The 115,343-nt window shown below is 43.7% G+C and carries 85 protein-coding genes and 1 pseudogene (2 of these 86 running past the window's edge); 46 read left to right on the top strand and 40 right to left on the bottom strand.

The features are described from left to right. Together CLV51_RS11950 and CLV51_RS11955 are read right to left on the bottom strand one after the other, a co-directional pair. A protein-coding gene (locus CLV51_RS11950) for a 2-hydroxyacid dehydrogenase (protein WP_106528258.1) crosses the window boundary here: on the bottom strand, window positions 1-384 show its 5' portion. The gene continues 591 nt to the left of window position 1, outside the view; 384 of the gene's 975 nt are visible here — the first part of the coding sequence; it begins with the start codon at window positions 382-384; its stop codon lies off the left edge, out of view. Continuing rightward, entirely contained in the window at window positions 381-2,885 is a 2,505-nt protein-coding gene (locus tag CLV51_RS11955) for a cation-translocating P-type ATPase (RefSeq protein WP_106528259.1), read from the bottom strand. The genes CLV51_RS11950 and CLV51_RS11955 overlap by 4 nt, the downstream gene beginning before the upstream one ends. Window positions 2,886-2,986: 101 nt before the next feature. On the opposite strand from CLV51_RS11955, the gene CLV51_RS11960 reads away from it, so the two are divergent. From CLV51_RS11960 to CLV51_RS11980, 5 genes are all read left to right on the top strand, one after another. Next, window positions 2,987-5,065, top strand: coding sequence for an alpha-N-acetylglucosaminidase (locus CLV51_RS11960; protein ID WP_106528260.1), 2,079 nt, complete (start codon window positions 2,987-2,989; stop codon window positions 5,063-5,065). Between the two features lie 222 nt (window positions 5,066-5,287). Further along, window positions 5,288-7,681 carry an ABC transporter permease gene (locus tag CLV51_RS11965; RefSeq protein ID WP_106528261.1) on the top strand — a complete coding sequence of 798 codons (2,394 nt, stop codon included), beginning with the start codon at window positions 5,288-5,290 and terminating at the stop codon, window positions 7,679-7,681. 193 nt (window positions 7,682-7,874) lie between these two features. Then, on the top strand, window positions 7,875-9,383 hold the full coding sequence (locus CLV51_RS11970; RefSeq protein WP_106528262.1) for an ArnT family glycosyltransferase: 1,509 nt from the start codon (window positions 7,875-7,877) through the stop codon (window positions 9,381-9,383). Window positions 9,384-9,607: 224 nt separating this feature from the next. After that, the gene (locus tag CLV51_RS11975; protein ID WP_106528263.1) at window positions 9,608-10,297 is read left to right on the top strand and encodes a hypothetical protein; all 690 of its coding nucleotides are present in this window, start codon (window positions 9,608-9,610) and stop codon (window positions 10,295-10,297) included. 23 nt (window positions 10,298-10,320) lie between these two features. Then, window positions 10,321-10,701 carry a hypothetical protein gene (locus CLV51_RS11980; protein ID WP_106528264.1) on the top strand — a complete coding sequence of 127 codons (381 nt, stop codon included), beginning with the start codon at window positions 10,321-10,323 and terminating at the stop codon, window positions 10,699-10,701. Window position 10,702: 1 nt separating this feature from the next. Here the strand turns inward: CLV51_RS11980 and CLV51_RS11985 are convergent, their stop codons facing one another. Both CLV51_RS11985 and CLV51_RS11990 read right to left on the bottom strand, forming a co-directional pair. After that, complete coding sequence (locus CLV51_RS11985) at window positions 10,703-11,761, bottom strand: response regulator (protein WP_106528265.1); 1,059 nt, start codon at window positions 11,759-11,761, stop codon at window positions 10,703-10,705. Window positions 11,762-11,766: 5 nt separating this feature from the next. After that, entirely contained in the window at window positions 11,767-13,275 is a 1,509-nt protein-coding gene (locus tag CLV51_RS11990) for a sensor histidine kinase (protein ID WP_106528266.1), read from the bottom strand. Window positions 13,276-13,512: 237 nt separating this feature from the next. Here CLV51_RS11990 and CLV51_RS11995 point away from each other — a divergent pair, with 237 nt between their 5' ends. Genes CLV51_RS11995 through CLV51_RS12005 form a run of 3 tightly spaced genes read left to right on the top strand, consistent with a single transcriptional unit; the run spans window position 13,513 to window position 17,171 of the window. Beyond that, window positions 13,513-15,585: a TonB-dependent receptor plug domain-containing protein gene (locus tag CLV51_RS11995; protein WP_106528267.1), complete on the top strand. Its 2,073-nt coding sequence runs from the start codon at window positions 13,513-13,515 to the stop codon at window positions 15,583-15,585. 23 nt (window positions 15,586-15,608) lie between these two features. Beyond that, the gene (locus CLV51_RS12000; RefSeq protein WP_106528268.1) at window positions 15,609-16,199 is read left to right on the top strand and encodes an HmuY family protein; all 591 of its coding nucleotides are present in this window, start codon (window positions 15,609-15,611) and stop codon (window positions 16,197-16,199) included. A gap of 21 nt (window positions 16,200-16,220) precedes the next feature. Then, window positions 16,221-17,171 carry a DUF6607 family protein gene (locus CLV51_RS12005; RefSeq protein ID WP_106528269.1) on the top strand — a complete coding sequence of 317 codons (951 nt, stop codon included), beginning with the start codon at window positions 16,221-16,223 and terminating at the stop codon, window positions 17,169-17,171. A gap of 51 nt (window positions 17,172-17,222) precedes the next feature. Here the strand turns inward: CLV51_RS12005 and CLV51_RS12010 are convergent, their stop codons facing one another. After that, window positions 17,223-18,170, bottom strand: a complete 948-nt coding sequence (locus CLV51_RS12010) for a YiiG family protein (RefSeq protein WP_106528270.1) — start codon at window positions 18,168-18,170, stop codon at window positions 17,223-17,225. 183 nt (window positions 18,171-18,353) lie between these two features. Between CLV51_RS12010 and CLV51_RS12015 the strand changes: the two genes are divergently transcribed. The 5 genes from CLV51_RS12015 to CLV51_RS12035 all read left to right on the top strand — a co-directional run bounded on the left by CLV51_RS12015 (window position 18,354) and on the right by CLV51_RS12035 (window position 22,823). Continuing rightward, on the top strand, window positions 18,354-19,025 hold the full coding sequence (locus CLV51_RS12015; protein WP_106528271.1) for a Rossmann-fold NAD(P)-binding domain-containing protein: 672 nt from the start codon (window positions 18,354-18,356) through the stop codon (window positions 19,023-19,025). Between the two features lie 5 nt (window positions 19,026-19,030). Beyond that, window positions 19,031-20,581, top strand: a complete 1,551-nt coding sequence (locus tag CLV51_RS12020) for a sulfatase (protein ID WP_106528272.1) — start codon at window positions 19,031-19,033, stop codon at window positions 20,579-20,581. Between the two features lie 261 nt (window positions 20,582-20,842). Beyond that, window positions 20,843-21,529, top strand: a complete 687-nt coding sequence (locus tag CLV51_RS12025; RefSeq protein WP_106528273.1) for an NUDIX hydrolase — start codon at window positions 20,843-20,845, stop codon at window positions 21,527-21,529. 8 nt (window positions 21,530-21,537) lie between these two features. Next, window positions 21,538-22,113: a 2OG-Fe(II) oxygenase gene (locus CLV51_RS12030; RefSeq protein ID WP_106528274.1), complete on the top strand. Its 576-nt coding sequence runs from the start codon at window positions 21,538-21,540 to the stop codon at window positions 22,111-22,113. Further along, complete coding sequence (locus tag CLV51_RS12035) at window positions 22,092-22,823, top strand: metallophosphoesterase (RefSeq protein WP_106528275.1); 732 nt, start codon at window positions 22,092-22,094, stop codon at window positions 22,821-22,823. Before CLV51_RS12030 ends, CLV51_RS12035 begins: the two co-directional genes overlap by 22 nt. A gap of 45 nt (window positions 22,824-22,868) precedes the next feature. On the opposite strand, the gene CLV51_RS12040 is transcribed toward CLV51_RS12035, so the two are convergent. The 6 genes from CLV51_RS12040 to CLV51_RS29105 form a co-directional block, all read right to left on the bottom strand. After that, window positions 22,869-25,421, bottom strand: a complete 2,553-nt coding sequence (locus CLV51_RS12040) for an outer membrane beta-barrel protein (protein WP_106528276.1) — start codon at window positions 25,419-25,421, stop codon at window positions 22,869-22,871. Between the two features lie 310 nt (window positions 25,422-25,731). Beyond that, window positions 25,732-26,439 (bottom strand): LytR/AlgR family response regulator transcription factor, encoded by a 708-nt coding sequence (locus CLV51_RS12045; protein ID WP_245898687.1) that lies wholly within the window; start codon window positions 26,437-26,439, stop codon window positions 25,732-25,734. Continuing rightward, window positions 26,439-27,479: a sensor histidine kinase gene (locus CLV51_RS12050; RefSeq protein WP_106528277.1), complete on the bottom strand. Its 1,041-nt coding sequence runs from the start codon at window positions 27,477-27,479 to the stop codon at window positions 26,439-26,441. Before CLV51_RS12050 ends, CLV51_RS12045 begins: the two co-directional genes overlap by 1 nt. Window positions 27,480-27,595: 116 nt before the next feature. Further along, window positions 27,596-28,927, bottom strand: coding sequence for an ABC1 kinase family protein (locus tag CLV51_RS12055; RefSeq protein WP_106528278.1), 1,332 nt, complete (start codon window positions 28,925-28,927; stop codon window positions 27,596-27,598). Between the two features lie 5 nt (window positions 28,928-28,932). Continuing rightward, window positions 28,933-29,559, bottom strand: a complete 627-nt coding sequence (locus CLV51_RS12060) for a TetR/AcrR family transcriptional regulator (RefSeq protein ID WP_106528279.1) — start codon at window positions 29,557-29,559, stop codon at window positions 28,933-28,935. A gap of 336 nt (window positions 29,560-29,895) precedes the next feature. Next, window positions 29,896-30,045 (bottom strand): hypothetical protein, encoded by a 150-nt coding sequence (locus CLV51_RS29105; RefSeq protein ID WP_158266983.1) that lies wholly within the window; start codon window positions 30,043-30,045, stop codon window positions 29,896-29,898. Between the two features lie 117 nt (window positions 30,046-30,162). Here CLV51_RS29105 and CLV51_RS12065 point away from each other — a divergent pair, with 117 nt between their 5' ends. The 9 genes from CLV51_RS12065 to CLV51_RS12105 all read left to right on the top strand — a co-directional run bounded on the left by CLV51_RS12065 (window position 30,163) and on the right by CLV51_RS12105 (window position 44,053). Beyond that, the gene (locus tag CLV51_RS12065; RefSeq protein WP_106528280.1) at window positions 30,163-31,563 is read left to right on the top strand and encodes an RtcB family protein; all 1,401 of its coding nucleotides are present in this window, start codon (window positions 30,163-30,165) and stop codon (window positions 31,561-31,563) included. A gap of 6 nt (window positions 31,564-31,569) precedes the next feature. Continuing rightward, on the top strand, window positions 31,570-32,184 hold the full coding sequence (prfH, locus tag CLV51_RS12070) for a peptide chain release factor H (RefSeq protein ID WP_106528281.1): 615 nt from the start codon (window positions 31,570-31,572) through the stop codon (window positions 32,182-32,184). A gap of 132 nt (window positions 32,185-32,316) precedes the next feature. Next, a complete protein-coding gene (locus CLV51_RS12075) occupies window positions 32,317-33,405 on the top strand; it encodes a Fic family protein (RefSeq protein WP_106528282.1) in 1,089 nt (362 codons plus the stop codon). Between the two features lie 488 nt (window positions 33,406-33,893). Beyond that, window positions 33,894-34,436 (top strand): RNA polymerase sigma factor, encoded by a 543-nt coding sequence (locus tag CLV51_RS12080; protein WP_106528283.1) that lies wholly within the window; start codon window positions 33,894-33,896, stop codon window positions 34,434-34,436. Continuing rightward, window positions 34,411-35,604: a FecR family protein gene (locus CLV51_RS12085; RefSeq protein ID WP_106528284.1), complete on the top strand. Its 1,194-nt coding sequence runs from the start codon at window positions 34,411-34,413 to the stop codon at window positions 35,602-35,604. The genes CLV51_RS12080 and CLV51_RS12085 overlap by 26 nt, the downstream gene beginning before the upstream one ends. Window positions 35,605-35,812: 208 nt before the next feature. After that, a complete protein-coding gene (locus CLV51_RS12090) occupies window positions 35,813-39,253 on the top strand; it encodes a TonB-dependent receptor (protein WP_106528285.1) in 3,441 nt (1,146 codons plus the stop codon). Between the two features lie 22 nt (window positions 39,254-39,275). Then, entirely contained in the window at window positions 39,276-41,111 is a 1,836-nt protein-coding gene (locus CLV51_RS12095; RefSeq protein ID WP_106528286.1) for a RagB/SusD family nutrient uptake outer membrane protein, read from the top strand. Window positions 41,112-41,144: 33 nt separating this feature from the next. Beyond that, the gene (locus tag CLV51_RS12100; RefSeq protein WP_106528287.1) at window positions 41,145-42,455 is read left to right on the top strand and encodes an IPT/TIG domain-containing protein; all 1,311 of its coding nucleotides are present in this window, start codon (window positions 41,145-41,147) and stop codon (window positions 42,453-42,455) included. Between the two features lie 74 nt (window positions 42,456-42,529). After that, the gene (locus tag CLV51_RS12105) at window positions 42,530-44,053 is read left to right on the top strand and encodes a right-handed parallel beta-helix repeat-containing protein (RefSeq protein ID WP_245898688.1); all 1,524 of its coding nucleotides are present in this window, start codon (window positions 42,530-42,532) and stop codon (window positions 44,051-44,053) included. On the opposite strand, the gene CLV51_RS12110 is transcribed toward CLV51_RS12105, so the two are convergent. The 7 genes from CLV51_RS12110 to nirB all read right to left on the bottom strand — a co-directional run bounded on the left by CLV51_RS12110 (window position 44,054) and on the right by nirB (window position 56,022). Next, window positions 44,054-45,208 carry an MFS transporter gene (locus CLV51_RS12110; RefSeq protein ID WP_106528289.1) on the bottom strand — a complete coding sequence of 385 codons (1,155 nt, stop codon included), beginning with the start codon at window positions 45,206-45,208 and terminating at the stop codon, window positions 44,054-44,056. A 228-nt stretch (window positions 45,209-45,436) separates the two neighbouring features. Then, window positions 45,437-46,885 (bottom strand): rubredoxin, encoded by a 1,449-nt coding sequence (locus CLV51_RS12120; protein ID WP_106528290.1) that lies wholly within the window; start codon window positions 46,883-46,885, stop codon window positions 45,437-45,439. Between the two features lie 2 nt (window positions 46,886-46,887). Continuing rightward, window positions 46,888-50,385 carry a nitrate reductase gene (locus CLV51_RS12125; RefSeq protein WP_106528291.1) on the bottom strand — a complete coding sequence of 1,166 codons (3,498 nt, stop codon included), beginning with the start codon at window positions 50,383-50,385 and terminating at the stop codon, window positions 46,888-46,890. A gap of 21 nt (window positions 50,386-50,406) precedes the next feature. Continuing rightward, entirely contained in the window at window positions 50,407-51,699 is a 1,293-nt protein-coding gene (locus CLV51_RS12130) for a NarK family nitrate/nitrite MFS transporter (protein WP_106528292.1), read from the bottom strand. Between the two features lie 18 nt (window positions 51,700-51,717). Next, entirely contained in the window at window positions 51,718-53,040 is a 1,323-nt protein-coding gene (locus CLV51_RS12135) for an alginate export family protein (protein WP_106528811.1), read from the bottom strand. 86 nt (window positions 53,041-53,126) lie between these two features. After that, window positions 53,127-53,498 carry a nitrite reductase small subunit NirD gene (gene nirD / locus CLV51_RS12140; RefSeq protein ID WP_106528293.1) on the bottom strand — a complete coding sequence of 124 codons (372 nt, stop codon included), beginning with the start codon at window positions 53,496-53,498 and terminating at the stop codon, window positions 53,127-53,129. A 25-nt stretch (window positions 53,499-53,523) separates the two neighbouring features. Further along, window positions 53,524-56,022 (bottom strand): nitrite reductase large subunit NirB, encoded by a 2,499-nt coding sequence (nirB, locus tag CLV51_RS12145; protein ID WP_106528294.1) that lies wholly within the window; start codon window positions 56,020-56,022, stop codon window positions 53,524-53,526. A 192-nt stretch (window positions 56,023-56,214) separates the two neighbouring features. Here nirB and cobA point away from each other — a divergent pair, with 192 nt between their 5' ends. Together cobA and CLV51_RS12155 are read left to right on the top strand one after the other, a co-directional pair. Then, window positions 56,215-57,006 carry a uroporphyrinogen-III C-methyltransferase gene (cobA, locus tag CLV51_RS12150; RefSeq protein ID WP_245898689.1) on the top strand — a complete coding sequence of 264 codons (792 nt, stop codon included), beginning with the start codon at window positions 56,215-56,217 and terminating at the stop codon, window positions 57,004-57,006. After that, window positions 56,981-57,673, top strand: a complete 693-nt coding sequence (locus CLV51_RS12155) for a Crp/Fnr family transcriptional regulator (protein WP_106528296.1) — start codon at window positions 56,981-56,983, stop codon at window positions 57,671-57,673. The genes cobA and CLV51_RS12155 overlap by 26 nt, the downstream gene beginning before the upstream one ends. 75 nt (window positions 57,674-57,748) lie before the next feature. Here CLV51_RS12155 and CLV51_RS12160 read toward each other — a convergent pair whose 3' ends face one another. Further along, window positions 57,749-58,414, bottom strand: a complete 666-nt coding sequence (locus CLV51_RS12160) for a Crp/Fnr family transcriptional regulator (RefSeq protein ID WP_106528297.1) — start codon at window positions 58,412-58,414, stop codon at window positions 57,749-57,751. 110 nt (window positions 58,415-58,524) lie between these two features. Between CLV51_RS12160 and CLV51_RS12165 the strand changes: the two genes are divergently transcribed. Together CLV51_RS12165 and CLV51_RS12170 are read left to right on the top strand one after the other, a co-directional pair. Beyond that, window positions 58,525-60,333, top strand: coding sequence for a chloride channel protein (locus CLV51_RS12165; protein WP_245898690.1), 1,809 nt, complete (start codon window positions 58,525-58,527; stop codon window positions 60,331-60,333). A gap of 139 nt (window positions 60,334-60,472) precedes the next feature. Further along, the gene (locus tag CLV51_RS12170; protein ID WP_245898691.1) at window positions 60,473-61,483 is read left to right on the top strand and encodes an MBL fold metallo-hydrolase; all 1,011 of its coding nucleotides are present in this window, start codon (window positions 60,473-60,475) and stop codon (window positions 61,481-61,483) included. On the opposite strand, the gene CLV51_RS12175 is transcribed toward CLV51_RS12170, so the two are convergent. Next, on the bottom strand, window positions 61,480-62,316 hold the full coding sequence (locus CLV51_RS12175) for a class I SAM-dependent methyltransferase (RefSeq protein ID WP_106528298.1): 837 nt from the start codon (window positions 62,314-62,316) through the stop codon (window positions 61,480-61,482). The two genes, CLV51_RS12170 and CLV51_RS12175, sit on opposite strands and share 4 nt — an antisense overlap. 160 nt (window positions 62,317-62,476) lie before the next feature. Between CLV51_RS12175 and acnA the strand changes: the two genes are divergently transcribed. Beyond that, complete coding sequence (gene acnA, locus CLV51_RS12180; RefSeq protein WP_106528299.1) at window positions 62,477-65,203, top strand: aconitate hydratase AcnA; 2,727 nt, start codon at window positions 62,477-62,479, stop codon at window positions 65,201-65,203. 231 nt (window positions 65,204-65,434) lie between these two features. Here the strand turns inward: acnA and CLV51_RS12185 are convergent, their stop codons facing one another. The 5 genes from CLV51_RS12185 to CLV51_RS12205 all read right to left on the bottom strand — a co-directional run bounded on the left by CLV51_RS12185 (window position 65,435) and on the right by CLV51_RS12205 (window position 69,964). Continuing rightward, window positions 65,435-67,675: a cation:proton antiporter gene (locus CLV51_RS12185; protein WP_106528300.1), complete on the bottom strand. Its 2,241-nt coding sequence runs from the start codon at window positions 67,673-67,675 to the stop codon at window positions 65,435-65,437. A gap of 190 nt (window positions 67,676-67,865) precedes the next feature. After that, window positions 67,866-68,213 (bottom strand): helix-turn-helix domain-containing protein, encoded by a 348-nt coding sequence (locus CLV51_RS12190; RefSeq protein WP_106528301.1) that lies wholly within the window; start codon window positions 68,211-68,213, stop codon window positions 67,866-67,868. 1 nt (window position 68,214) lies between these two features. Then, window positions 68,215-68,760: a hypothetical protein gene (locus CLV51_RS12195; RefSeq protein ID WP_106528302.1), complete on the bottom strand. Its 546-nt coding sequence runs from the start codon at window positions 68,758-68,760 to the stop codon at window positions 68,215-68,217. A gap of 174 nt (window positions 68,761-68,934) precedes the next feature. After that, window positions 68,935-69,102, bottom strand: a complete 168-nt coding sequence (locus CLV51_RS29905; protein ID WP_106528303.1) for a helix-turn-helix domain-containing protein — start codon at window positions 69,100-69,102, stop codon at window positions 68,935-68,937. Beyond that, window positions 69,062-69,964 (bottom strand): LysR substrate-binding domain-containing protein, encoded by a 903-nt coding sequence (locus CLV51_RS12205; RefSeq protein ID WP_106528304.1) that lies wholly within the window; start codon window positions 69,962-69,964, stop codon window positions 69,062-69,064. Before CLV51_RS12205 ends, CLV51_RS29905 begins: the two co-directional genes overlap by 41 nt. Before the next feature lie 90 nt (window positions 69,965-70,054). On the opposite strand from CLV51_RS12205, the gene CLV51_RS12210 reads away from it, so the two are divergent. Beyond that, window positions 70,055-70,453, top strand: coding sequence for a cupin domain-containing protein (locus CLV51_RS12210; RefSeq protein ID WP_106528305.1), 399 nt, complete (start codon window positions 70,055-70,057; stop codon window positions 70,451-70,453). A gap of 2 nt (window positions 70,454-70,455) precedes the next feature. Further along, entirely contained in the window at window positions 70,456-70,836 is a 381-nt protein-coding gene (locus tag CLV51_RS12215) for a tautomerase family protein (protein WP_106528306.1), read from the top strand. A gap of 77 nt (window positions 70,837-70,913) precedes the next feature. On the opposite strand, the gene CLV51_RS12220 is transcribed toward CLV51_RS12215, so the two are convergent. Next, complete coding sequence (locus CLV51_RS12220; RefSeq protein WP_106528307.1) at window positions 70,914-71,441, bottom strand: dihydrofolate reductase family protein; 528 nt, start codon at window positions 71,439-71,441, stop codon at window positions 70,914-70,916. Between the two features lie 190 nt (window positions 71,442-71,631). Between CLV51_RS12220 and CLV51_RS12225 the strand changes: the two genes are divergently transcribed. The 3 genes from CLV51_RS12225 to CLV51_RS12235 all read left to right on the top strand — a co-directional run bounded on the left by CLV51_RS12225 (window position 71,632) and on the right by CLV51_RS12235 (window position 75,707). Then, window positions 71,632-71,952 carry a hypothetical protein gene (locus CLV51_RS12225; RefSeq protein ID WP_146151272.1) on the top strand — a complete coding sequence of 107 codons (321 nt, stop codon included), beginning with the start codon at window positions 71,632-71,634 and terminating at the stop codon, window positions 71,950-71,952. 224 nt (window positions 71,953-72,176) lie between these two features. Beyond that, a complete protein-coding gene (locus CLV51_RS12230) occupies window positions 72,177-73,106 on the top strand; it encodes a YihY/virulence factor BrkB family protein (RefSeq protein WP_106528309.1) in 930 nt (309 codons plus the stop codon). Between the two features lie 144 nt (window positions 73,107-73,250). After that, the gene (locus CLV51_RS12235; protein ID WP_106528310.1) at window positions 73,251-75,707 is read left to right on the top strand and encodes a glycoside hydrolase family 95 protein; all 2,457 of its coding nucleotides are present in this window, start codon (window positions 73,251-73,253) and stop codon (window positions 75,705-75,707) included. Between the two features lie 63 nt (window positions 75,708-75,770). Here CLV51_RS12235 and CLV51_RS12240 read toward each other — a convergent pair whose 3' ends face one another. From CLV51_RS12240 to CLV51_RS12250, 3 genes are all read right to left on the bottom strand, one after another. Then, on the bottom strand, window positions 75,771-77,180 hold the full coding sequence (locus tag CLV51_RS12240; RefSeq protein ID WP_158266984.1) for a RagB/SusD family nutrient uptake outer membrane protein: 1,410 nt from the start codon (window positions 77,178-77,180) through the stop codon (window positions 75,771-75,773). An 18-nt stretch (window positions 77,181-77,198) separates the two neighbouring features. Next, the gene (locus CLV51_RS12245) at window positions 77,199-80,258 is read right to left on the bottom strand and encodes a SusC/RagA family TonB-linked outer membrane protein (protein WP_106528312.1); all 3,060 of its coding nucleotides are present in this window, start codon (window positions 80,256-80,258) and stop codon (window positions 77,199-77,201) included. A gap of 457 nt (window positions 80,259-80,715) precedes the next feature. Further along, a complete protein-coding gene (locus CLV51_RS12250) occupies window positions 80,716-81,018 on the bottom strand; it encodes a choice-of-anchor Q domain-containing protein (RefSeq protein WP_106528313.1) in 303 nt (100 codons plus the stop codon). Window positions 81,019-81,290: 272 nt separating this feature from the next. On the opposite strand from CLV51_RS12250, the gene rpiA reads away from it, so the two are divergent. Then, on the top strand, window positions 81,291-81,992 hold the full coding sequence (gene rpiA / locus CLV51_RS12255) for a ribose-5-phosphate isomerase RpiA (protein WP_106528314.1): 702 nt from the start codon (window positions 81,291-81,293) through the stop codon (window positions 81,990-81,992). Here the strand turns inward: rpiA and CLV51_RS12260 are convergent. Further along, the gene (locus CLV51_RS12260; RefSeq protein ID WP_106528315.1) at window positions 81,980-84,667 is read right to left on the bottom strand and encodes an alpha-L-rhamnosidase; all 2,688 of its coding nucleotides are present in this window, start codon (window positions 84,665-84,667) and stop codon (window positions 81,980-81,982) included. The two genes, rpiA and CLV51_RS12260, sit on opposite strands and share 13 nt — an antisense overlap. A 136-nt stretch (window positions 84,668-84,803) precedes the next feature. Here CLV51_RS12260 and CLV51_RS12265 point away from each other — a divergent pair, with 136 nt between their 5' ends. The 7 genes from CLV51_RS12265 to CLV51_RS12295 all read left to right on the top strand — a co-directional run bounded on the left by CLV51_RS12265 (window position 84,804) and on the right by CLV51_RS12295 (window position 91,148). Continuing rightward, the gene (locus CLV51_RS12265) at window positions 84,804-85,346 is read left to right on the top strand and encodes a TetR/AcrR family transcriptional regulator (RefSeq protein ID WP_106528316.1); all 543 of its coding nucleotides are present in this window, start codon (window positions 84,804-84,806) and stop codon (window positions 85,344-85,346) included. Window positions 85,347-85,556: 210 nt separating this feature from the next. Continuing rightward, window positions 85,557-85,997, top strand: a complete 441-nt coding sequence (locus tag CLV51_RS12270; protein WP_106528317.1) for a nuclear transport factor 2 family protein — start codon at window positions 85,557-85,559, stop codon at window positions 85,995-85,997. A 94-nt stretch (window positions 85,998-86,091) separates the two neighbouring features. Further along, a complete protein-coding gene (locus tag CLV51_RS12275) occupies window positions 86,092-87,645 on the top strand; it encodes a sulfatase family protein (protein WP_106528814.1) in 1,554 nt (517 codons plus the stop codon). Window positions 87,646-87,959: 314 nt separating this feature from the next. Further along, on the top strand, window positions 87,960-88,862 hold the full coding sequence (locus tag CLV51_RS12280; protein WP_106528318.1) for a helix-turn-helix domain-containing protein: 903 nt from the start codon (window positions 87,960-87,962) through the stop codon (window positions 88,860-88,862). Between the two features lie 83 nt (window positions 88,863-88,945). Next, the gene (locus CLV51_RS12285) at window positions 88,946-89,785 is read left to right on the top strand and encodes an oxidoreductase (protein WP_106528319.1); all 840 of its coding nucleotides are present in this window, start codon (window positions 88,946-88,948) and stop codon (window positions 89,783-89,785) included. Between the two features lie 95 nt (window positions 89,786-89,880). Next, a complete protein-coding gene (locus CLV51_RS12290; protein WP_106528320.1) occupies window positions 89,881-90,675 on the top strand; it encodes a helix-turn-helix domain-containing protein in 795 nt (264 codons plus the stop codon). 98 nt (window positions 90,676-90,773) lie between these two features. Next, entirely contained in the window at window positions 90,774-91,148 is a 375-nt protein-coding gene (locus tag CLV51_RS12295) for a VOC family protein (RefSeq protein ID WP_106528321.1), read from the top strand. 53 nt (window positions 91,149-91,201) lie between these two features. Here CLV51_RS12295 and CLV51_RS12300 read toward each other — a convergent pair whose 3' ends face one another. The 4 genes from CLV51_RS12300 to mgtA (CLV51_RS12315) all read right to left on the bottom strand — a co-directional run bounded on the left by CLV51_RS12300 (window position 91,202) and on the right by mgtA (CLV51_RS12315) (window position 100,551). Then, window positions 91,202-93,328 carry a type IA DNA topoisomerase gene (locus CLV51_RS12300; protein ID WP_106528322.1) on the bottom strand — a complete coding sequence of 709 codons (2,127 nt, stop codon included), beginning with the start codon at window positions 93,326-93,328 and terminating at the stop codon, window positions 91,202-91,204. Between the two features lie 148 nt (window positions 93,329-93,476). Beyond that, complete coding sequence (locus CLV51_RS12305; protein ID WP_106528323.1) at window positions 93,477-93,992, bottom strand: DinB family protein; 516 nt, start codon at window positions 93,990-93,992, stop codon at window positions 93,477-93,479. Between the two features lie 201 nt (window positions 93,993-94,193). Beyond that, window positions 94,194-97,976, bottom strand: a complete 3,783-nt coding sequence (locus CLV51_RS12310) for a hypothetical protein (protein WP_106528324.1) — start codon at window positions 97,974-97,976, stop codon at window positions 94,194-94,196. A 37-nt stretch (window positions 97,977-98,013) separates the two neighbouring features. After that, entirely contained in the window at window positions 98,014-100,551 is a 2,538-nt protein-coding gene (mgtA, locus tag CLV51_RS12315) for a magnesium-translocating P-type ATPase (protein ID WP_245898697.1), read from the bottom strand. Between the two features lie 42 nt (window positions 100,552-100,593). On the opposite strand from mgtA (CLV51_RS12315), the gene CLV51_RS29110 reads away from it, so the two are divergent. Then, window positions 100,594-100,761 carry a hypothetical protein gene (locus tag CLV51_RS29110; protein WP_158266985.1) on the top strand — a complete coding sequence of 56 codons (168 nt, stop codon included), beginning with the start codon at window positions 100,594-100,596 and terminating at the stop codon, window positions 100,759-100,761. 4 nt (window positions 100,762-100,765) lie between these two features. Here the strand turns inward: CLV51_RS29110 and CLV51_RS12320 are convergent, their stop codons facing one another. The 5 genes from CLV51_RS12320 to CLV51_RS12340 form a co-directional block, all read right to left on the bottom strand. Then, window positions 100,766-103,819 carry an efflux RND transporter permease subunit gene (locus CLV51_RS12320; RefSeq protein WP_106528326.1) on the bottom strand — a complete coding sequence of 1,018 codons (3,054 nt, stop codon included), beginning with the start codon at window positions 103,817-103,819 and terminating at the stop codon, window positions 100,766-100,768. Window positions 103,820-103,824: 5 nt separating this feature from the next. Continuing rightward, a complete protein-coding gene (locus tag CLV51_RS12325; protein ID WP_106528327.1) occupies window positions 103,825-104,745 on the bottom strand; it encodes an efflux RND transporter periplasmic adaptor subunit in 921 nt (306 codons plus the stop codon). Between the two features lie 8 nt (window positions 104,746-104,753). Next, window positions 104,754-105,995, bottom strand: coding sequence for a TolC family protein (locus CLV51_RS12330; RefSeq protein ID WP_106528328.1), 1,242 nt, complete (start codon window positions 105,993-105,995; stop codon window positions 104,754-104,756). A gap of 62 nt (window positions 105,996-106,057) precedes the next feature. After that, window positions 106,058-106,483, bottom strand: coding sequence for a PepSY-like domain-containing protein (locus CLV51_RS12335; protein ID WP_106528329.1), 426 nt, complete (start codon window positions 106,481-106,483; stop codon window positions 106,058-106,060). A gap of 54 nt (window positions 106,484-106,537) precedes the next feature. Next, complete coding sequence (locus CLV51_RS12340) at window positions 106,538-107,224, bottom strand: VIT1/CCC1 transporter family protein (protein WP_106528330.1); 687 nt, start codon at window positions 107,222-107,224, stop codon at window positions 106,538-106,540. Window positions 107,225-107,424: 200 nt separating this feature from the next. On the opposite strand from CLV51_RS12340, the pseudogene CLV51_RS29910 reads away from it, so the two are divergent. From CLV51_RS29910 to CLV51_RS12355, 4 genes and pseudogenes are all read left to right on the top strand, one after another. Then, window positions 107,425-107,526: pseudogene (locus CLV51_RS29910) on the top strand (hypothetical protein); the annotation flags it as partial. Between the two features lie 42 nt (window positions 107,527-107,568). After that, window positions 107,569-108,459 carry a carbohydrate kinase family protein gene (locus CLV51_RS12345; RefSeq protein ID WP_245898699.1) on the top strand — a complete coding sequence of 297 codons (891 nt, stop codon included), beginning with the start codon at window positions 107,569-107,571 and terminating at the stop codon, window positions 108,457-108,459. A gap of 213 nt (window positions 108,460-108,672) precedes the next feature. Next, the gene (gene mgtA, locus CLV51_RS12350) at window positions 108,673-111,387 is read left to right on the top strand and encodes a magnesium-translocating P-type ATPase (RefSeq protein WP_106528332.1); all 2,715 of its coding nucleotides are present in this window, start codon (window positions 108,673-108,675) and stop codon (window positions 111,385-111,387) included. 306 nt (window positions 111,388-111,693) lie between these two features. Continuing rightward, complete coding sequence (locus CLV51_RS12355) at window positions 111,694-113,670, top strand: OmpA family protein (protein WP_106528333.1); 1,977 nt, start codon at window positions 111,694-111,696, stop codon at window positions 113,668-113,670. Window positions 113,671-113,775: 105 nt separating this feature from the next. On the opposite strand, the gene CLV51_RS12360 is transcribed toward CLV51_RS12355, so the two are convergent. Further along, window positions 113,776-114,348, bottom strand: coding sequence for a DUF1579 domain-containing protein (locus tag CLV51_RS12360; protein WP_106528334.1), 573 nt, complete (start codon window positions 114,346-114,348; stop codon window positions 113,776-113,778). Window positions 114,349-114,509: 161 nt separating this feature from the next. Between CLV51_RS12360 and CLV51_RS12365 the strand changes: the two genes are divergently transcribed. Continuing rightward, on the top strand, window positions 114,510-115,343 hold the 5' portion of the coding sequence (locus tag CLV51_RS12365; RefSeq protein WP_106528335.1) for a phytoene desaturase family protein. The gene runs 585 nt beyond the window's last position; 834 of the gene's 1,419 nt are visible here — the first part of the coding sequence; the start codon lies at window positions 114,510-114,512; the stop codon falls past the right edge of the window.

Here is a 115,343-nt window from a genome sequence, read left to right on the forward strand (position 1 = left end):
ATCGTTTATAATTCTTTTATGGTGATAAAAAGCTTTCCGGGAAACAGCCAGCATGAGTAAAAATGCAATGTCTGCGGTGGCGCTGCTTAATACACCCGGTGTGTTGGTAACCGGGAGCCCCAGTTCTGTAGCGGCTTTTACATCTACATTATCATATCCGACAGATAATAAACTGATCACTTTTAAATGACGGCAATGTTCCATAAAAGCACGGTCTATTTTTCTGCCACCGGCATATAATAATGCGTCATGATCTTTACAATGTGCAATCAGTTCTTCGGGGGTAAGATCACGGAGTTCTGTCCACTGGGTAACGATAACGCCTGCACGTTGCAGGAGTTTTAAACCTTCTTCCGGAATAACCCTTGTTGCAAATACCTTCATGGTGTAATTTTTTTAGATCTTTTAATCATCTTCCATATTTCAAACCACAAGACCGATACGGCACTGATGCCCGCACAAACCAGTAATTCCTGCAGATCTAATGGTGCTATGCTGAAGAAGCTTGCTATGGGCGATATATATAACATCGCTGCCAGCAGAAAAAGCGTGGTGCAGATAACACCTACCATTAATTTATTACGGTTGCGCATGCTATGGATGAAAGAATAATAGAATGAGCGGTTCACCAAGGTAAGAAAAATATTGGCGAGTACCAGCGTGGTAAACACCATGCTGCGGGTAGCTACCTCATTGTAGCCGTTGACTACGCTCCATTGGTAAGCGGTTAATACACCCGCTGTAATAACCAATCCCTGCAGGATGCTGATATTCATTTCACGAAAAGAGAGAAATGTTTGCGAGATAGGTCGTGGTGGTACCTGCATGGCATTACGCTCCATCGGTTCATTTTCATATACAATAGAACAGGTGGGGCCCATGATTATTTCCAGGAATATTACATGTACCGGTGTGAAAATATTCGGATAGATCCATCCCAGGAATAACGGCAGTGATACCGTAAGCATGATGGGGATATGAATGGAGATAATATACTGCACTGCTTTTTTGATGTTGGTATAGATACGTCTACCCATTGCTACGGCGTCTACCATGGCGGACAGGTCATCATTTACGAGAATAAGTGCCGCTGCCTGTTTGGCAATTTCTGTTCCCTTCCTTCCCATGGCAATGCCGATGTGTGCTGCTTTCAGCGCGGGACCATCATTAACGCCATCACCTGTCATGGCCACTACCTCGCTATCTGCTTTGAGTGCGTTAATGGCAGCCAGCTTGGCTTCGGGAAACATGCGTGTGAAAATATTAACCTTTTGCAATTGTTGCTGCATATCAGTTGTACTCATTTGCATCAGTGCTTCACCGTCGATGGCTGCATCTGCATGTGCTAATCCTGCCTCCGCGGCAATAGCTTTGGTGGTAACACTATTATCTCCTGTAATAATCTTTATAACAATACCTGCTTTATAAAATTGCCGGAAAACAGCTTTGATATGAGCTTTGGGAGGATCATAAAATGCAATGAGGCCTATAAATGCAAAAGGTAATTCCTGTTGTGTAGCAGGGAAATCGGTGCCTGTAAAGGAAGATGCAGCTACTCCCAATACACGGTAACCTTTTTCAGCCAGTGCATTTAATTGCTGCATGATCCTGGTTTTGTCTTCCTCTTTTAAGGCACAAACGGTTAAAATGGCTTCCGGCGTACCTTTGGCGGCAATCATACGATGCCCGGCATTATCTTCATAGATATGTGTCATCATAGGAGGCTTGCCGTCCAGTGGATACTCATGTATCATATTGTATTGCGTACGCTCATCTGTGGTGTTACTGTTTTCGTATAGCCGGTGCAGTGTTTTCTCCATCGGATCAAAGGGTACCGGTTCGCTGGCCCACATAGCCATGGCAATAATGTTGGCGGGCCAGTTGTCCGTTTCATACAGCGTATTATCTGCGGCATTATACACTGCTTGCAGGCTCATTTTGTTTTCAGTGATAGTGCCGGTTTTATCTGTGCATATGATAGTAGCGCTGCCCAGTGCTTCTACGGTGCGTATCTTTTTTACAATAATGCCCAGTTGCATCAGTCGCCTGGAACCCAGTGCCATAAAGGTGGTGAAGGCCACGGGTATTTCTTCCGGGAGGATAGACATGGCGAGTGTAAGTCCTTTCAGTAAACTATTCATAATGCTGCCGCTGCGGATGTAGTTAAATAACCATATGGCCAGAAAAACGATGATACCTGCTACTGCCATCCATTTCACAAATTGCTGAATTTGTAATTGCAACGGGGTAGCCTCTTCTTTTATATTTAAGATAGCCTCGCCGAGTTGCCCTAATTTGGTACCGGCACCTACATTTTTCACTTCAATAATAGCCAGCCCGGATACCACTAACGTGCCGCTATATACGTTGTTATCTTCGTTGTCTGCCTGCTTAAAAACCGTATAGGCTTCACCGGTAAGCGCAGATTCATTTACTGAAAAATCATTGCTATGTACAATTACACCGTCTGCATTAATGGTATTGCCTTCGGTTATCAGCAACATATCGCCGGTAACGATATCTATGGTAGGGATACTTTTTAATACACCATTGCGGATCACTTTGCTCAGGGGTTCATTCATTTTTTCCAGTGCCTCCAATGCTTTGCGGCTGCGGCTATCCTGGTAAACGGAGATGCCGGATACCAATGCAATCGCCGCCAGCATAAAATAAGCTTCTCCCCATTCTCCCATAATAAAATAAATAACGGTAACGGCTATCAGTAATATGAGCATAGGTTCCTGTAATAATTCCTTTAACACCTGCACTACGGGGTTTTCATCTGGTACCGGTGTCGTATTACTGCCGTACTGTTGCCTGGAAGCTGCTACCGCAATGTCATCCAGCCCTTTTATGTGTTCAGGGAGATTGATCTGATAGGCCATATCAACTTATTTTAGGGTGTAGTAATCCGTTTATTGAAATTACGAATTAGTAAAATTTTTCCCCATCTTTATCTCATCTTATTACAATAACAGTGAAACTAATGAACAGAAAAAGCTGGATAGCAGGGGTACTGCTGTTCTTTTCCACTTCCGTGTCTGCACAGGATTTTCCTGCGGTACAACAACTGGCGCAACGCCGGGTACCCTGGCTGGCGTCTTCGCTGGTATTGAAAGGTATACCTGCAGAAAACGGGAAAGATGTATTTGAAATCAGCACACCGGGTAAGCAGGTATACATCAGCGCATCCAGTAGCAGTGCGGCAGCTGCGGGGTTGAACTGGTACCTGAAATATTATTGTCATCGTAGTATGTCGCATATGGGCGATAACCTGGCGGCCGTATCTCTCTTGCCGCCGGTAAAAGAAAAGGTGCATATCAATACTACTTTTGACTACCGTTATGCGCTGAACTATTGTACGATCAGCTACACGATGAGCTTCTATAGCTGGAAGGACTGGGAACATGAACTGGACTGGATGGCGTTGAATGGCGTAAATGTGATGCTGGCTACAGTGGGTACGGAAGCGGTATGGCAACATACTTTACAGCGACTGGGCTACAGCAATGAAGCTGCGCGGCAGTTTGTGGCTGGTCCGGGTTTTACTGCCTGGTGGCTCATGGGCAATCTCGAAGGCTGGGGTGGGCCCGTTACCCAACAAATTATTGACGACCAGACCGCCCTGGAAAAGCAGATCCTGGCCCGCATGCATGATCTGGGCATCGCACCCGTGCTGCAAGGCTTTTACGGCATGATCCCCGTGAATGCGAAAGAAAAGATGCAGCTCAATGTAGTAGCACAGGGCAAGTGGGCCGGAGGCTTTCAGCGCCCGGACTTCCTGGTGCCTGGCGATAGCAACTTCACAAAAATTTCCGGTATCTATTACGAAGAGCTGAAAAAATTATATGGCAGCGATATCCGCTTTTTTGCCGGTGATCCCTTTCATGAAGGCGGCAATAGCAACGGCGTAGATGTAACCGCTGCTGCCCACAGCATTCAAAAGGAAATGCAACGCTACTTCCCTGGCAGCACCTGGATTTTACAGGGCTGGCAGGCCAATCCGTCTACAGCGTTGCTGGCAGGCCTGGATAAATCCAAAGTATTGGTGCAGGAACTGTTTGGTGAAAATACCGCCAACTGGGAACAACGCAAAGGATACGAAGGCACTCCCTTTATCTGGTGCAGCGTAACCAATTTTGGTGAGAAGCTGGGGCTGTATGGTAAGCTGCAACGTTTTGCAGATGAAACCTACCGCGCAGCGCAGGGTCCATACGGTAAACTGCTTAAAGGTATAGGTATCATGCCGGAAGGTATCCACAACAATCCCGTGATCTATGAACTTATGATGGAGCTGGCCTGGCATCCGCAACATGTGGAAGTGAAGGACTGGATAAAATCATACGTACGTTCCCGTTATGGTACCGACAATGCAGATATGCAGGCTGCCTGGCAGGGGCTCATTGCCACTGCTTACAGCAGCTTCCCGCAATTGCAGGAAGGACCTAATGAATCTGTGTTTTGCGCACGCCCTACAATGGAAGACCACCCCGTATCTACATGGGGTACACGTAAGCGGAACTATGATACCCAAAAATTTGCAGCAGCAGTAGCCTTGTTTATGAAGGCAGCTCCCAGGATGAAAGATAATACGACCTACGAAATTGACGCGATCGATTTTCAACGGCAGGTAATATCCAATAACGGCGAAGAAGTATATGGAGAGATGGTGAAAGCCTATCATAATAAGGACCTGGGTGCGTTCAAAAAAATATCTGCCAGTTTTCTCGCCATGATGCAACAACAGGATCTGCTGCTGAGCGGTAATTCGCACTTCCGGCTGGATACCTGGTTGAAAGCTGCACAGCACCTGGGCAAAACACCTGCGGAGAAAATATTGCTGGAGAAAAATGCACGTACACAAATTACTTACTGGGGCCCCGATAATCCGGATACAGACCTGCATGAATATGCCAATAAGGAATGGTCGGGTTTAATGCGCAACTATTATATTCCCAGGTGGAAAATGTTTATAGCAGCACTCACAGCTCAACTGGAAGGAAAGGAGTTTAAGCAACCGGATTTTTTTGCATGGGAAAAAAACTGGGCGCTCACAGGGAAATAATGATCCTTTATTATTCCCGGATGAAACTCTACAGTGAATGGATGAAAAACTTTGCCACGCCAGTATAGCAAAGAATGGGAATGAGCAACCGCGTTCAAAAACGAACAACAGCTATGCTGAAAGTGAACGTTCTGATTGTTTTTGTAAATTGTAAATTGCTGATAGTCAATCTGTATATAATCAGGCATTTTTTTTCGGAGCAGTAAACAAAATCCTCGTGCTATGTTTTGGAACTACTGTAAGATTGCGTTCAGAAATTTATGGAAGAATAAGTTTACTGCGGTTATCAATATAGGTGGATTAGCTATTAGCCTGGCCAGTTTTTTCATTATTTTGCTCTATCTGAATTATGAGCTCAGTTATGATCAGTGGGACCCTTCATTGAAAGCAGTATATCGTGTATCCCAGCAATCGGATAATGGTTTTGCCAACAATCAGGCACCTATACCGCTGGCATCACTGCTGCAACAGCATTTGCCGGAGATCATTGCTTATACACACATTCAGCCATCCGGAGAGCATGATATGCTGGTTAGCCAGGGAGATAAAAAAATTTATCAGAAAGATCTGGTGATGGCAGACAGCTCCTTTCTACAGGTATTCCCTTATCACCTGGTAGCAGGTAATGCGGCTACTGCATTACAGGAACCATCCTCTGCACTGATTTCAGCAACTGTTAGTCATAAACTGTTTGGTAACAGTGATCCGATAGGAAAGGTGATTATGCTGTTTAACCAAATCCCCTTTACCGTTACTGGTGTTATCCAGGCAGCTGAAACGCCATCACACCTGCATGCGGAGGTGGTATTGAGAGATCCTTTTTTGGCACGGAACAGTGGCTGGGGTAATCTGTCCTATGTTACGTATATCCGTTTACGTGATGCATTGCCTGTAGCGCAGTTAGAGGATAAAGTGAACCGTACTTACTATGAAGATCATGTGCGTAAAGGAAAAGAAACATACGCTTCTTTTTTACAGACAGGACATACACCTTCACTGATGATAGATGCTGTGAAAGATATTCATAACTTTCCCCGCTTTGGCAGCAGTCCTTTTCATACTACACTTATTCTCTTTTTACTGGCTGCTTTGCTGCTGCTGAGCGGTGCTTTGAATTCCAGTAATTTATCGCTCGTAAAAACATTGAAACGTTCACGCGAAGTGGGTGTACGAAAAGTACTGGGTTCCAGCCGTAAACAGATCCTGAGCCAGTTCCTGCTGGAAGTAACCCTGCAATGCAGTATCAGCCTTGTGCTGGCACTATTGCTTTGTGTGTTAGTGTTGCCATTGTTCAATAATACCTTTGGTTTATCCTTATCCTTTTTCCGGCAAATGCAATCATATGCTGTGCTGTGGCAGTCTGCCGGTGCATTGTTGCTGATCATATTAATTTCAGGTTTATATCCGGCGCTGATATTTTCCGGTCAGGGTGCGGCTAAAGTATTAAAGGGTCATCTGACGATGGGCATTACAGGCAGACGTTTCAGCCATTCGTTAATAGTAGTGCAGTTTGCCGTATCGGTATTTTTTATTATCAGCGTGTTGGTAATGGAGCAGCAGATGCAGTATATGCGGCATAAAGACATTGGTTTTAACGGGGCTCAGGTGGTACAGATAGAAGCCACGCAAAATACCCGTGAAGATAATTTTGAACAAACAAGAGCAAAGTTATTAAGGATTCCGGGAGTACAGTATGTGTCTAAATCCACTGCTATACCCGGTAGTAATGAAGTGGATACTGTTACCTATAATTTCCGTTATGCCGGTAATGATAAGCCTATGGTTTCTGTAAGGGTAAGTACCGATTATTTTGTTACGCTGGGAATAAAAGTATTGACAGGAAGATTATTTGCTACCAATCATCCGGAGGACTTTGATAATACGGCTATCATCAATGAAACAGCGGCTAAATCGTTAGGAGTACAGGACCCTGTTGGCTCACAGATCCGCTTTGCTGGCTGCGACAGCGTACCTTACCAGATTGTGGGGGTGGTAAAGGATTTCCAGGTACAGGGATTTGAAAGCAGGGTGCGTCCTACGCTTTACAGTACCTCCAATGGTCATTGCTCTTTCCAGTCCGGTGGCGCTTTGCTGGTAAAGGTCAACACGGCTGATCTGGATAAAACCATCGGCAGTATCAACCAGCTATGGGAAACAGTAGAGCCTGGGTTTCCACTGCGTTACTCTTTCCTGGATCAGAACTTTCAGCAGTTATTCAGCAGCTATACCCGTGTGCAATATATTATACGTGTATTTACAATTATCTCCATACTCATTTCTGTAATGGGATTATTGGCTTTGACCGTTTATATAACAGAGCAACGTACTAAAGAAATAGGTATCCGCAAAGTGCTGGGAGCGAGTGTTGGTGGGATAGTAGCACTGTTGTCAAAGGATTTCCTGAAACTGGTGATAATGGGGATTATAGTGGCATCGCCGGTTGCGTATTACCTGTTGCAGCAATGGTTGAAGGACTTTGCCTACCGGGTAAGTATCAGCTGGTACATGTTTGCCCTGGCGGCGGCAGGCGCCTTGCTGATAACCATTGTTACAGTAGGTTTTCAGGCAGTGAAGGCAGCTATTGCTGACCCGGTGAAGAGCCTGAAAGTAGATTAATTCATTTAAAAAGCGCAGGGGACCGGCCAATAGCCGGTCCCCTGCGCTTTTTATTTTACAGCTGAACAGATATTGTGCTGATGTAGTAACTTTCAGGGCCAAATATGCCGGTTCTGGCATCAGACGGCATGAGGATTGCGGAGATCTTTTTTAGCATTACTTCTTCAGTCATATTTAACTGTCAGCATTTCACATGGAAGCATCAGCCCGGAGCAATAGTTTTATTGCATATGTCACAGCAAATAAGTGGATGGTAGCCGTCATCTGTATGGTTAGTCTTTTAAGGCTTTCATTCATAGATATTATGGGGCCGATGCCGCAGGATGCCTATTATTATTTTTACGGGCAACATTTTGCCTTATCCTATTTTGATCATCCACCGGCTATTGCGTGGATACTGCGGGCTTTTACGGATTTGTTTGGTCCGCATGTATTTGTTATCAAGTTGGCAGATACCCTGATTACCATTTGCACCCTGTTAGTCTTTTATCAGCTCTCTAAATTATTCCTTTCGCGCCACCGGGCATGGAACGCGTGGCTGTTGTTGTATTCCACACTGATGGTAACGGTGCTGTCGCTGGTATCTACGCCGGATGTGCCGTTGATGCTGTTCTGGAGCCTGTCGCTGATTGCAATATATCGCGCGGTATTTGAAGGGCGCCGTTTGTATTGGATATGGGCAGGCATTGCCATGGGACTGGCATTTGACAGTAAATACACAGCTATATTTTTACCTGCCGGGGCGGTGTTGTATTTATTATTGTCAGATACACACCGCAAATATTTATGGTCGCCATGGCTGGTGTTGAGTGTACTCTTTTTCTGTATTACTATTTCACCGGTGGTGATCTGGAATGTGAGCAACCAGTTTGCGTCGTTCCGGTTTCAATCTTCAGGAAGGGTAAGTGGTGCAGAGCTGCATCCGTTGGATTTCTTTGGTGTAATAGGCCACCAGGCGGCTATCTTGCTGCCTGTATTGCTGTTTGCATTGTTTTATTATCTCTATAAAATAATTCGCAAATACAAATGGCAGATCACCCGGATACCCGCTGAACAGTTATTTCTCTTATGCTTTTTTGTACCCATTTTCGCAGGCTTTTTTATATTATCTCCTGTTTATTGGGTGAAGATCAACTGGTTGATGCCCGCTTATATTACCGGTATTATTTGGGTAAGTACCTGGTTAACTTCCAGGTATATCCGCTGGCAGTGGTTTTTTGCAGTGATAGTACATTTGGGGCTGGCAGTAGAAATTATTTTTTATCCCGTGCCTATCCACTCAGATGATACGATGATAGGCTGGGAGGGATTAGGCACCGGTGTTAAAGCAGTAGCAGCGCAGTATCCGGATGATTTTATTTTTTCTGCAGATGATTATAAGACAAGCGCCATGCTGAATCTTTATCTCGGCAAACTGGTATATTCGAAAAATATACTGGGTGAAAATGCACTGCAATTCGATTTTATAGGCACAGATATCCATTCCCTGAAAGGCAGGAATGCCATCTTCATCAATTCTTTAACAGATGTAAATGATGAGATCGATGAGCAGCAGGATGTGGAAACACTCCGGCCTTATTTTTCGGGCATCATCTCCCTGCCATCCATTGTGGTGAAGCTGCACGGCCGTGTGGTCAGGAAGTTTCTTGTATTCCGCTGCATGGACTACCAGCCACCGGCTAACGTGCCGGTTAAAGAATAGGTGACCACCGTCACCTAAAACATTGACGAAGATCAGCAGGAACCCAATCTATATCCTTGTTCAGCATTGGCAGGGGTGTTATTTTCATATCTGCAATTGAACATCCACCGGGAGTTCTCAAAGCATGTGAATCAAATCAACAAAAACTGACAATGTGCTGTTGTAAGAGTATCACTGTTGTCACAGGCAGTGATACTTTTGTGGCACCTCTAAAAAATCGAGATATGTTTACCGGAATTTTTTCTTCCTCGCTGCAGCGGAAATTTTGCGAAGGGTTTCTGTTTTTCCCTATCAAACGTTTGCGGCAGTATGGCCATTTTATTTTCAAGCAATATAAGCCCCGTTCCGGTGTAAAAGCAGTATTGGATCATCAAACGGGAAAGTTTGATTTTCATGCACGTTATGCATTTGAATTGAGCAGGTTAATAGCTGACAAAGCTATTCCGCAGGCATCGCTGGTGATAGGAAAAATGGAGGCCCTGTATGAAGTGATACGGGAAGGCACCCATAACAGCCCGGACATGTATCCGGATTTTAATGATGTGATCACCGGTTATTACCATGCAATCACAACGTACAATGGAGTGGTATTGGGAAATCTGCAGGAAGAAATGAAACCGGCATTGAAGAAAAAAGTGTCCGAGCGGATGTTCGAGGATATGGGTTATGATCATCATATTAAAGTACAGCGACTGATAAAGGAGTTTGTTGGGCAGAGTCAGGCTATTGTGGCTTTCCTGCAGAGCTGTGTGGATAAAGACTATGGTTTTCCGGCTAATTATAGCAGTCTTGAGCTGACTGACCTGATAACCGGCATCAAACAAGTGATTACTATACAACGCAATCTGATAGCCTCCTTGCAGGCATGGGGAAACGCGGATAAATTGCAGGGACGACAGGTATATTACAACTAGCATATCAATATTATACTATCACTATGTACCACCAAGCACATAATGGGCTAACAGATCTGGAATATAAACAACTGTGTAAATCCTGGAGTAAAATCCTGGAAACTTTGCGGGCAGATAATGCAGTGTTGATCAATCATTTGTCTGAAGTGCTGAAAGGAACCGCAAAAAGATCATTTATTGAAGAAGCAGAAGAGTTTCAGTTGAGCATGCTCGATAAAGAAGAAACATTAATCCTGTTGCGGCATGAGTTACGGGAGCAGCTGGACTGGCTGGAAAGTCAGCCTGCAGAGAAGGAAGCGCCGCATCAGTATGCTACGCTGAAAAGCGATATGGAACAGATGGTGCAGGAATATGAACGCATGAAAGCTGCTTTCCTGGCTTTTGTGGCAGCAGAAAGAGTATAGCTCAGTTGATCATAGCAGTGAGCTTTTTCCTGGAGAGCAGTGTGATCTGCCCTTCTTTTAACGCAATGAGTGCATCATCCCGGAAGTCGCCCAGGGTGCGGATCAGCGACTCTTTAGCTACTCCGGCTACGGCCGCCAGGTTTTCCCGGCTGATATCAATCGTAAAATCTTCCCTCCCCGCCGCATTGTATTTTTTATCCAGCATCATCAAGGCTTCCGCTACTTTTTTCCGCAACGAATTATACGCGAGCCCTATGAGTTGTTGTTCTTTTTCTGCCATATGGCTGGCGAGCAATTGTACAAACTTATGCAGCACTTCGGGGTAGCTGCCTAACAACGTTTCGAAATCTTTAGTTGGTATTACCGCCAGCAAGGTGTCTTCCATGGCCTCTGCATAGTCCTGGTAGGAGCTGCCCTCCAATAGGGCGTAATAACCAAGAAAATCGCCTTCATTGTATAAACCAACGATCAGCTCTTTACCGTCGTCGTTACGTTTATAAGTTTTTACTTTGCCCTTCAGCAGGTAGTATAAACAATCGGGGCGGTTGCCGGCCACATAAATATTTTGTTTCTTTTTGTAGTGATTTGTATTACGGCCTTCTTTCAGAGAAGATAGGAGGTCGCGCCCGGTGGTAGTGGATAGTAAGGCATCCAATCCATGTAGTCCGGAAGCTGTTTCCTGCTTTATTTCTGCGCATCTTTTCAAACGGCTTTCAATGGCGCTCAAAAGTTCTGTCCCTTCAAACGGTTTGGTGATATAATCATCTGCCCCCGATTCCATTCCTTTCCGGATATCTGTTTTTTCTGCTTTAGCAGTAAGGAAGATGAACGGTGTAGTCTGTAGTGTTTTATTTTTATGCAGCAAATGTAATACGCCATATCCATCAAGTACCGGCATCATGATATCGCATACAATCAGTGCCGGCAGGTGTTCCAGTGCCATAGACACACCTTCTTTACCGTCGGCGGCAGTGAGTACGTGGTAGTTGGCCAGTTGCAGAATTTCAGCGATGTTATCGCGGATATCCGGGTTGTCTTCAATCAGCAGTATTTTATTCACAGTTGTTAATTTTGAGGGAATGGAACGGAAACGAGAAATTCTGTGCCTTTGCCAGGTTCGCTATTACAAGCCACTGTGCCATTCATCAGTTCAGCATATTTGGCTACTATGTGCAATCCCAGGCCGGTGCCCTGAATGTTGGCAACGTTGTGGCCCCGGAAAAATCGCTCAAACAGATGTTGCCGGTCATCTTCCGAAATACCAATGCCTTTATCTTTTACAGATAATTCAAAAGTCTTTGGTCCGCATTGTGTACGGATAGAAATAACAGCTCCTTCCGGCGAAAATTTAATAGCGTTAGACACCAGGTTCATTACAATGTGTTTGAGTAACGTTGGGTCCAGATTAGCCTGTGCTGCGCCATGATGCTTATAATAAATATTTTGTAATGGTTTTTTCAGGCCTTCCATTTCACTGATAATAGTACCTACATGTTTGCCGGCATCAAAGCTGCTATGTCGTACCTGGATCTTTCCTTCTTCAATTTTTCCTACAGATAAAAAGTCGTTCAGAATATCTGTAAGCATATTTACAGAAGAGATGATGCGCTGAATATGTTTGTTCCGCCTGGACTGATCTTCTGCTGCTTCGTATTTTGAAATAAGGTAGGTAGATGATAAAATTGCACTCAGCGGTGTTCTGAATTCATGCGATGCCAGGGACACAAACCTGGATTTCAATTCATTCAGCTCTTTTTCTTTTTCCAGGGCATTCCGCAACTCCGTTTCCGCTTGTTTTCTTTTAGACATATCAATGGCAATGCCAATGTAACCAGTGATGGCGGCAGCATCGCGGACGGCAGTTACGGTGAGCGATACCGGTAAACGGCTGCCATCTTTCCGGATGTATTGCCATTCATATTCGTTGAGTAAATCCAGTTTAGCCTTGATCGTTAGTGTTTCTATGCCGGGCTCTACAGCCTGTTGTAACTGTTGCGAAAATTCTTCTGCCCGCTGGGCAACTTCTTCGGGATCGTGCAGCATCAGCGGAGTACATACATCAATCACTTCTATTGCCTTATAGCCAAGAATCCTTTCGGCAGCGGGGTTAAACCATTTGATATATCCTTCCGGGTTGATGACGATGATCATGGCACCGGCGTTGGTCCACAAACTATTGAGGAAACTGTTCATCCGCTGTAGTGTACCATCTTTAATAGCGGCCTCTTTGCGATGTATATCCAGCTCCTGCTGCGTTATCTCAGATATTTTACGGTCAGAGATGTCTATTACGTATACAATGGTGAATTGCCCTGCAGGTGTATGATGTGTACCCAAACTAACCTCTACCGGAAAAGCACTGCCATCTTTTCGCAGGCCGGATCGCTCTTCAGAATGGAGCGGTAGCAACAATTCCAGCTGGCAGCCGGTAATTTCTTCTTTCGTATAGCCAAACTGGTTAAGCAGGAATGGGTTTGCTTGTAGAATAATATAATTGCTGTCTGCTACCATAATACCGATGGTGGCATGGTTAAAAAGTACTTCAAAACCTATGTAATTGATGGAGTCATTCATACAAGCAGGTTGTCTTTTACAATGGTGCTATATAAATTTAATAATTCCCGGTGGAATAACGATGTGTTGTTCAAAATTGGAGCGTTTTGTTTGATATGAACAAAGTGTTTTTTTGTTTAATGTTTTGTTCGGGCTGCTAATTTCAATTTCCGGATTTCGCAAATAACTTTCCCGAACTCGTAAACATAAAAATTTTCCTGCCCTTACTTTTGCATTACAATCTCACACAACAATAAGATGTATAAATATTTATTCCTGCTTACCTGCATGATGCGGGTAGGGACTCTATTTGCCCAAACCGATACAACCCTTGACAGTAAAGTGTTACAGGAAGTAGTGGTAACGGCTACACGAAATGAACAATTGTTGAATAAAGTACCTATACCCGTTACCGTTATTAATAAACAACAGATACAATCTATGGGTGCAGTATTGTTACAACAGGTACTGGCAGAACAAACCGGCTTGTTCATCACTTCCAATCACGGTACCGGTGTACAGATGCAGGGACTGGAAGCGGAGTATACACTCATTCTGCTGGATGGAGAGCCGCTGATAGGCAGAACAGCCGGGACATTTGATCTGTCGAGGATGGTGGTAAGTAATATAGAAAGGATAGAGATTATTAAAGGGCCTGTTTCTTCTTTATATGGTAGCGATGCGCTGGCAGGCGTGATTAATATTATTACGAGTGCCGGAAAAAAAGAAGGCGTAACCAGCATTACCGGACGATATGGTTCCAACAGTACTTATAATATAGATGGAAGTACTAAGATTCCCTATACCAAAGGATTATTTTCTGTGAATGCTAACTATTATAACAGTAACGGCTACACGCTTGGAGGTAACACTACTTCGCCTACGGTATCTCCTTTTAAAGCCGTGACTGCTCAGTCGCGCTGGCAGCACAATTGGACAGACAAATGGCAAACAATACTATCCGGCAGATATTATGAGCAACGATACAACAGTTATTTCTCCGACAGTAAAGGAATGATAGATGATATCGGAAAAGAGAAGGACATGAACGCATCACTGAATATCAGCAATACACCAAACAAAAATTTTACACAGGTACTGCGGATGTATTATTCCCGCTATGCTACTGATGGAGAGATGCGTTATCAGCAGGATAAAAGTTCGTACGATGCTTCTTTTTTTACACAAAATTATTTAAAACCTGAATACCAGGCAGACTGGCGCATTCATCCCAAACATCAGCTCACAGCGGGTGTTGGGTATGTACACGAATCACTGGAAGCCACCCGTTACGATGACAAGATGGCTTTTAATACCGGGTATGTATTTTTACAGGAAAACTGGAAACCAACGGATGCCCTGAATATATTAGTGGGTGGACGTTTCGATACACATAATCAATATCCATCGCAGTTCAGCCCCAAACTATCTATATCCTATCAGATAAACCCTGCCTGGCGTATACTGGGTTCCGTAGGTCGGGGCTACCGTGCCCCCGACTTCCGGCAGTTGTACCTGCATTTCAATAATGCCGCTGTTGGATATACGGTGGTGGGTACAAAGCTGGCAGCAGATATTTTGCAGGAGATGCAACAACAGGGACAGATTAAAAAGGTGAACATCGATCCTGCACAGTTGAAAGACCTGAATGCCGAAAGCTCCTGGTCGTACAACCTGGGTGTACAGGGCAATCCGTTTGTTCATTCCACCGCTAAGGTGAATTTCTTCTACAACAAAGTGAATAACCTGATTGATACCCGCGCCATCGCAGTAAAAACAAACGACCTCGCAGTATATAGTTATGTGAATGTAAATCGTATTACTACCTGGGGCGCAGAAGTAGAGTTAGGACAAACCATTGGTAAGTACTGGCAGATCGCCGGCGGCTATCAGTATTTACGTACCCGTGATAATGACCTGTTTGAAAAAGTAAAGAGGGGAGAAGTATATACCAAAGATGCAACTACCAAAGAAACCCGCGCACTCACCCGCAGCGAGTATTTCGGATTGTTTAACCGCTCACACCATGCGGCTAATCTCAAAATTGCGTATATCCATTCCCGTTTGGGGATAGATGCCAACGCACGTGTATTATACCGCAGTAAATATGGATTTACTGATGAGAATGGCAATAATACACCCGACACCAAAAGCGAATTTGTACCCGGGTATGCCACCGTAAACCTGGCAGCTGCCAAATCCTTATTCCATCAGCAGCTGCGGCTACAGGCTACACTGGAAAACCTTTTTAATTACACTGATCCGCAACATATTCCAATAATGCCAGGGCGCATATATACAACGGGCTTCACCTGGACATTCCGTCATTAAACCACTAAATATTAATTACCTATATGAAAAAGCAACATTTTATTTTGGGCACCATAGCGCTGTCCCTCTCTGTACTGGCTTCCTGTAGCAAAAATGATAATGATAAAGCAGCACCAGTTAAGCCGGCTATCGTTTCTACTACTGTTGTAAACCTGGATGCAGATGCCGCCAACAAAGGCACATTCACCTTGTACAGCCTGGCAGATAACAAAATAATTCCTAACAGCGATTCCGCTACCACCAAATGGGATATAGGCTTTAAAGCTACCACACTGATCATTAACGGTGGCAGCAGTGGCCCGGGTAAAGCAACAGCACAGGTGGTAACCGGCATATACAATAACCTAACGCTGGCACCGGAAGATGGTTATGTGACAGATGCAACCGCAAAAAAAGCGATCACCGGCTGGTATTCCTATAACATGACTACGCATATCATTTCACCGGTTACCGGTGCTTTCATTGTATTGAAAACCGCTAACGGTAATTATGCAAAGCTGGAGATCAGCAGCTATTATAAAGATGCACCAGCCACACCTACGGAAACAGCTGTGAGTCGCCACTATAATTTCAGATATGTGTATCAGCCTGATGGTACCCGCAATTTTAAATAACCTACTCAATTATAAATTTTCATGAAAAATATTATCGCATTAACGATCGCAGGTGCCTGCATGGCGCTGGGTGCAACTGCCCAGAAAAAGACGAATGATAAACTATCGCAGGATAAGGCTGCCATCAAAGACATGTGTGGTTGCCACGAAGTAACCTTTGAATACACTGAAACTTTTCCGGGAGATACCACGTATAAACCTAAAGGGTATCATAAAATAACGGATGCTATAGAATACATCACAGTGGCGGATGAAAGCAGCAGCCGTATTGTATTGCAACATTTACTGGTAGCAGGCGGAGATGTGATCAAACATTGGACGGAAGACTGGCAATATGAAAACCAGGCATTACTCGCCTATGACCAGGACAATCAGTGGAAAAAGATACAGCTGCCTGCTGCGCAGGTAAAAGGGCAGTGGACACAAAAAGTATTTGGTGTGGATGATGAGCCCCGTTACGAAGGGACTGCTACCTGGGTACATGCCGATGGCCGTCATTATTGGGAAGCCAGCAGTGATGCACCTTTGCCCCGCCGGGAATATACCACCCGTAAGGATTATAACGTACTACACCGTACTAATCATCATGAAATTACCGCCAATGGTAGTATTCACGAACAGGATAACCAGAAAGTGGTAAGAGCAAACGGACAGGATAAAGTTATTGTTGGTGAAAAAGGCTTGAATACCTACGCCCGCGTAGACGAAACTAAATGCCGGCAGGCAAAGGAATGGTGGGAACAAAATAAAGCATTCTGGGCGCTGGTGCGTAAAGGATGGGATAAGGTATACGGTGCTAACAGCACTATCAACTTACAAAAGAAAGTTAATAACGAACCATTATATAAAGTGATGATGGTGCTGGAGAAAAAGGCACTGCAAAAGGAATTGAGTGGCGAAGCCCTGGAAAAAGAAATAGGGAGCACGTTGCAACAGTTCGCCACCGCTAAAGATGTGAGTTTAAAACGATAAACGAGTGGATAAGAAAGAACCGCAGCTATTCCTGGCTGCGGTTTCTTTTTATTATCTGTTAAAGGCGTTATAACGGCTGATCAGTGTATCGTAATTACCATTCAGTGATTCGATATTGCTATCTGTTAACGCACCTTTTTCTTTCGCATCGCGCATGATCTTTTTTGCATTGAGCAGGAAATCATGATAGCTGGTGTAAAAGGAGTCGAAGGAAGCATCGTTGTGTTCTTTAGCGGCGTTGGTTTTATCTATTTTTGCATGTTCAGCTTGTGCTTTTTCCATTGCATCGTAAGCTGCCTGCGCCTTGTCGCTGATCTTATTATAATCATTTCCGCCATCTTCCAGTATGTTGATGAATTCACATACTGATTTCATATCGGCTTTCATGGCCAGTATATAGTCTTTCAACGGGCTATCTTTCAATATCACGGCTTCGCTGGCATCTGCCACCTCATTTACTTTCTTTATCAGTACTGTTTTTTGTGCATATAGCGACTGTATATTGTTACGTACAGAATCTACCAGGGCATATCCTTTTGCACCTTTATCATCTTTGAAGTCCTGTGCTATCAGGTAGTCCTGCAACAGCTTGTACGATGCGCCTACATTCTTGTAGGTAGCTTGCCAGCCGGCTACTTTTTCTTTAAAGAATTGTTGGTCTGCTTTGCTTAAAGCATCTACCGGCTTGTCTACTGTTACCTTGGAAGGGTTAAAGGACGGTATGTCCATAGGCGGTATAACGCCGCTGAATGCAAATGCGTCGGTTGGGTTTTTTAGTCCTTTTTCAATAATATCCAGATTGCCTAATATACGGCTGGTGTAATTATTGCTTTTGTTTGACATATCTACGAGCAGGTTGGTGTATTCAATCACCTGACTGGCACTTGATGCAGATTTTTCTGCATAGGCGGCGGCTCCTTCTTTACTGCTGTTATTGCAGGATATGGATGTTGTTATCAGGGCTATGCTTACAGCAGCGCAGAAAATAGATTTTTTCATGTTTTTAAAGATATTTTATTCGGATTAAACAATTACACGTTTTAGCGTGTAGGGGTAATTTGTGGGGCAAAGATATTTTTTCAGATGGAAATAAAAAAAATGTATTCTGATATGTCTGTTTAGCAGACCTTTTTTATACCACAATATTACTTTACATTTCCGTATCAATTAAAATCTTGCCTTATGGAAATTAAAGCCATTATTACCGGCTGCACCGGTATGGTAGGTGAAGGTGTCCTGCATGAATGTTTACAACATCCGGATGTAAAGGAAATATTGGTAATTAACCGCAAACCGTGTGGCATAACGCATCCTAAGCTGAAAGAAATTATCCATAATAATTTTTACGACCTGTTGCCTGTTGCAACACAGCTGCATGGCTACAATGCAGGTTACTTTTGTTTGGGTGTATCATCAGTAGGTATGAAGGAAGATGCTTACGCACATGTAACATATGATCTCACCATGGAAGTGGCCAATACATTGGCAGCCTTGAATCCGGAGATGACTTTTTGTTATGTATCCGGTAGTGGTACAGATAGTACTGGGCGGGGCCGCAGCATGTGGGCAAGGGTAAAAGGTAAAACAGAAAATGGATTGCTGAAGTTGCCGTTCAGGGCGGTTTTTATGTTTCGTCCGGCATATATGCATCCTACCAAAGGCATGCAGCATACGCAAAAGTATTATAAGACATTGAGTTGGATGTATCCTTTTTTTCGTAAATTTTTTCCGCAGTATGTATCTACATTAGCAGAATTGGGACAAGCCATGATCAATGTTACCATATACGGATACCCTAAAAAAGTATTGGAAGTGAAGGATATAGTGGCCGCGGCAGCCATAACAGGAAAATAAGAACAATGAACATAAAAAGATTTTTAGTCCACGGTATTTGCTGCATCAGCATCAGCAGCTACGCGCAGTTTAAAGACCCGCGTCCGGTGAAACCGCTCCCCAACATTATTGTATTCCTGGTAGATGATATGGGTTGGGAAGATACTTCCGTACCCTTCTGGAACCAGCTAACGGTATTGAATAAACGTTATCGTACACCCAATATGGAACGCCTGGCCAGTGAGGGAATGAAGTTTACCAATGCATACGCTACACCTGTTTGTACGCCTTCACGGGTGAGTATGATCACCGGTATGAATGCGGCACATCATGGTGTCACCAACTGGACTTCCCCCCGTAAAGATATTCCTGCTGATGCGCCGGATGATGAGCTGGGAGCAGCTCCCTGGATGATTAATGGATTGAGCCCGGTGCAGGGAATAGCCAACACCGTGTATGCTACGCCGTTACCTTCCCTGTTAAAGGCGGCCGGTTATTATACCATTCATGCGGGTAAAGCACATTGGGGCGCTATGGGCACTCCGGGAGCAAATCCATATAATATGGGCTTCCTGGTAAATATTGCCGGTCATGCTGCCGGCCACCCGCAAAGCTATTTATCAGAAGAAAATTATGGTAATATGCCCGGAAAGGCCACGGCACAAGCGGTGCCGGACCTGGAAGAGTATTACGGCAGCGGTATTTTCCTCACGGAAGCACTTACACGCGAAGCCCTCAAAGCATTGGAAGAACCTATACGTCGTCATCAGCCATTTTATTTATACCTCGCGCATTATGCGGTGCATGCCCCCCTGCAGGCCGATAAAAACTACTATCAACGATACCTCGCTATGGGGCTGGATACAGCGGAGGCACAATATGCCAGCATGATTGAAGGCATGGATAAAAGTTTGGGTGAAGTGATGGATTATCTTCACACACAAAAGATTGACGGTAATACTATCATTATGTTCATGAGTGATAACGGCGGTTTAAGTCTGGCGCCTCCCCGTGGCGGCCGGCCACATACCCAGAACCTGCCGCTGCGTGCCGGCAAAGGCTCCGTATATGAAGGTGGTATCCGCGAGCCCATGCTGGTAAAATGGCCTGGCGTAACCCAGGCCGGTAGCGTAACAGACCAACCCATTATCATTGAAGATTATTTTCCTGCTATCCTGGAGATGGCCGGTATAAAACTATATGATGCTGTGCAAACCGTGGATGGTAAAAGTTTTGTGCCCCTGTTAAAACAACCGGCACGCGTAGATAGTACCCGTAGCTTTGTTTGGCACTATCCCAATAAATGGATACCTGATGATGGCCCGGGCATTAATTACAAAAGCGCTTTGCGGCAAGGCCGCTGGAAGGTGGTATATGATCAGCGATCCGGTGCTGCGGAGCTATATGATCTGCAAACAGATATTGGTGAACAAAAGGATCTGGCCAGGCGGGAGCCGCAAAAAGTGAAGGCACTGCTCGCCTTGCTTTCGCAACAACTACAGCAGTGGCATGCGCCTATGCCGGTGATAAAGGCAACAGGAAAGCCGTTGCCATGGCCTGGTGCAGGAGGACTATAAATTTACTGGTAACCTGGGGGATAGCACTATACTTTGAATACATTGCAACACTTATCTTTGTTACTCGTTACTTAACAGTGTAACAGTTGTAGGTTATCAGAAGACTGGAATAATCCTATCCCGGGTCCAAATAAAAAAATGCGGTGCTATTGGCGCCGCATTTTTTGTTTTTAGAACAGATTACACCTGCACACCTGCAGAAAAAAATTAGGTCATCCCCTGAAAAATTAGTTACTTCACGTTAAATTGACGCAATCAAATATGAAGCGCTTTCACGAATATAAAAATCCCTCTCTGGCAGTAGATCTGGTGGTATTTGGTTATCACAATAATACCTTGTCTGTGCTGCTGCTAAACAGGAAGGAAGCGCCTTTCAGGGATTGCTGGACACTGCCCGGAGGTTTCCTGCAAATGGAAGAAACCTTCCTGTATACCTGCTCCCGCATCCTGCAAACAAAGCTGGGCATGGATGGCGTTTTCCTGGAGCAATTATATTCTTTTGATGACCCGGACAGAGATCCCCGTGGCCGCGTAATTGCAGTAGGGTACTATGCGCTGATTAATCCCGCTAAATTTCAGGTGGTAGCCGGTAGCATGGCTAACGATGTGAAGTGGTTCAATGTAAGAAAACTGCCCGTGCTGGGCTTCGATCACAAACAAATCTTCCAACAGGCATTACAACGCCTGAAATCAAAAATACTGTACTATCCGGTAGGCTTCGAATTGCTGGACGACCTGTTTACTATCACAGAGCTGCATGAATTATATGAATGCATCCTGCATACCACCATCGACCGGAGAAATTTCAGGAGAAAAATACTCGATGCGGAATACGTAATTAATACCGGCATGAAGCGGGAAGGATTGAAGAACAGGCATCCGGAACTATACAAGTTTAACAAACAATTGAAGAAAAATAACTTTCAGATTAATATCTCCACTGAATAATATGTACTATGGAAAAATACCTGTATTCCCCCGGAATTTTTACCCTGAAAAATTTCCTCTCTCCGCAGGAATGTGTGGCGCTCATCGGAAAAAGTGAAGCCATGGGATATGAAGAAGCCACAGTAGACGTGGGTTCCGGCGTGCAACGTATGATCAAAGGTGTACGAAATAATGAAAGGGTATTGTATAAGGAGGAAGCATATGCTACCTTTATCTGGGATCGCCTGAAAAATTTTGCACCGGAAGGAGCAGATAACCGGGTAGCCATTGGTGTAAATGAGTTATTCCGCTTTTATAAATATAGTCCGGGTCAGCGTTTTAAAATGCACAGGGACGGCAGTTTTGAGCGGAATCAATTTGAAGCCAGTCAATATACTTTTATGATTTATCTGAATGAAACGTATACCGGTGGTGAAACACTGTTTGCCTCCGGTGAGGTGATTCGTCCGGAAACCGGTACGGCATTGATTTTTCATCATCCGTTACGACATGAAGGAACATTGCTGACAGCTGGTGTGAAGTACGTGCTCAGAACAGATATAATGTACAAACAAATTAACACATGTCCGCAACCTACGTCATAGGTGATATACACGGTGCGCTGAAAGCCTTGCAGCAACTGATAAAGAGAATTGCGCCGGCAAAAGAAGATACGTTTATTTTTTTAGGCGACTATGTAGATGGTTGGTCCGAATCAGCCGGAGTGGTTGCTTACCTGATGGAACTGGAACAGCAACATCGCTGTATTTTTATGAAAGGCAATCATGATGCCTGGTGCGAGTTGTGGCTAAAAGGCATTTCACCGGGTGAGCTATGGCTGAAGCAGGGCGGATCCGCTACCGTTAAAAGTTATGAAGCGCTGTCAAAGGAACAAAAGCAGGTACATCTTGCTTTTTATAACAGGCTGCTGAATTTTTATGAAGATGGACAACAACGGCTCTTTATACATGGAGGATTTACCTCTCTCCGCGGACCTGCCAATGATCGTTATGAAGGCAGCTGGTATTGGGACAGAACCCTTTGGGAGTTGGCCCTGGCTACAGATAAGCGACTACATAAAAATTCCGTTTATTATCCTGAGCGGTTATTATTGTATGAAGAAATCTTTATCGGACATACCCCCACTATTTTTTACAATGAATTTATGCCGATGAAAGCCATGAATGTAAATAATATAGATACAGGTGCCGCCTATACCGGCAAGATCTCCGCCATGAACATTAACACAAAAAAAGTATGGCAAAGCGATACGGTACAATCATTATATCCAAATGAAAAAGGCCGGAACATATAGGTGTTACCCTTTACATTCCGGCACTTTAATTTATAGGATAATTACTTATTGAATCACTTCGGACATTCCCTGCATGCCCGCGCCCATATTCTTCCGCTTAAACAGGCCGGCATCTATTTTACCAAATCTGTAAGCAAAGTTCAGACGGATCATTTGCGGATCACGTAAACGGCTGTAGTACTGTGTAAAATAAGGGCTCTCAGAATACTGATCCGTTTTACGGCTTCTGAAAATATCATTTACACTCAGTGTTACGGAAGCCGCATTATTTTTCAGGAAACTCTTCTTGATGGCTGCATCTACGCCATAGAAAGAAGCAATATAACCCTGAGAAGCGTTCTGCGACTGCTGCATCATCGGACCACCCTGTCCGCCTTTATTATCATTTACCGGTAAATTGGTTTTGGACTGATAAGTACCGGTTAATTGTATTTCAAAGCTGGCCGGCAGTTTGAAAGTACTGTTGGCCTTACCAAACCAGCTCCACATCGCGTCCTGCGACTGCCCCACACTGCTCGTATTAATCTTTGAATTATAAATATTCACGTTACCGGTAACTGTCCACCATTTAGTCAGTGTATTCATGGTCGTTAGTTCCGCACCTGTTGAGTAGCTGGAATTAGCGTTGATGTAAGTGTTTATCAGCAATTCGCTGCCACTCACCGGATCTGTTTCCTTGGTGAGGTAACGGGTGATCAGGTTGTCGGTATGTTTATAGTAGATAGACGCCAGGAAGGTATTGTTGCCCTTAAACGTTTTCAGGTACGACATTTCCACGGACTGTGTAAACTCAGGCACCAGACCTGGATTACCTTTGGTGATATTGAGTTTATCAGTAGAATCTGTAAACGGTATCAGCTGGAAAAAGTTAGGACGATTGATCCTGCGTGTATAACTTATCTGCAATTCCTGCTGCTGCTTCAGCTTCTGGCTTAAAAACAGGGAAGGGAATAAACTTACCGGGTAGCTGTTTTTAAAATGCTGTTTTAGATTGATCAGCTCACCGGTGTAGTCGGAGCTTTCTGCACGCAAACCTACTTTATAGCCAAAATTATGAATGGTATTGGATAAGCTGACATACGCCGCATATACGTTATCACTGTTTTTATAATTGTTGGAAGCAGCTGGTATCAACACATAGTCCTGTTTGCCGTGATCATATGTATAGTTATTAAAGTTGGTTTTGGTGTCGCGGATGGAAGCGCGCAAACCAGTTTCCAGCTTCAGTTTATTGGCAAATGGTTTCACATAATCCGTTTGAATGGTCATGAAGCTGATGGAGCCACCACCCAGGATTTGCTGCATGTCATTGCCAACAATGTTATTGTTGTTGTAGTGATTTGTATTGTAATGCGAATTGTTGTCGCTTTTTCCACCAAAGTAATTGAAATCGGCAGTGAGTTCTTCGCCTTCTTTAGGGAACAGGTGCTTCATACCAAGTACCAGGCCGTTGGCGTTGAACTTGTTGTTGGAAGAGGAAGTACGCTGACTGTAACCAGGGCGGTGACCTTCTTTATAAAGACTATCACTGTTGATGTCGATGATCTCCGTTGGATTCATTTCGCCATGTACTTTAATGCCGGCAATTGACAAAGTAGTACGGTTGGAAACAAAATAATCCAGTCCCAGTTTACCGAAAACAAAGCCGCCATTGGTTCTGTTGGCGTTATCCTGGTTGATGAGTGTAGGTGGATTGTCTGAAAAATTATTACGTTCAGTAGTCCCTGTAGTACGGCCTTTCATCTGGTTGCCCATTACGCTCGCCGTGATGTTTACCTTATCCTGGCGCAGGTTGAAGTCGGCGCCACCATTTAAGGCACCGCGTTTATCCACGCCAGCGCGGAGGTTACCATTGTAGCCTGTCTTGCGGTTCTTTTTCAGCACAATGTTCAGGATACCGGCACTACCACCGGAAGCATCGTATTTAGCGGAAGGATTGGTAATTACTTCTACATTTTCGATCGCATCGGCGGGGATCTGTTCCAGCGTGAGGGTAGTAGGACGACCATCAATGTACAATTGCGGAGCACTGTTACGGAGTGTTACATTTCCGTCGATGTCCACATTTACAGAAGGTACGTTTTTCATTACATCGAGGGCAGTACCACCGGCGCTCACGATATTTTTTTCCACATTGAATACCTTTTTATCGATATCCATTTGCATGATAGGTTTGGTGCCGGCCACTGTAACGCCTTGCAGCTGTGTGGTGCTTACTGCGAGTTTGATGTTACCGAGGTCCTTGTCGAAAGGAGGAAATGAAACGGCCTGGTCATAGGTTTTATACCCGGTGGCCGTAATTCTCAGCTTCAGCGGTCCTCTGCCTGGTAGTTCTTCCAGGCTGAATTCGCCATTACCTTTGGTGAGCGCACCTTTCAGCAGTACTTCTTTCATTTTTTTAGCAACCGTATCCATGCGGTTTTGCAGGATGATAACGGAGGCATAGTTTACAGGTTTTCCGTCGGGGTCTATTACTTTCCCATAAATGTGCCCATTATTTCCCATTGGCATTCTGGGGCCACCCGCACCGGCAGGAGCCTGGGCCTGTGTACTCATTGAAAGCAAAAACAGGGTGATAAACAAGTAGATCTTTTGCATTTTATTATAAATTCTGATGATGCAAAAGTATGAAGTGATACGCACTCTTTTCAGGAAATGAGATGAGCGGGTAAAATGTTGCTACGAAAGGTGAGGAGCAGCAAGCTGCTGAAATTTTCTTTCTCCCGATTAGACTGATTATGCTGATTACCATGATTTTCTTTTTTTATTTTGAAAGATTTAAAAAGATTAGCGAAGATCAGAGCGGATATTATACGCTTTGATCTTCGCTAATCTTTTTATAATCAAAAAAATAAAATCATGGTAATCAGCATAATCAGTCTAATCGGGAGAAAGAAAATTTGCTCTATTACCCTGATTTTCCGGCAATAGTGTACAATGCCTCCCGGTAAGTATCTCCCACAGGGAGTTCCTGCTCGTCCAGGAAAACGCTGTTTTTCCGGATGGAGGTGATAGCGGCTACGGATATAATGTAGGATTTGTGAATGCGGATGAACTTTGCGGGTGGCAATTGTTCTTCCAGTCCTTTGATGCTCATTCTGGTAATAATGGGTCTGGTAGTGCTTTTGAGGTGTATTTTGATATAATCTTTTAAGCCTTCTATCCAGATGATATCTGAGAACACCACTTTTAATAAACTGTAATCTACGTTTACGAAGAAAAAGTCGGCTTGTTCTTTGTTTGTTTTGCTGCTGCTTTTCAGCTGATGCAGCTCCTGAGCCTTGTTGCAGGCTTTTATGAAACGCTCCAGGGATACTGGTTTCACAAGATAATCTGTTACATCCAGGTTAAAACCGTCCAGTGCATATTTTTCATAGGCGGTAATCAGTATCACGAGCGGTTTGCTGGCCAGTGATTGGAGGAACTGAAGACCGGTAAGGCCCGGCATTTGTATATCCAGGAAGATAAGATCCACTGTTTGTTGCCGTAATACTTCAATGGCCTCAAAAGCATTGTTGCATTTGCCAACCAGCTGCAGGTAGGGTACCTTGCTGATATTATCTTCCAGCAGATCCAGTGCTAATGGCTCATCATCTATGGCAATACACTTCATCATCAGTGGAGGTTTAATTGTAAGGATACTACAAACCAGTCATCTTTTTTATCTATCTGCAAAACATAATCATCTCCATACAGCAAATTTAAACGCCTTTTTACGTTGGACAAACCAATACCGCTGGTTTTATCTTTTATTTCTTCAGATATTTCATTGAATTTATTCCGCACGGAAAAAAATAATTTATCAGCGGAAGTATGCAACCTGATATCTATTTGCGCCTCGGAAATGAGACCGGTACCATGTTTGAAGGCATTCTCCACAAATGGTATCAGCAACATTGGTTCTATTTCATAATGATTCTCCAGTGCATCCAATGATACGTTGATGACTACGTTTTTTCCGAATCGCTGTTGCTGCAGATCGATATAACTTTGCAGGTATTCCATTTCTTTTTCCAGTGGCACTTTATCTTCATCTGCTTCATACAGCATGTAACGCATCAGGGAGGAAAGCTTTATCAGCGAAGGTTCCAGCACATCCGATTTTTTGCGGGCCAGCGACACCATGTTGTTCAGCACATTAAACATAAAATGAGGACTCACCTGTGAACGCAGTAATGATAGTTCTGTTTTCAGGTTTTCATTCTCACGTGCACTGATTTTTCTTTCCATCTTCATTTTATCTACAATCATCTGGAAAGCGGTGCTGGCACTGAGTATAAAGAAGAGGGAGAAAAAAATGAACAGGATAGTTGGTTTAATATCCATTGTTTCCTCGTGTAGCAATGTTTTGCCAAATCCCCAACGGGTAGCATACATAAAAAGAAAAACACCCAGTATGCAGCCTACGTATTTAAGTATCTTTTTTTTGTAGATCAATCGTGGAATCAGGTACCAGGCATTCAGGTAAAAAATGATAACAAGCTCCAGGTAGTAAATAGCCATGTAAATGCCCCAGATTTGCTTGTCGTTCATATGCTCATCGTTACGATGTTCGTATGAAGGGTGCAACAGGAACGGCAGCGATAAAAAAAATCCCCAGGCGAGCACGTGCCTGGCAATAATAGCCCATTTTTGATTATACCATTCCTCTTTCATGAGGGCAAATTAGGAATTTATACGCGTGCAGCGGAAATGTTGCGACGAACGAACATAATTGTACGACGAATCAGTGGAAGGAGAAACCCTTCCGGGATGCTGATCCCGGAAGGATTTTAATGAGATAACTTTCCTGCCATTAATTCCTGTATCCTGCCAGGACCAGTTATTACATTGGATTTCAGATCACTCAGTATAGAATATAATCCGAAATAAGTACGGTTTACGTATAGGCTATGGCGTGAGCCACGGGCTACTTTGGAATCACGGATTTCTTTCATGTTATACAGCTCATCCATGTAAGCGTATATTTCATTGAAATAAACCTCGTTGCCAAAGTCGAATGTTTCCAGCGTAAACGGGAGTGTAAGCAGATCAATCATATGCTGGAAGAGGCCGGAGAAGAAGGCTACTTCTTTGGGCGTATCGCTCGGATGGATCATTTCCAGGTTGGTATAGATCTCATGGCGGCGCTTTTCATCTTTTAATACTTCTTTATCTACCAACAGAAAATAATTGACATAAAAATCTTCCGGTATTTCTTTTACGCAACCAAAATCGAAGATGCCCACCTGTCCATCCGGGCGCATCAAAAAATTGCCGGGATGCGGATCAGCATGTACCTGTTTGAGGCTATGTACCTGGAATTGGTAGAAGTCCCACATAGCCTGACCTATCTTATCACGCACTTCCTGCGACGGATTGGTGAGCAGAAATTCTTTCAGGTGCTGCCCCTGCAGCCAGTCCATGGTAATGATCCTGTCTGATGATAACTCCGGATAGTAGCCGGGAAACAGCAGGTTAGGTATGTGTGCGCATGCGTGGGAGAGGTCTATGGAGCGTTTTAGTTCCAGTTTGTAATCTGTTTCTTCGAGTAGCTTGCTTTCAATTTCCTCGAAATACTTATCCATATCCACTTCATTCATGCCTACAATGCGGATAGCAAAAGGCTTTACAATGCGGAGGTCGGATTTAACACTGTTGGCAACACCGGGATATTGGATTTTTACTGCCAGGTTTTTACCGTCTTTGGAGGCTTTATGTACCTGGCCTATGGAAGCGGCATTGGATGCCTGCATTTCAAATTTATCGTACAGCTGTGACGGTGATTTACCTAATGTTTTCATGAAAGTATTCACTACCAGTGGCCCCGACAGCGGCGGTGCGCTGTATTGCGACATGGCAAATTTCTCCGTGTATGCCTTAGGTAACATGCCTTTGTCCATACTGAGCATCTGCGCTACTTTCAGAGCACTGCCCTTCAGGTTACTCAGTGTATTATAAATATCTGCGGCATTGTCCTGGTGGAGTTCTTCTTTGGTCGTAGAAGGGTCCATCAGTTTGCGCGTATAGTGTTTGATATAGTTGCTGCCTACCTTAAGTCCTGTCGTAACGAATTTCCCCGCCCTTTCCACCTTGGAAGTGGGTATATTGGATTGTTCTTTCATGATGGCTATTTCCGCGTAAAAATGAATTTTCCAAAGTCCAGCAAACTATCGAGCGTATTGGTTTTGATGAGCTGAAAGCTGAGGTTCACCGCCTTTTCAATAGCGGCGTCTGTCATTTCAAAGTTAGCACTGGTATCTTTCAGCCAGTATTTGAGTACAAAAAGCGCCTGTACCCAGAAGCCGTGTACATATTGATCAGAGATATATTTTCTTTCCTTGATTTCGCTGGATATATAACCTTCTTTAATAAGATCGCCTACATATTTATTGAAGGCATGGTGGAAGGTTTCCAGTTTATTGCGGTAGAAGTCCGGTAAACGGAAATGTTCGCGTTGCTGAAGCAGGTAGCTACGGTCTTCCTTCAGTTTTTGTACCCATAAAAAATAGAATGCCAGCAACTTTTCCTGTGCATTATATTGATGATAAGTTTCATCTGCATGTAATTGATCCAATGTGTTTTGGAAGATAGCTAACCAGATATCTTTTTCAATGGCTTCCAGGGAGCTGTATTCTTCATAGAAAGATGCCTCTGTTATATCCACGATTTTGCAGAGCGCATATACGGAAACGGGTGCTTTGCCGTTCTCCAGCCAGTACAATTTGTAAGCGTTGCGGATAAGGTGTTTGTCCATGAGTAAAAGTTTTACTATTGTTGAATAATCCCGTCCGGAGTGGGTATCCGAAGGTTAAATATGCGGGAGGTACAAATTTACGTCATGTGAAGTTATAAATAGCTTTTTATCCTGGCAGGAAATGTTAAAAAAGTCAGGATTTTTCCTTCATCACGGGCAGTAGCTGCAGTTCGTCAATTGCAGGCAAGAAGAGACAAAGTAGCACAATAAAAAAAACAAGTTATTGGTATTTCATAAATAAATATATCTTTGCATCCGAATTCCTTATTCATCACTTTTTAAATAGCAAGGAATCATGACAGAACGTACTCACATATCGCCCCTTTCGCTCATTGCCTAAACAGGCAAACGCAGTGTTTTTCCTTTTGTATTAAACAGGATTCGTACATGCATGGATGTTATACTTCCTGCTGCGCGCTTCGTTTGCTGTAAATGCTTATCTGTAGCCTGGTATAGGCTACCTGGAAGGGTATGTTCTTTACGCAAGAACAGCGATTTCCCCATTCTCAAATCTTATCAATATCATCATTACACAAACTGAATTTGTTTGTGCAGCTATTGTGCGCCCCAAAAGGTTGCGCAACAGGAAATATATCACCATTTATGGGCAGTATAAAAACAAAAGAACTAAGTAAAATAGGCTATACCAATGACACGGCAAGAAGTCTGGTGATCAACATCATCTCCAGGCATTTCAAGCATCATGACAAGGAAGCCATTATTCAATTATTAACAGCGATAAAAGCAGCTCCTGAAATGTATCGCGCAGATGAAATTGTAGGCAAAATAGCAGACACTTTTATGGATGAACCGGTGGAATGCAATTTCCAGTCGTACGATCTACTGGAAAAAACTGGACAACTGAAAGTCTATGGTGCCAAAGAGATAGAACGTTCCGCCAAACAGCAGATGGAGCTGGCTATGTCGCTGCCGGTAACCGTGCAGGGCGCTTTAATGCCTGATGCACATACCGGCTATGGCTTGCCTATTGGCGGCGTGCTGGCTACTGATAATGCGGTGTTACCATTTGCCGTAGGTGTAGACATTGGTTGCCGTATGGCATTAACTATTATTGATGAAGGAGAAAGTTTTTTAAAACGGTTTTCTCATCAGACAAAAGTGGCCTTAAAAGAATATACACACTTTGGTATGGAAGGCGGCCTGGAATTTTCTCAGGAGCATGAAGTGCTGGATAGTCCGGTGTTTCAGACCACAGCGCTGTTAAGAAAATTGCAGGCAAAAGCAGCAAGGCAACTGGGTTCATCTGGTAGTGGCAACCACTTTGTGGAGTTTGGTATCATTACATTAAAAGAAGACAATGCGCTGCAATTGCCACCAAAAAAATACCTGGCTTTGTTATCGCATTCGGGTAGCAGGGGACTGGGAGCTAATATTGCGCAGCATTACACCGGTATTGCCATGGACACCTGCAAATTGCCACGTTCCGCGCAGCAACTGGCCTGGTTGGATCTTAACAGTGAAGCCGGACAGGAATACTGGATGGGTATGACCCTCGCCGGTGATTATGCCAAAGCCTGTCATGATCGCATTCACACCAATCTGTTGAAGGCATTGGGTTTGCAGTCGCTGGCCAAAGTGGAAAACCACCACAATTTTGCATGGGAAGATACGCTGGCAGATGGCCGTAAGGTGATCATCCACCGCAAAGGTGCTACCCCGGCGCATGCCGGCGAAATGGGAATTATCCCTGGTAGCATGTGTACTGCTGCCTATCTCGTAATGGGCAAGGGGGTGGACCATGCGCTGTACTCTGCCTCCCATGGCGCAGGAAGAGCCATGAGCCGCAAAAGGGCCAAAGAAAATATGACGGTGTCTGGTCTGAAGAAAATGTTGGCCAATGCAGGCGTAACATTAATTGGTGGCAGCGTAGAAGAAAATCCGCTGGCGTATAAAGACATTGAAAAAGTGATCGGCGCACAGCAGGAATTAGTAGACATACAAGGCCGGTTTATGCCCGCTATTGTAAGAATGAATAAAGATTAATTTTTTATGGAACAGATAATTATACAAATAACTTCCGGACGGGGACCTGTAGAGTGTTGCAGGGTAGTGGCCAGGGTGCAGGAAAAAATGATGAAGCAGGCCAGACAGGCAAACATTATAATAGAGGTATTGGAAAATGTAAAAGGAGATATCAACGGTACGCTGCTCTCCGCCACATTGTTGGCGAAGGGCAGCAACCTCTCCGCTTTCATTAACGAGTGGCAGGGTACTATTCAATGGATTGCGCAAAGCCCTTATCGCCAGTTTCATAAACGTAAAAACTGGTTTGCCGGCGTAGCTGTATTTGATGTAAAAGCACAATTGCAGTGGAACCCCAAAGACGTTGTGCTGGAAACCTGCCGTGCATCAGGTCCTGGCGGACAACATGTGAATAAAGTAGAAACTGCTGTGCGTGGCACACATCAACCCAGTGGTTTACAGGTGTTAGCTATGGACAGCCGCTCACAGTTACAGAACAAACAATTGTGCCTGGAGCGCCTGGAAGCTAAGTTCCTGACCTGGCAGGCTGGTAAGCTGGTGAGTCAGCAGCAAAGCCAGTGGCAGGAGCATAATGTACTGGAGCGGGGAGGGGCAGTGAAAGTGATTAACGAAAGGTTGTGATATTGCCGGTATTATTTATGTAGGGTGATTCAACATAAAAATAATTTCATGTCGAATTTCGTGTCATTTTTCGACATGAAATTGTTTTCATGTTGAATTTTTAGCTTATTTTCGACATGAAAGTATTTGCAAATGGCACATAATAATATACCCTACAATGATTTGCCGGCATTGCCTCCGGCAGCTGATTTGAACACCATCCCTATATTGACCAATTTAGCAAGAGCTTCCCGGCATTTAGGAGAACTTAATGGCCTATGTGCATCTTTACCAGATCCTCACATGCTGATTAATACAATAGCATTGCAGGAGAGTAAGGATAGTTCCGCCATTGAAAATATTGTAACTACACAGGATGAACTTTATAAAGCTGCTTCAGAAGAAGAGACAACCACCAATCATGCTGCGAAAGAAGTATTAAACTATAGACAAGCATTATATGCAGGATTAGAGAAGATGCAAAGTCAGCAGCATTTGATACTCACCAATACATTAATCGACATTGTAAGAACAATCAAGCAGAATAATGCCGGCATTCGTAATACACCCGGAACAGCTATTAAAAATGCAATTACTGGTGCTACTGTTTATACTCCTCCTTCTGGAGAAGATGTTATAAGAGAGAAAATGTCCAGCCTTGAATTATTTATAAATGATCGGGATTTATCACCACTTGATCCATTAATAAAAATGGCATTAATCCACTATCAGTTTGAAGCAATACATCCTTTTTCTGATGGAAATGGTAGAACGGGAAGAATACTTAACGGTTTGTATTTAGTACAACAGCATATATTACCGCAGCCTATTCTATACCTGAGCGCTTATATAGTAAAACATAGATCTACCTATTACCAATTATTACAGGGAGTAACAGAGCAAAATAATTGGAACGATTGGGTGATGTTTATGCTTACTGCTTTGAGCGAAACAGCTCAAATGACTACAGAGAAAATCAGGCTTATTTTGTTTCTCATGTCGCAGATTGAGCAATCCATGAGAGTTACTCTTGGGAACTCTTTTAACTACGAGTTGTTAAAACTGATATTTAGTTTGCCTTATTTGAAAGTTGAAACATTGGTGGATAAAAAAATCGGACACCGACAAACGGCTGCTGCATGGTTAAAAAAGCTTGTAGAGAAAGATGTATTAAGAGCGCATAAAATAGGGAAAACAACATACTATGTTAACCACGCATTAATTGCACTTCTTAGCGCTTAAATTAAATAGTCTATATCTCCGGGTATTAAAAAGATAAAGCCTTAGTTAGTCGGTTTTTTGTAGGGTTGGAGTGGGGATTGTGTTACTGGTTATACAAAAGAAAAATATTTTTTAAGTTATAGGCTGTCTGTAGAAACCCTGTGGAAAAGGCTCCGGTATATTTGCCGGAGCTTTTTATTTTTTCGTCATATAGATTATGATTTTACATTTTTATTATTTACCTTGATTCGCAATAACTATTCATTAGACCAACATCTTTAGTATCGCAATAATTGATTAATTAGTATTGGGGTAAAGATGAATATGATTTTCAGTCAACCAGGAATTTAAAAAAATATACGTCATTATACAGTGGTGAACAGTGAGGAAAGCAATTTCTTCAATCATTACATTAAATGCATAATACCTGTAAATAAGCTGATAGCCGCCGCCGGCTATAGAGCATTATTTTGTCTTCACATTATTACTAATATGGCTTTCGTGTTTACATGAATCATTCTTCAGACATACAATTGGTTCAGCGATTAAAAGAAGGTGATGCCACAGCATACGATGCTTTGTTTATGAAGTATCATAAGCTGCTTTGCCTGAATGCTTATTGGTTCCTGCGCAACGAGCCGGAAGCAAATGATCTTGTGCAAACATTCTTCCTGGATATCTGGGATAAAAAACTATACTTGCATTTTAATGGAGATATCAAAGGATACCTGCACCAGGCTATTAAAAACCGTTGTTTGACTCAAATCAAAAAACAAAAGATGGAACGGGAAAATAAAGAGGCATTTACCCAATTGCAGGAAGATACCTGTATGGCTAACCCGGAAACATCACCAGATTATTACAAGCAATTACTTTCTACCTTAAATGATATGGCTACACAAAAAAGATCAGCCATACAAATGGTATATATACAGGGCAAACGATACCAGGAAGCGGCAGATGAAATGGGCATCAGTATCAATTCTTTCAAAACCCATCTGAAAAGGGGCTTGAAGGTATTACGGCATGCCATCAGTAATAAAGGGTATTAAAATAGTTAATGGGCTACGGCAGCACAACATGGAAACGTTAAAAGAGAAAATATTTGAATTATATATAGAACGTTTGTCAGGGAATCTCTCGGCAGAAGAGGAAGGGTATGTGCAGCAGATGCTGGAGCAGGATGCAGCCTTTAAAGCACAATGGCTTTCACTGGAGCAGGACGCAAAAACATTACATGTTAAGGATTACCTGGACAGCATCAATTCTGAAACAGCGCTCAATACAATAAAAGAAGGAAGAGAACGAAATGCACGGAACAGGGTAGTGATGATGAAAAAGGCCCTGGCTGCGGCTGCAGTACTATTAATCATTACCACCGGAAGTTATGTATTCTTTTTTCGTACGGCAACACCTGCTACAAAGTTTACCGCAGCTGCTTTACAAAAAAACAAACAGCCGGTGCGGCTCCTGCTCAGTCATGGCGAGACTGTTGAACTGAACAAAGACAGCAGCGCAAAAACAATCAATCTGCACAACGCCACGCTGACAGCCAGCAATGGTGCTTTACAATATACTTCAGCAGATACCATGCAGAATACGTTAGAAGTACCTGCGGGGGAAAACTATAAATTAACTTTATCGGACGGTACAGAAGTATGGCTGAATGCCGCTACACAACTGCGTTTCCCTTTCCATTTCGGGGTGGCTGCCAGGGAAGTATATGTAGAAGGGGAAGCTTATTTTAAAGTAGCGAAGGATGCGCAACATCCTTTTACTGTGCATACCACGCTTACCAGTGTGCAGGTATTGGGCACCTCTTTTAATATCAATACTTACCACACCGGCACTGTACAAACGGCGCTGGTAGAAGGAAGTGTAGTTACTATGGGCAAACATGGCGAAAAAGAAGCACTTCGCCCCGGATACAAGGCAGACTACGAGGCGGCGCAAGGATTCACTACCAATCATTTTGATGAAGAGGATGTATTATCCTGGCGTAATGGCGTGTACTATTATCATAAAATGTCACTAACAGCATTGATAGAAGAAGCTTCCCGTTTTTACGGTGTCCGCTTTGTGCTGGATAAAGATAAATTTGCCGGCAGATTCGTTACCGGATTAATGGACAGAAACAGGTTGAACGACTTTTTATCTGATCTTAAAACCACTGCCCACATTGAATATCAGTTATCTGGTCATGAGATAACGCTAAAATAAATAATTACGAATTACGAATTGCGAATTACGGTTAGGAGCGAAGATCGCGCTGGCCTGTAATTCGCAATTCGTAATTATTTTATGCGGGTCTGAAAAAAAACTTCACTCCACTTGTCACCCGTTTTTATAAAAGCGATGTAGTTATGTTGAAAAGCATTTGTGAATGCCATTTGCTGTACAATCATTTTAACTTGTAAACAATTCCCGAATGAGAAAAAGTATACGCCACTGCCAACTGGCTATGCGAAGAGTGGTACGCTTACTTGTGCTATGCAGCCTTGTATGTACTTCATTTTTCACTGTGCAGGCACAAACGCCGGAGCCCTCGTTACAATCAATTGTAACCGTAACAGGAAATGATGTATCGCTGCTGCAGATTTTCAGGGCTATCAAAAAACAGACTGGTCTTACACTGGTTTACAGCAACCAGTTGCTGAACGACGGGGAAAAAGTGACGCTCAACTTTCAACAAACAAAACTGGACGATGTATTGGCTTTTATTTTTAAGAATAAAAATATCAGCTACGTGATACAACGTAACCGTATTGTATTGGACAAAAAGGAAGCAGTACATGAATCTGCTACTTCTATTGCACCGGCTGAAAAAAAGGTGGATTGGCTGATCAGGGGCCTGGTAATGGATGCCGATGGTAATCCTTTACCTGGCGCCACTATTGCAGTCAAAGACACAAAGAAAGGTACTGTTACAGATGTGATGGGTGTTTTTTCTATCAATGCCAATAAGGATGATATCCTGAAAGTAGGGATGATGGGAATGAATACCGAGGAAATAAAGGTGGTGAATCAGAAAACACTGAAGGTGAGCTTAACTGCAAAAGTAGATAAGCTCAATGAAGTAGTGGTAGTAGGATTTGGCAGTCAGAAGAAAATAACGGTAACAGGTGCGGTGTCCACAGTGAATATGGCAGATATGCAAACACCGGTACGCAGTTTAACCAATGCACTGGTAGGTAAGGTAGCCGGCGTAATATCTATGCAAAGCGGCGGCGGTGAGCCGGGTTATGATAACCCGAATTTCACCATCCGTGGTATTGGTACTTTTACGGGTAGTGCTTCTCCGCTGATTATTGTGGACGGTGTACAACGGGATGATGTAAACAGCTCTTTTGGCGGTGCTTTTAATAATATAGATCCGGAAGATATTCAAAGCATCTCCCTGTTGAAAGATGCCTCTGCTACAGCTGTGTATGGCGCAAAAGGCGCTAACGGTGTGTTGATCATTACTACCAGGAAGGGCGTGGCTGGTAAGCCAAAAGTATCTGCCAAAGCAGAAACAGGTTTCAGTGGTTTAACCAAGCTGCCCCAGATGCTGGATGGTGTTAATTATATGAAATTATATAATGAAGCACAGGTGAATATGGGGAATCAACCGGTATACTCCGATGAAACAATCAGGAAAACTGCCAGTGGATTAGACCCTTATCTGTATCCGAATGTAAACTGGATCAAGACTATTTATAAAGACTGGGCAGCTATGGCAAATGCCAATGTAAATGTAAGCGGTGGTGGAGAAGCTATGCGCTATTACGTGTCTATGTCGTTTTATAATCAGGACGGACAATACAAGGTGTCTGACATCAAATACAATCCCAATCTTAATTTCAAAAGATATGATTTCAGGAGTAATGTAGATCTGAATATCACCAAAACAACATTGCTTTCCCTCAATCTGGCTTCTATGCTGGTAAACAGTCGTTTTCCAGGCAACTCTGCCAAAAATATCTGGTACGCTACCTATGGTACCAACCCTATTTCTTTTCCCGTTTCATATCCTGATGGTAAATGGGCTGGTCCGGTAAATAATGGCGGCTCCAATCCTTTTAACCTGGTACAGAATGCAGGTTACAGCACAGAGTTTAAGCCATCTATTCAATCTGTATTATCCCTGAATCAGAAATTGGATGCGTTTACAGAAGGACTGAGTGCCACCGCCCGTTTTTCTTTTGATACATATGGCGAATTTGATAACAGCAGGAAGGGTGATAATGATCTCTGGTATGCTCCGGCCAGAAATGAAAATGGCAGCCTGTTGTATAACCAGACAAGGACCGGTGGTACCTATCTGAACTATGGCTCTTCTTCTTCAGGAGAACGTATGATGTACCTGGAAGGTAACCTGAGTTATGATCGCAGCTTTGGTAAACATAACTTCGGAGGTTTGCTGGTAGGTAGTATAAGAAACAGACTATATGGCTCTGCCGGCGATCTGAAACATTCTATTCCCTATCGCAGTCAAAGTGGTGCAGCCAGGGCTACTTATTCCTACATGGATAAATATCTCGCTGAAATAAATATGGGAGCTACCGGATCTGAAAATTTTGATAAGGGCAAAAGATGGGGTTACTTTCCTGCAGGATCTGTAGGTTGGGTAATTTCCAAAGAGGATTTCTTTCAGCCACTGGCGCATGTTTTCAATCTCCTGAAGATCAGGGGCTCCTATGGTATGACAGGTAATGACCTGATTGGCGGCAACGACAGGTTTGGATATCTTACTTATTATTCAACAGGTGCTAGCGGCGTTTCTTTCGGTAGTTCCGGTACGCCTAACTATATCCCGGGAATTGCAACAGAAGTAATTGGTACGGAAAATTTAACCTGGGAAAAATCAACCAAAACAGATATCGGCCTGGAAGTAGGCCTCTGGAATAAACTGAGCCTGGTAGTAGATGCCTTTCAGGATAAAAGAAGTGCCATCCTGGTGCCGCGCAGATCTATTTCGCCTATCGGCGGATATGCCTCTACAAGCATTTATGGCAACATAGGAAATATGATTAATAAAGGTATCGACGCAAGTCTTGAATATACAGATCACATAGGAAAAGACATTACAATTCGTTTATTCGGTAACGTTACCTATGCCAGAAATAAAATCCTTTACGCAGATAACCCTATAGCAATTTATGCTTACCAGCAACAGGAAGGACACAAGTTTGGTGAGTTCTACGGCTACCAAAGCCTGGGGCTGTTCACCAGCCAGGCCGATGTGGAAAAAAGCCCTACGCAATCCAGAATAATTTATCCCGGTGATGTGAAGTATGCGGATTTAAACCATGATGGAAAAATAGATGGCAGTGATCAGACCTATCTTGGAAAATCCAGCTTCCCTGCATGGTCATATGGTTTTGGTTTTAACCTGGGATATAAAAAATTTGAGCTCTCCGCAATTTTTGCAGGTGTGGCAGATGTAGGTATTATGGCCAATGGTACAGATGTAGCCGTGGATGGCGCAGGTGCACCAGGTGTAGGTATTGTTCCCTTTGCAGGTATGGGACAGTATCCTGCCAGTGTGATCGATGATATTATGAACAGGTGGACACCTGAACACCCGAATCAGAATGTACACTACCCAAGAATTACGGTGGCTAATACAGGTGATAATAACTATGTGAACAGCAGCTGGTGGATAAGAGATGGTAGTTTTATGCGGCTGAAACAGGCTACCCTAAGTTATTCCTTCATCACACCAGGTATGAAACGGAAGGGTGTCAGCAGCCTGCAGGTATACACCTCTACCACCAACATGCTCACCTTCTCGAAGTTTAAATTATGGGATCCCGAATTAGGTAATAATTCGGCTAAGTATCCATATCCAAAAACAGTCACCCTGGGTGTAAGAGCGCAATTTTAATCAAGACAAAAATGATCATGTTATGACCAGATATAAATACCTGTTACTTTTTTTTATTGGTATTGTTTCCATTACGCTGGTATCCTGTAGTAAATACCTGGATAAAAAGCCCGACAACCTTTTAACAGAAGACCAGATATGGCAAACAAGAGCTAACGCAGAAGGCTATCTGAGCAATATTTACAGCGCCAGACAGGGCGGAGGCGACTATGCCAATATTGGTGCCTCTGATGAAATATCCGTTTCTATTCCTGGTACCTTTGTAAGATATATGGTGGGTGGCAACTGGAGCCCTTCTGATTGGTACTATTATAACTGGGGTGGTTATTATACCGCTATCAGGGAGTCTTATATTTTTGAACAGAATATAGACAAAGTACCGGCCGACCAATTAAGTGGAGAGCTGAAGACACAATACAAATCGGAAAACCTTTTTCTGCGTGGCTATTTTTACTGGATGTTGTTAAGACAATATGGTCCTTTTGTAAAGGTAACCGGAACCATCAGCCAGAACGCAGATTATAATAAATACCCGAGAGCACCTTTTGATACCTGCGTGGCATTTATCAATGAACTCATGGATAGGGCAGGAGCAGGATTGCCCTTTGTATGGAGTTCTTCCGGTAACAATGGCCGGGCTACCAGGGGCGCTTGCCTGGCAGTAAAGGAAAAGGTAGCTCAACTGGCTGCCAGCCCTTTATGGAATGGTAATCCTAACTTCGCCGGTTTCAAAAATCAGGATGGAACTCCGCTGGCGCCTGCAGGTTATGACCAGCATAAATGGAAGATTGCAGCAGATGCAGCAAAAGCTATTATTGACTCTAATCAGTATAAACTGTTTACCAACCTTGATAACGGTGGTGGAGCATTCGATCCTTATCTTTCTGTGCGCGATTTATTCCTCACTACCTGGAATAGCGAAATTATTCTGGCTACTATGAACTGGAGCCGCTGGGGTTACACCATATGCAGTACTCCTGGCCCGGCCGGTTATAATTTGTATAACGCCACACAAAATGTGGTGGATGCTTTCAGCATGAAAAATGGCAAAACAATTGACGATCCTGCATCCCAATATGTGGAAACAGGATTTGCAGCATCCAATGGCGATAATTACTGGGAGCAGAAGAAAGGCGACTGGAACATGTACGCCAACCGTGAACCAAGGTTTTATGCTTATATCGGTTACAATGGTCGCCCGGTTGTACCTGCAGTGTCTGTAGATGATAAAAACTATTTTTCTTCCGACAACAATAAGGATGGCACCGGCAGACAGGAGCTTTATTATAGCGGAAAAGCCGGCATGAAAGGACAGGGAAGCAGTATTACCACCGGTTATCTGCCTACTAAAATGATCAGCCCGAGCGACAACCTCAGAAGCATGTCCAGCGGAGCTTACCGTTCTCCGTATATCCTTATCCGTTATGCAGAAATATTAATGGATTATGTAGAAGCGTTAAATGAATATGATCCGGGAAATGCAAACATTGTTACTTATCTCAATATGGTAAGAACCCGTGCAGGCCTGCCTGGTATTGAAACCGTATATCCTGCCGCTGTAGGTAACCAGGACCTGATGAGAAAATACATACTGAGAGAAAGACAAGTAGAGTTTTGTTTTGAAAGTGATCGTTATTATACACTGATACGCCGGCTCCTGTTGGGCAAGCCCGAAAACCAGACGATATATGGTATGAATATAAATGCCAATGATAACGGACTTGGATTTTCTTTCACCGGCTTTTATCAAAGAACACTTTTTCAGAAAAGAATTTGGGATAATAAAATGTACCTGTTCCCTATTCAGCAGCTGGACCTGGAAAGAGACAGGGCATTAGTGCAGAACCCAGGCTGGTAATAATTTTTTTTATTCAATTCTTAACTAACTGCTATGATCAGGCCACTGAATTCATATATACTTACAGGTTGTCTTTTTATAACAACCGTATTTGCCGGTTGTAAAAAAGACAATGATTTAAAACATGCCGACGGTACGCCCGTTTTGATTTCGGATTTCACACCCACAACTGGCGGCGGCACTACAGAAATATTGATCACGGGTGATAATTTTTCGACAGATACCACCAATATAAAAGTGACCATTAATGGTAAACGTTGCACTATTGTAGGCGCCAACACCAAACAGCTGATGGTGGTGGTGCCTAAAAGGTGCGGCTCTGGCAATCTTGTGGTAACAATAGGAAAGGACAGTGTGATCAGTAGCACTCCTTTCACCTATGTATTTACCAGAACAGTCAGCACACTGGCCGGAAATGGTACAGCGGGATTTTCAGATGGAAAAGGAACAGAAGCAATGTTTAATTTTAACGGGCAGGCCTGGTACAGAAGTATGGGTATTACCACCGATGATAAAGGGAATGTATTTGTTGCTGATCCGGGTAATGCCTGTATCCGTAAAATAGATAGTGCCGGTAATGTATCTGTCCTGGCAGGAAGCCCCGGTAACTCAGGGTATGCCGACGGAAAAGGTGCTGCTGCAAGATTCAGTCTCCCTTATAGCGTAGCCACCGATGCGCAGGGCAATGTGTATTCAGTTGATCCGGGTAATTATGATATCCGCAAAATTACACCAGATGGAACAGCTACCACCATTGGTTTTGGTAAACAGTCACCCTGGAGTGTAGCGATAGATAGATCAACCGGCAATTTATATTATACCAGTTGTGATCCATCCGGTAATATTTATTTACTCAAAGATGGAGTTCATACTGCTGTTATTTCGGGACTGGTTTATCCGGCAGGTATTGATTTTGACAAGACCGGTAATCTTTATGTATCAGGTAACGGCACACAAACGATTACACAATTTAAGGCGGGCACCTGGGCGCCAACTGTTATTGCAGGTCAGGCCGGAACTGCAGGGTATCTCAACGGTGTTGGTACTGCCGCAAAATTTTCATACCCATGGGGGCTTGCTGTGGATAATGACGGCAATGTATACATAGCCGGTAATGGTACCTGGGACGGTAGCCCCAATAATGCTGATCAGAGTATCCGTATGGTCAGCGCCAATACCTGGAATGTTATAACCTATGCTGGTAGTGGTACAGCAGGATTTACAGATGGCATCGGTGAAGCTGCTGCTTTCAAAGGCCCTACCGGTGTTACAGTAGACAAAAATGGTATTGTATATGTGATCGATAAAAACAATAACAGGATCAGGAAGATAGTTTCAGAATAAATCTATATGCAAACCCGGGGCAGCAGTACATTGTACTGCTGCCTTATATTTTTTTATTTATGTTAAACAGGAACATGTACATTTTTTTATTGGCACTGCTTACAGGCGCCTGTAGTAAGGGTAGTACCTCCATACCCGCTACCGATATGACTAAAACGCATACTTATTATGTAGCTGTTTCCGGCAGCGATGTCGCCGACGGAGCCATCGGAACACCATTACGCAGCATCAACACTGCGCTGGGCAAAGCTATCCCCGGCGATAGTGTTATAGTAAGGGCCGGTAACTATTATGAAAAAGTAGTGTTCCCTCATTCAGGCCGCCTCGAAAAATTAATTACCCTCAAAGCATATTCCGGTGAAAAAGCAGTGATTGATGGTACAGGTTTGTCTGTTAGCGGTAAAGAGTCGCTGGTCAGCATCAGCAATGCCAGTTATGTAGTACTGGAAGGTTTTGATATCTGCAATTTAAAAAGCAGCACTGCGTGGGGCAATGTAAATGGTGTAACGGCAGATGCAGGCTCCGGCAATATCATCATCCGGAAAAATAAAATTTATAACATCGAACATAATGTTCTCCCTTCCGAAGGAAGAAGCGGACACGGTATAGAAATATTAGGTAACACCAACGATGTGATGAAAAATATCCTGGTAGAGGACAATGAAATTCATGATACCAAAACAGGCTACAGTGAAAACCTGACCATCAACGGTTATGTAGATGGATTCACCATTCGCAGAAATAAAATTTACAATACAGAAAACATTGGTATTGATGCTGCCGGCGGTTATGCCGCTAATAGTAACCCGGCATATAACTATGCACGCAATGGGGTGATTAGTGATAATGAATTATATAACATCGACATGACACGCGGTCCTGTAGGCAGCACTACCGGGCATGGTGCTATTGGTATTTATGTAGATGGTGCCCGGAATATTACTGTAGAAAGAAATATCATACACGAAGCCGACAGGGGAATCGGCATTGTAAGCGAAAATAACGCGTATCCTACCAGCAATTGTATTGTAAGAAATAATTTTGTGTATAACTGCTGGCGCACCGGCATCTACCTGGGAGGCTATCTGGGATACACTTCCGGTGGTACCCGTAACTGCTATGTAGTAAACAATACTTTGTTTTATAACAATAAAGGATTGGGTGCTTTTGATGAAATTGAAGGAGAGATCAGGCTCACCGAGCTATGCTTTGATAATGTGATCAAAAATAATATCGTATATGCGCGACCGGTAGATGTGTTTGTACATAAATATACCAACTCCGGTTCCGGTAATGTGATAGATAATAATCTCTTTTTTACAACCGGCGCACCACAGTGGATTTGGGGCAGCACGAGGGATAGCATTACTGATTTTAATAAATGGAAAACGGCATCTGCCGGCGACAGTAATTCTACTTATGGTGTAGATCCTTTATTGATGAGTATTACAGCACCTGATTTGCATATACAGTCCAACTCATCGGCTAAAAATACAGGTGTTATTATTTCTTCGGAAGTGAATGGCAGTACAGATATAGATGGTAATGCCCGTATTGTAAACAATAAGATCAATAAGGGAGCGCACCAGGTGAAATAATTATTCTTTAATTCCTCTTACCATCCATACAATCAGCAGTCCGCAAATAGCCATGATAGCAAAGGACGAACGTAAACTAGTGGCTTGTGCCACAAAACCGATTAATGGAGGAACTACTAAAAACCCGAGATAACCAATAGTAGAAATGGAAGCCAGCGTTTGTCCGCTGTTGGCACTTTTTGATTTGCCAGCCAGACTGAATACCAGAGGCACTACACAGGCAACGCCTAAACCGGCAAATATAAAGCCGATGCCCGCTGTAACGGGATAGGGGAATGTAATGGTCAGCAGTAAGCCGGTGAGGATGAACCAGCCGCTGTATTGCAGCATGGTTTTAATACCCAGCTTTTTTACCAGTCTGTCGCCGGCAAATCGACCAATAGTCATGGCTACCATGTATATTACGAATGCCGCCACAGCTGTAGGTTTGGTGGTATGCACTACTTTTTCGAAATACAACCCGCTCCAGTCATACATTGTATTTTCTGTAGCCATGCAGGCAAAACAAATGAGCGAGTATTTTAGTAATGATTTATCCGGGAGAGAAAAAGGGGGCTTTTTTATGGTTTCTATTACCGGTTGATCCGGGAATGTTTTGGGATAGTAGTAAATCGTAAATACCAGCAACAATACACTGATAAGTAACAGGTGATAAGAAGGTGCAATATTCATGGATACCATCAGGTAGCCGATAGCAGCGCCTGTGAAGCCCGCCACGCTCCAGATGCCATGGAAGGTGGTCATAATGGATTGCGGATAAAGATGCTGTACCTGTACCGCCTGTGCGTTCATAGACAGGTTCAGCAGGTTACGTGCAGATCCGAAACAAAATAATACCAGCGCCAGTTGCCATACACTGGTGGTAAAACCAGGGAGGCTCAGCACCAGGTTAAAGAGCAGTGCTCCAAAGATCATGATCTTCCGGCTGCTGAAATTGCCCAACAACTTGCCGGTAACAGGCATGGTAAGCATCAGGCCTATTGGCAGGGCAAACAATACACCACCCAGCTGCGCTTCGTTCAGATGCAATTGCTGTTGAATAGAAGGTATCCTGGATGCCCAGGAAGAGTAACCCAGACCGGAGATAAAAAAGAATACAGATGTGGCTATTCTGTATTGTCTGGCATCGGTTCCTTTATGAATATCTGCTAACATTTTCAACTATACACATCCCTTTTGTGGCCATGAAGAGGACAAAATTAGACAAATATCGTCGAAAATTTTAGTGATGTCCCAGCCTGGCCATGGCCCGTACCGGGAAGGTGCCTGCCCCTTTGAATTTGGGTGGAACAGCACTGAAAGTAAACCCATCCTGCGGTAAAACTTCCAGGTTACACATATGCTCTACTATTAATATTTCCGCGCCCAGCAGGATACTATAATTTATACGCTCAATGCTCCTTCGTTTATTGCTACAAACTCATCTAACGGAGAAGCACATACGGAACAACAATAATCTGCCGGTAATGCAGTAAACAAAGTACCCGGTGTAACCTGTTGTTCTACATCTCCCGTCATTTCATCATATACCGTAAAGCATTGCCGGCATTGATATACCTGCCTTTCTGGTACGGTAATACTGATCAGGGATTGTTGTTCTGTTACATAGTTTTGCAGCACATCTGCTTCACTTTTCTGTTCATAAAAAGCTTTGCATAAGGCTACAATATAAGGTCCCAGGTGTTCCTTGGATACACCTTCTCTGTATAATAATAATTGGGAAGAGTTGGCATTGTAATCTGCAGTGTACAATATGTCGTAACGCTGCATGTACTTTAGTTTGCTGCCATGTTTATTCTCCTGCTTTTTAATAACTACTGTTCCAAATAAGCTGGCGGGACGTTGAACCCGAACGCTGAAGCACAGCCCATAAGTACGCACATCTTCTGTATCAAAATAACGGATGATATGACGTTTCAGAATTAGCCCATCTTCGCAATCATCTTCTACCTGCCAGTTCAATTCATTGGCAGCATGTCGCACATTGATGGCATGTTTACCCAGTACATAATCCCATAACGGGCGGTGGATAACATCAATGTTTTTAATGATGAGCGATTTCCAGGGAGTTGTATATAGCTGACCCGTGCGGGTTTCCAGGCAGATAGCACATACGTCTTTCAAAAATGGAATGGAAAAATATTCATCACGACGATAGATACCCAGCCAGTAATTGTTATCATATTTATTAAAGCCTTCATAGTAGGGTAAATGAAACGCTGGTAAATCCAGTTCCTTTTCTTTCACGCGACTGATATAAGGCAACGTTTGTTTTACCAGCGTATACAATGTTTCAGGCAATGTGTCATTACTCAGCAACGTTTCTGCTAACTTACTCACCGCAGCAATGTTGTTGGTATAAATGAGCTCCGGCCATGAAAACAGCTGCTGACTGCCGGGAATACGCACATACAGATGCCAGTAGTGAAGATAGGGAGAAGAGATCCAGTTGATATGTCCTGTGAATAATGGTACAAAAGTTTGCTTACTGTCGCAGATATTTATTTTAAGCTGTGGCGTATAATCAAACAGATCGAAAACATCTTTATATATTCCTTCACTTAGCCAGCTGTTTTGTATAAAGATGCCAGCTGCTGCGTAAGAGCTGATAATATTAGGGGTGTTGGAGAGATGGATTTGCTGTGATACACAATCCTGTTTGAACTGCGATAAATGTTTCTCCGGTATGTCCAGTAATAATTGTTGACGCAAGCCAAAACGTACATGGGTGGCTTGTGCGGCGGTAGCTATGGTTAAGAGTTCCAGCAGATGACCAGGCGATATAATGCCGCCGGTGAAATTGTAATAAAGTGTATGCGTATGTTTTGCCATCGTTATACCAGTTCTTTGACAGGTTTGGGAATTGCTTTTTCCAGTATGGCTTTTACTTCTGATTTACAACTCCCGCAGCCCATCCCGGCACCGGAAGCCTGACATAATTGTTGCAGCTGATGACAACCACCGGCTATCTTTTCCAGGATATTTCCTTCGCCTACATTGCCACAGGAACAAATCAGTTTGCCCAGCACCGGTGTTCCTTTTTTTCCGGAACGAAGTAACTCCAGTCTTTTATCTGATAGTTCAATGCGCTGCTGGATCAGGTCCTTAAATTCTGTGAATTCTGATTTATCACCGATCAATATAGCACCCACTAATCTGTCCTGGTGAATAATACATTTTTTGTAATAGCGCTTCGCTTTGTCAATAAAGACTACCTCCTCAAAGGCAGGATCATTGGGTGTTTCTACCATGCCGAGTGAACACAGATCTGTGCCATGCATTTTTAAAATGTTCATGAAAAGCGATCCCTGGTAATAATGACTGATGTCGCCATTCAGGTAACGGGCTACTACGGCTGCCTGCTGCTCTGCTGCCGCCGTAATGCCATAGAGGGTACCATTAAAGGCGGCTATTTCACCTACGGCATAAATGTCAGGATCGCTGGTTTGCAGGTATTCATTTACCACTACACCACGATTACATACCAGCTGTGCGGCTTGTGCCAGTTCAATATTAGGTACGGTGCCTATAGACATCACTACAGCCTGACAGGCAATATAGCGGCCACTCTTCATGTGAATGCCTTCCAGCTGTTGTTGTCCGGTGAAACGATCAATTTCATCATTATAATAAATTTCAATACCTCTGTCGGTTAATTCTTCATAGAGCAGTTTGCCGCCTAATGTATCCAGTTGCCGGTCCATTAAGCGTGAGGTACGCTGTATAACGCCTACGTCTATATTAATTTCTTTGAGAGAAGCGGCCAGTTCTATGCCCAGTAATCCGCCACCGGCAATCATTACTTTTCCTTTGGTGGGATCTACATGTTGTTTGAATGCATCCGCATCCATCCTGGTACGCATTGTGAAGATGCCCGGTAGCGCCGGCGTATCCTTCAGTGTAGCTGCACGGCTACCGGTAGCCATGAGTAGTATATCATACGTATGTACGTTACCGTTACTATCTGTTACCAGCTTGTGTGTACGGTCTATATGCACTATGCTCACGCCTTTGTGCAGCGTGATGTTATATACATCCTCTTCATCCCTGGTCATTTTAATCAGTTGCTTCCATTGCTGGGTGCCGCTGATGTAATCCGGCAGCATCACACGATTATAGAAGGGGAGGTTTTCTTTGCTGAACACTGCTATTTCATCGGTGGTATTCAGTTCCCGGTATGATTTCACAAACCCGCAGGCACCAGCTCCTGCACCGATGATAATTATTTTTTGTTGTGGCTTCTGATAGCGCTGTACCTGTACTGCGGAGTATTTGAAGTCCGGTTGTTTGGATATAGGATCGAGCAGATTGTTGGTGAGATTATTAGCGCGGTGCAGATCATTGTTTAATATTTTCCCCCAGTGCATAGGCAAAAACACTACACCTTGTTTAATAGTGCTGCTCAGCTGTGCTTTCACACGAACGGTACCACGGCTGTTGCTGATCTCTACAATATCACCTGCCTGTATATTTCGCTGCCGGGCATCTTCCGGATGTATTTCCAGGAAGGCGGAGGATATATGTTGTTTTAGCTTACTTACTTTACCGGTTTTGCTCATGGTATGCCACTGGTCCCGTATACGGCCGGTAGTAAGGATGAGCGGACGTTCCCGTGTGGTGGGCTCTGATTTGTTTTCATCGTCAAAGCTGTGAATAACTGCTTTGGCATTATCGGTATAAAACTGATGATCTGTAAATAAACGGGGAGTGCCATTGCCGGATTGATAAGGCCACTGCACGCTTCTTTTCTCTTTCAATGTTTCATAATTCAGCGTACTGATGTCTATGCGTGTACCGGCTGTTAACCTGCAATGCTCCGCATAGATATCTGCCATATTCGTATAGTCGAAGCCGTGATACCCCATTTTTTGCGCAAACCGATAAATGATTTCTGCATCTGGTAAAGCTTCTCCGGGTGCGTCTGTAATTTTAGTGAGATAACTGATACGACGTTCCGCATTGGTCATGGTACCTTGTTTCTCCGCCCAGGCTGCTCCGGGAAGCACTACGTCTGCATATTGTAGCGTTTCCGGTTTGGAGGAAATTTCCTGTACTACCACAAACTTAGCCTTTTGCAGTGCTGCTTCAGCCAAACGGGCATCCGGTAAGCTCACCAGTGGATTGGTGCACATGATCCAGATAGCTTTTAGTTTGCCTTCATGCAGTGCAGTAAACATTTCAGTAGCGGTGAGTCCTGCTTTATCTGATAAAGTGGTACCTCCCCAAAACGCTGCTACTTCTTTCCGGTGCTCCGGATTGTTGAGTACCCGATGCGCCGGTAAGAGGTTGGACAAACCACCTACTTCGCGGCCACCCATTGCATTGGGTTGTCCTGTTAAGGAAAACGGACCGCTACCGGGTTTGCCGATATGCCCGGTAATCAGATGCAGGTTGATTAAACTAAGATTCTTATTAACCCCTACCACGCTTTGATTGAGGCCCATTGTCCACATGGTCATAAAACCTTTGGCGTTGCCTATATATTCTGCTGCGGTGTATATATCTGCGGCTGTAATGCCGCAAATAGCTGCTGCTTCGCCGATGCTGCGTTGCATCACACTGGTTTTGTAGGCTTCAAATCCACTGGTGTGCGCTGTAATAAATGAACTATCGATATGCCCTGCTGTAATAAGGATGCGGCCTATGGCGTGATGCAATACGATGTCGGTGCCAGGATTCACTTGCAGGTGTACATCTGCAATGGCGCAGCTTTGTGTAGCGCGCGGATCGCTCACTATTATTTTCAACGCCGGATTGGCCGCTTTGGCGGCTTCTACACGACGCCATAAAATAGGATGACACCAGGCAGGATTAGCACCTGCTACAAAAATACAGTCGGCCAGTTCAATGTCGTCGTAAGTGCCCGGCACCGCGTCTTCGCCCAGTGCCAGCTTGTAAGCCGCTACAGCACTGCTCATGCATAAGCGGGAATTGGTATCAATATTATTGCTGCCAATAAAACCTTTGATCAGCTTATTTACAACATAATATTCTTCTGTGAGGCATTGTCCGGATGCATAAAATGCCACCGCATCCGGACCATATTTTTTTATGATGGCGGTAAATACGGCTGCTGTTCTCTCCAATGCCTGATCCCACGTAACCCTTTTCCGTGACAGGTTACGATGGTATCGCATCTCAGGATACAGCAACCGGTCTGATGTATCCATAACGGTGTAATGCAGGTTCATGCCTTTGGAGCAAAGCATGCCTTTATTTACCGGATGTGTTTTATCACCTTCTACATGCAGCTTTCCCTGCCGGTCCTTATGCACTACTATCCCACAGCCTACGCCACAGTAACAACAGGTGGTTTTAAATGATGCTTGCATGCGATGGGTTTAATAAATGATTTATGAGATGGCCACTGGTGTTCTGACAGGCCGGGTGGCAGCGGCTTCCGGCTGTTTGCTAAACCTGGTCAGCATGACTATACAGGAAACGCCGATCACTATAAAGCCAATATACGTGAACGCCTGTACGTAGCTGATACTATCCGACTTAAATAAAAAGCCAAACAACATACCGCCCATGTTGCCGCCTGCACCTACAATGCCACTCACCATTCCTGCATTTTTTTCATTGATAAAAGGTACAATACCATAGGTGGCGCCATTAGCCATTTTCAGGAACAGTGCAAAGCTCAGCATAGAAATAATAGCCATAGTTAATGAGCCTGCCTGCGCAAATAATAGGAGCCCGATACCTTCCGCCAGCAGCACGAGAGCCAATAACCATCCTTTGCCTCTTATGCCGAATTTTGCGCCTGTTTTATCCGAAATAATCCCGCCTAATGCACGGGCAAAAAGATTCATAAAACCAAATATGCCGGCCCAGAACCCAGCGCTGCTTTGAGAAAGTTTAAATGTATCTACAAAATGTAACGATGCTACGTTGTCAAAAGTTATCTCCATGCCAAAGCACATCCCGTAAGCCAGTGTCAGCGCCCAGATGCGCCAGTCGGCTAAAATGGACCAATCTGTTTTATTATCTGTTTTATTATAACGGGTTTCGTCAAAATTACCATTGGGCGTGTCTTTGGTAAACCGATAATAGAGATACGCTACCCCCAGCATCATAAGCCCCGGTAGTATCATGGCATACCGCCAGGCCTCTGCTTTGGTATAACCAAAACCTACAATAGCCGCGAAGATCAGTGGCATCACCATATTGGTAACACCTCCACCTAAATTTCCCCAACCCCCGGTAATAGCGTTGGCAGTGCCTTTGATGGCAGGAGCAAACATCAGCGAAGTATGGAATTGGGTGATAACAAATGAACCGCCTATAACGCTGATGGCTAAACGGAATAATAAAAAGGAAGCATAGTCCCTGGATAGCCCTACCAGGAATACAGGTAAAGAACCCAGCAACAGCAGCCGCACTGCCGTTTTGCGCGGTCCCCAGGTATCGCACAGGCGGCCGATGATAAGCCGCGCTATAATAGTGCCCGAAACAGAGGCAATAATGATATTACCTACCTGTGATTTCGTAAGTCCTAAGTCGGTGCGGATAGTGGGCATCAGTGGTGCTAATCCAAACCATCCGAAGAAACAGACAAAGAACATCAGCCACGTAATATGAAACGTGCGCATTTGTATGGTAGCGAGACTGAATATTTTTATTTTATGGAGCGGAGCAGACATAATAAAGATTTAGTTGAATTATTTAATCAGAAATTCAGGCCGGATGATGATCATGACATACGCCCAGTTACTGTTGGCGCTGGCATTTTTCACATTTTTCACTGTGGGAGAGGCCAGTGAGGCGGTGCTCCAGAAGTGGCTGTAACCGGCTTCAAATCCGATTATTTTAGTAAGGGCATAAGTGGCGGTAACATCGGCTTCGGTACCAAATTTTCTGCTCATACCTGTTATCTCACTATCACTGTAAAATTCATGCACATCACCAGTGAGCGCCCAGCGGGTGCCTGGCTTTAGTTTTGTTTTTATGTAATAGTCCTGCAATCCTTTATTACCAAAACCACTGGCTACATAAAAATAATCCATATTGCCCCAGAACTTATGCGGGGTGCCGTACAACGGATCAAAATCTGCATTGGTATAATCCACACCGGCTCCTGCGCTAAAAGCTTTGCTCACACTGTATTGGAAGGCACCTGATAATAAGCGGCCATTTACCGTTTGTGCGTTGGCGTTAGTGCCAAACTGGTAGTATGCCGATGCGGTATAAGCCATCCTGTTAAACTGTTGTGTGTAAAATAAGCCGGTGGTCATACGGTTGTTGGTAGTAGCTTCCCATGTTTTTACAGGGAGATGATCTACACTATCTGTATGATATTTTGAGAATTGATCCGCGAAGAACAGGAAAGAGAGGTTGCCTTTATTCAGTTTCCGGGAGGCATATACAAACTCCAGGCTCTTGTAAGCATTGCCGCCATTGGTATTGGCAGTATAATTACCCGGTGGCGTAGGGTTGTATATGGTGCCGGCTGCATTTTCTTTGTTCTGATTAAATGCTACGCCTGTATGTATCATCCAGGCAGTACTTTCATATTTAAGCACCGCTGCATCGTGTCTGCGGCCCTGTTGCAGCCAATCGAGGTTGCCGAGCAGGCGGCTGTCGTCATATACTAATTCCTGTCGTCCTACTTTTAAAGAGAGACTTTTATTCTTCCATATTGTATCTGTCAGCAGTATTTCGGCCCAGGCTTCATGCAGCATAAAGCCATTATTATCCGGAGTAGTAGTGCGGTTAATGGTAGAAGCGTCCTGTCCCCATACGCGTGTGTCCTGAACCGTTAGACCCAGCTTTATGCGGTAAGCACTAAAGCCGGCTGTCAGTCGTGTACGTTGAGAGGTAAATAAAGCTGGTGTAGCGCCTTCCGGCTGTGGGGTGCCTTGTCCGTTGCGAAGCTCTGTGCGCGTTCTGAGTTGTGCACCGAGCGATAATTGCGCATAACAATGCTGTTGTAGTAGCGAGCCCGAAAGTATAAACGAAGCCCCACCAAGAAACCATTTTTTCATGTAACTTTGATTGATTTTGAATGTGCCAAACATGTTAGAATCAGAAGCCCGGTTAGCCTGCCAGCTGCCGGGTTTCGTTTTGCAGACTATATCGCTGCAAATAAAGTATCTACCCCTATATATACCAGGTCATCAATAATTTTTACAGGATATACTGTTAGTGAGCATTCTGTTTCATCAGAAATGCAACGGCCATCAGCCAGTGAAAATGTTTTTTTGTGAAAAGGGCAGGCTACTTTGGGCTCATCTTTTACGGTACCTGTCATACCCCGACTCAGGGCCATCTGCCGGCGGTGGGGGCAAAGGTTCTGCGTTGCATACCATTCATCTCTGCGGGAAAAATAAAACAGGGCAATCTGTTCATCTTTATACTTTACGCATACACCGCCGTTGGTAGGTACATCTGATGTTTTACAGGCAAAGAACCAGTTGGTAGTTGTTGTTTGAGTAGTAGACATAGCAGTATATTTTTGTGTAAAGAGATTATTTCCATTCTGCTGCTTTCTTCTGTGTGCGCAGACTTTCAAACTGTATGGTTGGATCTTTATCTTCCGGTGCATTGATGAAGTGGGAGAAGCGTTTGCGTAAGGCAGGATTCTCCACTACTTCTTTCCATTCGCATTTGTAGCTGTCTACCAGTCGTTGCATTTCCGCTTCCAGCTGTGCGGCAATACCCAGACTGTCATTCACCACCACATTGCGGAGATAATCCATGCCACCATCCAGCTTGTTGAGCCAGGTAGCTGTGCGTGTGAGCGGATCAGCTGTTTTGATGTAAAACATCAGGAAGCGATCAATGTATTGGATGCATGTTTCGCTGTCCAGGTCGGCTGCCAGTAAAATGGCATGTTGTGGTTTGGAGCCGCCGTTGCCGCATACGTATAGGTTCCAGCCTTTTTCGGTAGCAATGATGCCAAAGTCTTTGGACTGCGCCTCTGCGCATTCGCGGATACAACCGGATACGGCTGATTTTATTTTATGCGGTGCGCGCAGCCCGCGGTAACGTTCTTCTATTCTGATCGCATAGCTAACGCTGTCATGCAGTCCAAAGCGGCACCAGGTAGAGCCTACGCAGCTTTTAACCGTGCGCAATGCTTTGCCGTATGCATGACCGCTTTCAAACCCGGCGGCTATCAATTCTTCCCAGATATCCGGTAAATCGCTGAGATGTGCGCCGAATAAGTCGATACGCTGACCACCCGTGATTTTCGTATATAGATTGTATTTATCACCGATCTGCCCGATGGCTATCAGCTTTGCTGGTGTTATTTCTCCGCCGGGAATGCGCGGTACTACGGAGTAGGTGCCGCCTTTCTGAATGTTGGCAAGATAGCGGTCGTTAGAATCCTGCGCGGTATCGTTGCCTTTATCTAAAATCATTTCATTCCACAAACTGGCCAGGATAGAGGCTATCACCGGTTTGCATACTTCACAGCCTTCTCCTTCCCCATAATGGTCCAGTACTTCATCAAAGGAGCGGAGTGATTTTATTTTGATGAGATCCAGCATTTCCTGACGCGAGTAGGCGAAGTGTTCACACATCACATTGCGGATGTATTTGCCCTGTGCCTTCATGGTAGCGGTGATCAGGTCTTTCACCATGGGAGTGCAACCGCCGCAGCAGGTGCCGGCTTTGGTACATTTTTTCACCTCATCGAGTGTTTCAAAACCCTTTGTAACAGCATTACAGATAGTGCCTTTGCTCACACTTTCACAGCTACAGATAATGGCTGCGTCGGGGAGGCCGGTTACACCTGCACCTGAGTCAGTATTGCCGCGATTTGCACCCAGGAGTAAGTCTTCCGGATTAGGGGGCAGTACCAGTTTGTTTTTAGTGGTTTGCAGCAGCATATTATATGCGCTGGCGTCACCTATTAATATACCTCCTAACAGGTGTTGGCCGTTAGTGGTGATGTTGATACGTTTGTAAGTGCCTTTGTGTTTGTCTTCAAATACAATGCTGTGGCATGTTTCCGGATCGGAGAACGGATCACCGAAGCTGGCTACATCAACACCGATGAGTTTTAATTTGGTGCTCATATCAAAACCGGTGAAGACTTTTACTTCACCGGCGATATGCGATGCGGCCACTTCTGCCATTTCATAACCCGGTGCCACCAGGCCATAGATCATGTTGTTATAAAGGGCGCATTCACCGATGGAATATATAAAGGGATCGTTGGTTTGTAATTGTTCATTCACCACAATACCGCCTCTGGGGCCTGTTTCCAGACCAGCCTGCCGGGCCAGTTCATCGCGGGGTTTAATACCTGCGGATACTACTACGATATCTGTTTCCAGGATGGTATCATCTGAAAACTGTAAGCCGGTAACGGTTTCGTTTCCCAGTATGGCACTGGTGTTTTTGTTGGTCAGTACTTTCAAACCCAGACTTTCCAGTTTGCTTTGTAATATGAAAGATCCTTTATCGTCTATTTGCCGCGGCATGAGGCGGGAAGAAAATTCTATTACATGCGTATTGCTAATGCCCAGATCCAGTAAGGCTTTAGCTGCTTCCAGTCCAAGTAATCCACCACCTATTACCACGCCGCTTTTGGCTTTGGGTGCATAGGCCTGCATCATTTCCAGGTCTTCAATGGTGCGGTAAATGAATACGCCTTTTTTATCGATGCCTGGTACCGGCGGTACAAAAGCTGCGGAGCCGGTGGCTAATACAAGGTAGTCGTAGGTTTCAGTGATACCTTTATAGGAACGAACTGTCTTATTAGTACGATCAATATGGAGTACCGGGTCGCCCAGGTGTAGCCGGATGCCTTGTTCGGTGTACCATTCAGCTGTTGCCAGTAGCAGGTCATCTGCCGTTTTGCCGGCAAAGTAATCGGTGAGGTGTACGCGATCATAGGCGGGGCGGGGTTCTTCTCCAAATACGACTAACTCAATGGGGGTGTTGACAGATTTGGATATCATCTTCGCGCAAAATTTATAACCCACCATGCCATTCCCTATTACAACAATTTTCATGTGAATACATTTATCGATCAGGAAAGAATAAATTATATTATAAATAAATTAATATAATAGTATTTCGCGTTTTGGAGATGATATTTTAGGTGGGTGTATGATGTTGGTTATAAAATTACGCGTTTTTGTTTTAAATTTAAGCATGGTTGTGAATAAAACTATTAAATAATTTTAATCATAATATGTATGCTTATGCCGATTCCATTTTTATCTTTAGTCGGAGCCGGACCCGGAGATCCGGAAATGATCACACTAAAAGCCATTAATACCATCCGCCGGGCAAACGTCATATTATATGATGCACTGGTGAATGAATCATTGCTCAGTTATGCAGCACCACAAGCCGTAATAAAGTTTGTGGGCAAACGATATGGCTGTCATACTTTATCACAGCAGGAAATTAATCAGCTGATTGTGGAGATGGCACAGGCGCACGGGCATGTAGTACGACTAAAAGGCGGTGATCCTTTTGTATTTGGCAGGGCAGTGGAAGAGATATTAATAGCAAAACAACATGGTATCAAAGTGGAGATCATCCCCGGCATATCCAGTGCTATTGCGGTACCGGCATCACAAATGATCCCACTTACCTGCAGGGGTACAGCAGAAAGTTTTTGGGTAACCACGGGCACTACCAGTGCTGGTAGTATCTCTAAGGATATTGAACTGGCTGCTCAATCTACTGCTACAGTAGTGATATTAATGGCCATGAGTAAACTGGAAGGTATCATGGACATCTTTGCACAACATGGTAAAAGTGATATGCCGGTGGCTATTATACAGGACGGTACTACTCCTCAGCAAAAGATGGTGACAGGCACGGTACACGATATTGTATGGCGTGTACAGGTCGCAGGAATGGGCAATCCGGCTATTATTGTAGTAGGAGAAGTGGTGAACCTGCATACTATATTGATGAACGATACTTTGCAACAACTACAAAATAGTCAAACGTTACATGAAGAAAGACAAACAGGGTTGTGATGGTAAAACCTGTCTCCTTTGCCGGTTGTCACTCAAAGAATGGGCGCCGGCAGTAGAAGCGCACAGGAAAAATTTTACCTTAAACAAAGGGGAATCCCTTTTTAAGGAAGGTGATAAAGTAACCGGCATCTACTTTATTTATGAAGGCCGGATGAAAGTGCATAAACACTGGGGCACAGAAAAAGAACTGATTGTACGTTTTGCGCAAAAAGGAGATATTGTAGGGCATAGGGGTGTAGGAGGTACGGATCACTTGTATCCCGTATCAGCTACGGCTTTGGAGCCGGTGAAGGTTTGTTTTATAGAGATGGATTTTTTTCAGTCCTCCCTCAAAGTGAATCATGATTTATTATATGAACTCATGTTGTTTTATGCACAGGAGCTGCAGGCTTCTGAAAAGCATATGCGCAACCTCGCGCATATGTCTGTGAAAGGACGTGTAGCTAATGCATTGTTGCTCCTGCAACAAAAATTCGGATTTAATAGGGAAGGTTTTATTGATATCGCTCTCAGTAAGCAGGACCTGGCTTCCTATATTGGTGCAACTTATGAAACTACTTTCAGAGTCCTGAATGAATTGATAGAAGAGCGGATGGTGGCTGTTTCAGGAAAAAACATAACTATTTTGCATGAAACAAAACTCTTGCACTTAACACAATCCATTTAGCTGAAGAATTACGAATTGCGAATTACGATTTAGAGCGAAGATCGCTTCGATCCGTAAATCGTAATTCGCAATTCTTCAACAATATTTCTGTAGTTTTTTTTCTTGTAAGATGGTGATAGATTTTCCCTCTGCTTCAATTAATTTTTGTTGAATAAATTCCTGTATGATCCTGTAGATGGTTTCGTAGGTGGTGCCTGCAAAGGACGCAAGATCCTGCCGGCTGATGCTAAATTGTTTGCTATTATGCATGCGGCTGATCTCCAGCAAAGCATCTGCCAGTCTGCCTTTCACATCCATATGCACCAGGTTGCGCATCTTCCGCTCTGCTTCCTGTAATTCATCTGCATAAAATTGCATCAGCTTAAAAGTGAGTGCTGAATTTACTTTCAGCGATGCTTCAAAAAAAGCGATGTCCATGAAACACACGGTGGTATCTTCCAATGCAGTAGCAGATACGGTGTATAAACGCTGGCCGCTGCCCAATCCACGGTGACCAAGAATATCACCTTTTTGTGCAAAACGAATAATGAGATCTTTTTCTGCGCCCCATTGCTTATGCACTTTTACTTTGCCTTCATACAAAAAAAAGATACCGGTAACCGCCACGCCTTCCTGGAAAATGGTTTCGCCCTTCTTGTAAAAGAGATGCTGTTTGTTGTCCGAGACCGCGGTAATCCACTCCGGCATGCAGAACTGGCACAGAAAACATGTCTTTAAATCGCAGGCGCCGGCTTTTTTCATGATTGCAATACTAGTACTTTTTTGTGTTTTTTATAGAAAAAATAGGTTTTAATATGATTTAGATCATATTTTTGTGATAAATTTTAATAAAGATTGTCACTTTATATATTATGAGTCATAAAAAAGAGCAGAAATTTGCCGGTAATATGTCACGAAGAGTATTGTATCTGAGTGTACAGGCTTGCATCAATGCAATGGCAATAGGCTTTGTAGCCAAAGGGCTGGTAATGCTCATCAGCTTATTCACGAACCTGTCGTTTTACGGTAAGTTCTCTTTTGATGAGGGTGGCCCTGCAGCTAATCACCTGGGCTGGTATGTGGTGCTGATACCTGTTGCCGGTAGCCTGGTGGTAGGCGTGATGGCGCGCTTTGGCAGCAAAGCCATCCGCGGACATGGTATCCCTGAAGCCATGGAAAATATCATCTTGAATGAAAGCAAGATACCACCTATCATTACTTTACTTAAACCCTTGTCTGCTGCCATTTCTATTGGTACCGGCGGTCCCTTTGGTGCGGAAGGCCCCATCATTGCTACGGGTGGCGCTATGGGTTCTTTCACCGGACAAGTGATACATATTTCTGCTGCGGAAAGAAAAGTACTGCTTGCTGCCGGTGCCTGTGCAGGTATGTCAGCTATCTTCGGAAGTCCGCTGGCAGCCATTTTGCTGGCGATAGAATTATTGTTGTTTGAATTTTCTCCCCGTTCTGTGATACCGGTAGCCATTGCCTGTATCACGGGTGCCGGTATGCATATTTTATTGTTCAATAGCCATCCTGTATTTACAATGCCGGATATCCCGGCAGTATCAGATATAGCGCTTGTTACCTATGTGTTGATGGGTGCTGTTATTGGTGTGGTAGCGGCTTATGTATCCCGCTCTGTATATTTTGTGGAAGACCTGTTTGAAAAACTACCTATCCACTGGATGTGGTGGCCCGCGCTGGGCGCGGTAGTAGTGGGGGTGATAGGTTACTATGCACCACATACGATGGGCGTTGGGTATGATAACATCAAAAGTTTACTCACCGGCAACCTGCCACTGGCCCTGATCTTTTCACTTTGTGTGCTTAAATATATTTCATGGGTGATCGCCCTGGGTAGTGGTACTTCCGGTGGCACACTGGCACCGTTATTCACTATTGGCGGTGCTTTGGGCGCGTTGCTGGGTGTATATGTACTGAAAATATTTCCGGGCAGCGAAATTAATATTGCTACCGCTGCACTGATAGGCATGGCAGCTATGTTTGCCGGATCATCCCGCGCTTTGCTCACTGCTATTGTGTTTTCACTGGAAACTACCGGGCAGCCACATGGGCTGTTGCCATTAATTGGCGCCTGTACTGCCGCCTACTTCGTTTCTTTTTTCCTGATGAAAGGAAGTATCATGACAGAAAAAATCAGGCGCAGAGGCGTTACGGCACCGGATGAATACACCCCGGATGTAATGCAGCTGATCAGCGTGGCTTCCGTTATTACGCAACCGGCAGTTGTAGTACGTGAAAAAATGACACCGGTGCAGGTGAGCATGTTGATAGATAGCAGCGTTTGTGCTTACTATCATCAATACCTCATTGTAACGGATGAAGAAGGCCGGTTTAAAGGATACCTCAACCAGGCGCAGCTGCCGGGCGATGTAGATACAACATTGGATAAACTGCTGGAGAAATCGGCTCCATACGTATATCCGGGCGATGATATCAATCTTGTAACAGAATTATTTGATAGCTATGAACCAGATGTTTTAGCTGTACTGGATAATAGCACCGACAAAAAAATAGCAGGTATTGTAACCGCCGATGCTGTATTGAGGGCATACGGAGAACGCAGGAAAGCCGATGCAAAATATCATTCTGCCTTTTACGGTAATACCCGGTTACTACGTTTGATGGCGAGGGGTAAGCGATTGCTGGTACGTTAACATTGTTTTCGTGAATTGTCACATAATAGGTTAAGCACAGCCTGCTCTTCGTGAGCAGGTTTTTTTTTATGCGTTATAAAATATATAACTGATTGGATCGTCTTCAGGATAATAAGGAAATCTATTTTAACTTTATTACATGCAACGAAGATCATCTTCCATAAAAGAAAAAATAAAACAGTCAGCAAATTTCAGAGAGGGTGTATTTCAGAATTTGTCATTTACCCCCATGAAACCCGATGATGTGACTTATTATCAAATGTTGAAGGAAACCTTTCAGCGTCCTGCCGATGTAAAGCCACTGGCACCGCTTTCGCCGGTAAAGACGGATCTGAGGGCATTACATTCCGAAAAACCGGTGATCGTCTGGTTCGGACATTCTTCCTACCTCATTCATGTAAAGGGCGTCAACATTCTCGTAGATCCTGTGTTTAGCGGCAGTGCCTCGCCTATGTCCTTTATGATCAAAGCATTTCCGGGAGCAGATGGTTATACGCCCGCTGATATGCCGGAGATAGATATGATGATCATCACACATAATCACTATGATCATCTGGATAAAAAAACACTTGCAAAGCTGAAACCACGCACCAAAAACATTTACACGGCATTAGGGGTGGCACGTGACCTGGAAAGCTGCATGGGAAAAGAGGAACATATCACTGAATTGGATTGGTGGGAAACGCAAAAAATATCTCCGGATATTACACTAACGGCTACGCCTGCACGACATTTTTCGGGCCGCGGCCTGAAAAGAGGGGGTAGTCTCTGGGCTTCTTTTGTATTGCACATTTTCGGGTATAACATTTACATTGGTGGCGACTCCGGATATGATACTCATTTTAAAAAGATCGGTGAAAAATTTGGCCCTTTTGATATTGTTATACTGGAATGTGGACAATACAATGATAACTGGCCCTTCATTCATATGAAACCGGAAGAAACCGTACAGGCAGCTATTGATCTGCAGGCCAAAGCATTGTTGCCGGTGCATTGGGGGAAATTTGCACTGGCTAATCATCCCTGGAATGAACCGCCCAAGCGGGCGGTAAAAAGTGCGGCTGCTCAGGGGCTGACCATCACCACACCCCGGATAGGTGAACCGGTAACCGTGGGAGAGCATTACCCACAGGATCATTGGTGGCTTTAGAGATGGAAGATAACCATCTCCATTATCCCTTCGCCGGGTGCATGGAAAAAGTGATTGCTCCCGGTAATTTTCTTTTCTGTATAGCAGAGTGGTTCCATTCTTTCCAGCCTGGCGCCCAGTGTGGATAATAAAGCGGTAATAGTGGCGCGGTTATTCACGTTGAAACGACCATTAATATATGCTTCCATCACTGTTATAATACCCTGGTGATATTGGAGAAAACCGGCTGGTACTTCTTCCGTTGCGAGAGAAAAATCTACAATAACAATATTTCTTTTGTCAGGTGTTTTGAATAATTCCATCAGGTGAATAAATTCTTCATTGGTGATATAATGGATCACGCCTTCAAAAATAATGATCGACGGGAGATCTTCCTGGTAGCCGCTTTGCGCCAGTAGCGTAGATAACAGCGCAGTATCTGTTACATCGCATTTGATAAACTCAATTAATTCTTCTTGCGGCAATATTTCATCATATATTTTTTTCTTCTCTGCTATGTAGCCATTATCTACTTCAAATATTCTGATGATATTACTTCTGTAATTTTCGAGCAGATATAAAGACAGCGGATCAAGTCCGGCTCCCAGGATCAGCACCTGCTGCGCAGGAAATAAAGGCATCCGCTCCCGGATCATTTCCCTGATACTGAGTTTGCGGTAACACACCGCTTCACTGAAGTGTGGATACGAGCGGCGCAAATCGTAGGAGAGGCTGCTGGTTTCACTAAAATCAATAGCATCAATGTATTGCTGCTGCAGTGGTGAAGTATACAGCGGCAGGGCATGTTCCAGCACAAGGCGGGAAGTGGACGGCACTTTTAATTTATAGGCCATTTTTGAGGGTTTGCCATATGAAGGTAGGCGACAGCGATGAAACAGAATGGCAGTATTTTTTTATCGAAAAAGATACCGTAGAAATGTTGATGAAAGTGTAAATGGCAATAAACAAAATGGAAGCAACGTTGTTTGGTAAAATTGTCATCAATATCACACTATGCAACCACGTACCGCTTCGCTCAGCAAATTGGAAAAGGAGGGAAGGAAAATCTCCCGCTTACCTTTCTCCATCCGGATCTTACTGGAAAATGTATTACGTAACCACGATAATTTTGCCATTACGGATGAACACCTGGATACCCTGGTGAACTGGGACCCCGCGGGCACCGACAAGGAAATTCCTTTTAAGCCGGCCCGTGTGCTCATGCAGGATTTTACCGGTGTAGCTGCGGTGGTGGATATTGCTTCTATCCGTGCAGAGGTAATCCGTAAAGGAAAAGACGGCGCTAAGATCAATCCGGCCATACCAGTGGACCTGGTAGTAGATCACTCAGTGCAGGTTGATTTTTTTGGAACAGATTACTCCTACACAAAAAATGTAGCCTATGAATATGAACGTAATAAGGAACGTTACCAGTTGCTCAAATGGGCGCAGCAGGCATTTGATAATTTCACGGTGGTGCCGCCCGGCATGGGTATTTGTCACCAGGTGAACCTGGAATACCTGGCTCAGGGCGTGATTAGCCGCGATGGCTGGTTGTTTCCGGACACGCTGGTGGGAACAGATTCACATACACCGATGGTCAATGGCATTGGTGTATTAGGCTGGGGCGTAGGTGGTATTGAAGCAGAAGCAGCCATTCTGGGCCAGCCTATTTATTTTTCCTGTCCGCAGGTAATTGGGCTAAAGCTCAGCGGGCGACTTACAGAAGGTGTTACTGCAACGGATATGGTACTGGCCATCACGCAACTGTTACGCAAGTACGGGGTAGTAGACAAATTTGTGGAAGTGTTCGGTGAAGGGCTGGATCATCTCTCGGTGCCAGACAGGGCCACCATTTCAAATATGTCGCCGGAATTTGGTTGTACAGTTACATACTTTCCTATAGACACGCAAACGTTGCAATACATGCATCGTACCAATCGTTCCCCAACGCAGATTGCACTGGTGGAATCTTATTGTAAGGAAAATATGCTCTGGCGGTATGGCAATGAAAATATTACCTATTCAGATATCATAGAGCTGGATCTGAACCAGATACAATCCGCTGTAGCAGGCCCCAAACGGCCGCAGGACCGTATCCTGGTAAAAGATGTGCATACAGAATTTGAGAATTTACTCAATAAGGAATTCAAGCGCATGTATACGCCTGAAGGTAAACGCCGGGATACTGCCTGGCTCTCCGAAGGCGGTTCTGGTACAGCGTTTACTTATGAAATCCAGCAGCATGTGGAAGAAGTAGCGGTGGAAGTGGATTACCTGAAATCTGTTCGCATTAAATTAAAGAATGAAGAATACGTGTTGAGTGATGGTGCTATTACGATTGCGGCTATCACCAGTTGTACCAATACTTCCAATCCCAGTGTGATGATAGGTGCAGGGTTGGTTGCTAAAAAAGCTATCAGTCGTGGTTTGTATGTAAAGCCATGGGTAAAAACCAGTCTGGCGCCCGGTTCCAGGGTAGTCACCGAATATCTCAAACGGGCAGGTTTATTATCTGAGCTGGAAGCGCTTCGTTTTCATACCGTCGGTTACGGCTGTACTTCGTGTATTGGTAACAGTGGTCCTTTGCCGCCGCATATTGCAGAAGCAGTGGATAAAGGTAACCTGGTAGTGGCTTCTGTGCTGTCGGGCAACCGTAATTTTGAAGCCAGGGTGCATCCGCAGGTGAAGATGAACTTCCTGGCATCGCCGCTGTTAGTAGTTGCCTATGCTATTGCAGGCCGTATAGATGTTGATTTGTTTGGTTCCCCACTGGGGTATGATCCCAATGGTGCCGCCGTTTATCTCCGCGATATATGGCCTACACAGGAGGAAATCAATGAAGCGGTGGCCGCTGCCGTAAAGCAGGAAGATTTTGAAAAGATATATGCGGTAATATTTGACGGCGACGAGCAGTGGCAGGGTTTGCTGGCACCATCCGGCAAGGACTATCACTGGAGTAACGATTCTACTTACATCAAAGAAGCACCGTTTTTTAATGGGCTGCCGGAAACACCTGCGGCTTTGGAAGATATAAAAGACGCCCGTGTTTTGCTGAAACTGGGTGATTCGGTGACCACCGATCATATATCGCCTGCAGGCTCCTTCAAGGCAGACACCCCTGCCGGCAAATACCTGCTGGATCGGGGTATCGATCCAAGGCTGTTTAATTCTTATGGTTCCCGCAGGGGCAATCATGAAGTAATGATCAGAGGCACTTTTGCGAATGTGCGTATCAAAAATGAATTATCGCCAAAAGAAGGCGGATTTACCACGATGATTCCTTTAGGAGTGGTAATGTCCATTTATGAGGCAGCGATGCAATACGCGGCCACTAAAGTGCCTTTAATCATATTGGCCGGCAAGGAGTATGGGAGTGGTTCTTCGCGCGACTGGGCAGCCAAGGGTACTAACCTGTTAGGCGTGAAAGCAGTAATTGCAGAGAGTTATGAACGTATTCACCGTAGTAACCTGGTAGGGATGGGCGTATTGCCATTGCAATACATGGAAGGCGAAACCGCCGGATCATTAGGCCTTTCCGGTACAGAGTCCTTCACCATCGCGGGTGTTTCAACGGATCTTACACCCGGTAAAATACTAACGGTGACGGCTAAACCGTCATCCGGTGACGATATTGTTTTTCAGGTAAAATGCAGGTTGAACTCTGCTATAGAAATTGAATACTATCGCCATGGCGGCATATTGCAGTATGTGTTGAGGGCGTTTCTGAAACAGGTTTAGTGCGAATCGAATATTAAGGCCTTCGGCCTTTGTCTTTTCTTTAGCAGGATTAGGCTGATTTAGATGATTACCCTGATTTTATTTCTTTTAAAAGATACCTATATCGTTTTATAATATGCTTTTAGAAAATCAGTACACATATTGATTAGCAAGAAATAAAATCAGAAAAATCATCTAAATCAGCCTAATCCTGCTAAAGAAAAGACAAAGGCCGAAGGCCTTCTTCTCGCTTTAATCTTTGCGCATAAAGTCTGTTATCTTTTTCCGGTTGCCTACGAGCCAAACCACATCTTCCCATTCAAATACTGTTTCTGATGCCGGATTGAGTATTTTTTCACCGCCCCGTGCAATCCCCACTACCAGTGCCTTTGTTTTTTCACGGATGCCGGAATTGCGGATGGTCTGGCCTCTGAGGCCATTGTGTTCGTCTACTACAATGCTGGTTAAGCCAATGTTTTCATCTGCCACATCATCATTTCTTTCTACGTTCAGGGTGTTTACTACGCGGTTAAACTCTTCCAGCTGGGCTTCTGTGCCAATGGCAGTAATGATATCATACGGAAATAATTTTTCATCGCGGGTAGGAGCATAGATGGTAATATTGCCTCTTTTGATTGCACCTACATTGATACCATATTGTTCACGCAGCTGCAGATCTGCCAGTGGCTTGTCGACGAGAGCAGACCAGGGATCTATCTCCACTTCCGATACCTGTGCATCCCATGGAAGCAAATCGGCGCCGGCCGCTTTTTTAGCAGCAGCAACTGCATCTTCCCGGGCATTGAGATTGGCCAGGAAGCGATGTTCTATACGGTGATAGTATTTTTGTAACTGTGAACGTAATACCAGCAATACGCAAAGCATAGCAATAGCAGTTCCCAGGAGCGCCTGCCAGAAAGGAAAGAACTGGTTAACCAGGAAACCTACCAGTATTACAGCTATTATGTTACGCACCACTTCCACCACCACGAGCGGACCATGATTGTATTTGGAATCCAGCCACAGCGCCTTATAAGCAATGCTTGATATTTTTTGTATCATCAGTGCCCAGATGAAAGGCGACATCATAGCAATGCCTATCACTACGCACAGCAGTTTAGCCCATAACTGGTTGTTGAGATATTTTACAACAAAAGGACCAATGTAATATTTGTTTAGCATGATAATAGCCAGCATGATCACACTGTTTAAAACGATCACTTTCACGTAGCTACGCAATACAATACGCCAGTCGCTTTCCCCTTGTAGCGTTTGAGAGCTTGCACTGTAGCGGTTTAGCGCGTTCAGCCAACGGCCAGGAATGATTTTTTCCAACCAGTTGTATAATGGTACAGAAAACTTAATCATGTAAGGTGTTGTAAAGGTAGTAATAGCGGAAACGCCCACTGCTACAGGGAAAAGGAAATCGCTGGTAACCCCCAGGGTAACCCCCAGTGTGGCAATGATAAACGCAAACTCACCTACCTGTGCCATGCTCATACCCACTTGTACGGCTTGTTTCAGCGGTTGGCCGGAAAGTAATGCACCCAGCGTGGTACTTAAAAATTTACCTGATAATGTTAACAGCGTAATCCATAATACCGGCCAGCGGTATTCCATAATCATCTCCGGGTTAATGAGCATCCCTACCGATACAAAGAAGATAGCTCCGAAAAGGTCTTTCACCGGTTGTATCAGGTGTTCTACTTTTTCAGAAGAGGTAGTTTCTGCAATGATAGAGCCCATAATGAAAGCGCCCAGCTCTGCAGAGAATCCCACTTTTGTGGCCAGTATCACCATGCCTAAACACAGTGCTATACTTAGTATCAGCAACGTTTCGCTATTCAGGTATTTCTCCATTTTTTTCAGGAAAGTAGGTAATAGGAAGATACCCGCCAGGAACCATACCGCCAGGAAAAACAGGAGTTTTAGAATGGTGAATAACATTTCAGTGCCTTCAAATTTTCTGCTCACTGCCATGGTGGATAATAACACCATCATCAGGATAACTACTATATCTTCTATCACCAAAACACCAAATACTATTTTGGTAAATGATTTCTTTTTAATACCTAATTCTTCAAATGCACGAATAATGATGGTGGTAGAGGAACTGGCGAGTAATCCGCCAAGGAAGAGGCTATCCATAAAACTCCAACCCATCAGTTGCCCGGTAAAATACCCCGCTACCGTGATGCAGGCTATCTCTACAAAAGCGGTGATGGTAGCAGTACCTCCTACCCGCATCAGTTTTTTAAAACTGAATTCAAGTCCTAATGAAAACAACAGAAATATCACGCCGATCTCGGACCATGTTTTTATTCCTTCGCTATCAGCGATGGTGGGAAATACATGAAAGTTCGGGCCTACAAAAAAGCCTGCAATGATATAACCAAGTACCATGGGCTGTTTTAGCCGTCTGAATAATAATGTAATAATGCCCGCCGCTCCTAGAATTAATGCCAGGTCAATGATCAATTGTGGTAGATGCATACAGTGAAAATCGATTTAAGGTTTCGCGTATTGTACTTTTATGGCGATAGGAAATCATCGCGCATATGTGTCAGATGCCAGTTTCCGGATCTTCGAATATCGCTAATATATTATTTTTCCGGCAGGGAATCAGGATAAAATTTGAAGGCAAACAGTATAATTACAGGGATAGAGGGTTGCAAGGGAAGCCTTATGCGTGATCGCTATTCTTGTTGATGGCCGCACGCGGTACCGGATTAGATACAACTTTAATAAGTTCAATATTCAGTGCTGTTTCAATAGCGGTAATTGTTTGTAAGGTCATATTCTCCTGGCCTTGCAAAATTTTGTTTACCTGTTGTGGCGAAATACCAAGTCTTTCCGCCAGCTCTTTTTGTGTGATTTTATGAGCGTCTAAGAATATGATGATCTTAGTTGCCAAAGCGCCTGATTTTGCAAGCCATGCCTTGTTTTCTGTGCGAAAAGTAACACGCTCCTCAAAACTAGAAGTTTTATCGCTTACCAGTGCGAGAAATTTTTTTTTCTGTTCATCATTCATATTATAATGAATTTAAGTCATCAGGAATGTAAATGTCTTTTGCGTGTAGGAATGCTCTTATATGATCCATTTTTTTTAATTCTGCCTGTAAATGAGCAGCACGCATATCATTTGTAAGTTTAATGGCTCCTCCTGTTATTACAAAACAATTACCATCCAATCTGAGAGCATATAATCTTAACCAACTTCTTTTTATCTTCCCTTTACTCTTTTGAAGAGAGGTTAGCCTGTATTCATGGTTGTATAACGGCTGAAATATATATTGCAATTCATATCTGCCACCCTGGGAGTGTATCCGGAGAATTTCTTCAAAGGTATCTACGTCCACAGCAGTTATTGACATTGCTTCTTCAATGGTAATGTTTCCCCAAAATCCGTTTTGCAGGTCACTTATATTTTCTTTGAAAAATGAGAATAGTTCCAATCGATTTCGCCATTTTTCCAATAGCTTATCATACTCGCATTGGGACTCGCCTTTGAATTGTATTGAATACAATCCATCAAGGCTCCCTTCATTCTTCGAAGCTAAGATACGAATTAATTCCATAAAATCAACTTATAGGTTTATTTAATTGATTAAATAAAACACATGAACAAGTTGACTTATGGGAAAGAAAAGTGAAAAAATATAAGAAGATATCTTATAAGAATACGGTGTGTATCCGGTAGATAAAAATAGAAAAATTACAGCACATCTCCAATTGAAAAAATAGTCACTTGCCTATTTCCCTTTATCCGATTGCTTCTGCGCTACATATACTGCTGGTGGCATCCCAAACTGTTGCTGAAAATTCCTTCCAAAATTAGTTTGTGATGCAAAGCCACAGAGATCAGCTACTTCATTGATCTTATAGCCCGTGCCGCTTTTTAGTCCTTTTACGGATCTCATTTACCTGTTCGGTGAGTGTTTCACGTAAGATGTCGATCAGTCGTTTTACGGCAGGAGAAGGCGATTTTTGGTAGGTTAGCATAAAGATGTGTACTTCCGATAAAGGAGGTAATCCTGCTGTGGCAGATAATGGTATACAGCCTGCGGGCAATCCCATTTCTGTGCGGATAGTAATTCCAAGGCCTGCCTGCGCAGCTGCCCACATACCTGCTACACTGGCACTGGTGAGGGCAGGGCGCCAGCTTCGTTTTACTTTGTCCAGGGCTTCCAGTCCGGCAGCCCTGAATAAACAGGGCGATTCAAACAGCAGCAGTGGTAATGGTTCCTGCAGGGCTATTGTTTTATTATTGCCGCCAATCCAGCGAAGGGGAAGCCGGCCAATTGCGATGGCATCTTCCGGTGTATGTGTTCCGAATGTGGTGATCACATCCAGTTTGCCTGCCTGTAGCTTTTGCAGCATTACTGCTTGCCGGTCAATGGTTACTTCTATTTCTACCTGTGGATGCACGCTGGCAAAGCGCGCCAGGACTAATGGAAGCCCACTTTCTGAGAAGTCGGCCAGCAGCCCTAGCTTTACTCGTCCTGCTATATGCGTGGCCGTTAGTGCCTCCACTGCCTTGTTATTTATTTCCAGCAGCTGCCTTGCATAGCCCAACAATAGTTCTCCACTGGCTGTTAATCGCCAGCCACGCCCTTGTTTAAGGAACAGCTTATGCCCGGTTATTTCTTCCAGTCGCTGCATTTGCAGGCTCACGGCAGATTGGGAACGGGATACCTGTTCTGCTGCCCTGGCAAAGCTGTCCATATCCACTGCCAGTACAAAGGTGCGGAGTAAATCAAGGTCCAGCAGGTCTGTTATCATAGTTTAGTTTTATTAAAGTATGACGTTAAATGTTTCAATATTGTAAAAGTATGAAATTACGGTAAGTTTGTGTTGAAATAATCATCACACATGAAAAAACTATTATTAATGATGCCGTTATTATACGCAGGGAGTTTGCTGGCACAATCAGCACCAACGACTGTTATCAACCGCAAACAATTGTTCCAGCAGATATTAGCTAAAACAAGTATCGAAGAGGTACGCATGGATCAGATTACTTTTGCACCTGGTCAGGGCGCACCGGTGCATCATCATCCATGTGAAGTATATGGTTATGTGGTATCAGGTGAAATCCTTTACCAACCGGCAGGAGAGGAGGCCGTATTGCTGCATACCGGCGACGCTTTCCGCGAAGCAGCCGGACAAGAGATCACTGCATTTAAAAATGCACATGACGATAAACCCGCTACTTTTGTAGCTATTTATTTGCTGAAAAAAAATCAATCAAACATCATCGTAAATCAATAGCCATGCCTTTCGTACAGATCTATCTTGCTGATCATCTCTCTAAAAAAAATAAAAAAGATATTTCAACAGCTGTTCATCATAGCCTTGTCAATATCTTTAACGTTCCCGTAGATGACTATTTTCAGGTGATTCATGCCATGCCCGCAGAAGATATTGTTTCCCCTGATAGCTATTTTAATGTGCCGCATACCAATAACCTGCTGTACATCCGTATCACAGCCAAAACCGGTCGAACGGTAGAAATGAAAAAACAATTGTACCAATCTATTGCAGCAAAAATAGCAGCCACCACACCGGTGAGTGAAGACGATGTGATCATTGTGCTGGTAGAAAATGAGCTGGCTGACTGGTCATTTGGAAGAGGAATTGCTCAAATGGCGTAAGTATTTAAAACACCGTATGCCCGTTGGCGTTAGGGATTCCCCTGTTACCTGGCGGAAGATATGTTGAGTATAGGAAATCAGCGTGCGTAATGCAGCTCCAGTACGCCACTACTGTATGTTTTAGTGGCTGTTGGTTTAAAAATTTTTTCCATAGCAATACCGCCAAATAATGGAATACCATCGCCCAATACTACCGGGATGATATGGATAATCATTTCGTCTATCAGGTCTTCCTGTAGTAGTGCACCATTTAATTGTCCGCCGACCACCAGCCAGATGTCTTTGCCACTTCCCGCTTTTATTTCACGTACAAACGCAGTAATGCCTTTGCTGATAAATTGCACAAACTCAGTGTTCTGTTGCGTTGCATCACGGGTAAAAACATAATTTGTTTTGTCAGGATAAGGAAATGTTTCACTGAGGATTAATATATCCTTATACGTGCTATTCCCGATGAAGGTAGTATCAATAGTAGCGAGAAAGTCTGTATAACCGTAGTCTGTACCTTCCGGATTAGGGAATCCGGTGAGCCAGTCGATGTTTCCTTCCTTTGTAGCAATGTATCCATCCAGGCCTATAGCGATATAAACTTTCAGTTTTTTCATGTGAATTTTTTGCAAAGATGAAGCATTAAAAGATAAGAAAGTTATACAAAATTTACTTTTATTTTGATACGCTTAGAATCATGCTGATAGCGGTTTTTTAAAGATAATAGTGCAATAAAAAATATCTGTGAATATGTTTTTCGATGTTTATTTATGCATTAATTTTAGCGCATCAAAACTTATAAAGTATATGGAAACAGAAGCTTTGCAGCAAATTATGGAAAGGTTTGACTCTGTAGACAAACGATTTGATGTCATTGATAAGCGATTCGAAGCGGTGGTTGAACTATTCGCCGTTGTTGACAAACGATTCAATGCCATGGACAAACGATTCAATGCCATGGATGAACGATTCGATGCAATGGATGAGCGAATTGATCACATGGAAGTCAGATTCGATAACAGATTTGATCTGATAGATGAGAGGTTAGAATCAATCGAAGAGGAGATCCACGAAATTGCTGAATGGGTACCTTTCAGAAATCCGCCGCTGGAGGATAAGTCCAACTAACCAGCAACTCAATCAACCAATGTACAATAGCTCCATTAGTGTATTATAGCCTTGCTGTTTTCAGCAAGGCTTTTTTATTTGTGATTTATCACTTACATAAATATCGTATTCAGAAATTCCATATGCACGTTTTCCCTCGCCACTGTATTTTCAACAACAAGACCAGGCAGGTTAGATTGGTTGCAAAGTAAATTAATCAGTAAATTGAGTATCAATCGGCAAGCATGGAACATGTTACTACAGAAAAGAGATTACCGCAATGGCAACTTTTTTTGCTCTCCTTTAAAGATGCATATAAAGAGTTGCAGGCAAATGATCCATTGCGGATGGCAGGTGCTACTGCGTTTTTCACCACCTTCGCGTTGCCGGCGATATTGATAATTATCATACAGCTGCTCCGGCTTATTTTCCGTATGCAACATGTAGGCAAACGTTTAATGGAGCAACTGGAAGGCCTGTTTGGAAAAGAAACCACAGACGCAATTACCCATACCCTCAAAGCTTTCCGGAGCATCGCACAAAACTGGATCATCGCTATCGGCGGCTTTGTATTTTTACTATTTGTTGCTACAACACTCTTTAAGATCATTAAAAGCTCACTGAATGAACTGTGGAAAGTCAGGCCCACACAAAAGAAAAGCTTTGGGCAAATAATGGTATCACGCATGAAAGGTGTGCTGGTCATCGTTTTTGCAGGTATACTATTTATTATTGACCTGGTTGCTGAAGCTGCGCAGGCCTTCCTGGGAAAGTATATAGACTTGTATCTGCCTGCATTGGCCATCTATTATAACAGTGCGCTGAACTATGTGATTTCTGTGATCATAGTAACAATATGGTTTTTCCTTGTATTTTATTTTTTACCGGATGGCCGTCCACGGTGGAAAGTGGGACTCACAGGCGCACTGGTGACCAGTATCTTATTTAACATCGGGAAACTGGTATTAAAAGTAATGCTCACTTACAGCAGTATCAACAGCATCTATGGAGCTTCCGCATCTACTGTATTATTATTGCTGTTTATGTTTTATTCGTCGCTGATCTTTTATTTCGGGGCATGTTTCACATATGCCTGGGCTGCCCGCAATGAACAGCCCATACATCCATTATCCAATGCCAGCAAGTACCAGCTGATGGACGCTGTAGAAAAATAAGTATTTTTTGCTGTTTATTTTTAATGAAGAGATGAAATGTTTCTCCTTGAATACATCCCTCTTGCTATTCAGTTATGAGCGAAGATCGCTTCGATCCGTAATTCGCAATTCGTAATTCGCAATTATTTTTCTATCTTGACTCCCATGAAGTTCAAGATAATATCCACGATACAAGCTGCTCTTTTATTGGGCACTTGCCCGCTATTTGCACAATCTGATGTAACCATACGATTCAAGGAACCCGCCAAACACTTTACCGCAGCTGCTCCGCTTGGGAATGGCCGCATAGGTGCCATGGTGTTCGGGAATACTAATAGTGAAAGAATTGTATTGAATGAAATATCTATGTGGTCCGGAGGTGTGGAGGACGCAGATAGTAAGGAAGCGGGGAAGTATCTGCCGGAAATACAACAGCTGCTGTTACAAGGAAAGAATATTGAAGCGCAGAAAATGTTGCAGCAGTATTTTATTTGTAAAGGCCCTGGCTCCGGCTACGGAAATGGCGCCAATGTAAAATTTGGCTGTTACCAAACGCTGGGAGATCTTTTTATTCATTGGAAAGATACGGTATCGGCTGTACGAAATTACCAGTGGCAACTGCGTGTAGATAGCGCGGTGGCCAGACTTAGCTGGGAAAGAGGCGGTCATCACTATAGGGAAGAAGTGCTGGTATCCGCACCGCAACAGGTAGTTATTATAAGACTGGTGGCCGATAAGCCGGGTACACTGTCATTCAGTACAGGGTTGTATCGCAAGGAACGTGCTACCATAAAAGTAGTAAACGGACAGGTACAAATGAATGGTGCTTTGAATGGCGGTAATGGCGATGAAGGCGTAAAATACGCTGCTGTACTGAAAGTATTGCCTAAAGGCGGTACACAGGTGCAGCATAATGATCAGATTGAAATTAATAACGCGGATGAATGCCTGTTAATGGTGGCCATGCGCACTAATATGAACTGGCCAAAGGTAGAAACACCCGGACCGGATCCTATGCCCCAGGCGCTGACCGACATAAGCAAGGCAGTAGCAATTACCTGGCCGGCCCTGGTACAGGCACATGTAAAAGATTATACCACTTACTTTAATCGTTGCCGTATTTCGTTTGATGACAACAGCAATGATGCAGTGAAAAACCTGGCTACTACCGAAAGATTGCAACGCTTACAGGAAGGTGGTAAAGATGCTTCGCTGGTATCGCTATACTTTAATTTCGGACGTTACCTGTTAATCAGCTCTTCCCGCAAAGGCGGCATGCCGGCTAATTTACAGGGCTTGTGGGCCGAAGAATACCAAACACCCTGGAATGGCGATTATCACCTGGACATTAATGTAGAAATGAATTACTGGCCGGCTGAAGTTACCAACCTGGCGGATTGTCATCAGCCACTGTTTACACTGGTAGAACAAATGGCCAGATATGGGCAGCATACAGCTAAGGTGTATTATAAGGCAGATGGTTGGGTATCACATGTTATCAGTAATCCATGGGGATTTACATCTCCCGGCGAAGGGGCTGACTGGGGCTCTACTTCAACCGGTGGTGCCTGGGCAGCTACGCATTTGTGGAAGCATTATCAGTATACAAATGATAAAAAGTTTTTGCAGGAAGTATATCCGGTCATGAAGGGGCTTGCAAAGTTTTATAAAGATGTTTTAATCACAGAGCCCGTGCATCACTGGCTGGTAACTGCACCTTCCAATTCACCTGAAAATGCATATGTATTACCTGACGGGCAACAGGGACAAACCTGTATGGGACCTACCATAGACATGCAGATATGCAGAGATATACTCAATGCTAACCTGGCGGCTGCGGAAATATTGAATACAGATAAATCCTGGTGCGATAGTTTGAAAAATATACTCGTGCGCCTGGCGCCGGATCAGATCAGTCCTACTACCGGTGGCGTGCAGGAATGGCTGGAAGATTATAAAGAAGCAGATCCGCATCATCGTCATATATCGCCTTTGTATGGCCTGTACCCTTACGATGAAATTACACCCTGGGATACACCTGAATTGGCTGCTGCAGCTGAAAAAACGCTTAACAGAAGAGGCGACGGTGGCACAGGATGGTCACGTGCCTGGAAGATTGCTTTCTGGTCGCGTTTAGGCAATGGCGATCATGCTTACAAAATGTTGACCGCCTTATTAGTACCTGCCTCTGCTACCAGTGAGATAAGTATGAATTCCGGCGCAGGTACTTATGCTAATTTATTTTGCGCACATCCTCCTTTTCAGATTGATGGTAACCTCGGTGCTACCGCAGGTATTGCAGAAATGCTACTGCAAAGTCACGGTAAAGAAAATGTTATCAGGCTCCTGCCAGCATTGCCTGCAAATGCACAGTTTGCAGCGGGAACCGCAAAAGGACTTTGTGCAATAAATGGATTTGTTGTTGATTTTACCTGGAAAAATAAAATAATACAGCAGACTAACATTTTATCAAACAATGGCGCCTTGTGTAAAATCATTCTGCCGGAAACATCGGTAGTAAAGGATCGTAGCGGTGTTGTGATTCCGCATCAGTATAAAAACGGGATGATTGTTTTTAATACAAAAAGAGGAATGACTTATCAGGTAGCTGTCAGGCATTAGCAATTAGCTTTTAGCTGTTAGCTTCTAGTTTCAAACTAAAAGCTAACAGCTAATCACTAAAAGCTAGTTATTGTATCCTTTATTTTGCACTATATTTTTATTCGCAAAAATTTCATCCTGTGGTACCGGAAGTATATACCGGAAATCAGTAGGGTTGAGATTTTGCATGATGTCACCGGTGCCGGTATTATTGGGATTCACATCTTCCGGAGCGCGGTTAATCGGTAAGTTTCTTCTACGTAAATCGAAGTAGCGGTTACCCTCCAGGAACAATTCTTTGAAGCGCTCTTCCATCACAGCAGTGATCAGATTATCTTTAGAAGCAAACGTTTGATCGGTATATCCGCTAATACGTTGTGCACGCAAGGTATTGAGGTCTTTGGTACCATTAGGTATATCATTCAGTTCAGCCAATGCTTCGGCGCGTATGAGATACATTTCAGATACCCGTAACACTTTTACATTATTGAAATAGTTCACTGAATTTTGGCCGGAGAATTTGTTTACCAGCCAGTTTTCAGCCCATCCACCCCAATTGCCAAAATAGAAATAACTATTATAGCGTACGTCATTGGTCTGATCATATAACGCCATCAGTTTAAAAGAAGGGGAGAAAAATACCTGGCCATTATTATCTGTCCATAGCGTGGTTACATCGCCCTGTGAAGTGTGTTTGAGCCAAAACAATACTTCCGTGGAGTCCTGATCTGTCCACAGATTAGGGAATTTATCAATCGTAATAAGCGGTACCTGGTTAATAACTGCGGTCGCATAATCAGCAGCATTTTTCCAGTCTTTGGAATACAGGGCTACCTTTGCCTGTTCTGCCACAACAGCTATATTAGTGATGCGGGAGATATCTTTGAAGGTAGCAGGTATCAGTGCTTTGGCATCTGCGAGATCCTTATTTACCTGCGCGAGCACTTCCTGTACTGTATTACGTGAAGGTGTTGAAACGATAGAACGCAGCATCACCGGTACACTGAGTGATGAAGGTGTATAGTCCTGCGAATACCACCGAAACAGTTCAAAGTGCGCAAAAGCCCGGATGGCGAGTGCTTCTCCTTTTAAACGTTTTTTGGTGGCTTGTTGGTTGGCATTTAATGCCGGTACGGAATCAATATCTGCCAGTACGTGATTCACGCGGTCAATTACTACGTAAAGACTGGACCAGGCTCCTGCTGCATCCCCATCGCTGGAGCTGAACGACCATTTATGTAACATGCCGTAATTGCGTCCGGAGTTGTCTTTTCCCCATCTTACTTCATCAGACATGATGGCACCAACGTACATGGAATTTTCAGCAGACCATCCTGCATAACCGCCTATTACCCCTTTGTCCACATCACTTAATGTAAGGAAAGCACGGGTGGTATCAATAATATCGGTAGGGTGGAGGTCTATATTTTTAGTACACGACTGCAATCCCAATCCCATGAAAGTGGCAGCCAGTATATATATTATCTTCTTCATAATATTGAGCATTTTACTTTAGAAAGTCAGGTTTAAGCCGAAAGAGTAAGTTCTTTGTGCCGGGTATTGGAAACGACTCAGGTTATCTCCGATTTCAGGATCCAGGCCGGTGTATTTAGTCCATACGTATAAATTCTCTCCCGCGAAATAAACAGAAACACCCTGCAGTATTTTTGTTTTTTGCAGTAACCTGGAAGGCAATGCGTAAGAGATATTCAGACTTCTGAACCGGAGATAAGAGGCATTTTCAATATCCTGTGAAGAAAATTGTCTGGGCACATCCGTTCTGGGTACATCTGTAATATCACCAGGTTTTTGCCAGTAGGTGAGCATCTTTTTTTCCTGGTTAAAGGAACCTACATAGTTAGGATTGGTAAGGAAATAATGTTGGTTATTAAAGAGCGTAAAATCCCGTGCGTAACTGAACAGGGCATTGATAGTAGCTCCTTTGAAAGAAAAGCTGGTATTAAATCCGCCTACCCAAGGTGGTATAAAAGTGCCAAATTCAGCTACGTTATTATCTTCACTGAATACACTGGTTTTTTTGCCGTCTTTGGTGTAGTACTGTGCATCGCCTGTTTGTGGATCCACACCGGCCCATTTCACTGCGTAATGTGCTCCATAAGGGAGTCCCACCCGTACAATAGCTGTTCCCTGAGGGTATTCATTGGCCTGTCCGAGATTGGTGATCCTGTTTTTGTTATATGATACATTGCCGCCTACAGACCATGAAATTTCTTTTTTTGGATTACGGATGATATATACATTCAGCACCATTTCCACGCCGCTGTTGCGCATATTACCTGTGTTCACTACCTGGCTGCTGAAGCCGGAAGTAAAGGAATATTTCTGTGCCAGGAAAAGGTTATAGGTAGTTCTTCTGTACCAGTCTATGGTACCGGATATACGCTCATTCAGCAAACCGAAATCAGCGCCGAAGTTATACTCTTTGGCATATTCCCAGTCATAGTTGGCATTACCCGGAGAAGTAGGGGCCTGGCCCTGTTTGTCGGTATAATTTACCTGACCGTAAGACGCTACATATCCAAAGTCGCTGATAAAACCATTGGCATTGGCAGAGGTACCGTAAGTGGCACGTAATTGCAGGGTACTAAGGAAATCGCTGGTGTGCAGGAATGACTCATTCTTTGCATTCCATTTCAGCCCCAGTGAGTAAAAGGGATGGTAACGGTTTGCTTCCGGTACTTTGGAAGAACCGTCTACACGGTAACTACCGCTAAGTGTATACCTGCTGTCGTAGGTATAGGTACCAAAAGCGATATAGGAGTTCAGACCGTTTTCTGTTTTACCACCGCCTACTACAGGTATGAGTCCATTGTCCACGTTGCCGGGAGTAATACCAGCAGGGGTGTTGAGCAATTGACCGTTGATGCCATAACCGGTATAGTTAAAGGAGGTGTATCTTTGACGGTTGGTTTCAAACAACAGATTACCCAGTATTTCATGTTTTTTCTGTATAACACGATTATACTCAAACCCGCTGGTAGAGATCAGTTGGAGGTTACGGACATTTCCTTTTGAAAAAAATCCTTGTCCGCCTGGTTTTACATTGGAACCTGCATAGGTATTAGGAAATGCACTGGATGTTTGCTCTGTTTCTCTGAAATCTACTCCCAGATTTGTTTTGATAGAAAGGCCATCCAGTATATCAAAAGATGCATTTACATTGGCTGTGGTTTTTAACTGGTTAGTTAGAGAAGAGCTCTCGTCAGGCCGCGCCAGTGCATTGGATCCTGTACGATTGGAGATGACGTATAATGGTCGTGGTATACCACTGTATATCTGCTGCAACCGGTAAGTTGTCAGGATCTTTCCCTGTTTGTCGTACGGGTTTTCATAAGGTTCTCCCAGGTAGGCTGCTGCAAACGGATTTGCCAGTGCAATGCCGGATTCTGATTCTATAAAATTAGAGGGAGAATAGCCTGCTGCAATGTGCACACCCAGTTTTAATCTGCCTGACTGATGATCTATGTTTGTACGCAGTGCATATCTTTTTAGGTCAGAACGTATGGCAATTCCCTGCTGATAAAAATATTGACCGGAAATATAGAACTGTGTTTTGTCGGTTCCTCCGGATGCAGACAGTTGCTGAGAAGTAAATTTACCGGTACGGTACACCAGCGACAACCAATCTGTATTGATGTTACGGAGTGAATCCAATGCAGCATCATACAATTTAAGGGTTGCTTCAGGTTTGCTGGCGTTAGCCGGATTTTTACGGGAATATGCCCAGCCTACGCCGGACTTAAATCCTGCTTCCAGTTGTAGTTTATCTGCGGAGTTCAGCATATCAAACTTATTTTGAGTATGTGTACTCCAGCCTGTCTGTCCATTATAGGTAAAATGCGTTTTACCTGCTTTACCTTTTTTAGAGGTGATTACAATTACACCGTTAGCTCCTCTGCCGCCATACAAGGCTTTTGCAGGCGCATCTTTTAATACTGATATCGCTTCAAAGTCGTTGGGATTGAGTGTACGGAAAACCCCTGTTTCAATAGGTACACCGTCTAACACATATAAAGGATCAGTGCCTCCTTCAATAGAACCTACGCCCCTGATTAACACGGTGGCATTTGCGCCCGGCTGACCGGAGCCCGAAGTGATATATAATCCGGCCGCCTTACCTTGTAATATCTGGTCAAACGAGCCAATAGGGACATTGGCAATTTCTTTATTGGTGACAATAGTAGATGCCCCGGTATATTTACTTTTAGCAATAGACCCGTAGCCGGTAATAGGTACCTCCCGTAGTTCGCTGGCGGAGGGCGATAACAATACCACCCCCAGGTGATCATTGTTTCCAAGGGTAACTTTCCGGGGAAGATACCCAACAAATGTAAGTTCCAGTACCTGCACAGCAGTAGTTACTTTCAGGGAAAATTCACCATTGGCATTACATACCGTTCCGGTAGTAGTATTAGGTACATGTACAGAAACTCCCGCCAGTGGGGTGCCATCCATGGCATCCGTTACCTTGCCTGTAATGGTGCGGGTTTGGGCTGACAAACTGCCTGCAGCGCTTAACGCCAGCAATAGCAGCAGTAGAATTTTTCTCATAACAAATATTGATTTTGGTTAATTAACGCTAAGGGGTATACGTAATACAGTATCGGAACCATAGCGGTTCGAAACAAAAAGTGTGATTTTGTAGCATTGAAATGAAAGCGGGATTCACTATTACTGCTGATACAAAATATAAATGATTTGCATCAGACAATGATGGACAGGGACACTACAAAAAATTACTTTCAACATCAATCAGCAAAAACAATCAAAAGTAGATGAAGATATAATTTGGGCTTAATCCAGACTAGGGAACACTAAAGTAATGGTGGTTACTTTTCAGATTTTGGTTTGCTTGTTGTATATATCTATCTGATAATAAATGTAGTTCTTTTTTGATAAAAAAAGCAGGTTTTTTTATCATGATAATATATAATGCACGCATTTTTTTATACTGCAAAATGATAGCAGTGAGTGTTTATATTTAGCTAACTACGTACCCTCGTCACCGTTATTGCTGCTCCCCATTGCAACCTGTCATTCCTGCAGTTAAAATGTGTGCTTTTACCGGTGCTGCAGATACCTGGTCTGCACCGGCATCCAGCCGGCTGCTGCGTGGTTGACCATCCATGTCATAGAGAACGGAGGGATAAGACCCGGAAGCTTTACCAATAGCGGGGCTTCCTGCCTGTAAGTGGAAGGTGCCTGTACTGTTTCTTGCCAGCAACGGGTTGGCCGTAATATAGTCTGTAACGGGCATGTTGCCGGCACCTGCTACATTAAAAAGGATATTGCCTTCCCATACCGGATCCACTTTGTGTGATATTGGCCACGTTATTTACGGGGGTATTAAAAGCAATCAATACCCTATCCGGCCGGTCATGGCTGGTTAGCTTCGCACCATCTGCCACTGAGCTTTTTTTTCATTTTGTGGAACGGTTGAAAAATGTGTTTATGCAATCGTTTGCAATAAAGTAAAAATATTCGATATGCAAAAATTTTTTTGCCTGCCGGCAGATTACTTTCATCACTTGTAATTTTACAATTCAACAATTAACCAGATCTTTATCCTTCAATACTTGGTATATGGAAGATCTGAAACAAGTGGCTGCAAAAGCGGCATTAGACTATATAAAACCCGGCAGCAGCATTGGTCTGGGTGCGGGTTCCACTATTGCACACCTCATTCATTATTTGCGGGAAGAGGCATCCCTGCTGGAAAGTATCACTACAGTCACTTCTTCTTTTAACACGCAGCAGCTGTTGCAGGAGTATGGATTTAAGGTGAAAGATATTGCATCAGTATCCCATCTTGATCTGTATTTTGATGGTTGTGATCAGTTTGATCATCAGTTGAATGCACTGAAAAGTGGCGGTGGTATTCACACGCGGGAGAAGCTGCTGGCTGCTATGGCAGATAAATTCATTTTGCTTGGCGATGGCTCAAAATATGTAACACAGCTCTACACTACGTTTCCGATAGTATTAGAAGTGATACCGGAGGCGGTACCTTTTGTAATAAAACAAGTGAAGAAATTATTTTCGCTGGCTAATCCTGTTATCCGGTTGAGTAATAAAAAAGATGGAGCGGTGATCACCGAAAATGGTAATCTGCTCATCGATATATGGTTCAGCGCTTTCCCGCCAATAGACAGCATCAATCATCGTTTGAAAGAAATCCCCGGTATACTGGAAACTTCCCTTTTTTACAACATGGCACATGCCGCCATCATAGCGGGAAAGAAAGGAGTAGAAGTGATCAAAAAAGATCCTGCTTATTTTATCTGAAATTGCCAGGTGCCTGCAGTTACTTTGTAACATAGCCCCCGGCTGGTTGCCTGTGTAACAATGGGTTTATTGTTCTCAAATATTTTTTGTTTGGGAGAGATGTGAAAAAAGATATCAGCTGTAGCGTTGGCAGGCACTGTTACCGCATAAGAAATTGTAACACCGTTCCTTTCCCAGGAAGAAATCACCTCGCCATAAGGGCTTTCATGACTGGCTGCAAAGTGATCCAGTCCCTCCACGAAATTGGGAGACAGTAATATGTTTTTAAACCCGGGTGCAGATTCATCGGGCTTAATGCCTCCAAGGCCTTTGTACAGCCATGCACCAATTTCTCCAAACATAATATGGTTGCGGGACAAGTCAGATGATGCGGTAATATCCCAGTTCTCATACAGCGTGGTAGCACCGTTTACAATCCACCAACCCCAGGAAGGGAAGGTACGTTGTGCGGCTACTTTGTAAGCCACATCTGCATAACCGTTTTCACTCAGTGCATTGAGGATGCTCTTAGTGCCGAGTAAACCTACATCCAGGTGAAAGTTATCTGTTGCTACCCGTTTGGCCAGATTGGCGGCTACCTTGCTTTTCATGGAGTCCGGTACAAGGCCCCAATACAATGCTGCGCTCAATTCTGTTTGTACACCTTCGCCATACATGCCTGTGCGGGTGTTAAGGTATTTTGTATTAAAAGCTGTTTTTATTTTATCTGCCAGTGCCTTATATTTTATTTCATCTGGTTGCTTACCAAATATTTTTGCAGCCTTTGCCAATATCAATACATCTGCGTAATAGTATGCCGAGGAGGTAAATTCCACCGGTGTTTTGGATTTCACCGGCACCCAGTCGCCCAATCCCCATGTAGTTAAGCCATCCGGGCTTATCTCCGTAATATGATCTACATATCTGTGCATGTTATCGTAGGAACGGGAGAGGAGTGTTGTATCTCCATAAAACAAATAAATATTCCATGGAATGATTGCAATGGTGCTGGTCCAGTCGGGGCCATTGCCCCATTCATATCCCCAGCCACCGGTAGGAATAATGGAAGGCAACACACCGTTAGGCTGTTGTTCATCGCGATGATCCGCGAGCCATTTTTCATAGATGGTGATGCCATCGAAATTATATAAGCCTGTTTCAATGGCTATTTGTGCGTCGCCGGTCCATCCGTTTTTTTCCCGCTGCGGACAATCAGTCGGATAGCCGAATAGGTTAGAGAGATACGCATTATTGGTGGCCCACCATAATTTATTGATAATGGTATCGGAGGTGTTGATATGCCCGGTTGGAGGTACATTACTGTGCATAAAATAACCGGTCAGGCTTTCCTTTGTGAGCTGCAAAGGTCTGCTGCTGGTCACTTCCACGTACTGAAATCCTTTGTAATTGAAACGGGGCATAAATGATTCTTCTCCTTTACCACTCAGGATAAAAATATCTGTCTGAAAAGGATCGGTATCATCTGTTGGCCGATAATGCACAATGATGTTGGATTGATCTACATGTCCCTTTTTATCCAGTTGTTCACCATGTTTGAGTTTTATGATAGTACCCACGGTGCCGGCTACACGAATTTTACTAACGCCGGCAATATTTCTGCCCAGGTCAAATACCCAGGTGCTGTCGTTCAACTGCACCATATTTTTCGCAGTAATTTCTTCCACATTTTCAATCGGGTGTAGTTGTTGGGATACAATGTTGGAGGAAGGAGCGGAGCGATAAATCACGTCCTTCCATTTGCTGTCATCAAATGCGGTGGTATTCCATCCTGGTTGTTCCAGGCGGGCGTCATAATGTTCTGCTGTATAAATGCTGTTGAATATAACCGGTCCTGTGGCTGTTTTCCAGTCTTTGCCGGAGGTGATGGTTTCAACCGTGCCATCGGTATAGGTAATGCGCAGGTCCATACAAAAGGCGGGGCGGCCGCGCCATGGCGCTTCGTGGAAGTTCCATACTGCGGTAGACTGGTGATTATACCAGCCATTGCCCAGCATCACGCCTATGGCGTTTTTCCCGGTTTGCAGGGAGGCCGTAACATCGTATGTTACATATAAGGTGCGGCGATCAAACCGGGTATACATGGGGTCCAGGCGGTGATTGCCTGTTTTTTTGCCGTTGATATATAACTCGTATAAACCTGCCACCGCGATATAGGCACGCGCCGATTGTATTGTTTTGGCCGCTGTAAATACCTTCCTGAAATTGGCTGCGGGCTTTAGTTTAACATCATTTCCATCGCTTATCCAGGCGCCTTTCCAGTTGCTGCTGTTCATCATACCTGTTTCAAAATAAGTGATGGTAGCGGGTGACGGGCGGCCGTCTTTATCCCATACCTCCACGCTCCAGTAATACCGTGTAAAGGGCTGCAATGTTTTTCCCTGGTATACAGCCAGTATGTTGGCAGCAGTTACTTTTCCGGTGGTCCATGCCGGATTTGTTTTCAGTGATAGTGAATCAGTAGCTACGCGGATCTGGTAGGCCGTTTGTTTTGCACCTGTGCGGGTATCTGCCAATAACCAGGACAGTCGCGGATGAGCTGCGTCAATGCCCAGGGGCGTTACTAAGTATTCGCACTTTAAATCAATAGGGGTGCAAGGTGCATGACCTCGTGCCGTTATTGCAAAACTGAGTATAAAAGCCAGGTGCAGAAAGAGTTTCCGGAATATTGCATGCATGCTCGTTGCTGTTCAGTTAAATAATTAGTGTCGGATTGACAAGGTAGTGGAAGAATTGTTTTTTTCACAGTATTTATGTGAGCGGATATAAAGATAGATCGATCTGTCTTTTGCTAATTAATAGTACCTTTACACCATGAAACAAAAGGTAAGTGACCCAAAGCAGCGATTACTGGATACTGCCACTGAGTTGTTCTATAACCAGGGCTATCATGCAACCGGCATCAACCAGGTGATCCAGGAAGCCGGTGTGGCGCGGGCAAGTTTGTATTTGCATTATGAGTCCAAGGAATCCCTGCTGATGGCGTTTCTGAACCACCGCCATGATGTTTGGTTTGCTGCGCTGAAAACATTCACAGACCGTGTTAATAAGCCCAGAGAGAAGATACTGGCCGCTTTTGATTTCCTGTTGGATATTAATGAGAAAGAGAACTTCCGGGGTTGCGCTTTTTTGAATATCCTGTCTGAAACTACGGAGAAGGATGTGGCAGTACTGAATATTATACAGGATCATAAGAAAGACCTGCGTGCCTTCCTGGGGGATATCCTCACAAAAGAGAAGCAGTCTGTGAAAGACCATATATACCTGCTGTTTGAATCTGCTATTGTGGAAAGCCAGCTTTTCCGCAATCAATGGCCGGTGATGGAAGCCAGGAAAATGGCGGGCGGGTTGTTGTGAGGCTGGGAAAATAATTTTAGAAAAGATAGATCGATCTGTCTATTTTTGAAATATTCGTTATACATTTGTTTCAGTAAACAAAAGAGGAAAGGTTTAATATCCTGTTGCTATAAGCTATAGTAATAAGGGACTGATCATCTTTTGTCTTTTTTTATCACTAAAATAGACAGATCGATCTGTCTAATTAATAATTATTAAAACCATATAATCATGGAACAAAAATTCCCACTCCCTCCGTTTACAAAAGAAACTGCCCTTCAAAAAGTACAACTCGCTGAAGATGCCTGGAACAGCAAAGATCCGCAAAGGGTATCGCTGGTATACACTGTTGACACAACATGGCGGAACCGCGATCAGTTCATTAACGGCCGCGAGGAAGTAATCCGGTTTCTCACAAAAAAATGGGAGAAAGAACTGGACTACAAACTGAAGAAAGAACTCTGGAGCTTCACCGATAACCACATTGCGGTATGCTTTGAATATGAATGGCATGATCAGGCAGGTAACTGGTTCCGCTCATATGGCAATGAGCTATGGGAGTTTAATGCGGATGGGCTTATGCAACGTAGATTAGCCGCCATCAATGATGTTCCTATAAATTATAAAGACAGGAAATTTCGTGATAAGGAAGATATACTGTTGGCCTGTTAAGATAAAAAAAGCCCCGCATATAAATGCGGGCTTTTTTATTACTTTTATTCTGAAAGCGAATAACCATCATATTTACTATATAGGCAACCGCACAATGGAGTATACCCGATTTATTCACAAGTTAATACCTGGCATCTGCATATGCCTGCTGTCGGCCTTTGCTGCAAAGAGCCAGCAAAGTCGCCCGAATGTTATTTATATCATGAGTGATGACCATGGCTACCAGGCTGTCAGTGCTTATGGATATGGCCTGAATAAAACGCCCAATATTGATGCGCTGGCGCAGCATGGTGTACGTTTTAACCGCGCCTTTGTAACCAACTCTATCTGTGGCCCCAGCAGAGCCGTCATGCTTACCGGGCAGTACAATCACCTCAATGGTATGATTGATAACGACCGGCAATTTGACAGCACACAAAATACGGTAGCGCGCATATTGCAGGGAGCCGGCTATCAAACGGCGATTGTTGGGAAATGGCACCTGGGCACTGCACCACAGGGATTTAATTATTCCTGCATTCTACCGGGACAAGGAAATTATTACAACCCGGAATTTATTGAGCAGGGAGTACAAAGAAAAATACCCGGTTATGTGACCAATATCACCACAGACCTGGCATTGACCTGGCTGGATAAGAGAGATAAGAATAAACCTTTTTTTCTGATCTACCAGCAAAAAGCCCCGCACCGCAACTGGATGCCGGAAGAAAAGTATTATCACTTATTTGACAGCACTACTTTCCCGGTACCTGCTACCTATTTCGATGATTACAGCACCCGCACCAGGGCCGCGCATGAGCAGGAAATGAGCATTGCACGCCACATGGACCCGGCATATGACCTGAAATTATATTCAGCATTACCAGACTCTATAAAGGGGCTGTCGGGTGACTGGAGATACATTTACAACCGCTTTACGCCTGCCCAAAAAGAAAAATGGAACCAGGCCTACGGACCAGGGAATGATGCTTTTCATAAAGCACACCTGAGCGGAAAAGCGCTGGACATCTACAAATACCAGCGTTACATAAAAGATTATCTGCGCTGCGTGCAATCTGTAGATGATAATGTTGGCCGCCTGATGACTTATCTCAAAGAAAACGGGCTGGACAAAAACACCATCATCATCTATACATCTGATCAGGGCTTCTACCTTGGAGAACATGGCTGGTTTGATAAACGGTTTATGTATGAAGAGTCGCTCCGTACCCCGCTCATTGTTAGCTGGCCCGGTGTAACCAATACTACACAGGTATCTGAAGACATGGTGATGAACCTGGACTATGCAGAAACGATCCTTGATATGACAGGTACTAAAATACCTGCCTCCATGCAGGGTAAGAGTTTTGTGCCGGTATTAAAAGGACAGCAGAAAGGCGTTTTCAGGGATGCGATCTATTATCATTATTACGAAGTAGGTGTGCATAACGTGGCTAAACATGTAGGTGTGCGTACCAATCGTTATAAACTCATCTATTTTTATGAAAATAAAGAATGGGAATTTTATGATCTGGAGAAAGATAAGCAGGAAGTAAATAATAGCTATAGCAACCCGGCTTATAAAAAAGAGATTGCCTTATTGAAGAAAAGGTTGGTGGAATTGAAGAAGCAGTACAAGGATAATGAAGTGATTGCGGGATTGGAATAGTCTGAACTGTGATTTTTATGATTTTTGTGATTATCCTGATGAGCGGAGATTTTAGCGGGTATTGTCTGAACCAGGATTTTTAAGATTGAATGGATTACCCTGATGGGTGTTATATTGTTTTATATCGAAGATATTCGCGAAAATCTTCTCTTTGATCTCCGGCATCCATCAGGGTAATCCATTCAATCTTAAAAATCCTGGTTCAGACAATACCCGCTAAAATCTCCGCTCATCAGGATAATCATACTAATCATAAAAATCACAGTTCAGACAATACCCGCTTCAATCCTGGTTGAATTTTGTAACTTTGCTCCATGCAGAAAACTGAAACTTTACAAGAGTTCTATCAGCAGAAATTCAATTGGCTGCCGGAGAACCTGCAACAGGGCATCGGGCATTTTAATGTATTCCGGCTGGAAGACTGTATAGTAGATGGCAGCTTAACGGTTAAGTATAGCCGTCGTGATTTTTATAAGGTGAGCCTGGTGCGGGGTCATAACCTGTTTCATTATGCGGATAAAACAGTGGAGATAAAAGGTACCGCATTGATGTTCTTTAATCCGACGGTGCCCTATTCCTGGGAATCTTTATCCGGCGAGTATGGCGGTTATTTCTGCATTTTTAAAGAATCTTTTTTTACGGAGCAATCAAGAGGTAATATTCATGAACTGCCTATGATGGCGCCAGGAGGAAGACCTACCTATATATTAAACAAAACGCAGGATAAAGAAATAAGTCAGCTGTTTAAGAAGATGCTGGCAGAAATCAATTCTGATTACCTCTATAAATATGACCTTCTCAGGAACTATCTGACAGAAATTATTCACTATGCGCTTAAAATGCAGCCTTCTGAAACGCTGTATCAACACGCAGATGCGAAGTCGCGTATTACGGCTGTCTTTACTGATTTGCTGGAACGGCAGTTCCCTATAGAGTCGCCGGCGCAACGTTTTGTTTTAAGGTCGGCCAATGATTTTGCGAAACAGCTGTTGGTGCATGTTAACCATCTGAACCGCGCTATCCGTGAAACTACCGGTAAAACCACCACCACACACATTTCTGAGCGACTAACCAGCGAAGCTAAAGCCTTATTAAAGCATACCAACTGGAATATCTCAGAAATCAGCTATGCCCTTGGTTTTGAAGAACCTGCGCATTTTAATAACTTTTTTAAGAAGCAAACCAGCGTTACACCCGGTTCTTTCAGAATTGTTTGAATTTTGCAATAATTGGTTTGATTGACGTAATAACCAGTGATGTTTTGTGATCTACTTTTGTGTTAACAAAAAAGCACAAAACTATGAGTAACAAAAAAGTATGGTTTGTAACCGGCGCCTCCAAAGGTTTAGGTAGTATACTGGTACAACAATTATTAGACAAAGGATATAAAGTAGCTGCCACTTCCCGTAATATAGCTGATCTGCGCAAAGTAGCCACCAATAACGACTTTCTCCCATTGGCGGTAGATCTTACCAATGAAAACAGCGTAGGTGATGCTATTGACCAAACTGTAAAACATTTTGGCAGCATTGATGTAGTTGTAAACAATGCCGGTTATGGTCAGATAGGCAGCCTGGAAGAATTATCAGATGAGGAAGCACGCGCTAGTTTTGATGTGAATGTGTTTGGCTCTCTGAATGTGATCCGCAAAGCCATGCCTTATTTAAGGGCGCAGGAATCCGGACATATCTTTAACATCTCCTCCATCGCCGGATTCAATGGTAATTTCCCCGGATTCGGTATTTATTGCGCTACCAAATTTGCGGTAGAAGGTTTTTCAGAATCTCTGGCAGCTGAAGTAAAACCATTTGGTGTGAAGGTAACTATTGTATCGCCTGGTTATTTCAGAACATCATTTCTCTCTGCAGGCTCTTTGGGGGTTCCAGCCAATCAGATAGCTGCATATAAAGAAGTACGGGATACACAAAATGCACATCAGCATAGTATTGACGGCAATCAGGCCGGTGATCCGGTAAAGGCAGTTGCTGCCCTGATTACAGTAGCCGATGCCACCGAAGCACCACTGCACCTGTTCCTGGGTGAAGATGCATATAATATGGCATATCAGAAAATAGCTGCCATAAAAGAAGACCTGGAAACCTGGAAAGAGGTAACAGTCGCTACCGCGGTAGAGGCATAACAGATTGATAGAAGACAGCTATTACACATAAAAGCCGCAGGCATCGCCTGCGGCTTTTATGTGTAATAAGAAAAGGTTTTTGTAAATTTATACAGATGAATTACCAAACCACACTACCACCAAAGCATTTGGCCCATATCATCCGTTTTTTTTGGGAATTGCAAAGTGATTCGGCTTATACTCACTTTGGCATGGCAGATGCTTGTGCGGAAATGCTTTTTCATTATCAGGGAGCATTTGATGAAATGCTGCCAAACGGCAAAACAGAAAAATCGTTTTCTTCCGGCATACAGGGAGTTACAGAGGTAAGAAGGAAATATGTTGTAGATACAGGCTTTGGTATATTTGGTGTTTATTTTTATCCGCATGCTGTACCGCTGCTGTTTGGAATGCCGGCAACCGAATTAAAGGATGTAGCTATTGATTTAAAGACCGTTTTAAAAGCAGATGGAGCAGACCTTGAGGAAAAAATAATGCTCGCGAAAGATAATGCTGAACGGATAGCAATCATTTGCCGGTTTACAGAAACCCGTCTTGCTGCTAACTATACCATAGACCTGCCTGTTTTTGCAGCTGTAAAACATATCATTCATAAAAATCCGGAAACAAGCATAAAAGCACTTGCGCAACAGTATTATTTATCTGAACGACAATTTGAACGACAGTTTAAACATTATACCGGTCTTAACCCTAAGATTTTTACACGTATTGTCCGTTTTCAGGCTGCCATCGCTTACTATAATCAACCCGTTAAGAACCTCGGAACAATAGCCCTTAACTGTGGTTATTATGACCAGGCACATTTTATTAATGAGTTTAAGGCACTTTCAGGAATGCATCCTAAACAATATTTCTCCGGGCTTTGTGGCGCTACGAATTGGATGGACTAACAACACATCATCTTCTTAAAATGTCGGTTTTTTCCAATTTTATTAACAGCACTCTTCGCAACTTTGTATCCAGATCTAACAATTAAATATTGAATATTATGAAAATTCCAGCAGGATACCAGCGCGTAATGCCTTATTTACTATTAAATGATGTTGAAGGCTTCCTTAAGTTTACCCAAAAAGTATTTGGCGCCAAAGAAAAAATGCGCCATAACAGAGAAGGCAGCAACGAAGTTATGCATGCCGAAATAACGATCGGTGACAGCACTATTATGATGGGACAAACCAGTAAAGATTGGGGTGTACAGAATGCTGGTTTGTACATTCATGTAGAGAATGCAGATGAAACATTTAAACAGGCAATCAGCGAAGGCGCAACGGAAGTCATGCCAGTAACAGATCAGTCCTATGGCCGCAGCGGTGGGGTTACTGATCCATTTGGTAATACCTGGTGGGTTACAACAACAGTATAGCTACGCCTGGTTAACTAAAGTTGCAGACCGTACCCTACTGCGACTTTAGTTGGCTATTCTACTTCAATATTGAAATCTTTACCCAATACCAGCTTACCTTCTCTTTCTTCACTACTACCGGGCATTTGCAGCCCTTTTATTTTAGTGGTTTTTCCTTTACTCAGCAAATCAGCGACTTGTTTGTCGCTTAGTTTTTTACCGAGTATTTCAAAAGGTATTTTAAAGCCGCATAATTTGAAATTGGCGCAGCCATAAGCAGTGTTGCCTTTCTTCAGCAAATGTTCTTTGCATTTGGGGCATTGCATTTCTTCTACGCCAACGGCTTTTTTAGGAGCTTTAGGCTTCGCTTCTTTTTTGGGTTTTTCTTTCTCTTCTACTACAGGCGGTGGATCTGGCGCTATCGTGATGAATTTATAACTGGAAGTTTTTACTTCTTTTGTAAGGTCTACTACCATCTGTATCAACTCATCCTTGAAAGTTTCCATGGCATATTCGCCCTTTTCAATTAAGCGCAGTTTACGTTCCCACTGCCCGGTGAGTTCAGCACTTTTCAGTAGTTCCGTCTGGATGGTATCAATGAGGTCCATGCCGGTTTGTGTGGCATAGATATTCTTTTTTTTCTTCTCGATATATTTTCTGCGGAACAATGTTTCGATGATGTTGGCGCGGGTAGATGGACGGCCGATGCCATTGTCTTTTAATACTTCACGCATTTCTTCATCGTCTACCTGTTTACCGGCAGTTTCCATTGCTCTCAGCAAAGTAGCCTCTGTAAAGGCTTTGGGAGGAGATGTTTTCCCCTGATGTACCCTGGGTGTATGTGGACCGGTTTCTCCGGCTACAAAGTGAGGCAGTATTTTTTCTTCTTCCTCACCTTCCTTTTTCTCTTTCACATCATTGGCGTATACTTCTTTCCAGCCTGGCTCAATGATTTGTTTGCCCGTTACTTTAAAAGGTACCTGGCCTACTTTACCCAGCACCGTAGTGTTGGAGATCTTACATTCCGGATAAAAGGCCGCAATGAAGCGGCGGGCTACCAGGTCATAAATACGTTTCTCTTCCAGCGGAAGGCCACCGGGATGCATCCCGGTAGGGATGATGGCATGGTGATCCGTTACTTTTTTATCATCAAAAACTGTTTTCAGCTTTGGAATGGGATTGACCAGCAATGGCGCTGTGAGTGCACTGTAGGGTGTCAGGTCCTGCAGGATGCCCGCCACTTTTGGATGCAAATCTTCGGAGAGGTACGTGGTATCTACTCTTGGGTAGGTGACCAGTTTCTTTTCATACAGATTTTGAATGTATTTGAGGGTATCATCTGCTGAGAAGCCGAATTTTTTATTTGCTTCCACCTGTAAGGCCGTGAGGTCAAACAGGCGGGGATTTCCTTCTTTCCCATCTTTCTTTTCAAAAGAAGTGACCTCAAACGGATGCTCTTTCAGATAAGCGAGCCCTTTGGCAGCTTTATCCGGATTGCGCAAACGATCAATGGTAGCGGTGAATTCTGTTTCCCGGTAAATGGTTTTCAGTTCCCAGTAGTCTTCCGATACGAAGGCATTGATTTCTTTCTGGCGCTGTACAATCATCGCCAGGGTAGGGGTTTGTACGCGCCCGATGGACAATACTACTTTTCCCTGCGCAAACTTTTTGGTGAATAGCCTGGTAGCATTCATGCCCAGGAGCCAGTCGCCGATAGCGCGGGCACTACCTGCCGCGTAGAGGTTATTATATTGATCAGATTCTTTTAATTTAAGAAAACCATCGCGGATAGCCTCCACAGTCAGGGAGGAGATCCATAGCCTTTTTATGGGTACTGCGCATTTTGCTTTCAGCAATACCCAGCGCTGGATCAGTTCTCCTTCCTGGCCGGCATCCCCACAGTTAATTACTTCTTCACATTGCTGTACCAGTGTTTCAATGATTTTAAACTGCTTTTGTACACCTGAGTTTTCAATCAGCTTAATACCGAAGCTGGGCGGGATCATGGGGAGATCTTCCAGTCGCCAGAATTTCCATTGCTCAAAATAATCATGCGGTTCCTTCAGGGTACAGAAATGCCCGAAAGTCCAGGTGACCTGGTAGCCATTGCCTTCGTAGTAGCCATCTTTGCGTTGTTTTGCTCCGATCACTTCTGCGATATCCCTGGCCACACTTGGTTTTTCAGCAATGCAAACTTTCATAATAGCATAAAATTGGGTAACAAATGTCGTATAAATAGTTGTAAATGAGCAGGAGGTATTTTCTACCGGATGACGCGATAATTAAAGGCATCAAGCCGTTGTTTTTATATGGGCATAAACAATAGCCCTTTATTTTATGAAAAGCCAATCACAAGTCATCTTCAGCCTGTGAAATCCAACCCGGCGCATTATTTATTTCTTGCCGTAAAATGAAATTCAATTGTGCTGCATGATGTTGAACATGCCTCATGTTATAAAGTAATATTTCCAGCACAGAATAATTCATAGTTCCTGGCTCCTCTATCCATCGTTCTTTTAATTTTTCCTCTGTCAAGCCTGCGATTAACTTATGACATTTTTCACGGCTTAATTGCAGATAGTCAAGCAATTCCTTTTTACTATAAATGCTGTCTGGTATTACATCGCCTATTGCATCGTCTATTACATCGTCAGGTGCTGCAATGGTGAAGGGTAGTGGTGAAGAAAAGTTTTTGGGCGGAACTGTCAGGTAGTAATCCAGAAATATTAAGCAATGATAAGCATTATAAAAAAACTTTTTGTTGGTATTCCAGTATTCTTCCGGCCATAGTATTATAGCATTTTTAAGCGTATCGATACTTGCTCCGAATTGTTTCCACAGACTTTCTTTTAAAGCATTAATCATAACGTCTTGTGTTATTAAGATATGTTAAAAATAAAGTGATAGTGATTTGAGGGTACAACATGCGGACAAATTTCAACAAATTCTACGGGATTTGTAAAGAATTTCTTTGAAAAAGAAGTTGATAACCGTAAAAATTTCAGTTTTATCCGGGACCTCCTAAAACGAATGATAGTATGCTATAATTTATATCAGGACGGACATTCAACGTTTCGGCAAGGAATACTGCTTTGCCACCTTATTATATCTCTTCAGGTATTTCTTGTTCTTTTTAACTCCCATGGCTGTTACCATACCTGATGTTTCCGCTTTTACCCAATAATTAAAAATGAATTTTTCTGTGTCACGGATAAAAAATATGCGGGAAGGTGTATGATTGGCGTTGCGCAGGATAGCATTTACCAGCAATGTTTTGAGGTTGGCCATGAACCCTCTTTTGGTGGCGTCTTTTTTGTTCAGTACCTGCACATTCAATCTGTTGTAATAGAAATTCATGGTGCCCAATGTGGCGTATTTATTGCCCGACCAGTTGGAATAGATAGTGTCTGCATAACCACGTTTCACCTTTACCGCTGCCATAGGAATAGCTACGGAATTGAAATCAGTTAATTGTATAGGGGCCAGGTAGCTTTGCGCGTAAAAAGAGGACAAGGAATCTCCATAGGATTCGCTGTAAGAAAAATAGTGAATGGGGTTATCGAGTAACCTTCCACTGGCAACCACTAATAGGCTGTCTTTTGCAGTATAAGTGTTACCGAAATTGGTGATGGAAGCAGTAATATCGGTGATGGGTACTGCTGCCCACTTGTTGTTGGCCTTTGATGACTCATTCACAGTAACCGCCGACTGTTGCACAATAATAGAATCTACGTGCAGCGCAAAAGGGATGGTGTAAATTAATTTGGTAGGCATCCCTTTTTCTATGCCATGTTCAAACGGAATTCGTTTATCCCTGGCCGTAGTTAAAGCTGTTTTGTCTACTATGATCTTTTTTATAGTAATAGTAGTATCTGTAGGGAGATGATTAAAGCGGATACCACTGATAGTGAGTGCTGCTCCCTTCACGGTGATGTAATCGCGCTGCCACTTTGTAATGCGGAAGGTTTCCTCCGGGCTTAAATTAGGTGTTACACTATAGTCGTATACGTGAAAAGTGTTTTGTACCGGGTCCCGGCTAAAAGAGCGTGCCTGTATATTTATTTTCCTGTTTTTATAATAGATGCCTCCTTCAATGATGGTGGTATTATCTGCAAATGTTTGCCATGGCAGTTTACTTTGTTGCCAGAAGGTAAAGCCGGCATCATTAAACATGCCGGAAAGCCTTTCAATAGCGAGTTCCATGCTGTCGGCTTTGCGCAGGTGCATATTTATATTGTTCCATTTTAATGAAACGTTCGATATAAATACCAGGTGATTGGCCTTATCTTTTGTGATGTGGCCCTTAGCCAGGGATAGTGTTAGTTGTGGTATAGTGAGTGCGGTGGTGTTGTTGTTTAATTGCAGCTGTGTGATGTCAATGGCGGCGTTGTTGTATTGCAGTAGCCGGTCGCTGTTGAGGTGCATGGCATTGGCAGTAACCGTTATGTTGGTATGGAGGCTAGTAGTATCTTTTATATTAACTTTTGTATAGTGGACATCAGCATTGTTTACTAACAGTTTATCCATAGTGATGTGTAGTGGCACTGCTTTTTGCTGTTGCTTTTCAGGTGTTCCGGTGGTGTATATCTCTATTTGCGGCTGATCTGTTGTAAGGGAGTGAATAGCGAGGTGGCGGACATCTGTGGTGTGAATATTGGTTTGCAGCGTTAGCACAGGCGCCTGTAATTTAGTATACCCGTTAGCGTTATGAATGGTTGCATTTACATTTTCAATCCTGGTTGTGCCATTGCTGTTCAAAATAATGGCAGCACTGGTAGCTTTCATTTTTTCGTTATCTATGGATATATTATAGAACTGGCCGGCAGCGCGTGCCCAGGTAATAAATTGCTGCTTTGTGCGGATATTACTCAATGATATGTTAGTAGCGTTGAAATGAGCTTGTATGCCGATGCCCGCATTGTGAAACTGAAGGTTGTTGATATCCAGCCTGGCAATACGGATAACAGGCAGGTTTTTGGATGAGTGTGGCTTTTCAGGAGTACTGTGGGCATTGATATTTAATTCGCCGATACGCAGCACATCTATTTGTATATCTTTTGTTTTTTGAAATACATCCCAGTCAAACACTTCCCAGTAGAAGTGTTTGCCGGATATGATAGTTCCGTTTGGGAGAGAAACTTCCAGTCTTTCTCCCCTGTTCTGACGATGGAGGCCATCAAAGACATAGTTGCTGGCCAATACTTTTATTTTATCAGATTGTATGCTCACTTCTTTAATATGCAGATCAGGCATGGCGTGTTTTATATCTACCAGTGAATCGCTCATGAAAAATTTATGCAATAAAATATCTGTGTTCACACTTTTTAAACTTAATACCATGGATGATTTCCCGGAAAATTTGAAATTAACATTCCCATCAGTGATGTGGAAATTATTCACCTGTATTAATTCACTTAATCCATGCAGGGTCTGATAAAAGGCAGCCATCTTTACAGTTGTATCTGTTGCTGCTTTGATCTTTCTCTTTTGTTTATTTAAATAAGTGATGCGGGGTTGGTGCAATTCTGCATCATCGGCTTTTAATCTTTTTCTCAACAGCTCTTCCAGGCTCACATTTTTGAGCAGCAATATAGGGGCAACAAAGGTTAAGCCTTTACCGGTATGGTTCATGGGAGTAGGCTCATACACTACATTTTCAAAAATTACATCGTTGTGGTGTAATGTAAATTCATCTACAGTTAACTGAAACATACTATCCAGTGAATAGAATTTTATTTTATTGAGATTTAACTGAATACTGTCTGTGCTGATAGCGGGGGTGCTATCATGCATGATAGTGAGGTTGTAGATGCTTACATTTGTTTTCTGCGTGCTGCCGGTAGTGGTATTTCCCCTGAGTAATAATGCACCGTCTTTTACGGTGATATATTTAATATTTATTTTTTTGAACAATGCAGTAGAAATGCTGTCTATTGTTTTGGGGCTGCCTTTAGCAGTGGTTTTGGTACCAGGAAATTTTAATACCGGTTTTATACATACGAGGGTATCTATCAACAGTTCTTCCCGCATGTAAATAGCGGGGAGGTGCCTGGCGCTGAAATAAAATTTATCTGCATTCAGCGACATTTCCCCTTTATCCGGAGTGGCGGCACTAAAAATGGTGCAGGAGTCTAATTCAAATACCTGTTTCCTGCCTGAGAAATGCAGCCGTTTGAAACTGATGGTATTCCTGCCATCGGGGAGTATCCATTGTTGGTTATCAAAAGAAAAATCTACATCATCAGAGCCCAGTATATGATTATCGGAACTGGTAACGCTGGAGAAATTGACGATGGAGAAATTGAAATGATCCACATGCAACGGAGCTGCTGGTCCGTTGAGCCTACTATAGGTAAAAGATCCATCCTGTAAATGAATAATGCGTGCATTTACATATTGCAGGGTGTTTTCCAGGTTATTTAATATGTTAGACAGCTGAAAATTTCCCTGTATACTTTTGCGGGCTACATGCTCATGGATCATGAGCTGCGGGCGCAGGATAGACAAGCTGTCTACCGACAATTTTTTATTGAAGATCAGGTCCTTCCAGGATTGAATGGAAAGATATACCCTGGGTATTTTCACATCATAATGGGAATCTGCGTGCAGGGTATCTTTGCAAAACAGGATAACATGATTCAGTGTTATATTTTTATTCCAGAGGGAAACGTCAATATCTCCCGCATCAAATTCGTAGGTGTCGTTTGATTCTTTTTTTACCGCATATTTTGCAATCTCTTTGAACTTATATACGGTTATATAGTAAAGTAGTCCACCTGCTACTATGCGAATAAGCAGCAGTATCAGCAGCCATTTAATCCATTTTTTTTGTTTGGAAGATATTTTCATTTACTGTATATAGATTCCCATGGATAACACAACTGTTTTACTGATAGTTCTTGTAAAACCATTTTTTTGTCAGTTCTGCTGATAAAATATATAACGCAACAATGCCCAGCATTGCCAGGTAAAATTTGAGCGGTACAGCTACAAAGCCCAGCAGGTGGGCAAATGGGAGCAATGGTAGTAACAATGTAAACAATGCTACAAACAGGGTGGCAGCAAAGAGGTATTTACCTGGTTTGCTTTGTGTAAACCTTTTGCGGGTGCGTACCACCAGTACAATTAATGTGGCGGATACGACGGACTCAATAAACCAGCCTGTTTGAAATTCCTGCTCTCCGGCTTTAAACCATAATAAAAGCACGCCAAAAGTGAGGTAATCAAATACAGAGCTAAGGATACCAAAGGTGAGCATAAAACGTTTGATGAAACCAATATCCCAGCGACGTGGTTTGCTGATCCAGTCATCGTCTACGGTATCTGCTGCCAGTGCCATAGCAGGAAGGTCTGTCATGAGGTTGGTCAGCAGGATCTGTTTGGGTAACAAAGGTAAAAAAGACAGGAAGAGCGAAGCACCGGCCATGCTGAACATATTGCCAAAGTTAGCGCTGGTGGCCATGAAGATGTACTTTTGTGTATTGGCAAAGGTGCGCCGGCCTTCTTTTACTCCTTCCAGCAGTACGTTCAGGTCCTGGTTAAGCAATACGATAGCAGCAGCTTCTTTTGCTACGTCTACAGCGCTATCTACCGACAGGCCTACATCTGCGGCATGCAGGGCAGATGCATCGTTAATACCATCTCCCATATAACCTACTACTTTACCTGCTTTTTTGAGGGCCAGGATAATACGTTCCTTGTGGTTAGGTTCTACTTCGGCAAATACATCTGTAATCAGTACCTGGTGTAGCAATGCTTCATCACTCATCAATCGCATTTTAGCACCTGTCAGAATAACTGCGTCGGGCATACCAATTTGCCCGGTCATATTTTTAGCGATGAGGGCATTGTCTCCTGTAATAACTTTTAATTGGATACCCAGTGCCCTTAATTCATTGATCGTATCTGCTATGCCTGCTTTGGGCGGATCATACAGGGATACAAATCCGGCGAAGATCATTTCTTTCTCATCTTCCTTATGTATGATGCCGTTGTTCTTCCAGTCCTTGTATGCGATGCCTAATGTGCGGTAGCCTTTAGCACTGAGCGATTCATACGTTTGCTGGATCTGTGTGCTCAAGCCTTCAATAGGGATTACTGCACCTGCAGCATTGAGTGCGCGGTTGCATACGGCTGTAACCTGGTTAAGGGCTCCTTTGGTGATAAGCATAGGAGGATGATCAGCCGCTTGTACCAACAGTGTGAGGCGCTTGCGGATAAAATCGTAAGGTATTTCATCCAGCCGGGTAGCCTCGTGGAAGTCTGGCAGATCGAGGGCTGCAATGGCTTCATCTATAGGATTTTTAAATCCCTGTTGCAGGGTAGAATTCATTTTTGCCAGGGCCAGTACTGCATTGTTTTGCTGACCGTAACAATCTGAAGCTTCATGTACTTTTACTTTTCCTTCCGTTAGGGTACCTGTCTTATCTGAACACAGGGTGTCCATGCTGCCAAAGTTTTCGATGGAGCTCAGGCGCTTTACAATTACCTGTTTTGCTGCCATTCTGCGTGCACCACTGGCCATGTTGACGGTGATGATGGCAGGTAGTAGCTGTGGGGTAAGTCCTACGGCTATTGCAAGTGTAAACAGCAACGATTCTAAAATGGGTTTGTGCAGCATTACATTGGTGGTGAAAATAAGGATCACCATGATCATGGTAATTTGCATCAGCAGATAACCAAATTTTCTGATGCCATGTGCAAACTCTGTTTCCGGAATAGTGGTTTTAAGACTTTGACTGATATGCCCAAACTCTGTGGCAGTACCGGTTTTTACTACCAGGGCCTTTGCGGTGCCGCTGATAACATGACTACCCATGAATAAGGCGTTGGTTCGTTTAGCCAGCACCGTATCTTCCGGCAAAACACCGGGTAGCTTTTCTACCGGAAACGTTTCACCGGTAAAAGTGGCTTCATCTATAAATAATTCGCTGGACTCCATTATTAAACAATCTGCAGGGATTAAGTCTCCGGCGTGGAGGAGTATCACATCTCCCGGCACAATTTCTTCTACGGGTATATCTCCGCTTTTATTATTCCGTATCACGGTAGCTTTGATGCGTACCATTGCCAGGAGCTGCGCAATAGCATTACCGGCGGCCTTTTCCTGCCAGAAGCCGAGCATACTGCTGAGTAATACGATGATGACGATAATGACAGCATCAGTGTTATCACTCAACGCATAAGACAGTGCAGCTGCCAATAGTAAGATGATGGTAATAGGGCTTTTAAACTGGCTTAAAAACAATAAAAAGGTCGTTTGGCGTTTGGTGGACTGAATGGTATTTAGTCCGTATGTTTTCCGCCGGTTTTCTGCTTCACTATTTGTTAGTCCCGCTGGTGTTGCATTTAGTTCCTGCAATACTGTGGGGATATCCTTTGACCAGCAATTGTTTTTGTTATCCATAGGAGTGCCCGTTTTCATGCTTATAAATATAAGCTAAAATACAGGGCATACAATGGATTTATGCTACGCTCTCTGGGATTGAAACAAGGCCGGTTACTAATACTGGACCAGGACAGCAGTATTGCAGATCGCCTCGCAAAAGTGAGAAGGAGTCTGCATATCTGCTACCTGGTTCAGTTTGTATTGTTTTTATTGATATTCTTTTGTGGTGTTTTTAAATTCAGTTAATATTTTAAAGAGATGATGGCGTGGTAGCTCGTTTTTTATAACGTATCCGCATAATGCTGGGCAATACAATCAGCAATAACGGTAACGCCAGTATGAAACCACCTATCACGGCTATAGCCAGAGGCTGATGCAATTGTGCGCCGGTACCAATTCCCAGTGCAATAGGCATCAGTGCAATGATAGCGCCTAAGGCAGTCATCAGTTTAGGGCGTAAACGGGTGGATATAGCGTATACAATGGCTTCGTCTGCGTTTTGTGTATGGTGCATCGATTCTTTGAACTGTAAGAACGTGAAGATGGCATTTTCTCCGATGATGCCCACAATCATAATCAAGCCAGTGTAGCTGCCTACGTTCAGCGGTGTATGGGTAATGTACAAGGCAATATAACTGCCTGCAATACCTAATACGGCCACCATCAGGATAATCAGTGCATCTACAAAGTCTTTGTAGAGAAATAAAATGACACCAAATACAAGTAAGCTGGCAGTAATCAGTATCAGCAATAGTTCATGAAAGGACTGTTGCTGATCTGCATATGCACCGCCATAGGTGATGCTGTAGCCGGGAGGTAACAGTATCTCTGCGGTTACTTTCTGGCTGATCTCTTTCATTACAGAACCAAGGTCGCGGTTATCCAGCCGGGCGGTAACAATGCCCATAGACTGTAGATTTTCCCGCGCTATTTCTGCTTCACCGGTATTTACTTTTACGTTCGCAAGATCATTGATAGGTCGCAGTCTGCCATTCGGTAAAAAGATCTGGAGGCGGTTAATATCTGCTACATTCAATGCAGTGCTGCCCGGATATACCAGTCGTATATTAGACAGTTGCTCCTTTTCAAACACGGCGCCTGATACATTTCCTTCCAGGGCTGTTTGCAGCTGAAACTGCAGGTTGGCGGGTGTTATACCGTATTGCGCCAACAGCTTGCTATTAGGTTCCATTGTAATAGACGGACCCGCAATTACGATGCCGTCGAATACATCTGCAGTGCCTTTTACTTTGCTGATCAATGCGGCTACCTGTTTGGATAATTCCTGTAGTTTTTGCTGATCGTTACCAAATATTTTTATTTCTACCGGCTGTACAGAAGTCATCAGATCCCCGAGCATATCTCCGATCACCTGGCCAAAATCTATGCGCAGCGCGGGTTGTGTGGATTCTACCTGTTTACGTATCGCATCAATTACCGCATTGGTAGTAGCCTTGTGGCCTTTTTTTAACTGAATAAGATAATCACCACGATTAGGCTCTGTGATAAAGAACCCCATTTGTGTACCCGTACGCCGGGAGTAGGCTTCTACATCCGGGATAGCGGTAATGATCTTTTCTACCTGCCGCAACATGCGGTCGGTTTCCTCCAGTGAGGTACCGGGAGGGGAGCTGTAATCCAGTACAATACTACCTTCATCCATCTCCGGTAAAAAGCCCGTTTCCAGTTGGGGCAGTATAAACACAATAGCCAGTACCAGTCCAACAATGAATATACCACTCACCCATGGGCGGGTGATGAACCAGGTAACCCAGCGTTGTTTTTTTACATCATGTCCCTGGTGTACCTGTTTGGCAGCAGTACGCTCTTTTTTGGTATTGGTGAGCAGCAGGTAAATAACCGGTAACCCAATCCAGGTAACCAGGAAGGAGCATACCAGGGTGATGATCATGGTATTGGTCATCACTTTGAAATATGCGCCGGCTACACCTGTCATCAATAAAAATGGCAGGAAGATAACGATGGTACTGAGCGAAGATCCCAGCATTGCCGGGAATAAGTAGTTGATCGCTTTTTGAATAAGAACAGTTGTAGGTTCGTCCGGATGTTCTTCATGCGTCCGGTGTATTTGTTCCACCACTACAATGGCGTCATCAATGATCAATCCTATGGCCGCAGCAATGGCGCCCAGCGTCATGATGTTAAAGGTTTGTCCTGTAGCGTATAATACAATCAGCGTAAGCAGTAAGGTAACTGGTATGGTAATAAGTATAGTGGCACTGGCTTTGAGCGATCGTAGAAAGATGATAGCTACGATGATGGCCAGGAATAACCCGATCCACAAGCTGTCGGTTACGCTTTTGATAGCATCTTTTACAAAATCAGCCTGTACATAATAGGGTGAGATCTTCACATCCGCCGGCAATGTTTTTTTCAGCGCATTGATTTTCTGCTGCATGCGGTCGGAGAGGTCCACCAGGTTGGCATTGGGCTGTTTGATCACTGCAATGAGGATACCATCCCTGCCATTTGCATTTACTTTAATGTATTCTTTTGCTTCGCGGATAGCCACATCTGCTATGTCGCTCAGCGTAACAATACGTTTGCCGTTATTGCTGACAACAAGGTTATTAAGTTTCTCCTTTGTATCTACCAGTGCATCCGTTACCGTTAGGTACAGCAGCCGGTAATCCGACAGGTATCCGTTGGATTTAATGAAGTTGGTCTGGTTAAGGGCAGTGTTGATAATATCCGGGGTGATGCCAAACGTATTCATTTTCTGCATGTTCAGCTGCACCCAATACTCCTTGTTTTTGCCACCAATGACGCGGATTTCAGACACCCCTTCCACCTGTGAGAGGAACGGTTTGATAGTATAGGTGGCCAGGTATTTCAGGTCAATAGGAGAGCGGTCAGGACTTTCTATCGTATAGCCGCTAACCGGTAGTATGGAAGGATTCATCCTTTCCACATTGATCTGTATATCCGGCGGTAATACATTTTTGATCTCCCCGATTTTGGATTCAATACGTTGCTGACTGATATTGATATCTGCCTGCCAATCCATGTAGGCAGATATTTCGCAACTACCCCTGCTGGTAGTACTGCGGATCAATTTTAAATCAGGCACCTGCTTGATAGCCAGTTCCAGCGGCCGCGTAACGGTGATCATCATTTTATTGACCGGCTGCTGACCTGCATCTGCTATGATCTTTATTTTTGGAAAAGTGATCTCCGGAAAGAGTGCCGACTGTATTTTACCATAAGTAAACAGCCCACCTGCTATGATAATCACCAGTAATACGGTAACAGGATTTTTATATGCGAGAAAGAAATTTTTCATACCTGTTATTTATTTACTATGCTGACGGTGGCGGTATCGGACAAGCCATAGTTACCACTGATAAGGATTTTGTCCTGTGCCGTTAATGGCGGCGATAATACTTCTATCTTATTATCCGATTCCATTCCTTTCTGAATCGGCACTTTTACAGCGGTGGTGCTGTCCAGCATTTTCATGATCCAGTATTCACTTTGCGATTCATTGGAAAGTACAGCTGCTTTAGGAACAAATACTGCATTAGGTTTCAGCGATTTAAGGAGTCGTACTTTGGCAATCAGGTTTTCAGGAATCAGTTTTGTGGTATGTACCCTGATGACATAGTTCTGTGTTTGTGAAACGGAATCTACTGTAGGTAACGGTGATTCCATGTGGCCGGGCAGCTTTTGACCATCCGGTAACAGTACTTCTACCGTATTGTTTTTGGGTATGTAGGCGGTGAGTTCGTAAGGAAGATTGAGTACAAATACAAAGCTGTTATCATCAGAGATGGTAGCCAGCTGTTCTCCGTCCTGTACGTAGTTGCCGGCCTGCGTAGCTAACTGTGTAATATAGCCGTTACCGGGAGCCTTGATAGGAATAAGCCCGGTAAAACGAAAAGAAGAATCGAGTTTGTTGATGGTGTTACCCAGGTTTTCCGCTTCTTTTGTTTTCAGTGAAAACAGCAGTTGTCCGCGGGTAACGTGTTGTCCCAGTTTTATATTAGCAGCCTGCAGATAACCATTGGCTACTGCCTTCACATAGGTCTTTAATAAAAAAGAAGATGTCGCATTTAGTACAACTGCATCTTCCATGTTACCGGTTTCCGGATTGGCTACTGTTACCGGCGTGCCTGTTGCCGCAGTTTTTTCTTCTGCTGCGGGAGCATTGGTATGACAGGAGGAGGTAATAACGAGCAGTGTTGCGCTGAGCAGTTGTAATAATTTCATGGCTTGTATCAATTAGCACTGTTCCAGTAATTAATCTGATTAATCAGCTGGTATTTATTTACAATATTTTGTGTGATAATATTTTTCGCATTCAGGTAGTTGTTGATAGCAATAACATAATCTGCTATCCGTACATCTCCGTGTACCAGCAATTGCCTGTTCGCCTGCATGAGGCCATCAGCATAAGTTATCTGTGTATTGGCCTGCTCAATCAGTTGTTGGGTAGACTGTAACTGCTGCGAGAGCTGCTGTATTTGCTGGTAATATTGCCGCGAATAAAATTCCTGGTAATTTTTCCGTGTTTGTTCGGAAATAGCAATTTTATTGTGCTGCATTTTTCGTTGTTTTCCATCATAAATGGGAATGGACAAACTAACGCCGGCGCTTACACCAAAATTTTTATAGGGGTCCAGCGCTAAGGTAGAGTTGAAGCCACCGTCTGTATAGAGATTGACCTTAGGGCGATAAGCTAAATTAATTTGTGCATCGCTGTTGCTCAGCTGCAGGCTATCTATCTCAAACTGGTGAAAAAATATCGTGTTTTCCAGGTAAGGTAAATGATCCATCAGCAGTGCGGGGTCCGGTAAAGGTGTTAGGGCGGTATCCGCGATGCCGCAGAGGTAATTCAGTTGTGCAAAGTTGTTCTGATAGGTAGTTTGCAGTTGTTTTAGCAGTAATCCCTGTTGCTGCAGTGTAACCAGGAAAGTCAGATAATCTATTTGTTTATAGGTACCCGTTTTTGTGAGTTGTTTCAGGATAACTTCCTCATCTTTCAACAACGTTAATACTTTGCTGTTGAAATTATATTGCTCCCAGTCGCCATAGGCCGTGATATATTGCGCAATAATATTTTTTCTGAGATCCTGTTCAGATATTCTGGCCGTATTCCGGGTTCCCTGGTTTTGTATCGCAATACCCGCCAGTTGGTTGTTGAGGTTTTTTTTGCCGTTTAATTCTTTAGTGGCTGTAACCAGCGCACTTACCTGGGCACCGTTGGTAATAGCATTATCATATCCCCAACCGCGAACGGCTGGTGCATAGGTACTGTTACTAACGCCATTTACCTGCGGCCCGTAAGCGGCGCGCAGGCGCAGGCTATCTATTTGTGCTGCTCTGATCTGGTTCTGATAGTCCTTCAGCAGGGGACTGTTCTGTTTGCCCTGATCCAGGTAATAGTGCAAATTCTTTTCCTGAGCAAATGCATGCAGCGAAAAGAAGATGAGTATTAGTAAAATCCCTTTTTGTTTCATCAATCACGTATTGGTTTAATCATCTGCTGAAGGCTATTGCAACATTTTTTAAATGTCTTTACTTAACCTTTTTGTTCTTTCAGAAAATTTCCTTTGCTATCAAAAATCACATCTTTACCATTCACCTCAGCTTCATAGTTGATATCTCCGTTTGCTTTCTTTATTTCTGCTGTTTCTTTGATCTTAGCACCTTTGTAATGGGAAGCTACGTATTCAGCAGCAGCTTTTGGTAATGCAGTAACGGCAATAGCAGTTTCTGTTTCCATCCAGGTACCTTTGGCATCATATACAGCAGATATGTGTTTGCCGTTTTCTTTAAATCCTGCTTCGTAATTTTTATTTTCAAGTTCCCATTTAACGCCGGTAGCAGCCGGGAAACTTTTTGCAAAAGCCGCTTTTGCAGGGGCGGGTACTTTTGACTGATCAATTTTTTGTGCGAAAGCGGATGCGCTTATAAGCACTAATCCGATAATTGCGTAGTTCTTCATGATTATTTTATTTTCAACAAAAGTAAAACGCAATTCTGTGTTACTTCTGTAGCATTATGATGCTACCAGTTTAGCAATGCCAAACGCAGCAGCAGCGGCCAATACACCAATCATCGTTACTTTTAAAGCACCCTTTACCGGCGGCTGTCCGGTTACCTTGCTTTTGAAATACCCAAATACAAATAAACAGATGATAGTGAGGATGGTTGATCCTACTAATCCACGTTGAGGCGTATCCGTAAAAAGATAGGCAGATAATGGCAGTAAGCCCCCTATAAAATAGGAGATGCCAATGGTAAGGGCACTTTGCCGGGCCCTGTCCGGATGTGGTGCTTCAAGACCGAGTTCAAATTTCATCATGAAGTGGACCCATTTTGTTTTGTCTTTAGACAATTCCGATGCAATCAGGTTTTGTGCTTCCATACTTAAACCGTATTCGGCAAATATTTCTTTTACTTCTTCCATCTCTTTCTCGGGCACGCTTTCTACTTCTTCATATTCCCGTTTTAATTCACTTTCATAATGTTCGAGTTCTGTTTTCCCGGCGAGATAACCACCGAGGCCCATAGCAATACATCCGGCTACAATTTCGGCGATGCCGGCGGTGAGGATAATGCCGTTGCTAGTCACGGCCCCGCTGAGGCCCGCTGCGAGGGCAAAAGGAACTGTTAACCCGTCACTCATGCCTATAACCATGTCTGTTATGAAATCCGAGCTTTTTAAATGTTCTTCCGTATGCATCTTAGGGGAGGGTTTGAGAATAAGTTATGAATATTCTTTGATATAGTTGCAAACCTACAAACAGATATCGTTATCTGAATAAATTCTGATAACTTTTTATCAATCTCAGTTATTACACTTTGCCCAGTGCGAAAATCAGGCAGCATATTATTATTAAGTATCTATCTGCTGAATTTTACTGAGTATGATTTTTCTTCTCTGTCACTATGGTATTGCAGCTGATCTTTGTTTTGCGGGTGATGCCGGAAACAAAGGGTCAAACGCTGGAGGAAATTGAAACAACCATGATGATGCACTGGTAATAAAAGTGCATTATTATTGTAGATAAATAAAGCCAGGAAATTATGATACACCAGGTAGTTTGTTTTGGAGAAATGTTGTGGGATATTATGCCGGATAAGGAATTACCCGGTGGTGCGGTGATGAATGTGGCCTATAACCTGCAAAAACTGGGAGATGCCGTATCGCTGGTATCACGTGTGGGTAAGGATGACCGCGGAAAGGCCCTGCTGGATATGCTGGCGGGCTATGGGCTCAATACTTCTCTGATACAGGTGGACAATATGCATGAAACGGGCAAGGTGTATGCTGATATGACGAATCCGCATGATGTGCATTATGATATCGTATATCCGGTAGCGTGGGATTTCATCAGTTGGGAGCCTGCACTGGCAAACCTGTTGCAACAAACCTCTTCCGGGTATCTTGTGTTTGGTAGTCTCTGCTCGCGTCATGATATCTCCCGTAAAACATTGGAGCATGCACTGGCAACAGACGTTATAAAAGTATTAGACATTAATCTGCGCGCACCGCATTATTCTCAGCCGCATATTGAATGGCTGCTGCAACACGCTCATATATTAAAACTGAATATAACAGAACTGGAACTCATCAGTGGCTGGTATGGTTTGTTCAATGATAAAGAATCAGCCGTACGCGGGTTGTCTGCCCGCTTTAATATTCCTGCCATCGTTGTTACGATGGGCGGCGATGGGGCCATGCTTTTTATGGATGATACATGCCATTATCAACCTGGTATAGCCGTTACCGTAGCAGATACCATTGGCAGCGGCGACGCTTTCCTGGCGGGCTTGCTGCATAGCCTGCTCCATCAGCGTCCGACAAAGGAATGCCTTGCTTTTGCCAATGCACTGGGTGCGCTGGTAGCGTCTTATCCCGGTGGCTGCCCGGATTATCAGGTGAAGGAGATAGGAGAGATGATGAAGATCGTTTGAATACCCCTGCTCTAATATTTTTCTAATTTATTTCTAACTCCCCTCTAAAAGCCTTTTGTAGCGGGCTGGCGTAGCTTTGCAGGGCATTTGAAAAAATAATACCGCACCATATGGATAGTGAGCTGTTTTTTTAAAGCGCCAGCCCGGCCTGAACGCGTTCCTGGTGGGACTGGCAGCCCTGTTACTCATCTTTAAAAATAAAAGGAGGTTGTAATGAAAACAATACTCAAAGACACCAGGAAATCAACTTTGGCCCTCCACGCCAGAAGCAAAGGCGGAATTGCCCCCGATACCAGAGCCGCTACCAGGTTGAACAACGCCGCCTACCGCGATAAGGACTTCTTCTTTGCCATGCTGGATAGTAGTGATATGGGTCTTACCCCTGAACAGGTACATGAAAAAGGGATACGCTATGGCGCCAATGATGTAGACCATGAAAAAGCACCCGCCTGGTACCTGCAACTCCTGCAGGCATTTCTTAATCCTTTTATCGGCGTGCTGATTGTCATTGCAGTTATTTCCCTCATTACCGATGTATTCCTGGCTGCTCCGGAAGATCGTGATTATAAAACGCTGGTAGTAGTGTCTATCATGGTGATGCTGAGCTCTCTGCTCCGCTTCTGGCAAGAGTTCCGGAGTAATAAGGCGGCGGAACAGCTTAAGAGTATGGTAAAAACAACCGCTACCGTATTAAGAAAAGGGCCAGGTAAAAAGGAAGTAGATATCAAAGAATTAGTACCGGGCGACCTGGTATTTTTATCTGCAGGAGATATGATACCAGCGGATTGCCGCATCCTGCAATCAAAAGACTTATTTGTAAGTCAGGCGATGCTGACAGGTGAAGCCCTGCCCGTTGAAAAGCGGGAATATACCATTACCAATACCGACGACAGATCTCCGCTGGAGCTGGAAAATATCTGCTTTATGGGTACCAATGTGGTGAGCGGCACTGCCATGGCCATTGTGGTAACTACCGGCAGCCAAACCTACTTCGGATCTATCAGTAAATCTGTTACCGGTAAAAGAGCGGAAACGAGCTTTGATAAAGGGGTTAACAGTGTCAGCTGGCTGCTCATCCGTTTTATGCTGATTATGGTGCCGCTGGTACTGCTGATCAATGGCTTCACCAAAGGCAACTGGATGGATGCATTGCTGTTTGGTATAGCCGTTGCCGTTGGTCTTACTCCGGAAATGCTGCCGATGATTGTAACTGCTAACCTTGCGCGTGGTGCTATGAATATGAGCAAACGCAAGGTGATCGTAAAACGTTTGAATGCCATTCAGAACATTGGCGCGATGGATATTCTTTGCACAGATAAGACTGGTACACTCACCCTGGATAAAATAGTGTTGGAAAGACACTTAAATGTGTTTGGTAACGATGATGATGAAGTACTGAAATGGGCTTACCTGAACAGTTATCATCAAACCGGACTTAAAAATCTGCTGGATGTGGCCGTACTGGAGCATGTAGAGATACATGACTATTTAAAGGTAGCAGACTATTTTAAAAAGGTGGATGAAATCCCTTTTGATTTTCAGAGAAGAAGAATGTCTGTTATCCTGGAACAACGGAATAATAAACATTTGCTGATCTGCAAAGGTGCGGTGGAAGAAATCCTGGATCTGTGCACACATGCTTTTGATCCGGGTGAAGACCGGCAGCTGCATATTGAAAATGATAAGATCATTCCTATTGATGCCGCTATGCGGGAAGGTATTTTGAAAACATCCAGGAAGCTGAATGAAGAAGGCTTGCGGGTACTGCTGGTAGCTATCAAAGAATGTGATGAAAGACCACTGAACTACTCCGTGGCGGACGAAAATAATATGGTACTGACAGGCTTCATCGGTTTTCTTGATCCGGCAAAGCCCTCTGCCAAACCATCTATTGAAGCATTGCATAAGCTGGGTGTAACCTTAAAGGTATTAACCGGCGATAATGAAATTGTGACCAAAAAGATCTGTCATGATGTTGGGATTCCTATTAACAGCATCTTACTGGGCAACCAGCTGGATATGCTTTCAGACAAGGATCTGACCAGTCAGATAGATGATATTAATATATTCGCGAAACTGAGTCCTGCCCAGAAAAGCCGCGTGGTAAGGGTATTACAGGCCAAAGGACATACCGTAGGGTTTATGGGCGATGGTATCAATGATGCAGCCGCTTTGCGCGATGCAGATGTGGGCATCTCTGTAGATACAGCGGTAGATATTGCAAAGGAAAGCGCTGATATCATCTTACTGGAAAAAGATTTAATGGTACTCCGTAAAGGGGTGATCTATGGCCGCAGAACTTTTGGTAATATCATCAAGTATATCAAAATGACCGCCAGCAGCAACTTCGGGAATATGTTCAGTATGCTGGGCGCCAGTGCACTACTGCCTTTTCTGCCTATGTTACCGGTGCAGATCCTGATTCAGAACCTGTTGTATGATATCTCACAGATATCTATACCATGGGACAGGATGGATGAAGACTACATTGAAAAGCCCCGTAAATGGGAAGCCGGAGGGATCGCACGTTTTATGGTGTTCATAGGTCCTATCAGTTCTATCTTTGATTACATTACCTTTTTTGTGATGTTCCAGGTTTTTAAGGCTAATTCACCGGAGCACCAACACCTGTTTCAATCCGGCTGGTTTATTGAAGGGTTGCTATCGCAAACACTGGTAGTGCATATGATCCGTACCCGCAAGATTCCCTTTATTCAAAGCTGGGCTACTGCACCGGTACTGGCACTTACCACGGCTATTATGGCTATCGGTATCTTTATTCCTTTCTCTCCGTTTGCGGCGGGTTTGAAGCTGGAACCATTGCCAATGGCTTATTTCCCATGGCTGATAGGTATCCTGCTGGTATATTGTCTGCTTACACAACTGGTGAAGACCTGGTTCATAAAGAAGTTCCACCAATGGTTGTAATGGCCTTGTTTTAGGTTTGTTCTATTGTTTGTAATAATGTGTGTTGTGATGATGCATTTCTTTTATATGAAGAGAGGCATTATCACAACACTTTTTTTGTGCAGATATTTTGAAAAAAAAGGTATGTAAAAATGAACAATTTATAACGACCTGCGTTTGTTCAGGTAAAGGAATGGCTTTTATAGCAGATTATTAAAATATATACCCCGACAGCATTAGCAACCGAATAGACTTACCAATTATTGTCATGCTCCGGAATCGATGTGTACTGGCATTTTAGGATTTCCTTCTTAATTAAATGCGGCTATGAAAAAAGTTTGTGTCATCTTAATACTTTGTTTGCAGGCGCAGTATATATGGGCCCAGGAACAAAAATCTCTTGAGCAACAGGCAACGATCTATTACCTGCAACATGATTATGCGAGGGCTGCCAATCTTTATAAAAGACTGGCCCAAAAGAAAAAGGTAAAAATAAAAACGCTGGAACGCCTGGCAGACTGCTACCGGCAGACAAATGCATACACCGATGCTGCCGGCTGGTATGGCAAGTTGGTAACCATGCCGGATACAAAGCCAGAGGACGGCCTGTATTACGGGGATATGCTCAAAAGCCTGGGCAGATACGAAGAAGCAAAAACCGCCTACACACAATATGCACAAAAAAACAATCAGCCCCAACAAGTGGCAAACCGCATTGCAGGCTGCGATGCAGCCATGCAGTGGATACAACATCCTACCAGGGATGATATCCGTAATGTAACAAGACTTAATACAACCAAATCTGATTGGGGAGCTACCTGGTATCCCAAAGGGATTGTGTTTATGTCGGATTCGTTATTACGTGATCAACTGGCACATGGCAGCGAAGTGGATAAAAATAAGTATGGTCGTACCAATTATTCTTACTACAAATTATACCTGGCAGATAGCAGCAATTATGGAAATGTGTACCTGAGCGATCTCTCTGCAACGTTTAACCAGTACCGTTACCACGTGGGACCAGTAACATTTGATAAAGGTTACCAGACCGCCTGGTTTACAGTAACAGATCCGGACCGCCGCATCGCCGTGCAAAAAGAGAAGATAGAGAAAGTAGTCATATCCGGCAGCCGGCGGTTGGAGTTGTATAGTAGCCGCAAAGATTCCAGTGGGAAATGGATGCAGCCAACTGCTTTTGCATATAATCAACCTGATAAATATTCAGTAGGACATGCAGCCCTCAGCAAAGACGGCAGCATATTATATTTTGCTTCCGATATGCCGGGGGGACAGGGAGGTACTGATATCTGGTATAGTGAACGGCAAACAGATGGCAACTGGGGAACACCTCAAAATTGCGGGCCGGCTATTAATACCAGTGAAGAAGAAGAATTTCCTACCATTGCGCCGGATGGTAATCTTTATTTTTCCAGCAAAGGCCTTGTAGGCATGGGCGGATTTGATATCTTCAAAGCCAATGGTAGTAAGGCGCAATGGAGTACGCCGGAAAACCTGCATTATCCCATGAATACTTCCGGAGATGATTTTTATTTTGTCAGCAGGGAAGATGGCAGCGGATATCTTTCATCTAACCGGACCGGAGGAAAAGGCGATGATGATATTTATGCCTGGCATGCACCGGAAACACCATCTTTAACACCCATTACACCACCTGCATTGCAGATTCCTTTTGAAGGCACTGTATGTCCGCGGTACTATGGCGCCTGTATATACCTGTACAACAGGCAGCGTGGTATAGGTTGGTGCTTTATGGCAGATCCGGGCAGAACCATCAGCATCATGCTGGAAACAGAAACAGATTATGTTATCCGTATTACGCCTAATGGTAATCGCGCTAAAGACAGTATTGAATTTAACACTCGTGGACTGAAAGGACCGGATGTATTGAAAAAGGATATTTGTCCGGAGAATAAAATGAAAGCAGGCGCTGTTTTCATCATCAAAAACCTTTATTACGATTTTAATAAATCAAATATCCGTCCGGATGCAGCCCTGGTGCTCGATAGCCTGGCAGAAGTCTTACGGTCGCATCCTACTGTAAAAATTGAATTAGGTGCACATACTGATAGTCGCGGTAGCAATAAATATAACCTGCAACTTTCTCAGCAGCGCGCCAATGCAGCAGTGAAATACCTGGTCGGCCGGGGCATATCACGCAACAGGTTAGTAGCTAAAGGGTATGGCGCTACTCAATTACTGAATCGTTGCAGGAAAGGCGTAGCATGTAGTGAGGAAGAGCAGCAGGAAAACAGGAGAACAGCTATAAAAGTACTCAGAGAGTAAATATACTTTTAGTAAGCTTTTCGATATTACGCCGGGTAGTTTACCGAAATAATAAAAGCATTACTGTAAGTACAGCAATGCTTTTATTGGTGGGGTAGCAAGTAATCATTTGCGTGTAAAATTTATCTCCATTTCTTTAAATTCTTTACCATCAGCAGTGCGGTACATTTCCATGAGCTGGTGGCCATCATCCTTCCATTTCATTACTTCCCGGATGTTCATTTCCTTGCCGGAAACAGGATCCTTCACTTTGCCGTTTAATTCCAGGGCCATGGCATCCTGGTTCCATCTGCCTTCCAGTATCATCATACCGGTACTCATGTTATCTATCCATGAACTGATAAATACCTTGCGGGAATTATCATAAGCAAGGGTGCCTATTCCTTCAAATGGCATTCCCATCATGGTGGCGGTAAAGCGGCTGTCCTGGTAGCGGCCGCCCAATATCATTTTGTTGGTGCAGGTACCGGTAGCTTTTGTAGGTGGTGCTCCGGGGCGCTCCCAGAAAGTCATGTCAGTAATCCAGTCACCATCGGCTTTAGCCATACTTTGATGATTCGGGCCTGGCGTCATATATTCCATCCAGGCTTTTTGTGCGGCAGCAGAATCCTGCTGTGCAAATGCGTTTGTGGTTATTAACAGGCATAACGCAGCTGTTAACAGATAGATTGTTTTCATGATGTGCAGCTGTTTTAATTGAAGTTAAAAATGGGGTATGACAATAAATGTTTTGACAATTAAAGGCTAAGTTAATTATTTAATGATCGCAGCGAATGATACATGTTGCACCGTATAGAAATGCCTAACTTTGATAGGCATGGGTATCATCGAATAGCATTATGGAAACAAAAGATGTTGATGCGATAGTCGTAGGGTCTGGCCCCAATGGTTTAGCTGCAGCCATCACGCTGCAGGAGGCGGGCGTGTCCGTATTATTGCTGGAAGCAAAAGATACCCTTGGCGGCGGCATGCGTACAGAGGAGCTCACGTTGCCGGGGTTTTACCACGACGTATGCTCTGCAGTGCATCCTATGGCAATGGGTTCTCCCTTTTTTGCAGCGTTGCCGCTGGCTGATTATGGTCTTCAGTTTATTCATTCCCCGTTGGCGGCTGCTCATCCGTTTGATAATGGCACCGCTGCTTTCCTTTCGAGATCATTAGAAGAAACAGCAGCAGCTTTGGGGGTAGATAAAAAAGTATACCTGGAGCTGATTAAACCGGTAGCAGATCATTGGGAAGAGATTGCCGCAGATAGTATGGGGCCATTGGCATTTCCCCGTCATCCCCTTATCATGGCCCGGTTTGGAATGAATGCATTGCGTTCGGCGGCAGGGTTATCAAAAAGATTTTCTACGATGGAAGCAAGAGGTTTGTGGGCGGGCATGTGTGCACATGCTATACAACCACTGACCAATCTGGCTACAGCTGCTATTGGCATTATTTTATCTGCGGCCGGACATCGGCATGGATGGCCTGTTCCCAAAGGCGGCTCGCAGGCTATTACCCATGCATTAGCCGCTCATTTCCTCACCTTAGGCGGCGAATTTCAAACAGGCGTTACCGTTAGGACGCTGGATGAGTTGCCTTCGCACCGTGCATTGCTGTTTGATCTTACGCCTAAGCAGCTGCTAACTATTGCCGGGGATAAATTTTCTGATCCATACAAACGGCAG

It is taken from the genome of Chitinophaga niastensis (assembly GCF_003014755.1).
GTDB lineage: Bacteria > Bacteroidota > Bacteroidia > Chitinophagales > Chitinophagaceae > Chitinophaga > Chitinophaga niastensis.

Bases quoted from the DNA above. Each gene is read 5' to 3' on its own strand.
- CLV51_RS12345 (WP_245898699.1), top strand. From the start codon at position 107,569: ATGATACACCAGGTAGTTTGTTTTGGAGAAATGTTGTGGGATATTATG.
- CLV51_RS29905 (WP_106528303.1), bottom strand. From the start codon at position 69,102: ATGAGATCCGTAAAAGGACTAAAAAGCGGCACGGGCTATAAGATCAAT.
- CLV51_RS12135 (WP_106528811.1), bottom strand. From the start codon at position 53,040: ATGAAAAAATGGTTTCTTGGTGGGGCTTCGTTTATACTTTCGGGCTCG.
- CLV51_RS12330 (WP_106528328.1), bottom strand. From the start codon at position 105,995: ATGAAACAAAAAGGGATTTTACTAATACTCATCTTCTTTTCGCTGCAT.
- CLV51_RS12080 (WP_106528283.1), top strand. From the start codon at position 33,894: ATGAATCATTCTTCAGACATACAATTGGTTCAGCGATTAAAAGAAGGT.
- CLV51_RS12015 (WP_106528271.1), top strand. From the start codon at position 18,354: ATGGAAATTAAAGCCATTATTACCGGCTGCACCGGTATGGTAGGTGAA.
- rpiA (WP_106528314.1), top strand. From the start codon at position 81,291: ATGGAAGATCTGAAACAAGTGGCTGCAAAAGCGGCATTAGACTATATA.
- CLV51_RS12280 (WP_106528318.1), top strand. From the start codon at position 87,960: ATGCAGAAAACTGAAACTTTACAAGAGTTCTATCAGCAGAAATTCAAT.
- CLV51_RS12360 (WP_106528334.1), bottom strand. From the start codon at position 114,348: ATGAAAACAATCTATCTGTTAACAGCTGCGTTATGCCTGTTAATAACC.
- CLV51_RS12005 (WP_106528269.1), top strand. From the start codon at position 16,221: ATGAAAAATATTATCGCATTAACGATCGCAGGTGCCTGCATGGCGCTG.
- cobA (WP_245898689.1), top strand. From the start codon at position 56,215: ATGCCGATTCCATTTTTATCTTTAGTCGGAGCCGGACCCGGAGATCCG.
- CLV51_RS12095 (WP_106528286.1), top strand. From the start codon at position 39,276: ATGACCAGATATAAATACCTGTTACTTTTTTTTATTGGTATTGTTTCC.
- CLV51_RS12085 (WP_106528284.1), top strand. From the start codon at position 34,411: ATGCCATCAGTAATAAAGGGTATTAAAATAGTTAATGGGCTACGGCAG.
- CLV51_RS12020 (WP_106528272.1), top strand. From the start codon at position 19,031: ATGAACATAAAAAGATTTTTAGTCCACGGTATTTGCTGCATCAGCATC.
- CLV51_RS12305 (WP_106528323.1), bottom strand. From the start codon at position 93,992: ATGATTAATGCTTTAAAAGAAAGTCTGTGGAAACAATTCGGAGCAAGT.
- CLV51_RS12130 (WP_106528292.1), bottom strand. From the start codon at position 51,699: ATGTCTGCTCCGCTCCATAAAATAAAAATATTCAGTCTCGCTACCATA.
- CLV51_RS11965 (WP_106528261.1), top strand. From the start codon at position 5,288: ATGTTTTGGAACTACTGTAAGATTGCGTTCAGAAATTTATGGAAGAAT.
- CLV51_RS12195 (WP_106528302.1), bottom strand. From the start codon at position 68,760: ATGGAATTAATTCGTATCTTAGCTTCGAAGAATGAAGGGAGCCTTGAT.
- mgtA (WP_106528332.1), top strand. From the start codon at position 108,673: ATGAAAACAATACTCAAAGACACCAGGAAATCAACTTTGGCCCTCCAC.
- CLV51_RS11960 (WP_106528260.1), top strand. From the start codon at position 2,987: ATGAACAGAAAAAGCTGGATAGCAGGGGTACTGCTGTTCTTTTCCACT.
- CLV51_RS11980 (WP_106528264.1), top strand. From the start codon at position 10,321: ATGTACCACCAAGCACATAATGGGCTAACAGATCTGGAATATAAACAA.
- CLV51_RS12355 (WP_106528333.1), top strand. From the start codon at position 111,694: ATGAAAAAAGTTTGTGTCATCTTAATACTTTGTTTGCAGGCGCAGTAT.
- CLV51_RS12110 (WP_106528289.1), bottom strand. From the start codon at position 45,208: ATGTTAGCAGATATTCATAAAGGAACCGATGCCAGACAATACAGAATA.
- CLV51_RS12165 (WP_245898690.1), top strand. From the start codon at position 58,525: ATGAGTCATAAAAAAGAGCAGAAATTTGCCGGTAATATGTCACGAAGA.
- nirB (WP_106528294.1), bottom strand. From the start codon at position 56,022: ATGAAAATTGTTGTAATAGGGAATGGCATGGTGGGTTATAAATTTTGC.
- CLV51_RS12125 (WP_106528291.1), bottom strand. From the start codon at position 50,385: ATGCAAGCATCATTTAAAACCACCTGTTGTTACTGTGGCGTAGGCTGT.
- CLV51_RS12120 (WP_106528290.1), bottom strand. From the start codon at position 46,885: ATGGCAAAACATACGCATACACTTTATTACAATTTCACCGGCGGCATT.
- CLV51_RS12075 (WP_106528282.1), top strand. From the start codon at position 32,317: ATGGCACATAATAATATACCCTACAATGATTTGCCGGCATTGCCTCCG.
- CLV51_RS12010 (WP_106528270.1), bottom strand. From the start codon at position 18,170: ATGAAAAAATCTATTTTCTGCGCTGCTGTAAGCATAGCCCTGATAACA.
- CLV51_RS12340 (WP_106528330.1), bottom strand. From the start codon at position 107,224: ATGCATACGGAAGAACATTTAAAAAGCTCGGATTTCATAACAGACATG.
- CLV51_RS12090 (WP_106528285.1), top strand. From the start codon at position 35,813: ATGAGAAAAAGTATACGCCACTGCCAACTGGCTATGCGAAGAGTGGTA.
- CLV51_RS12155 (WP_106528296.1), top strand. From the start codon at position 56,981: ATGAAGAAAGACAAACAGGGTTGTGATGGTAAAACCTGTCTCCTTTGC.
- prfH (WP_106528281.1), top strand. From the start codon at position 31,570: ATGGAACAGATAATTATACAAATAACTTCCGGACGGGGACCTGTAGAG.
- CLV51_RS12275 (WP_106528814.1), top strand. From the start codon at position 86,092: ATGGAGTATACCCGATTTATTCACAAGTTAATACCTGGCATCTGCATA.
- CLV51_RS12040 (WP_106528276.1), bottom strand. From the start codon at position 25,421: ATGCAAAAGATCTACTTGTTTATCACCCTGTTTTTGCTTTCAATGAGT.
- CLV51_RS12220 (WP_106528307.1), bottom strand. From the start codon at position 71,441: ATGAAAAAACTGAAAGTTTATATCGCTATAGGCCTGGATGGATACATT.
- CLV51_RS12230 (WP_106528309.1), top strand. From the start codon at position 72,177: ATGGAACATGTTACTACAGAAAAGAGATTACCGCAATGGCAACTTTTT.
- CLV51_RS11970 (WP_106528262.1), top strand. From the start codon at position 7,875: ATGGAAGCATCAGCCCGGAGCAATAGTTTTATTGCATATGTCACAGCA.
- CLV51_RS12060 (WP_106528279.1), bottom strand. From the start codon at position 29,559: ATGGACAAACACCTTATCCGCAACGCTTACAAATTGTACTGGCTGGAG.
- CLV51_RS12185 (WP_106528300.1), bottom strand. From the start codon at position 67,675: ATGCATCTACCACAATTGATCATTGACCTGGCATTAATTCTAGGAGCG.
- CLV51_RS12025 (WP_106528273.1), top strand. From the start codon at position 20,843: ATGAAGCGCTTTCACGAATATAAAAATCCCTCTCTGGCAGTAGATCTG.
- CLV51_RS12260 (WP_106528315.1), bottom strand. From the start codon at position 84,667: ATGCATGCAATATTCCGGAAACTCTTTCTGCACCTGGCTTTTATACTC.
- CLV51_RS12295 (WP_106528321.1), top strand. From the start codon at position 90,774: ATGAAAATTCCAGCAGGATACCAGCGCGTAATGCCTTATTTACTATTA.
- CLV51_RS11990 (WP_106528266.1), bottom strand. From the start codon at position 13,275: ATGAATGACTCCATCAATTACATAGGTTTTGAAGTACTTTTTAACCAT.
- CLV51_RS12210 (WP_106528305.1), top strand. From the start codon at position 70,055: ATGAAAAAACTATTATTAATGATGCCGTTATTATACGCAGGGAGTTTG.
- CLV51_RS12055 (WP_106528278.1), bottom strand. From the start codon at position 28,927: ATGAAAGAACAATCCAATATACCCACTTCCAAGGTGGAAAGGGCGGGG.
- CLV51_RS11955 (WP_106528259.1), bottom strand. From the start codon at position 2,885: ATGGCCTATCAGATCAATCTCCCTGAACACATAAAAGGGCTGGATGAC.
- CLV51_RS12225 (WP_146151272.1), top strand. From the start codon at position 71,632: ATGGAAACAGAAGCTTTGCAGCAAATTATGGAAAGGTTTGACTCTGTA.
- CLV51_RS12030 (WP_106528274.1), top strand. From the start codon at position 21,538: ATGGAAAAATACCTGTATTCCCCCGGAATTTTTACCCTGAAAAATTTC.
- CLV51_RS12035 (WP_106528275.1), top strand. From the start codon at position 22,092: ATGTCCGCAACCTACGTCATAGGTGATATACACGGTGCGCTGAAAGCC.
- CLV51_RS12205 (WP_106528304.1), bottom strand. From the start codon at position 69,964: ATGATAACAGACCTGCTGGACCTTGATTTACTCCGCACCTTTGTACTG.
- CLV51_RS12245 (WP_106528312.1), bottom strand. From the start codon at position 80,258: ATGAGAAAAATTCTACTGCTGCTATTGCTGGCGTTAAGCGCTGCAGGC.
- CLV51_RS12320 (WP_106528326.1), bottom strand. From the start codon at position 103,819: ATGAAAAATTTCTTTCTCGCATATAAAAATCCTGTTACCGTATTACTG.
- mgtA (WP_245898697.1), bottom strand. From the start codon at position 100,551: ATGAAAACGGGCACTCCTATGGATAACAAAAACAATTGCTGGTCAAAG.
- CLV51_RS12290 (WP_106528320.1), top strand. From the start codon at position 89,881: ATGAATTACCAAACCACACTACCACCAAAGCATTTGGCCCATATCATC.
- CLV51_RS11975 (WP_106528263.1), top strand. From the start codon at position 9,608: ATGTTTACCGGAATTTTTTCTTCCTCGCTGCAGCGGAAATTTTGCGAA.
- CLV51_RS12170 (WP_245898691.1), top strand. From the start codon at position 60,473: ATGCAACGAAGATCATCTTCCATAAAAGAAAAAATAAAACAGTCAGCA.
- CLV51_RS12160 (WP_106528297.1), bottom strand. From the start codon at position 58,414: ATGAAAAAAGCCGGCGCCTGCGATTTAAAGACATGTTTTCTGTGCCAG.
- CLV51_RS12050 (WP_106528277.1), bottom strand. From the start codon at position 27,479: ATGAAAGAGGAATGGTATAATCAAAAATGGGCTATTATTGCCAGGCAC.
- acnA (WP_106528299.1), top strand. From the start codon at position 62,477: ATGCAACCACGTACCGCTTCGCTCAGCAAATTGGAAAAGGAGGGAAGG.
- CLV51_RS12215 (WP_106528306.1), top strand. From the start codon at position 70,456: ATGCCTTTCGTACAGATCTATCTTGCTGATCATCTCTCTAAAAAAAAT.
- nirD (WP_106528293.1), bottom strand. From the start codon at position 53,498: ATGTCTACTACTCAAACAACAACTACCAACTGGTTCTTTGCCTGTAAA.
- CLV51_RS12105 (WP_245898688.1), top strand. From the start codon at position 42,530: ATGTACATTTTTTTATTGGCACTGCTTACAGGCGCCTGTAGTAAGGGT.
- CLV51_RS29110 (WP_158266985.1), top strand. From the start codon at position 100,594: ATGCTACGCTCTCTGGGATTGAAACAAGGCCGGTTACTAATACTGGAC.
- CLV51_RS12310 (WP_106528324.1), bottom strand. From the start codon at position 97,976: ATGAAAATATCTTCCAAACAAAAAAAATGGATTAAATGGCTGCTGATA.
- CLV51_RS11995 (WP_106528267.1), top strand. From the start codon at position 13,513: ATGTATAAATATTTATTCCTGCTTACCTGCATGATGCGGGTAGGGACT.
- CLV51_RS12100 (WP_106528287.1), top strand. From the start codon at position 41,145: ATGATCAGGCCACTGAATTCATATATACTTACAGGTTGTCTTTTTATA.
- CLV51_RS12270 (WP_106528317.1), top strand. From the start codon at position 85,557: ATGGAACAAAAATTCCCACTCCCTCCGTTTACAAAAGAAACTGCCCTT.
- CLV51_RS12000 (WP_106528268.1), top strand. From the start codon at position 15,609: ATGAAAAAGCAACATTTTATTTTGGGCACCATAGCGCTGTCCCTCTCT.
- CLV51_RS12175 (WP_106528298.1), bottom strand. From the start codon at position 62,316: ATGGCCTATAAATTAAAAGTGCCGTCCACTTCCCGCCTTGTGCTGGAA.
- CLV51_RS12065 (WP_106528280.1), top strand. From the start codon at position 30,163: ATGGGCAGTATAAAAACAAAAGAACTAAGTAAAATAGGCTATACCAAT.
- CLV51_RS12300 (WP_106528322.1), bottom strand. From the start codon at position 93,328: ATGAAAGTTTGCATTGCTGAAAAACCAAGTGTGGCCAGGGATATCGCA.
- CLV51_RS12240 (WP_158266984.1), bottom strand. From the start codon at position 77,180: ATGAAGAAGATAATATATATACTGGCTGCCACTTTCATGGGATTGGGA.
- CLV51_RS12190 (WP_106528301.1), bottom strand. From the start codon at position 68,213: ATGAATGATGAACAGAAAAAAAAATTTCTCGCACTGGTAAGCGATAAA.
- CLV51_RS12285 (WP_106528319.1), top strand. From the start codon at position 88,946: ATGAGTAACAAAAAAGTATGGTTTGTAACCGGCGCCTCCAAAGGTTTA.
- CLV51_RS12325 (WP_106528327.1), bottom strand. From the start codon at position 104,745: ATGAAATTATTACAACTGCTCAGCGCAACACTGCTCGTTATTACCTCC.
- CLV51_RS12265 (WP_106528316.1), top strand. From the start codon at position 84,804: ATGAAACAAAAGGTAAGTGACCCAAAGCAGCGATTACTGGATACTGCC.
- CLV51_RS12045 (WP_245898687.1), bottom strand. From the start codon at position 26,439: ATGATGAAGTGTATTGCCATAGATGATGAGCCATTAGCACTGGATCTG.
- CLV51_RS12335 (WP_106528329.1), bottom strand. From the start codon at position 106,483: ATGAAGAACTACGCAATTATCGGATTAGTGCTTATAAGCGCATCCGCT.
- CLV51_RS12235 (WP_106528310.1), top strand. From the start codon at position 73,251: ATGAAGTTCAAGATAATATCCACGATACAAGCTGCTCTTTTATTGGGC.